This is a genomic window from Actinomadura craniellae, assembly GCF_003289645.1.
Taxonomy (GTDB): domain Bacteria; phylum Actinomycetota; class Actinomycetes; order Streptosporangiales; family Streptosporangiaceae; genus Actinomadura_D; species Actinomadura_D craniellae.
On record NZ_QLYX01000021.1, the window covers coordinates 1 to 115343 of the forward strand.

At 72.7% G+C, this 115343-nt stretch carries 104 protein-coding genes, 1 pseudogene and 2 riboswitches (1 of these 107 running past the window's edge); of the genes and pseudogenes, 44 read left to right on the forward strand and 61 right to left on the reverse strand.

Features of this window, described 5'->3' with window-relative positions:
- Positions 1-444 precede the first annotated feature (444 nt).
- Complete coding sequence (locus DPM19_RS35560; protein WP_111871774.1) at positions 445-1053, forward strand: hypothetical protein; 609 nt, start codon at positions 445-447, stop codon at positions 1051-1053.
- Here the strand turns inward: DPM19_RS35560 and DPM19_RS31700 are convergent.
- Positions 1042-1518: an ATP-binding protein gene (locus tag DPM19_RS31700; protein ID WP_158566961.1), complete on the reverse strand. Its 477-nt coding sequence runs from the start codon at positions 1516-1518 to the stop codon at positions 1042-1044. The genes DPM19_RS35560 and DPM19_RS31700 overlap by 12 nt on opposite strands.
- Positions 1519-1967: 449 nt before the next feature.
- On the opposite strand from DPM19_RS31700, the gene DPM19_RS35565 reads away from it, so the two are divergent.
- Entirely contained in the window at positions 1968-2129 is a 162-nt protein-coding gene (locus DPM19_RS35565; RefSeq protein WP_158566962.1) for a hypothetical protein, read from the forward strand.
- A 387-nt stretch (positions 2130-2516) separates the two neighbouring features.
- Here the strand turns inward: DPM19_RS35565 and DPM19_RS31705 are convergent, their stop codons facing one another.
- The gene (locus tag DPM19_RS31705) at positions 2517-3530 is read right to left on the reverse strand and encodes a GlxA family transcriptional regulator (protein WP_111871776.1); all 1014 of its coding nucleotides are present in this window, start codon (positions 3528-3530) and stop codon (positions 2517-2519) included.
- A gap of 95 nt (positions 3531-3625) precedes the next feature.
- Between DPM19_RS31705 and DPM19_RS31710 the strand changes: the two genes are divergently transcribed.
- Together DPM19_RS31710 and DPM19_RS31715 are read left to right on the forward strand one after the other, a co-directional pair.
- Positions 3626-4273, forward strand: a complete 648-nt coding sequence (locus DPM19_RS31710; protein ID WP_111871777.1) for an HD domain-containing protein — start codon at positions 3626-3628, stop codon at positions 4271-4273.
- Positions 4274-4346: 73 nt separating this feature from the next.
- A pseudogene (locus DPM19_RS31715) lies at positions 4347-4487 on the forward strand (tyrosine-type recombinase/integrase); the annotation flags it as partial.
- Between the two features lie 104 nt (positions 4488-4591).
- On the opposite strand, the gene DPM19_RS31720 reads toward DPM19_RS31715, so the two are convergent.
- Entirely contained in the window at positions 4592-4831 is a 240-nt protein-coding gene (locus DPM19_RS31720) for a DUF3040 domain-containing protein (protein ID WP_233510992.1), read from the reverse strand.
- A 34-nt stretch (positions 4832-4865) separates the two neighbouring features.
- Positions 4866-6275 carry a glycoside hydrolase family 10 protein gene (locus tag DPM19_RS31725; protein ID WP_233510994.1) on the reverse strand — a complete coding sequence of 470 codons (1410 nt, stop codon included), beginning with the start codon at positions 6273-6275 and terminating at the stop codon, positions 4866-4868.
- 283 nt (positions 6276-6558) lie between these two features.
- On the opposite strand from DPM19_RS31725, the gene DPM19_RS31730 reads away from it, so the two are divergent.
- The 3 genes from DPM19_RS31730 to DPM19_RS31740 all read left to right on the forward strand — a co-directional run bounded on the left by DPM19_RS31730 (position 6559) and on the right by DPM19_RS31740 (position 9377).
- Positions 6559-7233 (forward strand): spermine/spermidine synthase domain-containing protein, encoded by a 675-nt coding sequence (locus tag DPM19_RS31730; protein ID WP_233510996.1) that lies wholly within the window; start codon positions 6559-6561, stop codon positions 7231-7233.
- 31 nt (positions 7234-7264) lie between these two features.
- Entirely contained in the window at positions 7265-8506 is a 1242-nt protein-coding gene (locus tag DPM19_RS31735; protein WP_111871780.1) for an isochorismate synthase, read from the forward strand.
- 67 nt (positions 8507-8573) lie between these two features.
- Complete coding sequence (locus DPM19_RS31740; protein WP_111871781.1) at positions 8574-9377, forward strand: tyrosine-protein phosphatase; 804 nt, start codon at positions 8574-8576, stop codon at positions 9375-9377.
- Positions 9378-9493: 116 nt separating this feature from the next.
- Here the strand turns inward: DPM19_RS31740 and menD are convergent, their stop codons facing one another.
- The 3 genes from menD to DPM19_RS31755 all read right to left on the reverse strand — a co-directional run bounded on the left by menD (position 9494) and on the right by DPM19_RS31755 (position 13057).
- On the reverse strand, positions 9494-11164 hold the full coding sequence (gene menD / locus DPM19_RS31745) for a 2-succinyl-5-enolpyruvyl-6-hydroxy-3-cyclohexene-1-carboxylic-acid synthase (RefSeq protein ID WP_111871782.1): 1671 nt from the start codon (positions 11162-11164) through the stop codon (positions 9494-9496).
- Complete coding sequence (locus tag DPM19_RS31750) at positions 11161-12096, reverse strand: o-succinylbenzoate synthase (protein ID WP_233510998.1); 936 nt, start codon at positions 12094-12096, stop codon at positions 11161-11163. Before DPM19_RS31750 ends, menD begins: the two co-directional genes overlap by 4 nt.
- 61 nt (positions 12097-12157) lie before the next feature.
- Complete coding sequence (locus DPM19_RS31755) at positions 12158-13057, reverse strand: 1,4-dihydroxy-2-naphthoyl-CoA synthase (RefSeq protein ID WP_111871784.1); 900 nt, start codon at positions 13055-13057, stop codon at positions 12158-12160.
- Between the two features lie 87 nt (positions 13058-13144).
- On the opposite strand from DPM19_RS31755, the gene DPM19_RS31760 reads away from it, so the two are divergent.
- Together DPM19_RS31760 and DPM19_RS31765 are read left to right on the forward strand one after the other, a co-directional pair.
- Positions 13145-14308, forward strand: coding sequence for an AMP-binding protein (locus DPM19_RS31760; RefSeq protein ID WP_111871785.1), 1164 nt, complete (start codon positions 13145-13147; stop codon positions 14306-14308).
- A 279-nt stretch (positions 14309-14587) separates the two neighbouring features.
- Positions 14588-15880 (forward strand): RNA polymerase sigma factor, encoded by a 1293-nt coding sequence (locus DPM19_RS31765; protein WP_111871786.1) that lies wholly within the window; start codon positions 14588-14590, stop codon positions 15878-15880.
- Positions 15881-16137: 257 nt separating this feature from the next.
- Here the strand turns inward: DPM19_RS31765 and DPM19_RS31770 are convergent, their stop codons facing one another.
- The gene (locus tag DPM19_RS31770) at positions 16138-16800 is read right to left on the reverse strand and encodes a hydrolase (RefSeq protein WP_111871787.1); all 663 of its coding nucleotides are present in this window, start codon (positions 16798-16800) and stop codon (positions 16138-16140) included.
- A 111-nt stretch (positions 16801-16911) separates the two neighbouring features.
- Between DPM19_RS31770 and DPM19_RS31775 the strand changes: the two genes are divergently transcribed.
- Entirely contained in the window at positions 16912-17283 is a 372-nt protein-coding gene (locus DPM19_RS31775) for a winged helix-turn-helix transcriptional regulator (protein WP_199485392.1), read from the forward strand.
- A 61-nt stretch (positions 17284-17344) separates the two neighbouring features.
- On the opposite strand, the gene DPM19_RS31780 is transcribed toward DPM19_RS31775, so the two are convergent.
- The 8 genes from DPM19_RS31780 to DPM19_RS31815 all read right to left on the reverse strand — a co-directional run bounded on the left by DPM19_RS31780 (position 17345) and on the right by DPM19_RS31815 (position 27957).
- The gene (locus tag DPM19_RS31780) at positions 17345-18193 is read right to left on the reverse strand and encodes an ABC transporter permease (RefSeq protein ID WP_111871789.1); all 849 of its coding nucleotides are present in this window, start codon (positions 18191-18193) and stop codon (positions 17345-17347) included.
- The gene (locus DPM19_RS31785; protein ID WP_111871790.1) at positions 18190-19206 is read right to left on the reverse strand and encodes an ATP-binding cassette domain-containing protein; all 1017 of its coding nucleotides are present in this window, start codon (positions 19204-19206) and stop codon (positions 18190-18192) included. The genes DPM19_RS31780 and DPM19_RS31785 overlap by 4 nt, the downstream gene beginning before the upstream one ends.
- A gap of 63 nt (positions 19207-19269) precedes the next feature.
- Positions 19270-19974, reverse strand: a complete 705-nt coding sequence (locus DPM19_RS31790; protein ID WP_233511000.1) for a sirohydrochlorin chelatase — start codon at positions 19972-19974, stop codon at positions 19270-19272.
- Positions 19971-21152, reverse strand: a complete 1182-nt coding sequence (locus DPM19_RS31795) for a uroporphyrinogen-III synthase (protein WP_111871791.1) — start codon at positions 21150-21152, stop codon at positions 19971-19973. Before DPM19_RS31795 ends, DPM19_RS31790 begins: the two co-directional genes overlap by 4 nt.
- Before the next feature lie 75 nt (positions 21153-21227).
- A complete protein-coding gene (nirD, locus tag DPM19_RS31800; RefSeq protein ID WP_111871792.1) occupies positions 21228-21587 on the reverse strand; it encodes a nitrite reductase small subunit NirD in 360 nt (119 codons plus the stop codon).
- The gene (gene nirB / locus DPM19_RS31805) at positions 21584-24097 is read right to left on the reverse strand and encodes a nitrite reductase large subunit NirB (protein WP_111871793.1); all 2514 of its coding nucleotides are present in this window, start codon (positions 24095-24097) and stop codon (positions 21584-21586) included. Before nirB ends, nirD begins: the two co-directional genes overlap by 4 nt.
- 195 nt (positions 24098-24292) lie before the next feature.
- Entirely contained in the window at positions 24293-25798 is a 1506-nt protein-coding gene (locus tag DPM19_RS31810; RefSeq protein WP_111871794.1) for an FAD-dependent oxidoreductase, read from the reverse strand.
- Positions 25795-27957, reverse strand: a complete 2163-nt coding sequence (locus DPM19_RS31815) for a molybdopterin oxidoreductase family protein (protein ID WP_111871795.1) — start codon at positions 27955-27957, stop codon at positions 25795-25797. Before DPM19_RS31815 ends, DPM19_RS31810 begins: the two co-directional genes overlap by 4 nt.
- Before the next feature lie 328 nt (positions 27958-28285).
- Here DPM19_RS31815 and DPM19_RS31820 point away from each other — a divergent pair, with 328 nt between their 5' ends.
- Positions 28286-28765 (forward strand): NUDIX domain-containing protein, encoded by a 480-nt coding sequence (locus DPM19_RS31820; protein ID WP_111871796.1) that lies wholly within the window; start codon positions 28286-28288, stop codon positions 28763-28765.
- A gap of 47 nt (positions 28766-28812) precedes the next feature.
- On the opposite strand, the gene DPM19_RS31825 is transcribed toward DPM19_RS31820, so the two are convergent.
- The 3 genes from DPM19_RS31825 to DPM19_RS31835 form a co-directional block, all read right to left on the reverse strand.
- Entirely contained in the window at positions 28813-30198 is a 1386-nt protein-coding gene (locus DPM19_RS31825; RefSeq protein WP_111871797.1) for an MFS transporter, read from the reverse strand.
- 147 nt (positions 30199-30345) lie between these two features.
- Positions 30346-31059, reverse strand: coding sequence for a maleylpyruvate isomerase N-terminal domain-containing protein (locus tag DPM19_RS31830; RefSeq protein WP_325050311.1), 714 nt, complete (start codon positions 31057-31059; stop codon positions 30346-30348).
- An 89-nt stretch (positions 31060-31148) separates the two neighbouring features.
- A complete protein-coding gene (locus DPM19_RS31835) occupies positions 31149-31568 on the reverse strand; it encodes a plectin (RefSeq protein WP_111871799.1) in 420 nt (139 codons plus the stop codon).
- 111 nt (positions 31569-31679) lie between these two features.
- Between DPM19_RS31835 and DPM19_RS31840 the strand changes: the two genes are divergently transcribed.
- Both DPM19_RS31840 and DPM19_RS31845 read left to right on the forward strand, forming a co-directional pair.
- Positions 31680-32276, forward strand: a complete 597-nt coding sequence (locus DPM19_RS31840; protein WP_111871800.1) for a TetR/AcrR family transcriptional regulator — start codon at positions 31680-31682, stop codon at positions 32274-32276.
- A 227-nt stretch (positions 32277-32503) separates the two neighbouring features.
- Complete coding sequence (locus tag DPM19_RS31845; protein ID WP_111871801.1) at positions 32504-32707, forward strand: DUF5999 family protein; 204 nt, start codon at positions 32504-32506, stop codon at positions 32705-32707.
- Positions 32708-32784: 77 nt separating this feature from the next.
- Here the strand turns inward: DPM19_RS31845 and DPM19_RS31850 are convergent, their stop codons facing one another.
- A complete protein-coding gene (locus tag DPM19_RS31850) occupies positions 32785-33390 on the reverse strand; it encodes an alpha/beta hydrolase family protein (protein ID WP_111871876.1) in 606 nt (201 codons plus the stop codon).
- Positions 33391-33451: 61 nt separating this feature from the next.
- On the opposite strand from DPM19_RS31850, the gene DPM19_RS31855 reads away from it, so the two are divergent.
- On the forward strand, positions 33452-33868 hold the full coding sequence (locus DPM19_RS31855) for a PPOX class F420-dependent oxidoreductase (RefSeq protein WP_407642578.1): 417 nt from the start codon (positions 33452-33454) through the stop codon (positions 33866-33868).
- A 17-nt stretch (positions 33869-33885) separates the two neighbouring features.
- Here DPM19_RS31855 and DPM19_RS31860 read toward each other — a convergent pair whose 3' ends face one another.
- A complete protein-coding gene (locus tag DPM19_RS31860) occupies positions 33886-35010 on the reverse strand; it encodes a tetratricopeptide repeat protein (protein ID WP_111871803.1) in 1125 nt (374 codons plus the stop codon).
- 133 nt (positions 35011-35143) lie between these two features.
- Positions 35144-38020 carry an aminomethyl-transferring glycine dehydrogenase gene (gene gcvP, locus DPM19_RS31865; protein ID WP_111871804.1) on the reverse strand — a complete coding sequence of 959 codons (2877 nt, stop codon included), beginning with the start codon at positions 38018-38020 and terminating at the stop codon, positions 35144-35146.
- A gap of 167 nt (positions 38021-38187) precedes the next feature.
- A riboswitch (glycine riboswitch) is annotated at positions 38188-38282 on the reverse strand.
- A 269-nt stretch (positions 38283-38551) separates the two neighbouring features.
- Between gcvP and DPM19_RS31870 the strand changes: the two genes are divergently transcribed.
- A complete protein-coding gene (locus DPM19_RS31870) occupies positions 38552-41005 on the forward strand; it encodes a lysylphosphatidylglycerol synthase transmembrane domain-containing protein (protein ID WP_233511004.1) in 2454 nt (817 codons plus the stop codon).
- Positions 41006-41023: 18 nt separating this feature from the next.
- On the opposite strand, the gene DPM19_RS31875 is transcribed toward DPM19_RS31870, so the two are convergent.
- From DPM19_RS31875 to DPM19_RS31930, 12 genes are all read right to left on the reverse strand, one after another.
- Entirely contained in the window at positions 41024-41632 is a 609-nt protein-coding gene (locus DPM19_RS31875; RefSeq protein ID WP_111871806.1) for a MerR family transcriptional regulator, read from the reverse strand.
- A 275-nt stretch (positions 41633-41907) separates the two neighbouring features.
- Positions 41908-42378: a bifunctional nuclease family protein gene (locus DPM19_RS31880; protein ID WP_111871807.1), complete on the reverse strand. Its 471-nt coding sequence runs from the start codon at positions 42376-42378 to the stop codon at positions 41908-41910.
- A 120-nt stretch (positions 42379-42498) separates the two neighbouring features.
- Positions 42499-43188 (reverse strand): transcriptional regulator FtsR, encoded by a 690-nt coding sequence (gene ftsR / locus DPM19_RS31885; protein WP_111871877.1) that lies wholly within the window; start codon positions 43186-43188, stop codon positions 42499-42501.
- A gap of 58 nt (positions 43189-43246) precedes the next feature.
- Positions 43247-43789, reverse strand: coding sequence for an oxoglutarate dehydrogenase inhibitor Odhl (odhI, locus tag DPM19_RS31890; protein ID WP_111871808.1), 543 nt, complete (start codon positions 43787-43789; stop codon positions 43247-43249).
- A 242-nt stretch (positions 43790-44031) separates the two neighbouring features.
- Positions 44032-44736 carry a DUF881 domain-containing protein gene (locus tag DPM19_RS31895; RefSeq protein WP_111871809.1) on the reverse strand — a complete coding sequence of 235 codons (705 nt, stop codon included), beginning with the start codon at positions 44734-44736 and terminating at the stop codon, positions 44032-44034.
- Entirely contained in the window at positions 44733-45065 is a 333-nt protein-coding gene (locus DPM19_RS31900; RefSeq protein WP_111871810.1) for a small basic family protein, read from the reverse strand. The genes DPM19_RS31895 and DPM19_RS31900 overlap by 4 nt, the downstream gene beginning before the upstream one ends.
- Entirely contained in the window at positions 45062-45946 is an 885-nt protein-coding gene (locus DPM19_RS31905; RefSeq protein ID WP_111871811.1) for a DUF881 domain-containing protein, read from the reverse strand. The genes DPM19_RS31900 and DPM19_RS31905 overlap by 4 nt, the downstream gene beginning before the upstream one ends.
- Before the next feature lie 41 nt (positions 45947-45987).
- Positions 45988-48486 (reverse strand): mannose-1-phosphate guanyltransferase, encoded by a 2499-nt coding sequence (locus DPM19_RS31910; RefSeq protein WP_111871812.1) that lies wholly within the window; start codon positions 48484-48486, stop codon positions 45988-45990.
- Positions 48483-49094: a CDP-alcohol phosphatidyltransferase family protein gene (locus tag DPM19_RS31915; RefSeq protein ID WP_111871813.1), complete on the reverse strand. Its 612-nt coding sequence runs from the start codon at positions 49092-49094 to the stop codon at positions 48483-48485. Before DPM19_RS31915 ends, DPM19_RS31910 begins: the two co-directional genes overlap by 4 nt.
- Positions 49095-49217: 123 nt before the next feature.
- Positions 49218-51488 carry a HelD family protein gene (locus DPM19_RS31920; RefSeq protein WP_325050314.1) on the reverse strand — a complete coding sequence of 757 codons (2271 nt, stop codon included), beginning with the start codon at positions 51486-51488 and terminating at the stop codon, positions 49218-49220.
- A gap of 130 nt (positions 51489-51618) precedes the next feature.
- Complete coding sequence (locus tag DPM19_RS31925) at positions 51619-52239, reverse strand: MBL fold metallo-hydrolase (RefSeq protein WP_111871815.1); 621 nt, start codon at positions 52237-52239, stop codon at positions 51619-51621.
- Entirely contained in the window at positions 52236-53321 is a 1086-nt protein-coding gene (locus tag DPM19_RS31930; RefSeq protein WP_111871816.1) for an S-(hydroxymethyl)mycothiol dehydrogenase, read from the reverse strand. The genes DPM19_RS31925 and DPM19_RS31930 overlap by 4 nt, the downstream gene beginning before the upstream one ends.
- Positions 53322-53544: 223 nt before the next feature.
- Here DPM19_RS31930 and DPM19_RS31935 point away from each other — a divergent pair, with 223 nt between their 5' ends.
- Both DPM19_RS31935 and DPM19_RS31940 read left to right on the forward strand, forming a co-directional pair.
- Positions 53545-54165 carry a TetR family transcriptional regulator gene (locus tag DPM19_RS31935; protein ID WP_111871817.1) on the forward strand — a complete coding sequence of 207 codons (621 nt, stop codon included), beginning with the start codon at positions 53545-53547 and terminating at the stop codon, positions 54163-54165.
- A 116-nt stretch (positions 54166-54281) separates the two neighbouring features.
- Entirely contained in the window at positions 54282-55826 is a 1545-nt protein-coding gene (locus DPM19_RS31940; protein ID WP_111871818.1) for an RtcB family protein, read from the forward strand.
- 59 nt (positions 55827-55885) lie between these two features.
- Here the strand turns inward: DPM19_RS31940 and DPM19_RS31945 are convergent, their stop codons facing one another.
- From DPM19_RS31945 to DPM19_RS31955, 3 genes are all read right to left on the reverse strand, one after another.
- Positions 55886-56842: an alpha/beta hydrolase gene (locus DPM19_RS31945; RefSeq protein ID WP_111871819.1), complete on the reverse strand. Its 957-nt coding sequence runs from the start codon at positions 56840-56842 to the stop codon at positions 55886-55888.
- A gap of 60 nt (positions 56843-56902) precedes the next feature.
- A complete protein-coding gene (locus tag DPM19_RS31950; RefSeq protein WP_111871878.1) occupies positions 56903-57739 on the reverse strand; it encodes an MmyB family transcriptional regulator in 837 nt (278 codons plus the stop codon).
- A gap of 80 nt (positions 57740-57819) precedes the next feature.
- Positions 57820-60423 (reverse strand): AAA family ATPase, encoded by a 2604-nt coding sequence (locus DPM19_RS31955; protein WP_111871820.1) that lies wholly within the window; start codon positions 60421-60423, stop codon positions 57820-57822.
- 102 nt (positions 60424-60525) lie between these two features.
- Between DPM19_RS31955 and DPM19_RS31960 the strand changes: the two genes are divergently transcribed.
- Positions 60526-61599: an alkene reductase gene (locus tag DPM19_RS31960; RefSeq protein WP_111871821.1), complete on the forward strand. Its 1074-nt coding sequence runs from the start codon at positions 60526-60528 to the stop codon at positions 61597-61599.
- A 34-nt stretch (positions 61600-61633) separates the two neighbouring features.
- Here the strand turns inward: DPM19_RS31960 and thyX are convergent, their stop codons facing one another.
- The 7 genes from thyX to DPM19_RS31995 form a co-directional block, all read right to left on the reverse strand.
- Positions 61634-62431, reverse strand: coding sequence for an FAD-dependent thymidylate synthase (gene thyX / locus DPM19_RS31965; protein WP_111871822.1), 798 nt, complete (start codon positions 62429-62431; stop codon positions 61634-61636).
- 138 nt (positions 62432-62569) lie between these two features.
- On the reverse strand, positions 62570-62749 hold the full coding sequence (locus DPM19_RS31970; protein ID WP_111871823.1) for a GPGG-motif small membrane protein: 180 nt from the start codon (positions 62747-62749) through the stop codon (positions 62570-62572).
- A 30-nt stretch (positions 62750-62779) separates the two neighbouring features.
- The gene (locus DPM19_RS31975) at positions 62780-64963 is read right to left on the reverse strand and encodes an anthranilate synthase component I (protein WP_111871824.1); all 2184 of its coding nucleotides are present in this window, start codon (positions 64961-64963) and stop codon (positions 62780-62782) included.
- Positions 64964-65188: 225 nt separating this feature from the next.
- Positions 65189-65854, reverse strand: coding sequence for a TetR family transcriptional regulator (locus tag DPM19_RS31980; protein WP_111871825.1), 666 nt, complete (start codon positions 65852-65854; stop codon positions 65189-65191).
- Positions 65855-65933: 79 nt separating this feature from the next.
- Entirely contained in the window at positions 65934-67163 is a 1230-nt protein-coding gene (locus tag DPM19_RS31985) for an acyl-CoA dehydrogenase family protein (RefSeq protein WP_111871826.1), read from the reverse strand.
- 167 nt (positions 67164-67330) lie between these two features.
- On the reverse strand, positions 67331-68317 hold the full coding sequence (locus DPM19_RS31990; RefSeq protein ID WP_199485393.1) for a glucosyl-3-phosphoglycerate synthase: 987 nt from the start codon (positions 68315-68317) through the stop codon (positions 67331-67333).
- A gap of 163 nt (positions 68318-68480) precedes the next feature.
- Positions 68481-69941, reverse strand: coding sequence for an XRE family transcriptional regulator (locus DPM19_RS31995; RefSeq protein WP_111871827.1), 1461 nt, complete (start codon positions 69939-69941; stop codon positions 68481-68483).
- A gap of 174 nt (positions 69942-70115) precedes the next feature.
- On the opposite strand from DPM19_RS31995, the gene aceA reads away from it, so the two are divergent.
- The 4 genes from aceA (at position 70116) to DPM19_RS32015 (ending at position 74145) form a co-directional block, all read left to right on the forward strand.
- Positions 70116-71411, forward strand: coding sequence for an isocitrate lyase (gene aceA, locus DPM19_RS32000; protein WP_111871880.1), 1296 nt, complete (start codon positions 70116-70118; stop codon positions 71409-71411).
- 160 nt (positions 71412-71571) lie between these two features.
- Positions 71572-72363, forward strand: coding sequence for an ABC transporter permease (locus DPM19_RS32005; RefSeq protein ID WP_111871882.1), 792 nt, complete (start codon positions 71572-71574; stop codon positions 72361-72363).
- Complete coding sequence (locus tag DPM19_RS32010) at positions 72356-73159, forward strand: ABC transporter permease (protein ID WP_233511005.1); 804 nt, start codon at positions 72356-72358, stop codon at positions 73157-73159. Before DPM19_RS32005 ends, DPM19_RS32010 begins: the two co-directional genes overlap by 8 nt.
- A 23-nt stretch (positions 73160-73182) precedes the next feature.
- On the forward strand, positions 73183-74145 hold the full coding sequence (locus tag DPM19_RS32015) for an ABC transporter ATP-binding protein (RefSeq protein ID WP_199485400.1): 963 nt from the start codon (positions 73183-73185) through the stop codon (positions 74143-74145).
- Here the strand turns inward: DPM19_RS32015 and DPM19_RS32020 are convergent.
- Positions 74139-74591 carry a hypothetical protein gene (locus DPM19_RS32020; RefSeq protein ID WP_233511007.1) on the reverse strand — a complete coding sequence of 151 codons (453 nt, stop codon included), beginning with the start codon at positions 74589-74591 and terminating at the stop codon, positions 74139-74141. The genes DPM19_RS32015 and DPM19_RS32020 overlap by 7 nt on opposite strands.
- A 245-nt stretch (positions 74592-74836) precedes the next feature.
- Between DPM19_RS32020 and DPM19_RS32025 the strand changes: the two genes are divergently transcribed.
- From DPM19_RS32025 to DPM19_RS32045, 5 genes are all read left to right on the forward strand, one after another.
- Positions 74837-76855, forward strand: a complete 2019-nt coding sequence (locus DPM19_RS32025) for a DUF6077 domain-containing protein (RefSeq protein WP_111871829.1) — start codon at positions 74837-74839, stop codon at positions 76853-76855.
- Positions 76856-76961: 106 nt separating this feature from the next.
- Positions 76962-77696, forward strand: a complete 735-nt coding sequence (locus DPM19_RS32030) for a hypothetical protein (protein ID WP_199485394.1) — start codon at positions 76962-76964, stop codon at positions 77694-77696.
- A 5-nt stretch (positions 77697-77701) separates the two neighbouring features.
- A complete protein-coding gene (locus DPM19_RS32035; protein WP_111871830.1) occupies positions 77702-78415 on the forward strand; it encodes a hypothetical protein in 714 nt (237 codons plus the stop codon).
- 153 nt (positions 78416-78568) lie between these two features.
- Positions 78569-79975: an aldehyde dehydrogenase family protein gene (locus DPM19_RS32040; protein WP_111871831.1), complete on the forward strand. Its 1407-nt coding sequence runs from the start codon at positions 78569-78571 to the stop codon at positions 79973-79975.
- An 87-nt stretch (positions 79976-80062) separates the two neighbouring features.
- Positions 80063-80800: a hypothetical protein gene (locus DPM19_RS32045; protein ID WP_111871832.1), complete on the forward strand. Its 738-nt coding sequence runs from the start codon at positions 80063-80065 to the stop codon at positions 80798-80800.
- Positions 80801-80803: 3 nt separating this feature from the next.
- On the opposite strand, the gene DPM19_RS32050 is transcribed toward DPM19_RS32045, so the two are convergent.
- A complete protein-coding gene (locus tag DPM19_RS32050; RefSeq protein WP_111871833.1) occupies positions 80804-81301 on the reverse strand; it encodes a PaaI family thioesterase in 498 nt (165 codons plus the stop codon).
- A 98-nt stretch (positions 81302-81399) separates the two neighbouring features.
- Here DPM19_RS32050 and DPM19_RS32055 point away from each other — a divergent pair, with 98 nt between their 5' ends.
- The 3 genes from DPM19_RS32055 to DPM19_RS32065 all read left to right on the forward strand — a co-directional run bounded on the left by DPM19_RS32055 (position 81400) and on the right by DPM19_RS32065 (position 83103).
- Complete coding sequence (locus DPM19_RS32055; RefSeq protein WP_111871834.1) at positions 81400-81894, forward strand: winged helix-turn-helix transcriptional regulator; 495 nt, start codon at positions 81400-81402, stop codon at positions 81892-81894.
- A 25-nt stretch (positions 81895-81919) separates the two neighbouring features.
- The gene (locus DPM19_RS32060; protein ID WP_111871835.1) at positions 81920-82564 is read left to right on the forward strand and encodes a LysE family translocator; all 645 of its coding nucleotides are present in this window, start codon (positions 81920-81922) and stop codon (positions 82562-82564) included.
- Between the two features lie 125 nt (positions 82565-82689).
- A complete protein-coding gene (locus DPM19_RS32065; protein ID WP_111871836.1) occupies positions 82690-83103 on the forward strand; it encodes a YkvA family protein in 414 nt (137 codons plus the stop codon).
- Here the strand turns inward: DPM19_RS32065 and DPM19_RS32070 are convergent.
- Positions 83063-83917 carry an LLM class flavin-dependent oxidoreductase gene (locus tag DPM19_RS32070; RefSeq protein ID WP_233511009.1) on the reverse strand — a complete coding sequence of 285 codons (855 nt, stop codon included), beginning with the start codon at positions 83915-83917 and terminating at the stop codon, positions 83063-83065. The two genes, DPM19_RS32065 and DPM19_RS32070, sit on opposite strands and share 41 nt — an antisense overlap.
- A 61-nt stretch (positions 83918-83978) precedes the next feature.
- Positions 83979-85097 carry a PucR family transcriptional regulator gene (locus DPM19_RS32075; RefSeq protein WP_111871837.1) on the reverse strand — a complete coding sequence of 373 codons (1119 nt, stop codon included), beginning with the start codon at positions 85095-85097 and terminating at the stop codon, positions 83979-83981.
- 115 nt (positions 85098-85212) lie between these two features.
- Here DPM19_RS32075 and DPM19_RS32080 point away from each other — a divergent pair, with 115 nt between their 5' ends.
- A complete protein-coding gene (locus DPM19_RS32080) occupies positions 85213-85974 on the forward strand; it encodes a class II aldolase/adducin family protein (RefSeq protein ID WP_233511010.1) in 762 nt (253 codons plus the stop codon).
- Positions 85975-86300: 326 nt separating this feature from the next.
- Here DPM19_RS32080 and DPM19_RS32085 read toward each other — a convergent pair whose 3' ends face one another.
- From DPM19_RS32085 to DPM19_RS32105, 5 genes are all read right to left on the reverse strand, one after another.
- Positions 86301-87263, reverse strand: coding sequence for a hypothetical protein (locus tag DPM19_RS32085; RefSeq protein WP_111871839.1), 963 nt, complete (start codon positions 87261-87263; stop codon positions 86301-86303).
- A 151-nt stretch (positions 87264-87414) separates the two neighbouring features.
- Entirely contained in the window at positions 87415-87855 is a 441-nt protein-coding gene (locus tag DPM19_RS32090) for an HNH endonuclease (RefSeq protein WP_111871840.1), read from the reverse strand.
- A 145-nt stretch (positions 87856-88000) separates the two neighbouring features.
- Complete coding sequence (locus DPM19_RS32095) at positions 88001-88999, reverse strand: adenylate/guanylate cyclase domain-containing protein (protein WP_111871841.1); 999 nt, start codon at positions 88997-88999, stop codon at positions 88001-88003.
- A gap of 59 nt (positions 89000-89058) precedes the next feature.
- Positions 89059-89448 (reverse strand): VOC family protein, encoded by a 390-nt coding sequence (locus DPM19_RS32100; RefSeq protein WP_111871842.1) that lies wholly within the window; start codon positions 89446-89448, stop codon positions 89059-89061.
- Positions 89449-89505: 57 nt separating this feature from the next.
- Complete coding sequence (locus DPM19_RS32105; RefSeq protein ID WP_111871843.1) at positions 89506-90972, reverse strand: dihydrolipoyl dehydrogenase family protein; 1467 nt, start codon at positions 90970-90972, stop codon at positions 89506-89508.
- 317 nt (positions 90973-91289) lie between these two features.
- On the opposite strand from DPM19_RS32105, the gene DPM19_RS36870 reads away from it, so the two are divergent.
- The 3 genes from DPM19_RS36870 to DPM19_RS32120 all read left to right on the forward strand — a co-directional run bounded on the left by DPM19_RS36870 (position 91290) and on the right by DPM19_RS32120 (position 95082).
- Complete coding sequence (locus DPM19_RS36870) at positions 91290-92705, forward strand: sensor histidine kinase (protein ID WP_158566963.1); 1416 nt, start codon at positions 91290-91292, stop codon at positions 92703-92705.
- 221 nt (positions 92706-92926) lie between these two features.
- On the forward strand, positions 92927-93853 hold the full coding sequence (locus DPM19_RS32115) for an SRPBCC family protein (RefSeq protein WP_111871845.1): 927 nt from the start codon (positions 92927-92929) through the stop codon (positions 93851-93853).
- A gap of 56 nt (positions 93854-93909) precedes the next feature.
- Complete coding sequence (locus tag DPM19_RS32120) at positions 93910-95082, forward strand: zinc-dependent alcohol dehydrogenase (protein WP_111871846.1); 1173 nt, start codon at positions 93910-93912, stop codon at positions 95080-95082.
- A 51-nt stretch (positions 95083-95133) separates the two neighbouring features.
- Here the strand turns inward: DPM19_RS32120 and DPM19_RS32125 are convergent, their stop codons facing one another.
- The 4 genes from DPM19_RS32125 to DPM19_RS32140 form a co-directional block, all read right to left on the reverse strand.
- Positions 95134-96108 carry a GNAT family N-acetyltransferase gene (locus DPM19_RS32125; protein ID WP_111871847.1) on the reverse strand — a complete coding sequence of 325 codons (975 nt, stop codon included), beginning with the start codon at positions 96106-96108 and terminating at the stop codon, positions 95134-95136.
- A gap of 78 nt (positions 96109-96186) precedes the next feature.
- Positions 96187-97164, reverse strand: coding sequence for a methylmalonyl Co-A mutase-associated GTPase MeaB (gene meaB / locus DPM19_RS32130; RefSeq protein ID WP_111871848.1), 978 nt, complete (start codon positions 97162-97164; stop codon positions 96187-96189).
- Positions 97164-99362, reverse strand: coding sequence for a methylmalonyl-CoA mutase (gene scpA, locus DPM19_RS32135; protein ID WP_111871849.1), 2199 nt, complete (start codon positions 99360-99362; stop codon positions 97164-97166). Before scpA ends, meaB begins: the two co-directional genes overlap by 1 nt.
- A complete protein-coding gene (locus tag DPM19_RS32140; protein WP_111871850.1) occupies positions 99359-101227 on the reverse strand; it encodes a methylmalonyl-CoA mutase subunit beta in 1869 nt (622 codons plus the stop codon). Before DPM19_RS32140 ends, scpA begins: the two co-directional genes overlap by 4 nt.
- Before the next feature lie 205 nt (positions 101228-101432).
- Positions 101433-101560, forward strand: a riboswitch (cyclic di-AMP (ydaO/yuaA leader).
- Positions 101561-101566: 6 nt separating this feature from the next.
- Between DPM19_RS32140 and DPM19_RS32145 the strand changes: the two genes are divergently transcribed.
- The gene (locus DPM19_RS32145; protein ID WP_111871851.1) at positions 101567-102538 is read left to right on the forward strand and encodes a CHAP domain-containing protein; all 972 of its coding nucleotides are present in this window, start codon (positions 101567-101569) and stop codon (positions 102536-102538) included.
- Positions 102539-102600: 62 nt separating this feature from the next.
- Here the strand turns inward: DPM19_RS32145 and DPM19_RS32150 are convergent, their stop codons facing one another.
- Positions 102601-103857 (reverse strand): L,D-transpeptidase, encoded by a 1257-nt coding sequence (locus tag DPM19_RS32150; RefSeq protein WP_233511011.1) that lies wholly within the window; start codon positions 103855-103857, stop codon positions 102601-102603.
- Positions 103858-103973: 116 nt separating this feature from the next.
- On the reverse strand, positions 103974-104660 hold the full coding sequence (locus tag DPM19_RS32155) for a VC0807 family protein (RefSeq protein WP_111871853.1): 687 nt from the start codon (positions 104658-104660) through the stop codon (positions 103974-103976).
- Positions 104661-104819: 159 nt separating this feature from the next.
- Here DPM19_RS32155 and DPM19_RS35955 point away from each other — a divergent pair, with 159 nt between their 5' ends.
- The gene (locus tag DPM19_RS35955; protein ID WP_199485395.1) at positions 104820-105596 is read left to right on the forward strand and encodes a DUF2786 domain-containing protein; all 777 of its coding nucleotides are present in this window, start codon (positions 104820-104822) and stop codon (positions 105594-105596) included.
- A 6-nt stretch (positions 105597-105602) separates the two neighbouring features.
- Here the strand turns inward: DPM19_RS35955 and DPM19_RS32165 are convergent, their stop codons facing one another.
- A complete protein-coding gene (locus DPM19_RS32165) occupies positions 105603-106523 on the reverse strand; it encodes a LysR family transcriptional regulator (RefSeq protein ID WP_111871854.1) in 921 nt (306 codons plus the stop codon).
- Between the two features lie 131 nt (positions 106524-106654).
- Between DPM19_RS32165 and DPM19_RS32170 the strand changes: the two genes are divergently transcribed.
- The 4 genes from DPM19_RS32170 to DPM19_RS32185 all read left to right on the forward strand — a co-directional run bounded on the left by DPM19_RS32170 (position 106655) and on the right by DPM19_RS32185 (position 111017).
- Positions 106655-107977 (forward strand): pyridoxal phosphate-dependent aminotransferase, encoded by a 1323-nt coding sequence (locus DPM19_RS32170; protein WP_111871855.1) that lies wholly within the window; start codon positions 106655-106657, stop codon positions 107975-107977.
- Between the two features lie 27 nt (positions 107978-108004).
- Positions 108005-109654, forward strand: a complete 1650-nt coding sequence (locus tag DPM19_RS32175; RefSeq protein ID WP_199485396.1) for a CocE/NonD family hydrolase — start codon at positions 108005-108007, stop codon at positions 109652-109654.
- A 170-nt stretch (positions 109655-109824) separates the two neighbouring features.
- On the forward strand, positions 109825-110397 hold the full coding sequence (locus DPM19_RS32180; protein WP_111871856.1) for a hypothetical protein: 573 nt from the start codon (positions 109825-109827) through the stop codon (positions 110395-110397).
- A gap of 59 nt (positions 110398-110456) precedes the next feature.
- Positions 110457-111017: a CGNR zinc finger domain-containing protein gene (locus DPM19_RS32185; RefSeq protein WP_111871857.1), complete on the forward strand. Its 561-nt coding sequence runs from the start codon at positions 110457-110459 to the stop codon at positions 111015-111017.
- On the opposite strand, the gene folP is transcribed toward DPM19_RS32185, so the two are convergent.
- Positions 110981-111787: a dihydropteroate synthase gene (gene folP, locus DPM19_RS32190; protein ID WP_233511017.1), complete on the reverse strand. Its 807-nt coding sequence runs from the start codon at positions 111785-111787 to the stop codon at positions 110981-110983. The genes DPM19_RS32185 and folP overlap by 37 nt on opposite strands.
- A 291-nt stretch (positions 111788-112078) precedes the next feature.
- Between folP and DPM19_RS32195 the strand changes: the two genes are divergently transcribed.
- The 4 genes from DPM19_RS32195 to DPM19_RS32210 form a co-directional block, all read left to right on the forward strand.
- Positions 112079-113113 (forward strand): GDP-mannose 4,6-dehydratase, encoded by a 1035-nt coding sequence (locus tag DPM19_RS32195; RefSeq protein ID WP_111871859.1) that lies wholly within the window; start codon positions 112079-112081, stop codon positions 113111-113113.
- 26 nt (positions 113114-113139) lie between these two features.
- The gene (locus DPM19_RS32200; RefSeq protein ID WP_111871860.1) at positions 113140-113403 is read left to right on the forward strand and encodes a UBP-type zinc finger domain-containing protein; all 264 of its coding nucleotides are present in this window, start codon (positions 113140-113142) and stop codon (positions 113401-113403) included.
- 133 nt (positions 113404-113536) lie between these two features.
- Positions 113537-114412, forward strand: coding sequence for a LysR family transcriptional regulator (locus tag DPM19_RS32205; protein ID WP_111871861.1), 876 nt, complete (start codon positions 113537-113539; stop codon positions 114410-114412).
- A gap of 48 nt (positions 114413-114460) precedes the next feature.
- Positions 114461-115343, forward strand: partial view of a Na+/H+ antiporter gene (locus DPM19_RS32210; RefSeq protein ID WP_111871862.1) — the 5' portion only. 722 nt of this gene lie beyond the right edge of the window; 883 of the gene's 1605 nt are visible here — the first part of the coding sequence; the start codon lies at positions 114461-114463; its stop codon lies off the right edge, out of view.

A 115343-nucleotide genomic window follows, 5' to 3' on the forward strand; every position in this document is an offset into this window, starting at 1 on the left:
AACACCCCCCCCCCCCCCCCCCCCCCCGCCCCCCCCCCGCGCGCCCCCCCACCCCCCCCCCACCCCCCCCCCGGCCCGCGCCCCCCCCCCCCCCCACCACCCCCCGGCCCCACCCCGCACCACACCGGCCCCGACACCCCCGGCCCCTCATGGCCGCCACTGGCCGAAACCACCCCGCAACCCCAACTGGCCGGCGGGCACGTCCTGCCACCCCCACCCCCGCCCCCACCGCCCGCACCCGTACCCGAGGTCGGAGCCCACCTCGTCGAGGCCTACGGCATCCGCTTCCTCTGCGGGCCCGACGACGTCGAACGCCTCATCACCGAAGTACGACGACGCGGCAAATGGGCGCAAAGCCTACGCGGCCAAGAGGTCTCCAGCGCCTCCGTCCCCGCGCTCCTCCTCGTCGGCGCTCCCTCCACCGGGCAACGCCGCCTCACCCGCATGGTCGCCCGCGCCCTCGCCGACGTCGACGTCAGCAGCGGACGCGTCCACAGCCTGCACGCCGACGAACTCCGCACCACCGGCCCCGACGGCCTCCGCGCCACCCTGGACCGCTACGCCGGCGACGCCCTCCTCCTCGAAGGACTGGACTCCCTCATCCTGGACGGCCCCCACGGCCCCGCCTACGCCACCGCCCTCTACCGGGCCCGCGTCGAAGGAGTCAGCGACACCGCCCTCCTCGCCACCTGCGACGGCGACCGGATCAGCGAACTGTCAGCCGCCGCCCCCGAACTCGTCACCGACTTCCGCGCCGTCCGCCTCCCCGACCTGACCGACCCCCGGCTGCGCACCGCCCTCCTCGGCCTGCTGGCCGAAGAACGCCAACTGCGCCTCAGCGCCGACGCCTGGGACGTCACCGCCCGCGACCTGCCCACCCTGCACGGCCGAGGCCGGCTCACCAACGCCCGCCTCATCGAGACCTACCTCGACCGCGCCTGCACCCGCAACCTCGGCCGCGCAGCCGAAACCCAGGCCATCGGCAGCACCGGAGGCCTCCTGCTCACCGGCGCCGACTTCGACGGACTCGCCGCCGAACTCTCACCCCGCTGACCACCCGGCGGGCCCGCCACCCGCCAACGCCCGAGAGAACCACACCGTCTTCCCCGCCCCCTCGACCCGCACCCCGTACTCGGCCACCAGCGCCTCCACCAGCAACAGCCCCCGCCCGGCCTCGGCCCAATCCAGACCACCCGGATCGGTACCGCTGCGCCGCGGCCCCACCGGGCTGCCGTCACCGACCTCACCCACCAACACACCCCCGTCGACCATCAGCCGCAACCGCACCGGCCCGCACCCGTGCGTCACCGCGTTGGTCACCAACTCATCCACAACGAGCACCACATCATCGACGTCCTCGGCACCCGCCACCCGCCACTCGCGCAGAATCCGCCGGGTCAACGCCCGCGCCCGCGCCGCCGCCCGAACCTCCGCCGCCAGCTCCCACACCGCGACCCGCGCCCCGAGCCGCACCCCGGCCCACGGCTGCCCACCTGTCTCCGCCCGACGCACACCCACGACCGACCCCCTGTCCGCGCGCCCGCACACTCCCTCAACCAATGGACGCCTCCCCACCCGAACGGGTGCACCGGGTGAGAGTGATCTGGCCGACACGACACCCCACGGAATAGCCACCACCCCGAAGCGGTTAAGGTAGGTGGTGCCGGTGTGGCATGTGTCCCCCGGGCTCTACCTATCGCCTTCGCGGAATACCGCTGGGCCTCGGGCCCAGGCAGGAGCCGTGTTGTGCCTTTCGCCGTGAGGCGACCACCACACCGGCCCAAGCAACGGCCCCGGCACGAACCCTCGTGCCGGGGCCGACTCACATCCCGCAGGCATCGGTGGCACGGCAGCAACCTCGCACCCACCGGCCAAGAACCGGCTACCAGAACACGGGGTGTCGGTAAGACTCGTGCAACCAGGTACACCCGTTTGAGTTCTCCCAGGTCAGCGGTATCAACACCCTGATGATCCAGGACACCCTCGCGCTACCGGAGTGGGAGGACGTCCTCACCGACGCCGACCGGCGCGGCCTCACCCCGCTGTTCCACACCAACATGACGCCCTACGGCGAAATCCAGCTGCGCACCGACCGGCGCCTGGACCTCACCGACCTGCCGACGGTATAGCAGGCCCGCGGGCCACTGGCAGCCTGGTGGATGTCCGGTGCCTCGGTAGTTCCAGACCGATCAACGCGACGCGTCCCCTTGGCAAGCCCTGTCCCGTTACCGGCGGGTAGCGCCACCTACGGTTCCACTGGTCCCCAACCCCGCACAACGAGCCGCAAGTAGTGGTGAGCATTCTTGATGGCCCGGTACTCGGGTCCGTGTCACCAGGGGCAAAGCAGCCCTGAATGATCACGATTACTGTGTGTGCTCGCAGAAATGACCAGTTTTGCGAGGTCAGCGGGGTGTCTTGCACGGGAACGTTCGCCCGGGTCGCGATTCGCAGAAGTCCTGCCAGAAGTCCGACGTTCTGCGAGACGGTTCTGCGCGGCCCTGACCAGCAACGACACCCTAGTTTGCCCCTGGTGACACGGACCCGAGTACCGGGGCCAGTTCGAGGCGATTGCCGGCGAAGGTGTCGCGGTACCGGCCGGGTGAAAGACCCACGTGGGTTCTGAAGAGGGTGCGGAAGTTGGCGGGGGTGCCGAGGCCGCACGAGCGGGCCACGGCCTCGACGGTCAGGTCGGTGGATTCGAGGAGTTCGCGGGCGCGGGCGAGCCTGGCGTCGATGAGCCATCGCATGGGGGGCATGCCGGTGTCGGCGTGGAAGCGGCGGATGAGAGTTCTGCGGGAGAAGCCGGCCTGGTCGGCCAGCTGGTCGACGGTGAGCGGCCGGTGCAGGTTGCGCAGGGCCCACTCGTAGAGCGATGCCGGCAGTTCGGAGGGGTCCGGCCGCACAGGACGATCGACGTACGGGGCTTGCCCGCCGGTGCGGTGCGGTGCGGCCACGAGCATGCGGGATAGCTCGTTGGCCAGGCGGGCTCCGTGGTCGCGGCGGACCAGATACAGGCAGAGGTCGAGACCGGCGGTGACGCCGCCCGAGGTCAGCACCGGCCCGTCGTCGATGAACAATTCCTCCGGCCGCACCTTCACCTCGGGATACTGCCGGGCCAGCGCCGGTGCGTAGAGCCAGTGCGTGGTGGCGTGGCGGTGGTCGAGCAGTCCGGCGGCGGCGAGTGCGAACGCGCCGGTGCAGATCGAGACCATGCGGCTCCCGCGCGCCGCTGCCCGCACGAGCGCGTTGGTGACCGCGCTGGACGGCGGGTCCGGTTCCAGGTATCCGGGGACGATGACGGTGTCAGCGGAGGCGAGAGCGTCGAGGCCTTCGGTGACGTGCAGCGCCGGACCGCCGTCCACCGGAACATGGCCTGGGCGTTCGGCGCACACGGTGAGCGTGTACGGGCCTTCTTTCCAGCTCCCGAACACCCCGCAAGGGATCCCGATGTCCAGTGCGAGGACGTTTTCCAGAGCGAGCACCACGATGCGATGCCCCGTGCCCGAGACGCCGGGAGCGCCAGCCGTCATATCTCTCCATGCCTGAATGTCGCTGGCACGATCCTATCGAGAATTGGCACCAGTGCCACTGATGCTGGGATACCGCCCGTGCCTACGGTTGGTCCATGAACGATCACACCCTGGTTCCGGACCTGCCGGACACGCCCGCGGGCCGCAGCGCCGTCGAACTCGTCCGTTCGTCCGTGAGCGAGCCCGTCGCCAACCACAGCTTCCGCAGCTACGTGTTCGCGGTCCTGCTGGCCAACCACGAAGGGATGAAGGCACATTCCGAATTCGACGCCGACCTTCTCTTCCACGCGTGCGCCCTGCATGACCTCGGCACCTCCGCGTCAGCGCCCGGCAAGCAGCGCTTCGAGGTCGAGGGCGCCGACATGGCGGCCGAGTTCCTGGCCCTGCAGGGCTACGGCCCCGAGCAGGTCGACGCGGTCTGGGAGGCGATCGCCCTGCACACCTCCGGCGGTATCGCCGACCGGCGTGGCGCCCTTGTGTACCTCACCCACCACGGCATCGGCGCGGACTTCGGCCTGGGCGCCGACTACGTGACGGACGCCCAGGGACAAGCACTGCACGCCCGATACGCAAGGCTGAACATGGCGACAGCGCTGGTCGACGACATCATCCGCCAGGCCTCCCGCTCACCCGAAGCCAGCGCCCCCTACAGCCTCCCCGGCACATTCCTGCGCGAACGCTCCGAGCCCGGCGGCATGACCCTTCTCGAACACGTGTCCCACAACTCCCGCTGGGGCGCATGACCCCCAAAGGACGGCGCGGGCTGGCCGTCGCACATCAGCTCCCGGGTCCGGACCTTCCTCCGCCCTCGCCACCAACCTGCTGCGCGCAGGCGTCGACATCGTCGTCGTCGCCGAACTACTCGGCCACGCCCGCCTCGATACCACCCGGCGTTACACCTTGCCCACCCACGCCGACCTCGAAGACGCCGTCGGACGCCTCCCCACCGACCAATAGAGCAGCGCTGACCTGGCCGAACTCAAACGGGTGTACCTGGTTGCACGAGTCTTACCGACACCCCAACACGGGCCGGTGCTCCGCCCTCCAGGACGGAGAGGACGTCAAGACACCAACGCCACCACGCCCGCCACCACCATGGCCACCGCCACAACGGCCCCGACCACCACCCACCGGCCGCGCCGCTGCGCCACCGGCGCCGACAACCGCCGCGCCAACTGCGGGTCCTCCTGGGTCAGATGCGTCTCGATCTGCAGGAGAATCCGCTGCTCCTCCATCGACAGCGCCATGAACCTACCTCCGGGGGTCGGGCGGCCGCCCTGGGCGCGGCCGCGGAGTGCCATGGGGTGCCATGGTCATCCCCCGGACAAGGCCGGTCTACCCGCCGCCCACCGAAATCGTCGCCCCCAACGCCGGACCGCTCTCGTAATGCAACCGGTCCAGCGCCGTCACGTAGTACGTGTACGTCTGCCCCACCCGCGCCGTCGGATCAGTGACCGCCGTCGCCCCCCGCACCGTCACCAACAACCGCCGAGGATCCACCGGCCCGCACCTGGCACCCCGCCCCGGCACCCGATACACCGCATACACCGCGGCCCGAGCAGAACCACGCCACTGCACCCGCACCGACGACCCCTGCTCCCGCACCCGCACCGCCCCGGGCAACGCCGGAGCCCGCCCACCCCGGCCGGCCACCACCGGAGGAATCGCCGGCCGCGCATAATGCTCCGAACGCAACCGGCTCGCGAACCCCAACCGGTTACCCACCAGGTTCTTGGCGCTGAAATAGACATCCCCCCGCACCGCCGGATGCCCCGCGTTCAACGACAGATGCCGCGACAACTCCGCCGGGTTCCGCCACGGCCCCTTCTCCCCCACCTGATACGCCGCCTGCCCGATCGTCAACTGCACCCGGGTGCCCGCCACCTGATCGGCCCACCACTTCACCAGCACCCGATAGTCGGCGACAGCGAACCCGATCGGCCAATACAACTGCGGCGTCACATAATCGACCCACCCCCGCCGAATCCACTTGCGGGTGTCCGCGTACACATCGTCGTAGCTGGCCAACGCCCGGGTCGCCGAACCCGCCGGATCATCGCTCTTGTTCCGCCACACCCCGAACGGGCTGATCCCGAACCGCACCCACGGCTTCGCCGCATGAATCTTCCCCGACAACGACTCCACCAGCAGATCCACATTGCGGCGCCGCCAGTCGGCACGACGCAACCCCCGACCATGCGCCTTGAACGTCGCCGTATCCGGGAACTCCTTGCCCGCCACCGGATAGGGATAGAAATAGTCATCGAAATGCACCGCGTCGATGTCGTACTTGCGCACCACATCCATCACCGCGTTCGTCACCAACTCGCGAACCTGCGGCAACCCCGGGTCGTACCACAACCCCCCGCCATAAGTACGCACCCAATCGGGATGCCGACGCGCCGGACTCTTGGGATGCAACTTGCGCCGATCCGGGTCACGACTGATCCGATACGGGTTGAACCAAGCATGGAACTCCAGGTTCCGCGCATGCGCCTCCCGCACGAAGAAGTCCAACACGTCATAACCCGGATCACGCCCCTGCTTCCCGGTGATCCACTGCGACCACGGCTCGTACGGCGAGTTGTAAAACGCATCGCTGTTCGGCCGCACCTGCACATACACCGCGTTCAGGTTCAACGCCCGAGCAGTGTCCAGCAACCTCCGGTAATCGGCCTTCTGCCGCTCCACCGACACACCCTTGCGCGACGGCCAGTCGATATTGCCCACCGTCGCGATCCACATCGCCCGCGTCTGCCGAGCCGGCGAATCACCCGGCGGCCGCACCCCCGTGCACTCGGCCGGACCACCCCCCGCCACCGGCGCATCGGCCCTCCCCCGCCGATCGGCCTCCCCGGCCGCGGGCATGCACCCCACCGCCAGCCCCGTGGCCGCCGCCAACGCAACCGCCCGCGCTCCTGCGATCTTCCCCGTGGTAAGTGGCATAGTGGCCCATTGTTACTCAGCTCACCCGGTGCCCGGGACGGAACACACCGGCCGCCCACCACACCCGGCTAGGGTGGTCGAGGTGGACAGCCCACCCCCACAGATCCTCGAACACACCACCGGCGCCAACGGCGAACTCATCCTGCGCCGCACCGGCCCCCACCACGAAATCATCAGCAACGGCGTCTTCCTCATGGACACCCGCAACGGCGAGTCCGAACGCCTCCTGGTCACCGCGGCCCTCGACCTCCTCAACCGCCCCGCCCACCTGGCGATCGGCGGCCTCGGCGTCGGGTTCTCCCTCGCCGCCGCCCTCCGCTCACCCCACACCACCGCGGTCACCGTCATCGAGAAAGAACCCGCCGTCATCGGCTGGCACCGCACCCACCTGCGCCACCACTCCGAAAACGCCCTCGACGACCCCCGCGTCCACATCCACCAGGCCGACCTGCTCGACTGGCTGCACACCACCACCAGCACCTACGACGCCCTCTGCCTCGACATCGACAACGGCCCCCACTGGACCGTCACCACCGCCAACGCCGCCCTCTACGACGACACCGGGCTGCGCGCCCTCCGCGACCGCCTCACCCCCGGCGGAATACTCGCCATCTGGAGCGCCGGCGCCGCCCCCGCCTTCACCGACCGGCTGCGCACCCACTTCACCCAGGTCACCACCCGCTCCATCCCCGTCCCCCGAGGCGAACCCGACCTCGTCTATCTCGCCACCACAGCCCCGCCACCACCCCCGGTTTGAACAGGTTCAACTCTCCCGTAGAGTTGGCCCCGTGAACCTCGCCGAGGATGCCCCCCACCACCTGGTGGTCCGCACCGTCCCCATCACCGACCCCGGCAACCTCCTCTCCCGACTCCCCCAACCCACCGCCCTGGCCTGGGTCCGGCACGGAGAAGGCATCGTCGGCTGGGGCGAGGCCGCCCGCATCACCATCCCCGGCGGAGACGACCGCTTCACAGCCGCCAACCACCGGCTCGCCGAACTCCTCGACACCGCCCACATCGACGACCCCCTCCACATCCCCGGCTCCGGCCCCGTCGCCTTCGGCGCCTTCGGCTTCGACCCCAAAGCCGAATCCACCCTCATCGTCCCCGCCGCCATCCTCGGCCGCCGCAACGGACAAGCCTGGTACACCAGCATCACCCCCCGCGGCGCCACCCCCGAAACCCTCAACCTCCTCCACCCACCCCTCCCACCCACCATCACCGGCTGGAGCGACGGCACCCTCACCGCCCCCGCCTGGGCCCGCGCCGTCGCCCAAGCCGTCACCCACATCCGCGCCGGCCGACTCGGCAAAGTCGTCCTCGCCCGCGACCTCTACGCCCACGCCACCGAACCCATCGACGCCCGCACCCCCCTCGGCCGACTCGCCACCCGCTTCCCCGGCTGCTACACCTTCGCCGTCGACGGACTCATCGGCGCCACCCCCGAACTCCTCATCCGCCGCACCGGCCACACCATCGACTCCCTCGTCCTCGCCGGCACCACCGCCCGCGGCACCGACCCCACCGACGACCGAAACCGCGCCACCCAACTACTCAACTCCGCCAAAGACCGCGAAGAACACGCCTACGCCGCCGACATGGTCCGCGACGCCCTCACCCCCCTCTGCACCGACCTCGACATCCCCACAGACCCCCGCCTACTCACCCTCTCCAACGTCATGCACCTGGCCTCCCCCGTCCACGGCCACCTCGCCGAACAACGCTCCGCACTCGACGTCCTCGCCGCCCTCCACCCCACCCCCGCCGTCTGCGGCACCCCCACCAACACCGCCCTCGACCTCATCCGCGAACTCGAAGTCATGGACCGAGGCCGCTACGCCGGCCCCGTCGGCTGGACCGACGCCCGCGGCGACGGCGAATGGGGCATCGCCCTACGCTGCGCCGAACTCACCGGCAACCGAGCCCGCCTCTTCGCCGGCTGCGGCATCGTCGCCGACTCCGACCCCACCGCCGAGCTCGCCGAAGCCCAGACCAAATTCCGCCCCATGCAATACGCCCTCGAAGGCTGACCCCCACCGCCGATCATGAACCCCCACGTCACGATCCGGACACCACGGACGTATATCGTCAAGAACGATGAACGAGCAGACACGGTGGATCGCACTCGACGGCGCCGTCAACGTCCGTGACCTCGGCGGCCTGACCACAACGGACGGACGAACCACCCGGCACGGCCGGGTCCTACGCTCCGACAACCTCCAAGACCTCACCCACACCGACATCAGACTGCTGCGCGACGACTTCCAGCTCAAAAACGTCATCGACCTCCGCAGCCACGCCGAAGTCGACCTGGAAGGCCCCGGCCCGCTCACCCAGATCCCCGACGTGACCGTCCACCACCTCTCCCTCTTCGCCGAAGGCGGCCTCTACACCGACGTCACCGCCGACACCCCCGACGTCGACATCGACAGGGTCCTCCCCTGGCAGGCCCGCGACGAGAAGGGCGACGGCCACGACTACTCGATCAACCACTACCTGGGCTACCTGCGCGACCGGGCCGACTCCATCCTCGGCGCCCTACGCGTGATGGCCCGCACCGACGGAGCCGCCCTGGTGCACTGCGCCGCCGGCAAGGACCGCACCGGCGTGGTCTGCGCCCTGGCCCTCGACGTGGCCGGCGTACGGCGGGAGGAAATCGTCGCCGACTACGTACAGACCGGTGACCGGCTCGAAGCCGTCCTCGCCCGGCTGCGCTCCAGCGACACCTACCGCACCGACCTCGACTCCCGCCCACCCGACAGCCACCGCCCGCACGCGCACACCATGGAGAAGTTCCTCAGCACGGTCGAAGAACGCCATGGCGGCACCCTGACCTGGCTCGACCAGCACGGCTGGACCGACAACGACACGGCGGCCCTCCGCTCCCGGCTGCTGGACTGAGATCCTTCCCTTGTTGAGGTTCTGGGTTTGCGGGGAGGTTTTCTTGGCGTAACGCCCGGCACCTTTACATTGTAAATTGAAGGTTGAACGGCCGCTGGGGCGAGGAGGTTCTCGCCTCAGCGGTCCAGCGTCTCCAGCACCGCGGCCTGCGCCGCCTCGCGCATCCGGGCGTGCACGGCGGCGTTCTCCGCCCGGTCGGTCCGCGCCTCCACCAGGCGCAGACCCTCCCCCACGATCGCCTTCGGCAGGTCGGCCGCCTGCTCCAGCGACGTGTACGGCACCCCGTGCGCCGCCGCCACATGCGCCAGGTCCACCGCATGCGGGGTACCGAAGACCCGCTCGAACGGGCCGGCCTCTGCCGCCTGCGGGAGCAGCGAGAAGATACCGCCACCCGCGTTGTTGACCACCACGATCGCCAGGTCCGGACGAGCGTCCCCCGGGCCCAGGATCAGCCCGTTCTGGTCATGCAGGAACGCCAGATCCCCCAGCAACGCATACGACCGGCCGCCGTGCGCCAGCGCGGCGCCGATCGCCGTGGACACCAGCCCGTCGATCCCGCTCGCCCCCCGGCTGGCCATCACCCGGATCCCGCGCCGCGGCCGCATCGTCTGGTCCAGATCCCGGATCGGCATGCTCGCCGCGGCCAGCAACAACGAACCGCCCGGCAGCATCGCCGCCAGATCCCGCGCCAACCGCGGCTCGGTGACCTCCGCAGCCGCGTCGAGCACCGCGTCGACCGCCTCCCCCGCCGCCAGATCCGCAGCCTGCCACGACTTCAACCAGGCGTCGTCGCCGGAGACCACCGGGATCTCCACCTCCTGCGCCACCTGGGTGGCCGACCGCATCGGATCGGGCCAGCGCGCCAGCGCCGGCGCCACCACGATGTGCTCCTGCGCGCCCCCCAGCAACGCCAGCAACGACCGCGACAGCCCCGGCTTCCCGAGCGTCACCACCACCTCCGGCCGGTGCGCCCCGGCGAACTCCGGCACCCCCAGCAGGAAGTGATACGACGACAGCGCGTGGTCGCCGTACCGGGCGTTCCCGTTGGGCTCCGACAGCACCGGCCAGCCCGCCATCGACGCCGCCGCGACGTACCGCTGCACGTTGACCGCGCCGTCACCGACGACCAGCACCCCGCGCCGGGTCGGCGGCACGTGCAGCACCGACCCCGGAGTGGCCGACCGCACCCGCGTCCACGCCTTGGCGGCGGTGCCCTCCAGCGGCTCGCACCACGTCTCGTCCCCGTCCGGGACCAGCGGCTCGCGGAACGCCAGGTTCAGGTGCACCGGGCCCGGATCGGGCGCCAGCGCCAGCGACCACGCCCGGCTGCCCAGCGACCGCCAGTACGCGACCATCCCCGGCCGCTCCTCCGGAGCACCCACCTCACAACTCCACCGGACGGCCGACCCGTACAGCTTGATCTGGTCGATCGTCTGGTTGGCCCCGGTGCCGCGCAGCTCCGGCGGGCGGTCGGCCGTCAGCACCAGCAGCGGGACACCCGACTCGTGCGCCTCGATCACCGCCGGATGGAAATTGGCCGCGGCCGTCCCGGACGTGCACACCAGCGCGACCGGCCGGCCCGACCGCTTGGCCAGCCCCAGCGCCAGGAAGGACGCCGACCGCTCGTCGATGCGCACATGCAACCGGACCCGCCCGGCCGTGGCGGCGTCGTACAGCGCCAGCGCCAGCGGCGCCGACCGGGAACCGGGCGCCAGCACCACCTCGGCCATGCCGCACCGCAACAACTCGTCGACCAGAACCGCGGCCAGCGCGGTGGCCGGGTTCACGAGACCACCCGCCCCGGCACCCCGTCCAGCTCGACCCGCGCGGCGGCCAGCCGGTCGCGCCAGCCCGCGCCGCCGGCGCCATCGACCTCGTACCGCCGCAGCGCCGCCTCGTCCACCTCGGGCCGGCGCACCGGGATCTCCCCGGCCACCGGCCGCAGCGGATCCGTCACCACATCGCCCTCCAGCAGGGACAGCGTGGCCAGCCCGCAGGCGTACGGCAGCGCCGGCAGCGCCGCCGCCAGGGCCAGCCCGGCAGCCAACCCCACCGAGGTCTCCACCGCGCTGGACACCACCACCGGCAGCCCGCAGGCCTCGGCCACCCGCAGCGCCGCCCGCACCCCGCCCAGCGGCTGCACCTTCAGCACCGCCACGTCCGCTGCCTCCGCCGCGCGCACCCGCAACGGATCCTCGGCCCGCCTGATCGACTCGTCGGCGGCGACCGGCACATCCACCCGCCGGCGCACCAGCGCCAGCTCCTCCAGCGTGGCGCACGGCTGCTCCACGTACTCCAGGTCGAACCGGTCGAGCAGGCGGATCATGCGCACCGCGCGGTCAGGGTCCCAGCCGCCGTTGACGTCGACGCGGATGCGGCCCGCCGGGCCCAGCGCGTCCCGTACCGCCTCCACCCGGGCCAGGTCGTCGGCCTCGCCCTGACCGGGCTCGGCGACCTTCACCTTCGCCGTCCGGCAACCGGACTCCTCGACCAGCTCACGTGCCCGGACCGGGCCGACCGCGGGAACCGTGACGTTGACCGGGATCCGGTCGCGCACCGGAGCGGGCCAGCCCTCCTCGGCCGCCTCCCGGGCGGCCGCCAGCCAGCGGGCCGACTCGGCGGGCCCGTACTCGGCGAACGGCGAGAACTCGCCCCAGCCGGCCGGACCGTGCAGGAGCATGCCCTCCCGGGTCGTGATGCCGCGGAAACGCGTGCGCATCGGGATGGAATAGACCCGCACTCGGTATGCCCCTCCGTCGTCGAACACCCCTGTCCAGGGCTTAGTAATACCAGGGAAAAGGCGACCAGTCGGGCGCGCGCTTCTCCAGGAACGAATCCCGCCCCTCGGCGGCCTCGTCCGTCATGTAGGCCAGCCGGGTGGTCTCCCCCGCGAACACCTGCTGACCGACCAGACCGTCGTCGATGAGGTTGAAGGCGAACTTCAGCATCCGCTGCGCCGTCGGGCTCTTACCGTTGATCTTCCGGCCCCACTCCAGCGCGACCCGCTCCAGCTCGGCGTGCGGCACCACCGCGTTGACCATGCCCATCCGGTGCGCGGCCTCGGCGTCGTACTCCTCGCCCAGGAAGAAGATCTCGCGCGCGAACTTCTGCCCGACCTGGCGGGCCAGGTACGCCGAGCCGAAACCGCCGTCGAAGCTCCCCACGTCCGCGTCGGTCTGCTTGAACCTCGCGTGCTCCCGGCTCGCCAGGGTGAGATCCGACACCACGTGCAGGCTGTGCCCGCCGCCGGCCGCCCAGCCCGGCACCACACAGATCACCACCTTCGGCATGAACCGGATCAGCCGCTGCACCTCCAGGATGTGCAGCCGCCCCGAGCGCGCCGGGTCGATGGTCTCCGCGGTCTCCCCCTCGGCGTACCGGTAGCCGTCCCGCCCCCGGATCCGCTGGTCGCCGCCGGAGCAGAACGCCCACCCGCCGTCCCGCGGGGACGGCCCGTTGCCGGTCAGCAGCACGCAGCCCACGTCGCTGCTCATCCGGGCGTGATCCAGCGCCCGGTACAGCTCATCGACCGTGTGCGGCCGGAACGCGTTGCGCACCTCCGGCCGGTTGAACGCGACCCGCACCGTCCCCTGGTCCACCGCCCGGTGGTAGGTGATGTCGGTGAAGTCGAAACCCTCGACTTCCTTCCACGCGTCCGCGTCGAACAGTTCCGAAACCATGTGGCCCCTCTCCTTCCGGCCCCGCCATTCAACCGCCTGCCGGAGCCGCCCGGGACCCCGGGGCGGAGCCCTATGCTTGATCGCGCCATGAGCCGCCCCGTCCACGCCCTGCTGCTGCCCCCCGGACCACGCCTGTACGAGGCGCTGCGCACCGCGCTGGACGGCACCGGCCCCGCCATCTGCCCGCTGGCCCCGGACCTGCCCGGCGCGACGCTGGCCCCGCTGCTGGCCGCGCTCGCCCCGGACGCGGTCGAGACCGCGGCGGGGGTGCGGGCCCGGCCCGGCGGGATCCCGGCGGCCGACGGCACCGCCGTGCTGATCGCCACTTCCGGCTCCACCGGCACCCCCAAGATCGTCGAACTGGGCGCCGCCGCGCTGCGGCACTCCGCCCGGGCCACCCTGACGCGGATCGGCGCCGGGCCCGGGGACCGCTGGCTGTGCTGCCTGCCGACCTCCCACATCGCCGGGATCCAGGTGCTCGTCCGGTCCCTGACGGCCGGGACCGACCCGGTGATCCACGCGCGCTTCGACGCCGCCGCGGTGGCCGCCGCCGAGGCCCGCCACCTCTCGGTGGTACCGACCCAGTTGCGCCGGCTGATGGACGCCGGTACCGACCTGGCGCGGTACGGGAGCATCCTGCTCGGCGGGGCCGCGGCGCCCGCCGGCCTGCTGGCCGCGGCCCGCGAGCGCGGCGGCCGGGTGTTCACCACCTACGGGATGAGCGAGACCTGCGGCGGGTGCGTCTACGACGGCGTCCCGCTGGACGGGGTCCGGGCCGAGGTCGGTGCGGACGGGCGGATCCGGCTGGCCGGCCCCGTGCTGTACGCCGGCTACCGGCTGGACCCGGCGGCGACCGCCGCGGCGCGGGACGGCGAGTGGTTCGTCACCCAGGACCTCGGCGAACTGTCCGGCGGCCAGTTGCGGGTGCGCGGCCGGATCGACGACGTGATCAACACCGGCGGGGAGAAGGTCGTGGCGGGCGAGGTCGCCGCGGTGCTGTCGCGGCACCCCTCGGTCAAGGACGTCGTGGTGGTCGGCCGGCCCGACGCCGAGTGGGGCGAGCGGGTCACCGCGGTCGTGGTGCCCGCGCATGACGCGCCGTCCCTGGCCGGGCTGCGGGCCTGGGTCCGCGAGTCCATGCCGCCGCACGCGGCCCCGCGGGAGCTGGATCTGGTCGCCGAGATCCCGTTGCTGGCTTCGGGGAAACCGGATCGAGAGCGGTTGCGGTCTGTGGAACCGAAACACCCGTGACCTTTACATAGTAAGTGAAATCCGTTCGCCGGGAGGCCCGGTGTGCGAGGGGCTGGATCTTGGGTACCTGAGTCGGGATCTTGTCTCACACCGATGGCCTGTACACAGTAAAGCGAGCGCCGTGTACCCCATGACCGGCAGGAGGTCACCCGCTGGCCTGGAGTTTTACCCACTCTGGGAACAAGGCACCCAATGCGTGACGTTTCGCTTAATACACGTACGCAGGCAGACAGACCATCCGCGACGTTCTCAAAACACCGAAGGGAGGGGGGCGTCTTCATGCCGCGAACCGCAGTAGGGACCCCGTCCATGGAGTCGAACGCGCCCCTCGGCCGGCCCCTCGACCAGCTCCTGGCCCGGGCCCACGCCCAGGGCCACCTCACCCTCGACGAGGTCCGCTCGGCGTTCGAGACCGCGGGGATCAGCCCCGCCCACGGCCGCACCCTGCTCCGTCAGCTCGCCGAGGCCGGCGTCGACGTCTCCTCCGACGACGAGGCCCCCCGGCGCACCGCCCGGACCAGGAACGGCCGGCGCAACACCGCCATCAAGAGCGTGCAGCCCGCCACTCCCCCGGAGCACGCGGACGGCCCCGAAGACGGAGAGATCCTCGACGCCGACGACGTCGAAATCGAAGCGCAGACCGACCTCGACGACCAGTCGACCGTCATGGGCGACTCGGTGCACACCTACCTCAAGGCGATCGGGCGGCGGCAGCTGCTCACCGCCGAGCAGGAAGTGGAACTGGCCAAGCGCATCGAGGCCGGCCTGTACGCCACCCACAAGCTGGAGACCGAAGCCGGCATGGACCCCGCCGACCGCACCGCGCTCGAGTGGGTCGCCCACGACGGCGAGGTGGCCAAGGCGCACATGCTCGAAGCCAACCTCCGCCTCGTCGTCTCCGTCGCCAAGAAGTACTCCGACCGCGGGCTGTCCCTCCTCGACGTCGTCCAAGAGGGCAACCTCGGCCTGATCCGCGCGGTGGAGAAGTTCGACTACACCAAGGGCTACAAGTTCTCCACCTACGCGATGTGGTGGATCCGGCAGGCCATCCAGCGCGGCTTCGCCGACTCGGCCCGCACCATCCGGCTACCGGTCCACGTGCTGGAGATGCTCAGCAAGCTGAGCCGGGTCGAGCGCGACATCCACCAGCGGCTGGGCCGCGAGCCCACCCCCGAAGAGCTGGCCGTGGAGCTCGACAAGAGCCCCGAGCAGGTCCGTGAGCTGCTGCGCACCAGCCGCCAGCCGATCAGCCTCGACTCCACCATCGGAGAGGACGGGGAGACCCGCATCGGCGACCTGATCGAGGACATCGACAGCCCGGAGGCCGGCGAACTGGTCGACCGGCAACTGATGGCCGACCAGCTGCGCCGCACACTCAGCGTGCTCTCCCCCCGCGAGGAGAAGATCATGGCGATGCGGTTCGGGCTCTACGACGGCACCCCACGCACCCTGGACGAGATCGGCAAGCACCTGGGGCTGACCAGGGAACGGATCCGCCAGCTGGAGAAGGAGTCGCTGTCGAAACTCCGCCACCCCAGCAACGCGATGTCCCTCCTGGACTTCGCTGTATAGGCTGTGTTTGCTTGGCGCTCGTTCCTCGCGCTTGTCGCGGCGCCTTCGGCGCGCCGTCTTCCCTCGTCGCGGTGAAGATCGCTCGTACCTCACGATCTTCACCACTCCTCAGTCCAGACGGCGCGGGCGCCGCTCCCGAACCGCCTCGCTGCGCATCGGCGACGATCTCGTTCGTCCCGTTTCGCTTGGGGGCGGGCAGCGTTGTTCGTCTCGGCGCGTGGAACGCCCGTCGAGCAGACCGATGACGGGAGAGGGGGTCACTTCTTGGTGAATCCCGCGCGGACGTAGTTGACGCCCTGGCCCCAGGCGCCCATGTGGTCGCTGACGATGTCGTTGACGGCGTCGTAGGTGTCCGTGCGGGCCCAGTCGCGCTGCAGTTCGGACAGCACGCTCGCCGTGCTGACGGGGATGACGCCCTGTTGGGACATCCGTACGATCGCGGCGTCGTGGGCGGCGGTGCTGGAGCCGGCGGAGGCGTCGATGACGGCGAAGACCTCGTAACCCGCCTCGGTCGCGGACAGGGCCGGGAAGGTCAGGCAGACCTCGGTCCACAGGCCGGCCATGAGCAGGCGGCGCCGGCCGGTGGCCTCGACCGCGGCCCGGAAGGCTCCGTCCTGCCATGCGTTGATGTAGGAGCGGTCGATGACCTCGACGCCCGGGAGGGCACGTGTGATCTCCGGGATCACCGGGCCGGAGAAGGTCTCGGCGGCGATGGAGGTGAGCACGGTGGGGAGGTCGAACACCTTGGCCAGTTTGGCGAGGGCGGTCACGTTGTTCACCAGGGTCTGCGGGTCGGCGCTGCGAGCCCCGAAGATCATCTGAGGCTGGTGGTCGATGAGCAGGAGTGCGATGTCCTCGCGGCTGAACAGGCTGGTGATGGCGCTGTCGGGCAGGTCCTGCAGAGCGCTGCTGGTGGTCATGACTACCCCCTGGAGACGTTAGGTTAGCGACTTTCTTTTAGAAAGTTCACTGCTAGAACTAGCACACCTTCTCTCCATGGGCAAGTCGCTATCTATTGGTAAGCTGTCGACGTGTCCGCGTACGAGCCTGACTTCTGCCCCCGCTACCACCGGACCGTTGAGATGATCGGCCGTCGATGGTCCGGAGTGATCCTGCGTGAGCTGCTCCGGGGAGCCACGCGCTTCCGGCAGATCAGCAACGCCATCCCCGACATCACCGACAAGCTGCTCTCGGAGCGGCTCAAGGGCTTCGAGCGTGAAGGCGTCGTCGAACGCGTCGTCCTCCCGACCACCCCCGTGACCATCGAGTACCGCCTCACGGACAAGGGGCGCGCCCTGGAAGCGGTCGTTCGGGAGATCTCCTCCTGGGCCGAGGCATGGCTGCCCGCCGAGAGCGAACCGGACACGGTCCAGGCCGGCACCCAGGCCGTCCGCACCGACTGACCGCGCCGATCTCCGCCTTCCGGGCGCCGTGGCCCGGGAGTTCGGAACGCGGTGGGCGGTGTCACTCGCCGCGGCGGAACTCCAGGATCGCGACTCCGATCATCACTGCGGCCAGTGCGACGACTATGCCCAGTTGCAGCGGGACCGGGACGTGCCAGTCGCCCCAGTGCACCCCCGGGTTGAAGGCGCGTTCCACCGCCGGGTCGGCGCTGACGTGGGAGAACACCGCCTGGCGCATCGGGTCGACAATGTAGGTCAGCGGGTTGAGCAGGGTGATCGTGCTCAACCAGCTCGGCAGCCCGGACAGCGGATACAGCGCCCCGGACAGGAACATCATCGGGGTGAGCGACATCTGCATCAGGCCGAAGAAGGCCTGCATCGTCTTGATCCGCGCGGCCAGCATCACGCCGAACCCGGTGAGCGCCAGCGCGCCGAGGAACATCATGCCGAGCAGGCCCAGCATCAGGACGGGGTCGTAGGGGACGCCCACCAACCCGGCCAGCGCCAGCATCGCCACCCCTTGCAGGGTCGCCACCAGCGCCCCGGACAGGCACTTGCCGACCACGATGGCGCCGCGACTCACCGGCGCCACCAACATCTCCCGCAGGAAACCGAACTCGCGGTCCCAGACGATCGACCCGGCCGAGAACATCGCGGTGAACATCACCGACATGGCGCAGACCCCGGGGAAGATGAAGGTCTTCAGGTCGGCCGCGCCCGTACCGGGCATCAGCGAGGACAGGCCCGTGCCGAGCACCAGCAGGAACAGCAGCGGCTGGATCAGCCCGGTCACCATCCGCATCCGGTCGCGACGGAACCGCAGCAGTTCCCGGTGCAGAACGATCTTCACGGCCCGCAGGTCGTGCCGCGCGCTCCGCTGCGGCACCCGGATCCCGACGGTCGCAGTCATCGACGCCCCCTTGCGGCCAACTTCATCCAGTCGTTCGCCGAGCCCTCCGCGTCACGGATCGTCGTGCCGGTGTAGGCCATGAACACGTCGTCCAGCGAGGGCCGTGACACGCTCACCGAGCTGATCGCCACCCCCAGCTCCGCGAACAGCCGGGGGACGAACTCCTCACCGGCCGGCACCGAGAACGTCACCACACCCTCGTGCAACGCGGCCTCGATGCCGAACCGGTCACGCAGCGCCGCGAGCGCCGCCTTGTCGTCCCCGGTCTGGATCCGGACCCGGTCCTCGCCCACCTCGGCCTTCAGCGCCGCCGGGGTGTCGAGCGCCACGATCCGGCCCGAGTCCATGATCGCAATGCGGTCGCAGTACTCGGCTTCCTCCATGTAGTGCGTGGTCATGAAGATCGTGATCTGCTCGGCGCGTTTGAGCCGGTCGATGTACTCCCAGATCGACGCGCGGGTCTGCGGATCAAGGCCCACCGTGGGCTCGTCCAGGAACAGCACCCGGGGCGAGTGCAGCAGCCCCCGGGCGATCTCCAGCCGGCGCCGCATACCGCCCGAGTAGGTCTCGACCCGGTCGCCGCGCCGGTCCCACAGCGCGACCATCTCCAGCACCTGCCGGATCCGGTCGGCGGTCACCGAGCGCGGCACCCCGTACAGTTCGGCGTGGAAGCGCAGGTTCTGTTCGCCGGTGAGGTACCCGTCCAGGGTCGGGTCCTGGAACACCAGGCCGATGTTGCGCCGCACGTCGTCGCGTTCGGCGACCACGTCATGGCCGGCCACCCGGGCGGTACCTCCGGACGGCCGCAGCAACGTGCAGAGCATGTTGATCGTGGTGGACTTGCCGGCCCCGTTGGGCCCCAGGAAACCGAAGGTCTCCCCCGGCGCCACGGTGAACCCGATGCCGCTGACGGCCTCGACCGTACCGAACCGCTTCTCCAGACCGTCGACCACGATCGCCGGTTCTCCGCCGCCCTCGGCGATGACGCCGACATCGGCCTCCGCAGTGGCCATCCGCACCTCCCAGGCGATGACATCCCACCGCAGAACCTACCCGCCCGGGCGACTTGCCCCCCTCTAACCGGTCTGGGCGAACGCGTCCGCGCGCGACCTGGCCTGGTCGTAGCGACGCAGCAGCAGGCCGGCCACCGCGTCATGCGCGCCCAGCGGCGGGCTCACGTGATCGGCTCCGGCCGCGCGCATCCGGTCATGGAAGAAACCGGGCGCCAGCAGGTACGCCCCGACCGCCACCCGCCGGGCGCCCCGGCGCCGCGCGGCCGCCACGACCCGGTCCAGGGACGGCTCACCGGCCGCGACGAAACCGTAGGGCACTGGCCGACGCAACCGGCGGGACAGCAACGCCGCCGCGACCCGGACGTCGTCGATGCCCGCCGGGTCCGAGGATCCGGCGGCGCCCAGCACCACCGCGTCCGCAGGCGGCACCTCGGCCAACCGGCCGGCCAGCGCGGCGGCCAGCAGCACGTGCGGGCCCAGCGGGCGGGCCACCGTCGCGTCCGGGCGGTGCTCGGCCACCCGGCCGGGAATGTCGATCAGAGCGTGGTAGCCGCGGGCCAGCAGCAGCGGCACCGCGATCACCGGCCCGTCGATCGTGGGGAGGGCGTCCTCCAGCGAGGGCGCGGACAGTTCGGCGTAGGCCTCGGCGACCGGCAGGTCCGGGCGCATCGCCCGGACCCGGTCCAGCAGGGCCCGGATCACCGGCGGGCCCGCCTGGGTGCGCGTGCCGTGCGCGACGGCCAGCAGGGTCGGTGGAGTACCGCTCACAGGGCTCCCTCGACCCGCAGTGGCTCACAGGCCAGCCGGTAACCGCGCTTGACCACGGTCTCGACGATGCCCGTCCGGCCCAGCCCGCGGCGAAGCCGGGCGACGGCCATCTCGACGGCGTGCTCGTCGGCCTGTGGCCGGCCGTCCCGGGCCCAAGCGGCCCCGGTGCCGTTGCCGACCACCCGGCTGGGCAGCACCCCGCACAGCTCGGCCCGGGAGACCACATGGCCCGGCCGGCGGGCCAGCGCGCGCAGGATCGCCATCGGGGCGGGCGCGATCGGCCGGAGCTGACCGTCGAGCACCACCGCATGGCCGCGCAGTTCCAGCGCGTGCCCGCGAACCTCGATGCGGCGCGCCCGGCGCTCCGGCAGGTCGGACACGATGGCCCGGACCAGCGCCCCGATCCGGGCCCGCTCCGGCTGGACGGTCGGCACCCCCCGCTCGGTGAGCGACTGGGCGGTGACCGGCCCCACGCACGCGGCGACCACATTGCCGCGCAGCGCCTCGACCAGCGCGTGCTCCAGCCCGTCCTCGGCCGCGACGGCGAGCGTCGCGGCCACGGCGGGCGCGCTGGTGAAGGCGATGGCGTCGACCGTGCCCGCCACCGCCTGGCCGACCAGTCGGCGCAGCGGCGTGGAGTCGTCGGTGCGCGACCACCGGTAGACCGGGACCTCGATGACCTCGGCCCCGGCCCGGCGCAGCGCGTCGGTGAACTCCGGCAGCGGCTCGCCGTAGAGCTGCACGGCGATCCGGGTGCCGCGCAGGTCCTGGGTCAGCAGATGGTTGAGGACCTCGGTGCAGCTTTCGGACTCCGGCGACCACTCCTCCTGGAGCCCAGCCGACCTGATCGCGCCGCGGGCCTTGGGCCCCCTGGCCAGGATGCGCACACCGGCGAGCCGGTCGATGAGGGCGTCACGCAGCCCCCAGCCGTCGGCCGTCTCCAGCCAGGCCCGGAACCCGATCCCGGTGGTGACGACCGCGTAGTCCAGGGGCTGGGCGATGCAGTCGTTGGTCGAGTGCAGCAGCTCCGCGTCGTCCGACAGCGGGACCAGGCGGATCGCCGGGGCGTACACCACCCGGGCGCCGCGTCGTTCGAGCAGGGCGGCCAACTCCTCGTGCCTGCGCGCGGCCGTGACCCCGACAGCGAAGCCGGCCAGCGGCCCGCTCTCAGTGCTCATGACCGCGCTCGAGATCGTGTTCGTGCCAGGGTTCATGACGGTGGGGCTCGCTGACGGGTCGGGGCCGGCGCGGCGTCACGGCAGTGACACCTCTACCCGGCCGGCGGAATTGTGGCGGACGGGGTAGGTCGGGACCACCACCTGCTCGTCGTCCAGGCACTGGCCTGTACGCAGGTCGAAGACCTGCTTGTACATCGGCGAAGCCACGGTCGGGGCACCGTTCCTGGTGCCGAGGATGCCCCGCGCCAGCACGTAGGCGCCGCTGAACGGGTCGAAGTTGGACAGCGCGTACAGCTCGCCGTCGAAGGTCCGGAAGATCGCCACCTGGACTCCGTCGACCAGGGCGCAGGCCCCCCGCTCGGGCATCAGATCGACGAAGCCGCACACGTCGGTCCAGCGGTCGGAACGGGTCGGAACGGTGAGCTCGGCCGTCATCGGGTTACCACCTCCAGTTCGGGTCCCGCCAGCAGGACCGGCTTGATCTGGTCGCGCTCCGGCTCGAACCGGATGCTCGGGTCCGGGGTGTCGGGGGCGTTCACGAACGACACGAACCGGCGCAGCTTGTCGGGGTCCTCCAGGGTGTCGCGCCACTCGTCGGAGTAGGCGGCGACATGGCGGTCCATGGCCGCGTCGAGCTCGGCGCACAGGCCCAGCCGGTCGTCGACGATCACTTCACGCAGGTAGTCGATCCCGCCGTCCAGGCTCTCCAGCCAGCTCGCGGTGCGCTGTAGCCGGTCGGCCGTCCGGATGTAGAACATCAGGAAGCGGTCGATGTAGCGGATCAGGGTCTGGTCGTCGAGGTCGGTGGCGAACAGGTCGGCGTGCCGCGGGCGCATCCCGCCGTTGCCCGACAGGTAGAGGTTCCAGCCCCGTTCGGTGGCGATGATGCCGAAGTCCTTGCTCTGCGCCTCGGCGCACTCCCGGGCGCAGCCCGAGACCGCGGACTTGAGCTTGTGCGGTGCCCGCAGCCCGCGGTAGCGCAGCTCCAGGCGGATCGCCATCGCGACCGAGTCCTGCACCCCGTACCGGCACCAGGTCGATCCGACGCACGACTTCACGGTGCGCAGCGCCTTGCCGTAGGCGTGTCCGGACTCGAAGCCGGCGTCCACCAGGCGCTTCCAGATCGCCGGCAGCTGGTCGACCCGGGCCCCGAACAGGTCGATGCGCTGGCCTCCGGTGATCTTGGTGTAGAGCCCGAAGTCCCGAGCCACCTCACCGATCACGATGAGCCGGTCGGGCGTGATCTCGCCGCCGGGGATCCGCGGCACCACCGAGTAGGTGCCGTTCTTCTGCATGTTGGCCAGGAAATGGTCGTTGGTGTCCTGGAGCGCCGCCTGCTCGCCGTCCAGGATGTGCCCGTTGCCCAGGCTGGCCAGGATCGAGGCGACGGCGGGCTTGCAGATGTCGCAGCCGCGCCCCTGCCCGTGCTCGGTGATGAGCTGGGTGAAGGTGGTGATGCCGCGCACCCGCACGATGTCGAACAGCTCCGACCTGCTGTGCGGGAAGTGCTCGCACAGGGCCTTGCTGACCTCGATGCCGGCCGCGGTCAGCTCGGCGTCCAGGATCTTCTTGACCAGCGGGACGCAGCTGCCGCAGGTGGTGCCCGCCCGGGTGCAGCCCTTGACCTCGGCCAGTTCGGTCAGGGAGTCGTCGCGGATGGCGCACCGGATCGTGTCGGCCGAGACGTTGTTGCAACTGCAGATCACCGTGCTGCCGGGCAGGTCGCCGCCGGCCGCCTCGGTGCCGCCGAACAGCGCCTGCTCGGGGGTGCCGGGGAGCTGTCCCCCGATGTAGGCGCGCAGCGTGGGGTAGGAGTCGGCGTCGCCGACCAGGACGCCGCCGAGCAGGGTGCGCGCGTCGTCGCTGACCACGAGCCGCTTGTAGACCCCGGCCACCGGGTCGGTGTAGGTGACGTCGAGGGCGGCGGCGAACGGGTCGCCGAAGCTGGCGACGTCGACGCCCATCAGCTTCAGCTTGGTGGAGGTGTCGGCGCCGGCGAACGTCGCGCCGCCGTCCAGCAGCCGGTCGGCCACCACCTCGGCCATCGAGAAACATGGTCCGACCAGGCCGTACACCTGGCCGCCCACCAGGGCGCACTCGCCGACCGCGTAGATCGCCGGGTCGGCGGTGCGGCAGCCCTCGTCGACGACGATCCCGCCGCGCTCGCCCACCGGCAGCCCGCAGCCGCGGGCCAGTTCGTCGCGGGGGCGGATGCCCGCGGAGAAGACGACCACCCGGGAGTCGATCGCCGAGCCGTCACCGAACTCGACGCGGGCCACCCGGCCGTCGTCGCCCGCGGCGAGACCGGCCATCGGCGTACCCGCATGGACCTGCATGTCCAGCGCCTCGATGTGGCGGCGCAGCATGGCGCCGCCGCCCTCGTCGAGCTGGCGCGGCATGAGCCAGGGCGCCACCTCGACCACGTGGGTGTCCAGGCCCAGCCCCTGGAGCGCGCGGGCGGCCTCCAGGCCGAGCAGCCCGCCACCGACGACCGTGCCGCTCACCGGCTCCGCCAGCGCCGCGCTGTAAGCGCGCAGCGCCTCGAGGTCGTCGATGGTGCGGTAGACGAACACCCCGGGCAGGTCCCGGCCCGGCACCGGCGGGACGAAGGGCGACGAGCCCGTTGCCAGCACCAGGGCGTCGTAGCCGACGCGCCGGCCGCTCCCGGTGGTGACGACGCGCTCGGCCCGGTCGATCCCGGTGACCGGGTCGCCGGTCAGCAGCGTCACCTCCGGATCATGAGCCGGATAGGCCAGGTCGGCGCCCTCGGTGAGGTGAGAGGTGAGCGCCACTCGGTCGTAGGCAGAACGGGTCTCCTCGCCGATCACCGTGACCTGCCAGCGGCGGCCGGTGTCGCGCTCACGTAGCGCCTCGACCAGGCGGTGACCGGTCGGGCCATGGCCGATGACGACCAGCCGATGAAAGCCATCCCCTGCGACGTTCATGGGGCGATCCTCAGCAGGAGGCGTTTCGCGGCTGCGTCCCCTTTGTCACCCCCGTGTTAAAAGAAGCTCACGTTGAGATCTCCTCGTGGTCGTCCTGTGACCTACGCCACGCAACGTTACCGCCCCGTAGCGAAACCGCCGGAGTCCCGGCCCGAACCGGTCGGTTCGGGCCGGGACTCCGGCGGGCGGCGGCGGTCAGGCCCGGGCCGACTCCTGCTCATCCAGCCAGCCCAGGATGCCCTCGACGGCGTCCCGGCAGCTACCGCAACCGGTGCCGGCCCGGGTCCCCTGAGCCACGTCGTCCGCCGACCGGGCGCCCTGCTCCCAGCAGTCGCGGATCCGGCCCTTGCTCACGTTGTTGCAATGACAGACGGTGGCCGCGTCCGGCATCAGGACCGGCGAGTCGCTCACGCTCGGCCCGCCGACCCCGGGGAACAGCAGGCTGAGCCGGTCGGCGGGCAGCGGCGCCGCCCGGTCGTACAGCTGGGTGAGCGTGCCCGCGGTGCTGGTCTCGCCGAGCAGGATCGCCCCGATCAGCCGGTCGTCGCGAATGACGACTTTCTTGTAGGTGCCCCGGGTGGCGTCGGCGAACTGCACCACCTCCACGCCGGGATCGTCGTCGCCATGGTGGGTCTCGCCCATCGCGGCGAGCTCGACACTGGCGGCCTTGAGCCGGGTGATCTGCCGCGAGCCGGTGTAACGGGCGGCCTCGTCGGCCCCGGTGAGCAGGTCGGCCAGCACCCGGGCCTGCTCCCAGGCGGGCGCGACCAGGCCGTAGACCGTGTCGCCGTACTGGGAGCACTCACCGATCGCCCGGATCGCGGGGTCGGTCACCGACCGGAGCGTCTCGTCCACCACGATCCCCCGGTCGACGGCGAGGCCGGCCGCCCGGGCGAGCCCCACCTCGGGCCGCACCCCGCAGGCGAGGATCACCAGATCGGCCGCGAGCGCCTCGCCGTCGGCCAGCTCGACCCCGGTGACCCGCGTCGCACCCGCGCCCTCCGCCGCGGGCGACGGCACGGGCACGCCGCCGACCTCGTCGTCGGCCGTCCGCAACGCGGTGACATGGGCCTCCAGACGGGCCCGGATTCCCAGGCGGCTCAGGGTCCGGACCAGCACCTTCCCGGCCCCGGGGTCGAGCTGCCGTTCCATGAGGTGTCCGGCCAGATGGACCACCGTCACGGAAAGCCCGCGGCCCGCCAGGCCGCGGGCCGCTTCGATGCCGAGCAGTCCGCCGCCGACCACGACGGCGTTCCGGGCCGTCCCGGCCGCCGCGACGATGTCCCGGCAATCGTCCAGGGTGCGGAACACCAGCACGCCCCGGGGCAGGCCGTCCCCGGTACCGGGGATCGGCGGCACGAACGCCGTGCTGCCGGTGGCCAGCACCAGCGTCCCGTACGGCGTCGCGGCCCCGTCGGCGGCGTACACGACCTGCTCGGCACGGTCGATGCGATCGACCTGCACACCGAGCCGGGCGTCCACGTCGTGCGCGGCGTACCAGGCGGGGTCGACCAGGCCGATCTGGTCCGGCCGGGCCGCCCCCGCCAGCACGTTCGACAGCAGCACCCGGTTGTAGGGCTGCCGCGCCTCCGCACCGAAGACCGTCACCGGCACCTGCCGGTCGCGGTCACGCAACTCGGTGACCAGGCGGGAACCGGCCATGCCGTTGCCCACCACGACGATTCCTGCTGATCGGTTCATCGCTCGCTCACTCCGTCCAGGGCCGGTTCGAGCCGTACCGCGCACACCTTGAACTCCGGCATCCGCGACACCGGGTCGAGCGCCGGGTTGGTGAGCGAGTTGGCACGGCCGGAGCCCGCCCAGTGAAAGGGCATGAACACGGTGTCGTGCCGGATGGTGTCGGTCAGCCGGGCCCGCACCACCGCGGCGCCCCGCCGGCTCGTCACCAGCACGTCCATGCCCTCGGTGATGCCCAGCCGGTCGGCCAGATCGGGATGCAGTTCGACGAAGGGGTCGGGCGAGGCGGCCACCAGCGGGTCGATCCGGCGGGTCTGCGCCCCGCTCTGGTAGTGGGCCAGCACCCGGCCGGTGGTCAGGTAGACGGGATAGTCGGCGTCGACCTCCTCGGCCGCGCCCCGGTGCTCCACGGGGGTGAAGCGGGCCCGCCCGTCCGGGGTGGCGAACCGGTCGAGAAAGGGCCGGGGGGTGCCCGGATGATCCTCGGCCGGGCACGGCCAGAACACCCCGCCCTCGGCCTCGATCCGTTCGTAGGTGATGCCGGAGTAGTCGGCCACCCCCCCGGCCGACGCCGCGCGCAGTTCCTCGAAGACCTCGGCGGGATCGGTGCTCCACCGGCCCGGCGCCGACAGCCGGCCGGCCAGCTCGGACAGGATCTCCAGGTCGGTGCGGACCCCGTCGGGCGGCGGCACCGCCTGGCGGCGGCGCAGCACCCGGCCCTCCAGGTTGGTCATGGTGCCCGACTCCTCCGCCCACTGGGCGGAGGGCAGCACCACGTCGGCGCGGGTCGCCGTCTCCGACAGGACGAAGTCGGCGACCACGAGGAAGTCCAGCGCGTTGATCCGCTCCTCCACCGACCGTGCCCGCGGCGCCGACACCACCGGGTTGGAGCCGAACAGCAGCAGCGCCCGGGGACCCGTGTCGGTGCCCAGCGCGGCCAGCAGTTCGTACGCCGACCGGCCCGGCCCGGGCAGGATCTGCGGGTCGACCCCCCACACCGCCGCCACGTGCGCACGCGCCGCCGGGTCGTCGATCTTGCGGTAGCCGGGCAGCTGGTCGGCCTTCTGGCCGTGCTCCCGGCCGCCCTGCCCGTTGCCCTGGCCGGTCAGGCAGCCGTAGCCGGAACCCTCCCTGCCGGGCAGCCCCAGGGCCAGCGCGAGATTGATGAACGCGGTGACGGTGTCGGTGCCGGCGGCGTGCTGCTCCGCGCCGCGGGCGGTAAGGATCAGCACTCGGTCACGGGTGAGCATGCGCACCGCCTCGCGCATGTGCGGCACCGGCACCCCGGTGATCCGTTCCACCCGATCCGGCCAGTACGCGTTGATCACCGTGTGGACGGTGTCGAAGCCGGAGGTCCGCTCGGCCACGTAGCCCTCGTCGACGTAGCCCTCGACGAGAGCCAGGTGCAGCAACCCGTTGGCGAGCGCCAGGTCGGTGCCGGGCGTCGGCTGCAGGTGCAGGTCGGCCTGGCGGGCGGTGGACGTGCGCCGCGGGTCGACGACGATCAGCGAGCCGCCGGCCGCCTTCTGGTCGATGAGGTGCCGCATGAAGGGCGGCATGGTCTCGGCGACGTTGCCGCCCACCAGCAGGATCGTGTCGGCCTGGGCCAGGTCGGTGATCGGCACCGGCAGCCCGCGGTCCATGCCGAAGGCCCGGTTGAGCGCCGCCGCGGCCGACGACATGCAGAACCGGCCGTTGTAGTCGATCTGCGAGGTGCGCAGCGCGATCCGGGCGAACTTGCCGAGCTGGTAGGCCTTCTCGTTGGTGAGCCCGCCGCCGCCGAACACGCCCACGGCGTCGGGGCCGTACATCTCCTGGAGCCGGCCGACCTCGGCGGCGATCCGGTCCAGCGCCTCGTCCCATGAGCACGGTTCCAGCGGGGCGCCCAGATGCGCCCGCATCAGCGGGGTGGTCAGCCGGTCCGGGACCGTCAGCATCTCGGCCGCCGTCCAGCCCTTCTGGCACAGGCCGCCGGCGTTGGCGGGCACGTCGCTTCGGGGGGTGACGGTCACCGGCCGGCCGCCGACGTTCATGCCGCACTGCAGGGCGCAGTAGGGGCAGTGCGTCGGCGTCGCGGACGGGGGGTCCGGCCCGGGGTCGAGCGTGCCGGTCACCGTGCCCGTAAGGTCGCCTGGCGCGTCGCCGATATCACTCGCGGTCATGCCCTCGATCGTGTTCAGGGGGCGTTTCGCGGCTGGGTCCCGCCTGTGACCGAAGTGTTAAAAGCCTCTCACTAACCAGCATTTGCAAAGGTCATAGCCTTGGTTGGCACGATCCAGGCGCGGTGATCGAGAACACCGGGAGTGATCTTCCGGCTGCTTGCCGCGCAGTTCACGTCCTGCCTTTTCCCTGATGCAACGACCGTCTTTCGGCGCTCGGGGATCATGCCTTGGACGTATCCACGGCCGTCCGCCGAAGACGCGGACCAATCCGGCCTCACCCCCGAAAGCGAGTGATCCGCAACAAGCCGGCACGCCCTAGCCTCAGGGCATGTCCGATGCCGCCTTCTACGCGTCCCTCCCCCGCACGCGCGGCGCCGCCGCAGCCCTCCTCCTCGACGACGCCGGCCGGATCCTCCTGGTCAAACCCACCTACAAGGACGGCTGGTTCCTGCCCGGCGGGGTGATCGAAGCCGGCGAGTCGCCGCTGGCCGCCTGCGTCCGGGAGTGCGAGGAGGAGCTGGGCTTCGTCCCCCGCCTCGACGGCCTGGTCTGCGTCGACTGGGGCCCGCCGCGCGACGGCGTCGACGCGGTCAACATCTTCGTGTTCGCCGGATCGATCACCGCCGAGCAGGTCAAAGGCATCCGTCTGCCGCCCGAGGAACTGTCCGACCACGTCCTGGTCACCCCCGACCGGGTACCCGACCTGGCCCCGCCGCACATCGCCCGGCGAATGGGGCCCGCGCTGCGCGGGATCACCGACGGCCGCGCCCTCTACCTGGAGGACGGGTACGAACCGGCCCTCGGCTGAACACGCCGAACCCCCGGCCGAGGTGCGGCCGGGGGTCCTCCCGCGTGTCAGACCCCGGCTTCGGCCAGGCTCGTCTGGCTGACGGCGTCACCGCTCTTCACCCGGCGCAGGTAGCAGTACCAGGTGAGCGCCATGCACACACCGTAGAAGACGGCGAGGCCGGCCAGCGCCGGCCCGATCCCGGCCGTCTCCTCGATCGAGATCCGGAACGCCTGCTGGATGAGCACGCCGCCGGCCGCGCCCACCGCCGAGGAGATCCCGATCACGGCGGCGGCGTTGCGCCGGGCCAGCGCCATCGCCCGGCGCACCGCCGAGGAGTCCGCCTCGTCCACGCCGTTCAGCGCCTGCGCCCGGAAGATCGCCGGGATCATCTTGTAAGTCGAACCGTTGCCGATGCCCGTGGTGACGAACACGAACAGGAAGGCGGCCAGGAACAGCGGCCAGTTGCCGGCGCCCACGGCCACGGCGACCGCCACGATGCCCAACCCCATCAGCAGGAAGTCGATCATCGTGACCCGCGCGCCGCCGAACCGGTCGGCCAGCCAGCCGCCCAGCGGTCGCGCCACCGAGCCGGCGAAGGCCCCCAGCCAGATGAAGTTCGCCCCCTTCACGTCCGGGAACTGCGCCTTGATCAGCACACCGAAGGAGAAGGAGTAGCCGATGAACGACCCGAAGGTGCCGATGTAGAGCACCGACATGATGACCGTCTGCGACCTGCGGGAGATGGCGACCATCTCCCGGAACGTGTAAGACGAGGTCGCCTTGGTCAGGTTGTTCATGAAGAAGTAGGAGCAGGTCGCGGCGAGCAGGATGAACGGCATCCACACCCACCCGACCGCTACCAGGCCGAACGCCACGATCAGCGGCGGCATCGCCAGCTGCGTGACGCTCACCCCGATGTTGCCGCCGGCCGCGTTCAGGCCCAGCGGCAGCCCCTGCCGGTTCGCCGGGTAGAAATGCGTGATGTTGGACATCGAGGAGGCGAAGTTACCGCCGCCCAGGCCGGTGGTCGCCGCGATGAGCAGCAGCGCCCAGAACGGGATGTCGGGGTTCTCGATCGCATACACGAACAGGCCGCACGGGATCAGCAGCAGCAGCGCGCTGACGATCGTCCAGTTGCGGCCGCCGAACCGGGCCGGCGCGAAGGTGTAGGGGATCCGCAGCACCGCGCCCACCACGTTCGGCAGGGTGGTCAGCCACAGCTTCTGCCCCACCGACAGGGACGGCATGTTGAGCACCGCGATGCTCCACAGCAGCCACACGCAGAAGCCCAGATGCTCGGTGAGAATGGAGAAGACGAGGTTACGGACCGCGATACGGCGCCCCGTCCGCTCCCAGAACCGTTCGTCGTCGGGCTCCCAGTCGTCGATCCAGCGACCGCCCCGGGGCGGGGCCTGGCCCTGGCGGGTCACCTCGTCCGTCACCGCGGTCATGCTCGTCCTCCTGAGGGGCCTAAGGGGTCTGACGGGGACACCCTCGGAAGTTAGGGACGCCGCGTTACGGCCGGCTGCGGATCGTGTGCCCTGAGTGCTACATCCTCCGCACAGCCGAAACATCTCACCGTGAAGCGTTGCGGCCGGTCAGACCCCCGCGGGCCACCGCCGGGCGCGGACCGGGCGGCTCACCTCGGGCCAGTCGGGGGAGCGGCCGGAGGAGCGGAGCACCGCGGACCAGGGCTCCCCGACGGCCAGCGGCAGGTGCGGCACCCCCCAGTGCCAGGCGGCGACCAGCACCTCGGGGTCGGCCGGACGGTGCTCAATGCCGATGGCCCGGGCCAGGTCCCAGGCGTGCAGGTGCCACTCCACGGCGGCCGCCCCGGCGTGATCGCCCACGGTGTACTTGGTGCCCCGGTGCACCAGGTGCGTCCGGTCCCAGGCGTCGGGGATCAGGTCGACGTACGCGCCCGCCGAGACACCGAAGGACCTGATGCGGTCCGGGCCGGGTTCGGCGGGGAGCACCGCGAGCTCGGCGGCGTTCTGCCTGGCCTGCCGGCGGATCAGCACCGCCGAGGGGGCCTCGTGGGCGAACAGCTTGGCGAGCCGGCTGTCGGGCGCGTCCTGGAGGTATTCCAGGTAGTTCTCCGCGACACAGCGCAGATGCCCGGCGAGGTCGACCGCCAGCCAGTCGGCGCACGGCGTCTGGACCTGCCAGTCGGTCACTTGGTCCGCCAGCGCGCGGATGGCCTGTACCCCGTCCCTGTAGGACTCGAGTACGCGATGCCGGTCCGGCGGCGTGCGCTCCAAAGATCCCCCCGCGGTCAGAGCACTCCCTACGCATACAGGTGACCGTCGCACCGCCTGCTCAATCACCCCGGTGCTTCCCGAGTCGGTACAGTCTCAAAGTTCCGCGGCGGACGCCACTCGGCTCCCCGGCGGAACGGACGTCAGGCCACGGCCCCGCGCGCGGCCCGGAAACTGAGCAGGTGCGTCTCGCGGGCGGTGCGTAGCCGGTCGACCTCGTCGGTCCACGGGCGCACCTCCGAGCGCGCCTTGGCCTTGCGCCGGGCGATCTCGGCTCGGCGTCGGGCGGTGTCCGCGCGCGGGTCGGCGGGCTCGTAGCCGGCGGGCCCGATCGCCACCCGCTCGGCCGCCTCCGCCGCCAGCAGCGCGGCGCGCAGCGCCCGGTCGAACCCCAGCGACAGCTCGGTCAGCTCGGCGGCGGGACGGCTCTCGCGCTGGGCGCTCCGCAGGGCATCCTCCGCCGCGGTCGCGGCGGCCAGCCGGTCGCGGTACGCGGCGGCCAGTTCACGGTCCGCGGCGATGCGCTCCTCGACGTCCTTGCTCGTCCGGCGGCCCAGCGGCATGGTGGTCCCTCCTGCGGTGGCGGGTGTGCTCCCCGCGTCGGAAGCACAGCGTACGCGCGCCGCGGGCCTGATGCGCGACCGGACACCCCCTTTACGTAGTAAGGTAGGGGCATGCCGCCTGAACCGACCGAAGCGATCGAGCAGACCGATCCCACGCCCCGGCCGCGCGAACCGCTCACCCGCGAGCGCATCATCGAGACCGCCCTGCACATCGTCGACAGCCAGGGGCTGAGCCGCCTGACCATGCGACGGCTCGGCGACGCCCTGGAGGTGGAGGCGATGGCGATCTACCACCACCTGCCGCGCGGCAAGGAGGAACTGCTGGACGGCCTCGTGGCCCACGTCGGGATCCGTCCCGCCCGGCCCGCCGGACCGGACGGCTGGCGCCCCGCGCTGGCCGACTGGGCCGCGCTCTACCGGGCCCGGCTGACCGAGCACGCCGGGGTACTGCCCCTACTCGTCACCCGCCGCAACCCGGCCGCCCTGTCCGGCACGGCGGCCTCCGTCCAGGAGGTGCTGCGGGCGGCCGGCTTCGCCGAGGAGGCCGCCGGCACCGGGGCCCACGCGCTGCTCGGCTACGTGCTCGGGCACGCCGCGCTGGAGGCGCGCGGCGGCGCCCGCGCCGCCGACCCGGAGGGCGCCGTGGACTGGGACGCGCGCTTCACCGCCGGGCTCGGGATCGTCCTCGCCGGGATCGCCGGACTCTAACCTTCACCGGTCCGTTCGGGGAACGGACGGCGAGTCGTGACACCGTCGTAACGAGCGAGGAGTACCACAGGGGTGAGGCGACCTGACATGCGGGGTCACACTTCGGTGCCAGATCGACAATCGTCCCAACGGGCTATGTCGGATCGAGGGTGAACCACTGCACACTGGGACGCGTCGAACGTGACAGACAGCACACACCCACGTAGTTGAAGACCGGAGGCACGCCGATGTGCCCGCATCAGCCGCCCTGTCCCCCCTCCGACGGACCCGACCGCGACGCCGCGCGGACGATGGCCAACCACCCCGAACAGGGGTGGAGCCTGCTCTGCAACGGCGTCGTCCTCTTCGAGGACACCGGTGAGCTGCTGCCCGACGGGGGAATCGTCGCGCCGCACCGCCCCACGGACCTGCCCACGCCCTCTCCAGCCTGATCCCGCCCCCCGGCGGCGGGCCGTGATCCCCCAGAGGACTAGTCCAATCGGGTGATCATGAAGTTCCCGACCATGCCTCAGGCATCCGAGGACGCCCAGCGGCGGAGCCACGGCTCCGCCGCGGCGCCGACCGCAGCCGGGTTCCGCCCGAGATCGTGGCGCTCCCCCGGCAGGACGTGAACACATGTCGCGTCCGCCGGATCGGGCACCCCGAACGGGTCACGGTCGCCGTTGACGACCAGAACCTCCGTCCCCGCCGCCCGCAGCTCACCGGCTCGCGACCGCTCCGGCCGGCCCGGCGGATGCAGCGGGAAGGCCAGCGCCAGCACCCCCCGAGCCCCCGCCTTCGCCGCCGTGCGGCAGGCCACCCGGGCCCCGTTGCTCCGCCCGCCCTGCACCAGCGGTACGTCCGGCCACCGCCGCCCCAGCGCTGCCACGACCTCCAGCCACGCCTCGTCCTGCCTGGCCGCCGATCCCGGTGACCGCCGGCCCGCCCGCCGGAACGGCTGGAGCACCCGGGCCACCGCGCCGCCCAGCCCCAGCGCCGTCTCCCGCACCGCCAGCAGGTCCGGAGCGTCCACTCCCCCGTTCGACCCATGCGTCAACACCAGCAGGAACGCCACCGGGCCGGCCGCCTCATCCAGCGTCACCTCGGCCCGGCCGTGCACTGTCTCAAGGTCCATCACAGGGTTCGTCACGCCGTCCATGCCGCCACCGTAGGGCACACTGATCACCATGGAGCTGATGACCGAGAGTGAGTGGCGGGACTTCGTCTCGGCCGGGACACGCACCGGCAAGGCCGCCCTCACCCGCAAGGACGGCGCGCCGCACGTGACCCCGATCTGGTTCGTGCTCGACGGCGGCGACCTCGTCTTCACCACCCACGAGGAGAGCCTCAAAGGCCGCATCCTGCGCCGGGACCCGAGGATCTCGATCTGCGTGGACGACCAGGAGCCGCCCTACTCCTTCGTGATCATCCAGGGCACGGCGGAGCTGTCGGAGGACCTCACCGAGCTCACCCGGTGGGCGACCGCCATCGGCGCCCGCTACATGGGCGCCGACCGGGCTGTGGAGTTCGGCGCCCGCAACGGCGTTCCCGGCGAGTACCTCGTCCGCGTCCCCCTCACCAGGGTCATCGCCCAGCGCGCCGTCTCGGACTGAACCCCGGCCGGGCGCGGTCAGGAGCCGGGCCAGTCGGCCGGCAGGTCCGGGGCCTGCGGGCCCATGGCCTGCCGCAGCCGGGCGGCGAAGCTCTCGTGCAGGTCACGGCCCCACGGGTACTCGCCCGGCACCCGGATCGCCCGGCCGAGCACCTCGGCCGTCTCCGCGTCCGTTCCCTCCACATAGCGCAACGCCAGCAGCGCGTACATGTGGTCGAGCACGCCGAACACCTCGCCGGTGAGCCCAGGAAGGGTGCCGGCGCCGACCGCGGACTCCACCGCGGGCTCCCACCACAGATCATCGGCCTCGTCGGCGCCGAAACCGCGGCGCAGCCGGTCGCGCACCTGGCCGGACACGACCGGGTCGGCGAGCCCGCGCTCCCAGACCTCGCGCGCCTCCGTACCGCGGCCGCGCAACGGCAGGGTGCGGGCCAGCAGTTCGACGGCCAGCGGGCCGACCTCCGGGTCGGCGCCCGCGCCGCCGTCGGCCAGGACCGCACCGAACGCGCCGATCGCCTGGTCGAGGTAGGCCAGCCCGATCGCCACCGCCAGCCGGTTGTAGGCGTACGGCTCGGCCTCCCGGTCGACCGTCCGCAGCGCGCCGGCCAGCACCCGCTGCGCCCGGGCGGGTTCGCCGCGCTCCAGCAGCCGCTGGGCGAGGTCGTGCGCGGCGACCGGCGCGTACCGCCCGTCGCCCGTGGCCACGGCCCGCTCCCACCAGTCGGCGGCGGCCTCGGCGTCGCCGGCGTCGTCGGCGAGCCGGGCCAGCGCCAGCAGCGCCGGCGGCAGGTAGGCCGGGTTGCCGAAGTCGACCACCAGCCGCCACGAGCGGGCCGCCGCCTCGAACTCGCCGGCCCGTTCCTGGATCAGGGCCAGGTGGTAGGCGGCGCGCGGGCCGTACTCGGGGTCTCCGGTGTCGATGGCGGCCTGGTCGGCCGCCCGGGCGGCCGCGGTGTCGCCCGCGTCGTCGCGGACCACGGCCAGCCCGAGGGCCGCCCGCGCCCGCTGGGACGTGTCGCCGAGTTCCATCACCCGCTCGAACAGCCGGGCGGCCTGGTCGAGCTCGCCGTTCTCGGCGAACCGCCGGGCCTCCTCGCACAGCAGGGACGGGTCGGCGGTCGCCTCGTCCGGCGTCGTACTCATCTGGTGGCCGCCTCTGGGAATCCACGGATTTCCCCCGAGCCTAGCGACCGCTCGGGCCCCCGTCCCGCGACGGCGCCGAACCGGCGGGTCGGGGGTCCGGGACGTCCCGGACCCCCGGCCGGATCGGTTCCCGTCAGTCCTCGAAGGACTCCGGCGGCGGGCAGGAGCAGACGAGGTTGCGGTCGCCGTGCGCCTGGTCGATGCGGCGGACCGGAGGCCAGTACTTGGCCTCGCGCAGCGACGGGAGCGGGTAGGCGGCCTCCGCCCGCCCGTAGGCGTGCTTCCAGTCGTCGGTCAGCAGGTGGTCGGCGGTGTGCGGGGCGTTCTTGAGCGGGTTGTCGTCGCGGTCGTACTCCCCGCTCGCCACCTGCTCGATCTCCCGCCGGATCGCGATCATGGCGTCGCAGAAGCGGTCGAGCTCGGTCAGGTCCTCGCTCTCGGTGGGCTCGATCATGAGCGTGCCGGCGACCGGGAACGACAGCGTGGGCGCGTGGAACCCGTAGTCGATCAGCCGCTTGGCGACGTCCTCGGCGGTGATCCCCGTCTCCTTGGTGAGCTTGCGGAGGTCGGCGATGCACTCGTGCGCGACCAGCCCGGCGCGCCCGGTGTAGAGGATCGGGTAGTGCGGGGCGAGCCGCCGGGCCACGTAGTTGGCGGCCAGGATGGCCCCCTCGGTGGCCTGACGCAGCCCGTCGGGCCCCATCATCGCGATGTAGGCCCACGGGATCGGCAGGATGCCGGCCGAGCCCCAGGGCGCGGCCGAGATCGGGCCGGGGCCGGTCTCCGGGCCGGCCTCCGCGCGCAGCGGGTGGCCGGGCAGGAACGGGGCCAGGTGCTCGCGCACCCCGATCGGGCCGACCCCCGGGCCGCCGCCGCCGTGCGGGATGCAGAAGGTCTTGTGCAGGTTCAGGTGGGAAACGTCGGAGCCGAACTCGCCCGGACGGGCCAGCCCGACCAGCGCGTTGAGGTTGGCGCCGTCGACGTAGACCTGCCCACCCGCCGCGTGCACCGTCGCGCAGACCTCGGTGATGGTCTCCTCGTACACCCCGTGCGTCGAGGGGTAGGTGACCATGATCGCCGACAGCGTGTCGCGGTGCTTGTCGACCTTGGCGTGCAGGTCGTCGACGTCGATGTTCCCGGCCTCGTCACAAGCCACCACCACCACGCGCATCCCGGCCATCACCGCGCTGGCGGCGTTGGTGCCGTGCGCCGACGACGGGATCAGGCAGACATCGCGGTGCTCCTCGCCCCGGGAGACGTGGTAGCCCCGGATGGCCAGCAGCCCGGCCAGTTCGCCTTGCGACCCCGCGTTGGGCTGCACCGACACCCTGGCGTAGCCGGTGATCTCGGCCAGCCAGTCCTCCAGCTCGCCGATCAGTTCCAGGTAGCCGCGCGCCTGGTCGAGCGGGGCGAACGGGTGGATGTCGGCGAACTCCGGCCAGGTGATCGGCTCCATCTCGGTGGTCGCGTTGAGCTTCATCGTGCAGGAGCCCAGCGGGATCATCGACCGGTCGAGCGCGATGTCCCGGTCCTGGAGGCGGCGCAGGTAGCGCAGCATCGCGGTCTCCGAGCGGTGCTCGTGGAAGACCGGGTGAGTCAGGAACGGGCTGTCGCGGTGCAGGTCGGCGGGCAGCCCGTCGAGCGACCCGGAACCGCCGCCGGTCAGCCACCGGCCCGGGTCCGTGCCGGTGATCCCGAACGCCGCCCAGACGGCCGTCAGGTGGTCCGGGACGGTGGTCTCGGAGCAGGAGATCCCCACGTGGTCGGCGTCGGCGAGCCACAGGTTGACGCCCCGCTCGGCGGCCGCCGCGACGACCTCGGCGGCGCGGCCGGGCACCCGGGCCAGCACGGTGTCGAAGAAGTGCTCGTGGACCACCTCGACTCCGCCGTCCCGCAACCCCGCCGCGAGGGCACGGGCGTGGGCGTGCACCCGCCGGGCGATCTCGGTCAGCCCCTCCGGGCCGTGGTAGACCGCGTACATGCCGGCCATCACGGCCAGTAGCACCTGGGCGGTACAGATGTTGCTGGTGGCCTTCTCCCGCCGGATGTGCTGCTCGCGCGTCTGCAGGGCCAACCGGTACGCGGGCCGGCCATCGGCGTCGACGGACACCCCGACCAGCCGCCCGGGCAGCTGGCGCTGGATGCCCTCGCGGACCGCGAGGTAGCCGGCGTGCGGGCCACCGAACCCGTACGGCACACCGAACCGCTGTGCGGAGCCCACCACCACGTCGGCGCCGAACTCGCCGGGCGGGGTGAGCAGGGTGAGCGCCAGCAGGTCGGCCGCCACCACCACCTGCGCGCCGCGCTCGTGCGCCTGGCCGGCGATCGGCGCCAGGTCGCGGACGACCCCGCCCGCCCCGGGGTACTGCAGCAGCACGCCGAAGAAGTCGCCGTCGACCAGGCCACCCGCGAGATCGGCCACGACCACCTCGATGCCGAGCGGCTCGGCGCGGGTCCGCACCACCTCGATGGTCTGCGGCAGCACGTCGGCATCGATCAGGAAGGCGCCGGGGTCCTTGCGCCGGGACACCCGGTGGGCCAGGGCCATCGCCTCGGCCGCGGCGGTGCCCTCGTCGAGCATGGAGGCGCCGGAGACCGGCAGCCCGGTGAGGTCGCTCACCACGGTCTGGAAGTTGAGCAGCGCTTCGAGCCTGCCCTGGGAGATCTCCGGCTGGTAGGGGGTGTACGCGGTGTACCAGCCGGGGTTCTCGAGCACGTTGCGCAGGATCACGCCCGGCGTCAGGGTGCCGTGATAGCCCAGCCCGATCATGGAGGTGAGGACCTGGTTGCGTCCGGCCAGCTCGCGCAGCCGGCGCAGCGCGGCGGCCTCGTCCAGGGCGGGCGGCAGGTCCAGCGGCCGGTCGGTGCGGATGGCGTCCGGCACGGCGTCACCGACCAGCGCCTCCACATCGGAGTAGCCGAGGACGGCCAGCATGCGGGCTTGGTCGTCGGGCGAGGGCCCGATGTGCCGGTCGGCGAACGTCGTCCTGGCGGCGGAGTACTGGGTCATGACTGGGGAGCCTCCTGGCTGCTGCTGTGGCCGGCCATGCCGGCGGCCATGGGCCGTCGGCCGGTCTCCCCCTCTGTCATCGGGACCTGAGAGCTTCACGCGGTCGCCCGCGCTTGCACCTTCGGTGGGGCGCGCCCGTGCCCGGGGCGCCCGCTTTCCAGAGGTACCTCGTCCGTGCGGTCCTTTTGCCTGAGAGGTTCCGGGGAAGTTGCCCCTTCGGCGGCCCGCGCTGGCGGCGTGGGATCTCTCCCGCACAGAGTCATCGGCTGTCCTTTAGCACGATACCCAACGGTTTGGGGGAACGATCTCGGCGGGCCGCAAAACGGCCCGTCCCGATCCGGCTCTCCCGGCCGGACAAGTACGATGTCCGCAGCCCACGGATGGAGATCGGCCGACAGGACCGGCGGGCCGTGGCGTTCGGGTGACCGAGCGGGTACGTACGAGGTGTACGTCACCGGCCCGGCCCCGTCCTCGGGCCCACACCGGGTCGGGGACCCTGCTCGCAACGATGCGACCGGACGGCGGTGTGGCGTGACACGGACGCGGGACAAGGCGGTGCCCCCCGGGGTCGACCGGCCCGCGAGCCTGCCCTCCGTCCCGGTCGACGAGCCGGCCCAGCCCCAGCGCATCCGGCGGCCGAGCGACCCCATCCGCTTCGCCATTTCCGTCGCCGGCCTGGTCATCGTGCTGGTCCTGATCAGCATCGCCCAGCAGACCACGCACGGGTTGCAGACCGACATCCAAGAGGGCACCGCCCGGGCGCCGCACCGGTTGCTCCAGGTGGTGGCCCTGATCTCCCGGTTCGGGGTGCTCACCGTCCCGGTGGCGTTCGCGATCGACCGGCTGCTGCGCCGTGACGGGCTGCGGATCGCCGTCGGGCTGCTCGCCGCGGTGATCTCGGTCGGGGTGACGGTGGCCCTGGACGCGTGGGTGATCCCCGCCGCCCCCGACGACCTGGCCGGCTCGCTGCTGTGGGGCAACGGCGGGGGCGCGCCGGTGCACGCCGACATCACCCCCGTGATCGCGTTCGTCACCGCCGTCCGGCTGACCGGCCGGCCGCGCTGGCAGCTGATCACCTGGTCGGTCATCGCATTGGCCGCGCTGACCGGGCTGACCGCCGGGTACGCCTCGGCGGCCGCGCTGGCCGCCACCTACTTCCTCGGCCGGGCGATCGGTTACGGCACCCTCTACGCGGTCGGCACGCCCAATCCCCGGCCGCCGGGTGGCGCGGTGATGGCCGCGCTGCGCCGGGTCGGCCTGGTCCCCGCGCGGTCGCTGCGGCTGGCCGACGCGGCCGACGGCACCCGCCGGTACGGCGTCGCCGTGGAGACGGCCACGCCCCAGGAGGGCCGGTTGCCCGGCGGCGACTGGCAGCTCCAGGTCACCGTCCTCGACCGCGACCTGCAGAGCGCCGGACTGCTGTACCGGATGTGGTGGCTGGCGCGGCTGCGCGGCGGCGCCCCGCGCCGGGCGTTCCGCTCGCTGCGCCGCTCGCTGGAGCAGGAGTCGCTCATGGCGTACGCCGTGGGGGCGGCCGGGGCGCGCAGCCCGCGGCTGGTGGTCACCTCCGAGGTCGGCAGCGAGGCCGCCCTGCTGGCCTACGAGTACGTGCCCGGTCGCACCCTCGACGAGGTCTCCGACGAGGAGCTGACCGACGAGCTGCTCATCGACGTCTGGCGGCAGCTGGAACGGCTGCAGACCGCCCGGCTGGCGCACCGGCGGCTAGAAGGGGGGTCGGTGCTGATCTCCCCGGACGGTCGCGCTCATCTCGTCGACCTGCGCGCCGGGGAGATCGCGGCCGGGGATCTGCAGCTACGCCTGGACGTCGCCCAGCTGCTGGCCACCCTGGCGCTGCGGGTGGGCCCGGAACGGGCCGTGCGCACCGCCGTCGAGGTGCTGGGCGAGGACGCGCTGGGCCGCGTCGTACCGCTGCTCCAGCGGGTGGCGCTGAGCCGGCAGACCCGCGGGCAGGTGCGCCGAGAGAAAGACCTGCTGACCCGGATCCGGGAGCAGATCCTGCGGCTGCATCCGGAGATGGAGGTCGAGCCGGTCCGGCTGGAGCGCTTCAGGCCGCGGACCATCGTCAGCATCGTGGCCCTGAGCATCGCGGCCTACATCGTGATCCCCCAGGTGAGCAGCGTCAACGTGGTGCGGCTCGTCACCGACGCCAACTGGTGGTGGGTGATCGTGGGGCTGGCCGCCTCGGCAACGACCTTCGTCGCCGCGGCCTTCATGCTCATGGGCTTCGTGCCGGAGCGGCTGCCGCTGTGGCGGACCATCCTGGTGCAACTGGCCGCGTCGTTCGTCAAGCTGGTGGCCCCGGCCGCGGTCACCGGGGTGGCGATCAACACCCGGTATCTCCAGCGGGCGGGGGTGCGGCCGGGCCCGGCGGTGGCCAGCGTGGGCGCCTCCCAGCTCACCGGCCTGATCATGCACATCCTGCTGCTGGCGGTGTTCGGCTTCATCACCGGGTCCTCCCGGGACGCCCCGGATCTGGCGCCGTCCCGGACGGTCATCACCGTGCTGCTGGCGGTCGGGGTGCTCGCCGGGGTGGCGGCCGCGATCCCGCCCGTCCGCCGGCTGGTGGTCAACCGGCTGAAGTCGATGTTCTCCGGGGTGCTCCCCCGGTTGCTGGACGTGTTCCAGTCACCAAAAAAGATCATCACCGGTTTTGGCGGCACCCTGTTGCTGACCGCGGCCTTCGTGGTCTGCCTGGACGCCTCGATCCGGGCGTTCGGCGGCTCCCTGGAGTGGACCGCGATCGCGGTGGTCTTCCTCACCGGCAACGCACTGGGCTCGGCGGCCCCCACTCCGGGCGGGCTGGGCGCCGTGGAGACGGCACTGTCGCTGGGACTGACCTTCTCCGGGCTGCCGGCTGAGACCGCGACCTCCGCGGTGTTGCTGTTCCGGTTGCTGACCTTCTGGCTGCCGGTGCTGCCGGGGTGGGCGTCGTTCGCCTACCTCCAGCGCAAGCAGGCCCTCTGAGGGACCCCGAAAACGGGATCAGCCGGTCTTGCGCACCTTGCGGCGCCGTGCCAGCTCGTCGTTCGGGTGCGGCCCGTCGGCCGTCTCGTCGTCGCGGACCGCGCGCTCGGCCGGCAGTTCGGCCAGCCGGCCCTCCACCTCCTGCCAGACCCGGCCGAGTGCGATGCCGAACACACCCTGGCCGCCCTGCAGCAGATCGACCACCTCGTCCGGCGAGGTGCACTCGTACACGCTGACGCCGTCGCTCATCAGGGTGATCTGCGCGAGATCGGCCACCCCGCGGTCACGCAGGTGCGACACGGCCGTGCGGATCTGCTGCAACGAAACCCCGGTGTCCAGCAATCGCTTGACGACCTTGAGAACCAGGATGTCGCGGAAACTGTAGAGCCGCTGGCTGCCCGACCCGTGCGCGGCCCGGACGCTCGGCTCGACCAGCGCCGTACGCGCCCAGTAGTCGAGCTGCCGGTAGGTGATCCCGGCCGCCGAGCAGGCCGTGGGACCCCGGTATCCGACGTTCTCGGGCGGCGCCGACACCTGTGTGTCGAACAGCAGTCCCTGCTCTCCGGCATGCTGGGACGCCATCTGCCTCTCGCGGGTCGCCTTGCCCTCGCCGCTGCTCACCGCCACGCGGACCTCCGGCTTCTATCAGCCCCTGGCCATTCGTCAAGGGGGTTTGACGAATTACGCCACGGGTGTTCCACCAGCACGGTAGGTGCCGGTCAGGGTGTGGTCAACGTTCGCCGTCGGCGCGTCGCATGCCCGGATGAACCGGCTTCACGTGGGCAAACTGCTCACCTGCACACCCATCGACCTCCTACCCCGATCGTCACCCTCCGGAACGGCCAGAAGCGGACCGATGCGCTCAAGGCATGGGACGGCCCCCGGAAAGAGCCGCGGGCCGGTCAGCCGGCGCGGCCGAAATCCTCCGGGGAGATCGTGTCGAGGAACTCGCGGAACTTCTCGACCTCGTCCTCCTGCTCGTCGGGGATCTCCACCCCGGCCTCCTCCAGCACATCATCGCTGGCGAAGATGGTCGCACCGGTGCGCAGCGCCAGCGCGATCGAGTCGGACGGCCGGGCACTGACCTCGACCCCGTTGGAAAAGACCAGGTCGGCGTAGAAGATGCCCTCACGCAGGGCGGTGATGTTGACGGCACGCAACTGGACGTGCAGCGCGTCGAGCACGTCACGGAACAGGTCGTGGGTGAGCGGACGGGCCGGCAGCACACCCTGTTGCGCGAACGCGATCGCGGTCGCCTCCACCGCCCCGATCCAGATGGGCAGGTAGCGATCACCGCCCGCCTCCCGCAGGAGGACGATCGGCTGGTTGGAGGGCATCTCGACCCGTACGCCGACGACCTCCATCTGCTTCACGGTGGCTCCCTCGCCTCCCCGATCGACTACTGACCGCTCCTTGTAGCCAAAGTACACCCCGGTCCGAGCACTCCGGCGGGTCGATCACCCGGGTCGGGACGCCACGACCCGGTGCCCGGCTCAGTGATCAAGGCTTTCCCGCAGTCCTGCCGCGACCAGGGCGGCATGCAACTCCAGGGACAGCTCGGCCAGCCGGCGGGCGGTGTCGGCGGCCCGCTCGTGCGCGCCGGGGTTACGCCGCCGCAGCAGTGGGGCCACGACCTGCTCGATCAGGCCGACCTCGCGGTCGGCGGCGGCCTTGACCGCACGCAGGTGCCGGGCCTCGAAGCCGAAGGCGCCCAGCGCCGCCGCGGCCCGGGCCACGGTCAGCGCCTCACCCTCGTAGTACACACCGGACCGGCGCACCAGCCCGAACTCCTCGAGCTGGGCCAGCAGCACCTCCTCGATGCCCGCGCCGTCGAGCAGCTGCCGGCGGGTGAGCCGGACGGGTGGACCGGGGGCGTCCGTGTCGGCCGCCACGAGGGTGCGGGGCGCCCGTACCGGATCGGCTCCGCGGTCGGCCTCCTGCAGCCGCTCCTTGATCACCCGAAGCGGGAGATATTGATCACGTTGTGCGGAGAGAATGAATCGCAGCCGGTCGACGTCGGCGGGACCGAACTTGCGGTAGCCCGACGGGCTGCGCTGTGGTTCGATCAGCCCCTCGGTCTCCAGGAAACGGATCTTGGAGATGGTGACGTCGGGGAAGTCCGCCCGGAGCAGGGCGAGCACGTCCCCGATCGTCATGGCGGCCCGGGAGGCGCGTGCGTTCATCGCGCCTCCGCCGATCGCCGCGTCCGCCATGGCCTCACCCCCAGCGCGGGCTCGTCCGTCAGCCGTAGTGCGGGTTCGTCGGGTTGGTGAGGAAGACCAGCCGGAACTTGCCGATCTGGACCTCGTCACCGCCTGACAGCCCGGCCTGGTCGATCCGTTCCCGGTTGACGTAGGTGCCGTTCAGGCTGCCCACGTCGCGGACGGAGAACGTGCCGCCATGGCGGTAGAACTCCGCGTGCCTGCGGGAGACCGTCACGTCGTCGAGGAAGATGTCGCTCTCGGGATGGCGGCCCGCCGAGGTGCGCTCCTTGTCCAGGAGGAACCTGCTGCCGGCGTTCGGCCCCCGCTTGACCACCAGCAGGGCCGTTCCGGGCGGCAGCGCCTCGACCGCCACCTGCTCGCCCGAGGGAGGCTGTTCCTCCACCTGATCCTGCTCGAGCGCGGCCTCCAGGCCGGTCAGCGAGATCGTGGACGTGGATTCGCCCGGGGACTCCCGGGGAGGGGGCGGCACGCTCCGGGTCAGGGGCGTACCGCAGTTGGAGCAGAAACGGGCATCATCCGGGTTGGCGTGACCGCACTGCGTGCAGTAGACGCTCGGCATCGGTCGGCTCGGCCTCCTACCTTCGGCGTACCGCCGGCACACCCGCTTGTCGCAGGCGTCACCCGCGCTGCTCTGTCTCCAACTCCCCCGTCGTCAAGACGACGGTTGCCGCAACCTACGCGGGGCGGGCCCCGAGGGTCAACCTGGACCGGTTTCCGGCCGCCCCCAAGCTACCTTCGCCAATGATCGCAGGTCTACGCCGCCGCGCGGGCCACCTGCGGCGAGTGACCCGGAACACCCTCTCAAGGAGACCGTACCGCGCTGATGGCGATCTTTTGTCGTTGCACGATCGATCCGCCGGCCCCAAGACCCTCGACGGTCTTCATCACCCCGCCGGGGATGTTGAGGGCGGTGGTCAAGGTATGCGGGTCCCCGATCGCCAGGAACCGGTACGGGGGCTGGAGACGGCGGCCGTCGACCTCGACGACCCCGCCGCCGGGCGGATCGGTGAAGTAGGTGTTCACGCCCACCCGGACGTCGCCCACCTGGATCACCTCGGCACCCGCGTCGCGCAGTTCCTGGAGGGTGTCGAGCAGCGTGTCCGCCCGGATCCGTCCCGCCGGGTCGTCGATGGTCACTTCGATCCCCGGGCCGGTGGCGGGCAGCGTGCCGGCGAGGATCCCGTACGTCGCGGCGCGCCGGCGCGCCTCCGCCAGCGCCGCCTCGCCCTCCCCGTCGCGGGCCAGGCTGTCGCGGGTGCCCTCCAGATCCCTGATGTCGCCGCGCAGCCGCTCCGAACGCTGGGACAGGTCGGAGAGGATCCCGACGAGCTCGTCCTGCCGGGCGGTGGCGAACGTGGTGTCGGCCTGGGTGGAACGCACCTGGGCCACCACCGCAAAGCCCAGCAGCAGGCACAGCAGACCGCCCGCCAACTGCCCCCGGGTGGCCCGGGGGCGCAGCAGTTCCAGCAGGCCGCGGGCCGCCCGCCCCGGCTCCTCGCCGCTCATGCGCGGAACAACTTCCGGCGGATGGCGGCGGCGTTGGAGAAGATGCGGATGCCGAGGACCACGACCACCCCCGTGGACAGTTGCGAACCGACCCCGAGCTGGTCTCCGAGGAAGACGATCAGAGCCGCGATGACGGTGTTGCTGAGGAACGAGACGACGAACACCTTCTCGTCGAAGACGCCCTCGAGCCGGGCCCGGACGCCGCCGAGCATGGCGTCCAGGGCGGCCACGATCGCGATCGGCAGGTACGGCTGCAACCACAGCGGCACGTCGGGTTGCAGCATCAGGCCCAGGGCCACTCCGAGCACGAGGCCCAGCAGCGCGATCACTCCGGCACCTCCTTCCCGTGGGGTTCCCCCGCGTGACGCAGCCGCAGCGACCCCGCGCCGGGCAGCCGCACCTCGTCCGCCCGGCGCACCTCGAACCGGATCGCGAACCGCTTCTCGATGACGTGCAGCCGCCGGGCGGCGGCCGATCCGGTGAAGGCCGCGTGCAAGCGGTCGCGGTCGCCCAGGGCGGTCACCCGGTACGGGGGCGTCAGCGGCCGGTAATCCACCAGGATCGCCTCCCCCGCCGCACGGATGGCCGTGGTGGACGTCAGCCGCAGCCCGTTGATCCCGACGGCGACGGCGCCCGCCGCCCACAGCCCGTTGACGAGCAGTTGGAGGTCCTGATCGTAGACCAGCCCGGCGGCCCCGGGGCCGAGCTCCTCCTCGCCCGCCGGGGGCCGGGCGTCGTCGAGGGTGACCACCAGCCCCTCCCCGGCGACGGGCACGGCCGCCGCGGCCTCGCCGGCCCGGCGCAGTTCCTCCCGGACACGGCGGCCGGCGTCGCTGCGCGCCAGCGCGGCGGCACGCAGCCGCTCGGTCTCGGCGCGCAACCGGTCCAGCCGCCGTTGCAGTTCGTCGGTCGCGGCCGTGCGGTCGCGGACCTCCTCGATCAGCCGGGACCGCTGCTGCTGGGCCACCGGCTCGCTGCGGCGCACCTGCTCGGCCGCGACCGCGATCAGCACGCCCGTCAGGACCAGGACCAGGAGCATCCCGCCGCGGCGCGGCGGGGGGCGGTTCCCACGGCGGGCGGCCGCCGCGGCGTAGCCGGGGTCGAGCGCCTGCTCGCCCAGCAGGTCTGCCAGCAGCGACATCGACGCGTCCGGCCGGTGCCATCCGGGGCTCCACCCGGACGGCTCCTCGGCGGGGTTCGGCTCGGTCACCGCCCCATCATGGCAACCCCCGCCAAATCGGCGGTCGCCGGTCAGGAGCCGGCGCGCTCGACGACCTCGGCCCAGCGTTCCAGCAGGATCTGGGCGGCGTCACCGCCGGACCCCTCGGCCCACAGGTGGGTGACCGCCTCGGACGGGTCGGGCAGCACCAGCACCCAGCTGCCGTCGCCCTCGACGACCCGTACACCGTCGGTGGTGTCGACCGTCCGCTCCCCCGCGGCCTCGACGACATGACGCATCACGCTGCCCTTAGCCGCCCAGGGGGTGGGCACCGACCGGCGCAGCAGATGGGCGTCGGGGATGCGCTGCTCGATCTGCGACAGCGTCAGCCGGGTCCGGGCCACCAGCCCGAGCAGCCGGACGAACGCGGCGATCCCGTCGATCGTGGAGCTGAACTCCGGCAGCACGAAGCCGCCGCGCCCGTCGGCGGCGAAGATGATGTCGGGAGCGGCCGCCGCCTTGGTCAGCACGTCCTGGGAGGTGGAGGTCCACTCCACCCGGACGCCGTGGAACCGGCACACCTGCTCGGCCACCCGGGTGGTGGTCACCGGCAGCGCCACCCGGCCGCCGCAGCGTTCGGCCGCGATCAGGTCGAGCACCACGAGCAGCGCCCGGTCGTCGTCGATCGGCGTGCCGTTCTCGTCGACCAGGGAGATCCGCTCCCCCACGGGGTCGAAGCGCACCCCGAACGCGGCCCGGGACGAGGCCACCAGTTCGCCCAGCCGCCGCAGGTCGCGCGCCCGCTCGGCCGGGGTCTCGGTGGGGCTGGTCTCGTCGAGCCGGCCGTTCATGGTGAGCACGTCGACGCCGATCCGGCCGAGCAGCGTGGGCAGCAGCAGCGAGGCCACCCCGCCGGCACAGTCGAGCACGATCTTCAGTTCGGCCTCGGGGACGCCCTTCATGTCCACCCGGCTCAGCAGGTCGCGGCTGTAGGTCTCGGCGATGCGCGCCGGGTAGCTCAGCTCGGCGATCTCTCCGGGGAAGGCCCGGCGGTACTCCTGCCGGCCGAACACCCGCTCCAGCTTGCGCTGCGCGGCCTGCGACAGGTCGGCGCCGTCGGCGTCCAGGAAGAGGATGTCGACGCCCTGCGGGTCGCCGGGGGTGGTGCGGATCACCACCCCGCCGGTGCAGTCCTCCCGGGCGGTCTCGAACCGGGCCACCGGCAGCGGGGCCGCTTCCAGGTCGGCCACGTTGATCGCGCTGGCGGTGAGCGCGCTGATCACCGCCCGCTTGAGCGTGCGGGCCGCCCGCGAGGCGTCCCGCGCGGTGATCACGGTGGCGCCCTTCTTGAGGGTGGTGGCGTAGGCGCTGGCCAGCCGGACGGCCAGTTCCGGGGTGATCTCCACGTTGATCAGCCCGGAGACGCCGCGGGGGCCGAACAGGGTGCGCTGGCCGCGCGACTCCCAGATGACACTGGTGTTGACGACCGCGCCGGCCTCGATCGTCTTGAAGGGGTAGATCTTGACCTCGCTGGACAGGTACGCCTCGGCCTCGATGACGCACTCGTCGCCGACGACGGCGCCCTCCTCCACCCGGGCGCCGGCCATCACGTCGGTGTTCTTGCCGACGACACAGCCGCGCAGGTTGGTGGAGGGGCCGACGAACACGTTGTCGTGCACCACCGCGCGGTGCAGGAACGCGCCCTCCTTGACCACCACGTTGCTGCCGAGCACGGTGAACTCGCGCAGTTCCACACCGGCCTCGACCTTGGCGTAGTCGCCGATGTAGAGCGGGCCCTTCAGCACGGCCCCGGGATCGACCTCGGCGCCCTCGGCCTGCCAGACGCCGGGCGAGACCTCGAAGCCGTCCATCTCGACGTCGACCTTGCCCGAGAGCATGTCGGCCTGGGCCTTGAGGTAGCTCTCGTGGGTGCCGACGTCCTCCCAGTAGCAGTCGGCCACGTAACCGTAGAGGGGGGCGCCCTCGGCGAGGAGTTCGGGGAAGACGTCGCTGGACCAGTCGACCGACTCGCCCGCGGTGACCCGGTCCAGGACCTCGGGCTCCATCACGTAGATGCCGGTGTTGACGGTGTCGGAGAAGACCTGGCCCCAGGTGGGCTTCTCCAGGAAGCGCTGGATGCGGCCCGCCTCGTCGACGATGATGATGCCGAACTCCAGCGGGTTGGGCATCCGCTTGAGGCCGATGGTGACCAGCGCGCCGCTCTCCTTGTGGAAGCGCACCATGTCGGTCAGGTCGATGTCGGTGAGGGCGTCCCCCGAGATCACCAGGAAGCGGTCGTCGCGCAGCGCCTCCTGGGCGTTCCTGACGCTGCCGGCCGTGCCGAGCGGCACCTCCTCGGTGGCGTAGTACAGCGACATCCCCAGTTCTTCGCCGTCGCCGAAGTAGTTGCGGATCAGCGCGGCCAGGAACTGGACGGTCACCACCGTCTCGGTGAACCCGTGCCGTTTGAGCAGCCGCAGCACATGCTCCATGATCGGCCGGTTGACCACGGGGAGCAGCGGCTTCGGCTGGTTGGCGGTCATCGGCCGCAGCCGGGTCCCCTCCCCGCCCGCCATCACGACGGCTTTCATCGGCCTTGCTCCGTTTCCTCGGGGCGAGCGCGGTCAGCCAGAATGAGGTGGCGCACCTGAGCGCCGTAAAGGACGGCCGCCCACCAGTAGAGGGCCGTTCCCCAAATGACGAACGCCCAACCGATGATCTTGCCTGCCTCGGCGGCCGCGCCGGCGTGGTCGCCCAGCAGCAGCAGCGGGAACGCGTACAGCAGGCACATCGTGGCCGCCTTGCCGATGAAGTGCACCGGCAGGGTGCCGCTGTACCCCAGCCGGCGCATGATCGGGTAGATCGGCACCAGGGCGAGTTCGCGGGCCACCAGCAACACCACCAGCCAGACCGGGATGATCTCGCGCGCCGTCAGCCCGATCAGGGTGGCCAGGATGTACAGCCGGTCGGCGGCCGGGTCCAGGACGATGCCGAGCCGGCTGGTCTGGCCGAGGACGCGGGCCAGCTTGCCGTCGAGCCAGTCGGAGAGGCCGGCGAAGACCAGCAGCCCCAGCGCCCACCAGTCGAGCTCGGCCAGCACCAGCCACAGGAACAACGGGACACCGGCCAGCCGGGCGAAGCTGAGCAGATTCGGCACCGTCCAGATCCGCTGCGGAACCTCTTCGGCCTGGGTGCTCATGCGCCCTCACCTCCTCGCCCGGCGCGCTCCGAATCACTCGGATCTCCCCGAATTCCGCGCGGCCGCCTCTCTGCCGACCTTATCGGGCAGGTTTTCGGTCTCCGCCCGAGCGTCCCGACGAGATCACCGCCGCGGGGAGACTGGGCCCGGCGGAACCGGCAGCTCACCGGTGTGAACGATGCCCAGCCGCCGGGTGGCCCGGGTCAGCGCCACGTACAGGTCGCCGCGGCCGCGCAGCGACTCGGCCAGGATCCGGGCGGGCTCCACGACGATCACCGTGTCGAACTCCAGTCCCTTGGCCTGCCGGACGCTCAGCACCACCACGGTGCCCGTCAGGTCGGCCCCCGCGCCGCCGGTGGCGCCGGGGACGGCGGCCACGACCTGGCGGCGCACCTCGTCGAGCAGGGCGGTGGGCACCAGCACGGCCAGCCGTCCGGCGCCCACCGCGGCGGCCTCGCGGGCCACGATCGGTCCGACACCCGCCGGGCCGATCGGTTCCCGCCAGGGCCGGACCCCGCCCGACCGGACCGACCTGGGGGCCTCGTCGTCCCGGCGGAGCCGGCCGGCGACCGCCATGATCTCGGCGGGCGTCCGGTAGTTGACGGTCAGCCGTTCCAGCCGCCACCGGTCCCCGACATAGGGCGTGAAGATCTCCGCCCAGGAGGACGCTCCCGAGAGGTCGCCGGTCTGGGCGAGGTCGCCGACTACCGTCATCGACCGGCTGGGGCAGCGCCGCATCAGCAGCCGCCAGGCCATCGGCGACAACTCCTGCGCCTCGTCCACGATGACGTGCCCGAACGTCCAGGTCCGGTCGGCCGCCGCCCGCTCGGCCACCGTGCCGCGGGGTCCCGCCTCGAGCCGGTCGGCCAGGGCCGCCGCGTCCATCAGGTCGGCCGCCGAGAAGGTCTCCGGATCGGCCTCGTCCTCGGCGTCGATGGAGCGCGAGCCCGTCACGATGTCGAGCACGCCCTGGGCGTAGTCGACCTCCGCCCGGCGACCGCGCTCCCGCCGCGCCCGCTCCGCCCGGTCGTCCGTGCCGAGCAGTTCGGCCGCCTCGTCGAGCAGGGGCACATCCGCCTCCGCCCAGTCAGCGTCCGGGGCGCGCCGCAGCAGGTCCCGCTCGGCCGCCGGCAGCCCGGGGGCGGCGGCCGCGAGCCTGGTGGGGTCGGCGAACAGGTCCGCCAGCAGCCGCTGTGGTGTCAGGGCCGGCCACAGGTCGTTCAGCGCCGCCCGCACCCCGGGGGCGGCGGCCAGGTCCCGGCGCAGGTCCTCGATCTCGTCCGCGCCGAGCAGGTCCGCGCCGGCCTCGATGCCCGCGGACAGCCGGGCGGCGGCCGCGGCGGCCAGCGCGTCGAGCATCTCGGCCAGGAAGACCGGCCGGGCCTGGTTGTGCGGCAGGCGGGTGGCGCGGGCCCGGTCCCGCGCGCGGGCGCACCGGTTCGGGCCGACCCGCAGCCGTTGCCGGTCGACCACGACCTCCAGCCCGTCCGCCGGGGCGCGCTGGCGGTCGCGTACGGCGGCGGCCAGCACCTCCGTCATCGCGGCCCGGCCCTTGATCTCGGCGCTCGCGGGCGATTCCTCCGCGTGCGCCGGCGTCCCGGGGAACAGGTCGCCGAGCGTGGCCAGCACCACTCCGGTCTCGCCGAGCGCGGGCAGCACCTGGCCCACGTAGCCGAGGAAGGCGGGGCTGGGGCCGACGACCAGCACGCCCCGGCGGGCCAGCCGGTCCCGGTGCGTGTAGAGCAGGTACGCCGCCCGGTGCAGCGCGACCGCGGTCTTCCCGGTGCCCGGCCCGCCCTGCACCACGAGCACCCCCGGGTGGGACGAGCGGACGATCCGATCCTGCTCAGCCTGGAGGGTCTCGACGATGTCGGCCATCCGGCCGGTCCGGTCGGCGGTGAGCGCGGCCAGCAGGGCGGCCTCGCCCGCCGGGCCGGCGTCCGTGCCCGGGCCGGCGGTCGAGTCGAGCACCTCGTCGTCAACGCCCGTCACGGTCCGGCGGCGGGTGCGCAGGTGCCGTCGGCGGCGGACGCCCTCGGGCGAGACGGCGGTGGCGACGTAGAAGGGGCGGGCCGCGGACGCCCGCCAGTCCACCAGCAGCGGGTCGCCCTCGGCAGACTCGGCGAAGAGGCCGATCCGCCCAACGTAGCGGCGCTCGCCGCCGTGCAGGTCGAGGCGGCCGAAGCACAGCCCGTGCTCGGCCGCCTCGACCTGGGCCAGTCGGTCGGCGTACCGGTGCGCTGCGGCGTCGCGCTCGGCCAGGCCGCGCGGGGTGCCGTCGCCCTCCGTCAGGGTGCGGGCGAGCCGGCATGCGGTCCGTTCGCGCAGGTCGTCGAGCCGGGTGTAGAGCATCGAGACGTACGCCTGCTCGCGGGCGATCTCCTGACTTGACAAAAATACTCCCTGTGGTAGAATTAGTGGGGGTTTCCTGATTTTATTCGCTATTTCAGGATAGTGCCTGCCCTACCAACGACGGAGCCCGCCACCGATTTCTTCGGTGACGGGCTTTTCTCGGCGGTACCGGTCAGTGACCGCGGGCGATCCACTCGGCGAGGTGGGGCGCCTCGGTGCCGATCTCGGTGCTCTCGCCGTGGCCGGTGCGGACCACGGTCTCCGGCGGCAGCGTCAGCACCTTGGTGCGCAGCGAGTCGATGATGGTGCCGAAATCGGAGTAGGACCGGCCGGTCGCCCCCGGGCCGCCGCCGAAGAGGGTGTCGCCGGAGAAGACGGTCTCCAGCTCCGGCGCGTACAGGCAGACGGCGCCGGGCGCGTGGCCGGGCGTGTGCATCACCCGCAGCACCGTGCCGGCCACCACGATCTCCTGGTCGTCGGCCAGCGGCGCGTCCGGGGACCGGTCGGGATAGGTCATCTCCCACAGCACCTCGTCGGCCGGGTGCAGCCAGATCGGCGCGCCCAGCCGGTCGGCCAGCGCGGCGGCGGCGTTGACATGGTCGTTATGCGCATGCGTGCACACGATCGCCGTCAGCCGCCGGTCGCCGACCGCGGCGGCGATCGCCTCAGCGTCGTGCGCCGCGTCGATCACCACCACCTCGCGGTCGTCGCCCACCAGCCAGACGTTGTTGTCGACGTCCCAGCTCCCGCCATCCAGCGTGAACGTCCCGGACGTGACCAGATGCCCGATCACAGCAGCACCACCGAGCGCAGCACCTCGCCGCGGTGCATCTTGTCGAAGGCGGCCTCCACACCGTCCAGGGCGATCGTCTCGGAGACGAACCCGTCCAGGTCGAGCCGGCCCTGCAGGTACAGGTCGATCAGCATGGGGAAGTCGCGGGACGGCAGGCAGTCGCCGTACCAGGAGGACTTCAGCGCGCCGCCCCGGCCGAACACCTCCAGCAGCGGCAGTTCGATCTTCATCTCCGGGGTCGGCACACCGACCAGCACGACCGTCCCGGCCAGGTCTCGGGCGTAGAACGCCTGCTCGTAGGTCTCCGGCCGGCCGACGGCCTCGATCACCACGTCGGCGCCGTGCCCGCCGGTGAGCTCGCGGATCGTCTCCACCGGGTCGGCCGTCCGGGCGTTCACGGTGTGGGTGGCGCCGAACCCCCGCGCCCACTCCAGCTTGCGGTCGTCGACGTCCACCGCGATGATCTTCGCCGCGCCGGCCAGCCGGGCCCCGGCCACGGCCGCGTCGCCGACCCCGCCGCAGCCGATCACCGCCACCGAGTCGCCGCGGCCGACGCCGCCGGTATTGATCGCGGCCCCGATCCCGGCCATCACACCGCAGCCCAGCAGGCCCGCCGCGGCGGGGGACGCCGCGGGGTCGACCTTGGTGCACTGGCCCGCGGCGACCAGGGTCTTGTCCGCGAACGCCCCGATGCCCAGGGCAGGCGACAGCGCGGTGCCGTCCGCCAGCGTCATCTTCTGGACGGCGTTGTGCGTGGCGAAGCAGTACCACGGACGCCCGCGCAGGCAGGCCCGGCACTGCCCGCACACCGCCCGCCAGTTCAGAATCACGTAGTCGCCCGGCTCGACCTCGGTCACGCCCTCGCCCACCGCCTCCACGACCCCGGCGGCCTCGTGCCCCAGCAGGAACGGGAACTCGTCGTTGATGCCGCCCTCGCGGTAGTGCAGGTCGGTGTGGCACACCCCGCACGACCGGACCTGGACCAGGGCCTCCCCCGGACCGGGATCGGGCACCAGGATCGTCTCGACGGCGACCGGCGCGCCCTTCTGCCGGGCGACCACACCCCGTACCTGGTGGACCATGCGCTCTTCCTCTCCTCGGCGAACGGGAGCCGCGGTGCGGCCCCGGGCCGGATCCTGGCAGGCCGGCCCGTGCCGCCGGAGCGGGCTTCCGCTGTGCGGAAGACCTCCTCGTCTCCCGGCTCCAGCAAATCACGGGAGGCCGCCCTGCGGTCCCGCGAAGCGGGCGCGGGACCGATAATGGTGGGCGCGCGGCACCCGGCGCGCACGGCGACAGGGAGGCGGGATGGGCGGCGGGCGAGGACCCCTGCGCGACGCGCTGCTCGACGCGGCCGCCGAGTTGCTGTCCGAGCACGGCTACCGGGGCGTACGCGTCCAGGACGTCGCCGACGCGGTCGGGGTCAGCCGGCAGACCGTCTACAACGAGTTCGGTGACAAGTGGGGGCTGGCCCAGGCCCTGGTGCTGCGCGACAACGACCGCTACCTGGACGGCATCGACCGGATCCTGGCCGAGCACGACGATCTGTACACGGCGGTGGCGGCGGCGGTGACCTTCACCCTGAAGATGTCGGCCGACGATCCGATCAAGAAGGCCGTGCTCACCGGGTCGGGCTGCGACGAACTACTGCCACTGCTCACCACCCGGGCCGAGCCGGTGCTGTTCACCGCCCGGGCCCGGCTGATCGACCACGCGCTCGCCCACTGGCCGCGGCTGGACGGCGCGACGGTGGCCGAGGTCGCCGACGCGGCGGTCAGGCTGGTCATGAGCCATGTGATGCTACCGGCCGAACCCGTCGAGCGGGTCGCGCGCATGATCGCCGACATGGTCACCCGCTACCTCGGCGAGCCCGTCCGCCCCGAGCCCCAGCCGGAAACCCAGATGACCGGGCAGGCCGGCGCCCACTAGCCTGATCCCACCTCGCGGCTGCTGAACCGGAGGTCCGGCGGGTCCGCCCGCCGCTTCGCCCTGCCTCGCCCCTCCTCGGGCGACGCGTTCCCTGCCAGCAGCCCGAAAGGTTCTCCATGTCCTCCCCCCTGTCCTCCTCCGCGTCCCGCGCGCGCCAGGATCCCCGCCTGCACCGCGTCGACGACCGCTGGCTCCGCCTGCCCCATCGCCGGAACATCCCCGTCGAACTCTGCGCCGGTCCCGACGTCCCGCTGGAGCCGGGCGCCGTCGACGAGGTGCTCGCCCTGCTCGACACCGCGGACACGCTCGACCGGCTGGCCGAGGCCACCCCCGGCCTGACCGGGCCGCCCCCGCGCATCACCCGGATCGCGCTCACCCCCGACTTCCACAAGGGCGCCGGGGTCCCGATCGGCACCGTCGTCCAGACCGAGGGCGCGCTGCTCCCGCAGGCGGTGGGCAACGACGTCAACTGCGGGATGCGGCTGGAGACCACGGGACTCCCGGTCGACCGGGTCAGGCCCCGGCTGGCCGCGCTGGAGCGGCGGCTACGGCACCTGTTCTTCGAGGGAGGACGGCGGATCGCGCTGCGCCCGGCCCAGCGCGAGGCGCTGCTGCGCGAGGGGCTGCCGGGGCTGCTGCACACCGCCGGCGCCGACTGGGCCGGGCTGCGTCCCGAGGACGCCGCCGACACCGGCCGGGCGCACGCCGCGGCGTTCCCCGCGAGCGGCGCGGACGCCTTCGCTGACTGGGTCCGTGGCAGCGGCGGGGCCGGCCATGACGGCATCATCGGCGGGGTCGGCGGCGGCAACCACTTCGCCGAACTGCAGTACGTCTCGGCCGTGCACGACGCGCGGGCCGCGTACGCCTGGGGGCTGACGCCCGGCACGGTGGTGACGATGGTGCACAGCGGCTCGCTGGCGCTCGGCCACCAGGCCGGGGCCACCGCCCTGGACGGGCTGCGGTCCTCCTGGCCAGCCGGCCTGCCCCGGCCGCGCAACAAGATCCTGCCGTTCCTGCCCGGCGCCGACCCGGACGCGCCGGCGTCCCGGGCGCTGCGACGCTACCTGGACGCGTTCGGCAACGCGGCCAACTTCGCGCTCGGCAACCGCTTCTTTTTGTCCCTGATGATGCGGCGCGGGCTGGCGGCCGAGTGCGGCGACCCGGCCGCCCGCGTGGTGTACGACGCGCCGCACAACCTGTTCTGGCAGGACGGCGCCCGGACGGTGCACCGCAAGGGCGCCACCCCGGCCGGGGGGTACGCGGCGACGGCGGGCGGCCCGTACGCGATGTGGGGCGAGCCGGTGATCGTACCGGGCTCGATGGGCGCGGCCAGCTTCGTGCTGCGCGGCCTGGGCAACGCGCGCACCCTGGCCAGCGCCTGTCACGGCGCGGGCCGGCGGGTGCCGCGCGGGGCCACGGCACGGGCGGGGGACGCCGAACTGGACGCGTTCCTGCGGGAGTTCCGGGTGGTCACCCCGCTGGACCCCGGCGACCCGGCGGTGGCCCGGCGGCGCGACGTCATCGCGGCCTGGCGGCGCGACCTCAAGCAGGAGGCGCCCTGGGCCTACAAGGACATCGGGCCGGTGGTGTCGAGCCTGCGGGCGGCGGAGGTCGCCGAGCCGGTCGCCGAGTTGCGGCCGCTGCTGACCGTCAAGGGATGAGCCCGGCCGATGACGGCGGCGTCCGCCCGGTCTCGCCGGTTCGGCGGCCGGGCGGGCCGTCAGGCCGCGCTGCCCCGCTCGGTGGCGGTCGCGAAGGCCGCGCGCAGCCGTCCAATCGCGAACTCGCGGGCGCGCAGCCCGTCGTCGAAGATCTCCGGCAGCAGGAAGAAGGAGTGCACCATCCCGGCGTAGCAGCGATGCGCCACGTCCACCCCGGCCTCGGCCAGCCGCGTCGCGTACGCGTCGCCTTCGTCCCGCAGCACGTCGCACTCCGCCGTGACGACCGTGGCGGGGGCGAGACCGCCCAGGTCGGGGGCGCGCAGCGGGGCCAGCAGCGGGTCGCGGCGATCGGCCCCGGCCGCGTACAGGTCGGTGAACCGGATCATGGTCTCGGCGTCGAGGCCGTGACCCCGGCCGTACGCGGCGTAGCTGGCGGTGTCGAACGCGGCGTCGGTGACCGGGTAGACCAGCAGCTGGTGGGCCAGGGGCAGGCCCTCGTCCCGGGCCCGCAGCGCGGTGACCGCCGCCAGGTTGCCGCCGGCACTGTCGCCCGCGACCGCCACCGTCCGCGGGTCGGCGCCATAGCGCTCCGGCCGGGCCACCACATCGGCGGTGACCGCCCACGCGTCCTCCACCGCGGCCGGGAAGGGGTGCTCGGGGGCCAGCCGGTAGCCGACGTTCAGCACCACGCAGCCGGCACCCGCGGCGAGTTCCCGGCAGGTGGCGTCCACGCTGTCGATGTCACCGATCACCCAGCCGCCGCCGTGGAAGTAGACCAGGGCGGGCAGCGGCCCGGTGCCGGACGGCTCGGGGCGGTACAGCCGCACCGGGATCTCACCGCCCGGGCCGGGCACCGTCAGGTCGGCCACCTGGGGCAGTTCCCGGCACTCTCCCCGGTACGGTTCGCGCCGGGCGTGGCCGCCGCGCATATCCGCCACCGTGGGCAGGTTCTCCGCGCTGCTTCCCCAGGCGGCGAGCAGGTCCAGGAACCGTGCTGTCTGCGGGTGCAGGGCCAACCGACGCCTCCATCGCGTGCGGAACGGATGATCTCGACTTTATATCCGCACCGGGCGCCGTCATTCGTCTGACCTGGTCCGCTCGGCGGCCCGGTCACGCAGGAAGTCCGCGGTGCCGGGGTCGGCCGGGTAGAAGGACTCGATCGCCAGCTCGGCCACGGTGATGTCGATCGGTGTCCCGAACGTCGCGATGGTGGTGAGGAAGGACAGCTCGCGGCCGTCGATCCGCAGCCGCAGCGGGACCACCACGTCACCGCCGGAGGCCGGCACCCCGGCCGTCCCGGCCCGGTCGCCCGGGTAGTCGCGCAGTTCCCGGTAGAGGTCGGTGAGCGCCGCGTCGGCGGTCAGCGCGACATGGCGGCGCACCCGGCCGATCATGTGCGCGCGCCACTCCCCCAGGTTCACGATGTGCCGGGCCAGGCCGTCGGGATGCATGCTCAACCGCAGCACGTTCAGCGGCGGCTCCAGCAGTTCGGGCGGCGCGCCCTCCAGGAAGAAGCCGGCCGCCGCGTTGGCGTCGATCAGGTTCCAGAACCGGTCGACCACCACCGCCGGATACGGCTCGTGCCCGGCCAGCACCTGTCGCAGCGCCACCCGCACCGCGTCCATCCTCGGCTCCTCGATCGGGGTCTCGGCGTAGACCGGTGCGTATCCGGCCGCGACCAGGAGCAGGTTACGGTCGCGCAGCGGCACGTCGAGGTGCTCGGCCAGGCGCAGCACCATCGCCCGGCTGGGTGCCGACCGGCCGGTCTCCACGAAGCTCAGGTGCCGGGTGGACACGTCGGCCTCGGCGGCCAGTTCGAGCTGGCTGAGCCGGCGGCGCTGCCGCCAGGCCCGCAGCCGCTCGCCGACCGGGCGGGTGTCCTGGAGCGCGTTCTGGAGTGAGTCGGTCGTCATCGCGTGCGACGGTATCCGGCCGGTCGGCCGCGCGCCCATGACGTGGGAGGTAACGCCCGCCGCCTTTACGTTGTAGATTCCTAAAGGCTCAGGTTGAGCTCGCGCAGTTCCCGGCGCGACGAGACGCCGAGCTTCGGATAGGCCTTGTAGAGGTGGTACTCCACCGTCCGAGGGCTGAGGAAAAGCTGCGCCGCGATGTCCCGGCTGCTGGTCCCGGCCGCGGCCAGCCGGACGACCTGGAGCTCCTGCGAGGTGAGCCGGTCGAGCGGGCCGGGGGCGGGCCGGCCGGCTGCCGTCTCCCCCGTCGCCCGCAGCTCCGCGCGGGTCCGCTCGGCCCAGGGGACGGCGCCCAACCGCTCGAAGACCTCCAGCGCCGACCGCAGCCGGTACCGGGCATCCGACCGGCGGCGGGCACGGCGCAGCCACTCGCCGTACAGCAGCTCGGTCCGGGCCCGCTCGAACGGCCGCCCGCCCTTCTCGTGCAACCGCACGGCCTCGGCGTACGGCTGCTCCTCATCGCCCAGGATCGCCCGCGAGCGCAGCGCCACCGCCTGCGCCCAGGACCGGCCGCCGCCGGCCCGCGCCCAGGACTCGAACCGGCGCAACGGCTCCTCCGCCCGCTCCGGCAGGCCCGCCCGGACCGCCGCCTCCACCTGGTCCGCGGCCGCCGGCACCGGGATCGCGGTGCGCCCGGTCCCGCCGGACCAGGCCCCCTCCAACTCGCGCAGCGCCACCTCGTACCGGCCCAGGCCGAGGTCGAGCACGCCCAGCACGGCGGCCGCCTCCGGCAGGCCCGCCGCCAGCTCCCGGCACCGTTCCTCGTCGCCTTCGATCGCCGCGATCCGCGCGGCGGCGCCGACGAGCCGGCCGGTCCGGTGCCCGAACCCGATGTCCCGGGCGATCTCGGCGGCCTCGGAGAGGCCCGCGGCGGCGTCCCGGTGCAGCCCGACCGCCACCTGCGCCCGGGCCAGGGCGCACAGCGCGCCGGGCAGTTCCCCGGCCAGGCCCAGCCGCCGGTACCGGGCCACCATGACCGTCGCGTGCTCCAGTGCGGCCTCGTCGTCGCCCAGCAGCAGGGCCGCGTCGACGGCGCGCATCCCCTCGGTCCCGTCCTCGCACTTCGACTCCAGCGGCCGGGCGACGAACTCGGCCAGCAGGGGCAGCCCGCGCCCGTAGTCGCCGCCCACCAGATGGGCCATGCCCTCGACCACGGGATCGGGCCGCCCGGCCGCGCGCAGCCGTGCCGCCGCCGTGCGGACCGCTCCGGGGTCGCCGGCGGACCAACCGTAGGCGGCCCCGGTGCGCAGCATCGACGCGGCCGTCCCGGGGTCCGTCCGCTCCGCGTGATCAATCAGCAGGCGGGCCGCCTCGCGCGGCTCGCCCTCCTCGAACTCGACGGCCGCCTGCACCACGGCCAGCCGGGCCCGCTCCGGCGGCGACTCCAGCAGGCCGGTGGCCCGGCCCGCCAGCTCGCCCGCCTGGCCGATCCGCCCGGCACGCATCGCCATGGCCGCCGCCTCGGCCAGCCGCCGGCCACGCGCGTCCGGTTCCGGCGACAGATCGGCCGCCTGGAGGTAGCACATGGCGGCCACCTCGTACGCGGTCCGGTCGCGGGCCCGCTCGGCCCGTGCCGCCACCTCGGCCGCCACGCCCTCGTCGGGCACCGGCTGGGACGCCGCCAGATGCACCGCGCGGCAGTCGGGCTCGCTGGCCGTGTCGGCCAGCGCCCGGTGCACGGTGAGCCGCCCGGCGAGCGGAGCCGCCTGGTAGGCGGCGGAGCGGATCAGCGGGTGCCGGAACTCCAGCATGCCGCCGGTCACCCGCAGCAGGCCCGCCCGCTCGGCGTCCCCCAGGTGCTCGACTCCGACGCCGAGCACCTGGCCGGCGTCCACCATAGCGGGCAGGTACCCCCGACCCTCCGCCGCGGCGATCAGCGCCATCAGCCGGGTCTTCTCGGGCAGCCGGTCGATCCGGGCCTGGAATCCCGCCAGCACCCGCTCGGTGACCGGCAGCGGCGCGGCGTCCCCCGGCCCCGTGCCGAACTCCAGCAGGGCCAGGGGGAAGCCCCTGGCCTCCCCGATGATCCGGTCGCGCGCCTCCGGCGACACACCGCGGTCGGTGAGCAGCCGGACCGCGTCCGCCCGGCCCAGCGGCGACGGCCTCAGCTCCGGCAGGCCGGGGGCGGGGAAGCCGTCGTCCCTGGCGGCGAAGATCATGACGATGCCCTCGGCGGCGATCCGCCGGGCCGCGAACAGCAGGGCGTCCGCGCTCGCCTGGTCGAGCCACTGCGCGTCGTCAATCACGCAGAGCAGCGGGTTCTCCTCGGCGAGTGCGGCGAACAGGGTGAGCAGGGCCAGCCCGGTGAGGAAGCCGTCCCGCCCGGGCGAGCCGTTCAGGCCGAGCGCGGCGCGCAGCGCGGTCGCCTGCGGGGTGGGCAGCGCGTCGAGCCCGTCCCGCACCGGCCACAGCAGCTGGTGCAGCCCGGCGAACGCCATGTCGGCCTCGCGCTCCACCGCGACCGCCCGGAGCACCCGGGTACCGGGCGCGGCCGCCGCGTGGTCGAGCAGCGCGGACTTGCCGATCCCCGCCTCGCCGCGCAGCACCAGGGCCCCGCTCCGGCGCTCCTGCGCCCCGGCGACCAGCCGGTCGATCTCCGTCAGCTCCGCGTCACGCCCGTACAGCACCCCTCAAAACTACGGGCACGACTCCCGAAACTGTACGGATTCAGGGTGCGCCGTCCGGTTCCTAGCGTCAGAACCAGCGATTTCAGCCAAGGAGGAAAGAACGTGGAGAACCTTTTCGCACCCGTCGGCATCGGGAAGCTGGAGCTGCCCAGCCGGCTGGTGATGGCGCCGATGACCCGCAGCCGGGCCGCCGGCGGGCTGGTCGGCGCGCTGACGGCCGAGTACTACGCGCAACGGGCGGGCGCCGGGCTGATCGTCACCGAGGGCACCCAGCCCAGCGTGATCGGGCAGGGCTACATCGACACCCCCGGGCTGCACTCCGCCGAGCAGATCCGGGCGTGGCGGCAGGTGACCGGCGCCGTACACGCCGCCGGCGGGCGGATCTTCGCCCAGCTGATGCACGCCGGGCGGATCGGCCACCCCGCCCTCTACCCGGACGGCGCGCTGCCCGTGGCACCCTCGCCGATCGCCTCGGGCGAGCAGTTGTTCACGGGTGCGGAGATGCTCGACCACCCCGTCCCCCGGGAGATGACCGCGGAGGACATCGACCAGACCGTCCAGGACTTCGCCGCCGCCGCCCGCAACGCGATCGAGGCCGGCTTCGACGGGGTGGAACTGCACGGCGGCAACGGCTACCTGATCCAGCAGTTCCTCGCCGACAACACCAACCGGCGGACCGATGGGTACGGCGGTCCGGTGCGGAACCGGATCAGGTTCGCCGTCGAGGCCGTCCGGGCGGTGAGCGAGGCGATCGGCGCGCAGCGGACCGCGCTGCGGGTGTCGCCGGGCGTCCCGGCCAACGGCATCGCCGAGAGCGACCCCGCCGAGGTGTACCCCGCACTGGCCGGCGCCCTGGCGGCCCACGACCTGGCGTACCTGCACGTGGTGGAGACGATGAACCGCGACGTCACGCGGCGGATCAGGGACGCCTGGCCGGGCACCCTGATCCTCAACCCGCACCCGACCCCGGGCTCCTACCCGGCGGACGTGGAGACGGCCGCCGCGGCCCTCACCGAGGGGGTGGCCGACGCGGTCAGCCTCGGCGAGCTCTGGCTGGCCAACCCGGACCTGCCGGCCCGGATCAGGGCCGGCGGCCCGTACAACGAGGCCGACCGCGCCACCTTCTACGGTGGCGACCACCGGGGTTACACCGACTACCCGGCGCTGGAGGGGTGAGTGCCGGCCGGGCGGCCCTGGCCGGGCCGCCCGGTCAGACCTTGCGCCACTGTGGGATCCAGGCGCCGTCCTCGATCGTGTAGTCGCCGAACAGGGCGGGGGCCTCGGCGCGGAGCAGTTCGCCGATCCGGCCGAACAGCAGCCGGATCTCCTCCTCGGCCCCGGCGGCGGTGCGCGCCTCGAGGGTGTGCCGCAGGGTGCGGACGTTGGCCGTCCACACCAGGCCGGTCGCCACGCCCTCGGGGGCGAAGCGCCGCATGAAGGAGGTCTTGTGCTTCTTCTCCGCGAACGGCACACCCTCCTCGTCGAGACCGAAGTGGCCGGCCATCCAGCCCTGGAACTCCTCCATCTGCTCCAGCAGCGCGGTGGCCCGCTTCATCAGCTCGGCGTCCTCCCGGGCCCACTCGGGGAACCAGAAGGGGATGTCCTGGAGCCGGACGAACCGCAGCGACTCCTGCGAGATGGCCACCCCGGGGCGGTGCCGGGCGAGCTCGTGGGTGAGCACCCGGCTGACGTTGTGCAGCACGAAGCTGAAGCTGACGTGCTCCAGCACCGAGCCGTGCATGCTGCGCAGGATGTTCTGCAGGTACTGCGTCTGGTCGGTGCGGACCCGGCTGACGTTGGGGTTGAGCCCCGGCTCCCAGGAGCGGTAGCACAGCCGGCCGGCGAACTCGGCCAGGTTCTGCGGGTCGTTCAGCTCGGCGTCCAGGTCTCCCCGGTCGAACCGCTCCAGCCAGCTCTCCCCGCCCACGTCCCGCAGGTAGCGCGCCAGCTCCTCGTAGTCCAACTCGGGCCGCGCGACCAGGAACACCTCGGGCTCGACGCTCTTCACCTGCAACTCCCCCACCGATCGATGTACTGCCCCGCCACTGTAGTGGCCGGATACACCGACGCCCGCCCGGAGGTTCTCCGGGCGGGCGGCGGCGGTATCGGACTGGGCGGCGTCGAGGTGCCGGACAGGGTCCGGGCGTCAAGGATTGAAGATGCTGACGCCGCCGGGGCCGACCAGGAAGCCGATCACGATCAGGACGATCCCGAAGATCAGTTCCTTGCGGGCAATGATCACGTAGATACCGGCGATGATCAGCGCCACCGCGATGAGCCAGAGCAGAGTAATCATGGCGACGGGTTGCCCGTGACCGACCACCACAAACCGCACCCCGCTCGCGGATGTCCCAAATTATGCCTTCGACATGTCCGAAACTCCGGCGGCAACGCCCTCCCGCTCCCGGCACAGCCGCAGGACGTTGGCGACGATCCGGTGCCCCGACCGGCCGGCCGCGGTCAGGATGGACTCCGGATGGAACTGCACCGCCCAGCGCCGCCGCGCCGGATCCTCGATCGCCATCACCACGTCCCCGGTGAGCGCGGTGACCTGGAAGCCGCGCACCCGGTCCGGGGTCGCGTGCAGCGAGTGGTACCGGGCGGCGGTGAACTCGTCGGGCAGCCCGGCCAGCAGCGCGCCGCCGGTCACCTTCACCTGGCCGGGCTTGCCGTGCCACGGCTCGGGCAGCAGCCCCAGTTCCCCGCCCGCGTGCTCGACCATCGCCTGCAGGCCCAGGCAGACGCCGAACACCGGCAGCGCCCGGGCGTCGAGCGCGTCCAGCAGGGTGGCGGTGTCGAAGTCCGCGGGACGGCCGGGGCCGGGCGAAAGGACCACCAGATCGGGCCGCACCTCGTCGAGCATCCGGACGGGAAAGCCGTGCCGCAGCGTGGTGACCTGGGCGTCCTGCTGACGGAAGTAGTCGGCCAGGGTGTTGACGAAGGAGTCCTCGTGGTCGACCAGCAGCACGGTCAGGCCCGCGCCGGCGCGCTCTTCCGGGTCCGCCGGCTCGGCGGGGGCGGCGGTCGCGTTCGCCGCGGACAGCGCCCGCAGCAGCGCGCTGGCCTTGAGGTGGGTCTCCCGCTCCTCCTCCTCGGGGTCGGAGTCGTACAGCAGGGTCGCCCCGGCGCGCACCGTCGCCACCCCGTCGCGGATCTGGGCGGTGCGCAGGGTCAGGCCGGTGTTCATCGAGCCGTCGAAGCCGACATGGCCGACCGCGCCGCCGTACCAGCGGCGCGGGGAGTCCTCCTGGTCCTCGATGAACTGCATCGCCCAGGTCTTGGGTGCCCCGGTCACGGTGACCGCCCACATGTGGGTGAGGAAGGCGTCCAGCGCGTCCAGCCCAGGACGCAGCCGGCCCTCGATGTGGTCCACGGTGTGGATCAGCCGGGAGTACATCTCGATCTGCCGCCGGCCGAGAACCCGCACGCTGCCGGGCACGCACACCCGCGACTTGTCGTTGCGGTCGACGTCGGTGCACATGGTCAGCTCCGACTCGTCCTTGGCCGACGACAGGATGGTGCGGATCTGCTCGGCGTCCTCCAGCGCGTCGCCGCCGCGCGCGATGGTGCCGGCGATCGGGCAGGTCTCGACCCGGTCACCGGTCACCCGGACGAACATCTCCGGCGACGCGCCGACGAGGTACTCCCCCTCCCCCAGGTTGAACAGGAACTCGTAGGGGGCGGGGTTGGTCTCGCGGAGCCGTTCGAAGAACGCCACCGGCGAATCGCACCGCCCGTACATGGCGTGCCCCGGGGTCACCTCGAACAGGTCGCCCCGGATGAACTTCTCCTTGGCGTCCCGCACCATCTGCGCGTAGACGCCGGGCACCGGCTGGCCGGGAAGCTCGCCCGCCGCCGGGACCGGGGTGGGCTCGGTGGCCCGGGGCACGCCCGCGGTGGAGGCCGCACCGACGGCGAAGTCGTAGGACACCCGATGCGAGGTCTCCCGCTTGCGGTCGACCACGATGATCTCGTCGGCCAGGTGGAGGACGAGGTCGCGCTGGTCGGCGGGGCGCTCGTGGTTCACCCGCAGCGGCTCGAACTGCAGCGACAGGTCGTAGCCGAAGGCCCCGTACAGGCCCAGGTGCGGGTCGTCGCAGCGGAACAGGTCGATCACGGCGCGCAGCGCGGTGAAGACGGTGGGCTGCCGGCTGCGCTCCTCCTCGGGGAAGAACTCCTCGGTGGGCGGGACGAACACCTCGAACCGCCCGGCCTCGTCGGCGGTGACCTGGCCGGTGCCGCGCAGCACGGCGGCCAGCGCGGGGAGCAGCACCCGGCCCCGCTCGTTGAGCGCGTGCGCGCCAATGGTCCGGCCCCGGGCGACGATCTCCAGGCAGGGGTCGACGTAGGCCAGGTGCCAGCGGCTGTAACGGCCCGGGTACTCCATGCCGGAGCTGAGCACCCCGCCGCGCCGCTCCCCCACCGCGGCGACGAGGGTGTTGAGCAGCTCGGACTTGCGTTCGGAGGCGACCGGGACGGCGGTACGGGTCACCCGCACACCGCCCGCAGTCAGATATTCAGACGTTTCGGGCTTGTTCATTTCCACCGCGGTGGCCCCTCGTTAGGGCCCTCTCCCGGCCGGAAAGCAGAAACGACCGCCGGGTGAGGGCGATCGCCTGGTTGGTCGGGAAGGCTCGGACCGGCGTCGCCTCAGCGACGCCACCACTGGCGCATCCCGGTTCGCATGGTGGCCAGATTATCTGCTGGGGCGGGCGGTCGCCAGCGCCCGGCGTGGCGGCCCCTGGCCGGAACCGGCTCCGCCCGGTTACAGCGGCGACATCGCCGACGGGAGCCCGTGCGGCGGGTCCCCCGCGGAGAAGGGGCGGAGCCCGGCGGCGGCCGGCAGTCCCTCCAGGACCAGGTCGGTCAGGCCGCCGACGACCGTCTCCAGCGGCACGTCGGGGTGGTCGAGCCACCAGTCGCCGGCGGTCTGCACCATGCCGACCACGGCGTGCCCCCACACGTAGCCCCGGTTCCGGTCGGGCAGGGCCCCCTCGGAGATCATCAGTTCGCCCAGTTCCCGGGCGAGGCTGCGGATCACGGTGCCCATCGCGCTGTGGGTGGCGGCGTCCTCGGCGCTGGCGCGGTGCATCAGGAACCGGTACAGCTGGGGATTGGCGGAGATCATCGACAGGTAGATCTCGATCGTCGACCTGGTCCGCTCCCGCATGTCGCCCGGCCCGGAGAACCCCGAACTGACCATTTCGATCAGCTTGCGGGTGTGCCGTTCGGCCAGTGCCTGGTACAGCCCGCTCTTGTCCCCGAAGTGCCGGTAGAGGATCGGCTTGCTGATGCCCGCCTCCGCGGCGATGGCGGCCATCGACGCCTCCGGGCCCTCCCGCTGGATGACCCGGTCGGCGGCTTCGAGCAGGGTGCGGCGGCGGTCGGGGTCACGCCCCGACCGCGCCGCGGCCCTGTCCCTACGTTCCATGAGATCACCACCGTACCCGGGGCGGATTCCGGGCTCGCGGCCTCTATCTCCGTCGTGACGACTTGTCACCTAACCGGAATCACCGAACGGGCAGGCCGGTGACCGTTCTCCCGATCACCAGGCGCTGGATCTCCGAGGTGCCCTCGAAGATCGTGAAGATCTTCGCGTCCCGGTGCATCCGCTCCACGGGGTAGTCGCGGGTGTAGCCGTTGCCGCCGAGGATCTGGATGGCCTCGTCGGTGACCCGGACGGCCGTCTCGCTGGCGAACAGCTTGGCCATCGAGCCCTCGGCGCTGTTGAACTCCTTGCCGGAGCGGGCCATCCAGGCGGCCCGCCACACCAGCAGCCGGGAGGCGTCGACGGCGGTCTTCATGTCCGCCAGCTTGAACGCCAGCCCCTGGAAGTCGCCGATCTTGCGGCCGAACTGCTCCCGCTCCCGGGAGTACTCCAGGGCGTACTCGTAGGCGGCGCGGGCCACCCCGACCGCCATCGCGCCCACGCTGGGCCGGGTGGTCTCGAAGGTCTTCAGCGCGGCCTGGCCGCCCGCCTTGCGGCCCTCGCGGACCCGGGCGATCCGCTCCTCGAACTTCTCCATGCCGCCCACGATCAGCCCGGCCGGGATGCGCACGTCGTCGAGGACCACCTCGGCGGTGTGCGAGGCGCGAATGCCGTGCTTCTTGAACTTCTGCCCCTGGGACAGCCCGGGGGTGTGCGGCGGGATGATGAAGCTGGCCTGGCCCCGGCTGCCCAGGTCGGGGTGGACCGAGGCGACCACCACGTGGACGTCGGCGATGCCGCCGTTGGTGGCCCAGGTCTTGGTGCCGTTGAGCACCCACTCCTTGGCGGCCTCGTCGTACACCGCGCGGGTGCGGATGGCGCCGACGTCGCTGCCCGCGTCGGGCTCGGAGGCGCAGAAGGCGCCCAGGTGCACGTCGTCGACGGTGCCGAACATCTGCGGGATCCACTCGAGGATCTGCTCGGTGGTGCCGACCGCCGCCACCGAGGCCGCCGCCAGGCCGGTGCCGACGATGGAGAGCGCGATGCCGGCGTCGCCCCAGAACAGCTCCTCGAACGCCACCGGGATGCCCAGGCCGCTCTCCTCCAGCCACTGGTTGGCGAAGAAGTCCATCGAATAGAGGCCGATCTTGGCCGCCTGCTGGATGATCGGCCAGGGAGTCTCCTCCCGCTCGTCCCACTCCTCGGCGGCCGGCCGGACCACGTCCCGGGCGAACTCGTGCACCCACTGCTGGACGTCGAGGACGTCCTCACTCGGTTCGAGCGAGAAACCCGTTGCCTCGCTGCTCGACATATTTATTGACCCCTTCTCCAATACATGTGTTACCAACGGTAGCAGGGCGGCCGTTACCAGAGAGTAATGATGTGACGAGCATCACAGTAACCCGAATCATGCTCCGAGAACGCGACGCGCGGCCATGCCCTGCTCAGGGCATGGCCGCGCGCGTAATGAGCGGGTTTTCAGGAAAGGATCGAGCGCCGGGAGTCCGTGTAGGCGGGGATGCCGATCATCGGCGGGCGCTCGTCGACCTGGACGTCGCTGACCTGGACGTCGTGGCCGCCGACCCCGCCGGCGTCCCGGCGGAACTGCGTCAGCTCGGTCGCCGGCGCCTCCAGGGGCATCATCCGGCCGTGCCGCTGCAACCGGGACCAGGAGGTCAGCAGGATCTGGCTGGACATCGCGCCGAGCGCCTGGGTGGACTGGTGGGAATGCACCCGCCGGCCGAGGTCGACCTGGGCCAGCGCGTCGAGACCGGCGGTCTGGAAGACGTCGAGCAGCAGCCCGAGCTCCACGCCGTACCCGGTGACGAAGGGCAGCCGTTCCAGCAGCGAGCGGCGGCCCGCGTACTCACCGCCCAGCGGTTGGATCACCCCGGCGAGCAGCGGCCAGTGCAAGTTGATCAGCGGGCGGGCCACGAGTTCGGTGACCCGGCCGCCGCCGCCCTCCACCCGGTCCGACCCGGTGATCAGCGGCCGCTCGTAACAGCCCTTGACGTAGCCCACCTCCGGGTCGTTGAGCAGCGGGCCCAGCAGGCCCGTCACATAGGAGGAGGTGAAGCTGCGCAGGTCGGCGTCGACGAAAACGATGATGTCGCCCCGGGTGACGGCGAGCGACTTCCACAGCGCCTCCCCCTTGCCGGACATCCGGGGCAGGTGGGGAAGGATGGCGTCCTGCGCGGCGACCTCCGCGCCGGCCGCCGCGGCGACGGCGGCGGTGCCGTCGGTCGAGCACGAGTCGATCACCATGATCTGGTCGACCAGCGGGACCCGCTCGACCAGTTCGCGGCGGATCTCCGCCACGATCGAGCCGACGGTCTCCTCCTCGTTGCGGGCGGGGAGCACCACGCTGATCAGGTTCGCCCCCTTGGCCGCGAGCAGTTTCTCGACCGGCCAATCAGACGCCGCACTCGTGCGGCGATGCATCCACATCGCGACCTCGGGCAGCACACGTCCTCCTTCGGTTACGAACCGCTTCCATCTATAGGAAACGCCACGTCACCGCCGATAATTCACTGGACCGTTTGAACCCGAGCAATCGACCCAAGAAGTTAACACTCGGACAACACACCCGATATCCGGGCAACCGGAACCTATCTCCGGCAGGGCGGGCTCAGCGACCGGACAGGGCCGCGTGCCGGTCCAGGAACTCGTAGACGTCCGCCTCGTCCACGCCGGGGAAGGCGCCGGGCGGCAGCACCGACAGCACGTGCGAGTGCGCCCGGGCCGACGGCCAGGCCATGCCCTGCCACCGCTGGGCCAGTTCGGCGGGCGGGCGCTGGCAGCAGTCGCCGTCGGGGCAGGCCGACTTCACCCGGTTGGTGGTCTCGCGGCCGCGGAACCAGCGCGAGTCCTCGAACCGCACGCCCAGCGTGATCGCGAAGTCGCGCTCGTGGCTGGGGTCGATGTGCGACAGGCACCAGTAGGTACCCGTCGGTGTGTCGGTGTACTGGTAGTAGACCGAGAACCGGTCGTCGGCGGCGAAGACGTGCCGCCCGGCCCACTCCCGGCACATCCGCTGCCCCTCGATCGCGCCGTCCTCGTCCGCCGGGAGCACCAGGCCGTCGTTGGCGTAGGCCTTGTAGATCGTGCCGCTCTCGTCGTTCTTGGTGAAGTGCACCTGCAGGCCCAGGTGGTGGGTGGCCATGTTGGTGAACCGGTGCGCGGCCATCTCGTAGGAGACCGAGAACACGTCGGCCAGGTCCTCCACCGACAGCTCCCGGTTGGCCTTGGCCTCCCCCAGGTAGGACACCACGGTGGACTCGGGCAGCAGCATCGCCGCGGCGAAGTAGTTGGCCTCCACCCGCTGCCGCAGGAAGTCGGCGAAGTCGCGGGGCACGTCGTGGTCGAGCGCGATGTGCCCGAGCGTCTGCAGCAGGATGGTGCGGGGCGTGTGCATGCCCAGTTGCTCGCGCTCCAGGTAGATGCGCCGGTTGCGCAGGTCGGTGATCGACCGCACCGAGCGCGGCAGGTCCTGGACGTAGCGCAGGGTGAAGCCGAAGTGCGAGACCAAGGCCATCAGCGTGCCCTGCGAGACGGCGCCGCCCCGGTAGCCGGCCGCGTCGAGGGTCTGCGCAGCCACCCGCTCGATCTCGCCGTAGTAGTTGCCCCGCTCCCGCATCTCGGTGCGCAGCGCCGCGTTGGCCTTGCGCGCCTCCTCGGGGCTGGCGGTGGGCTTGGTCCGGCTGCGCCGCAGTTCCGTGAAGAGCGCGAGGATGTGCTCGATCACGTCGTTGGGCATCCGCTTGCTGACCTTGAGGTAGGGCACGCCCAGCGTCCGGTAGAGCGGGTCGCGCTGCGCCTCCTCCAGCGCGATCTCCAGTTGGGCGCGGCGGCTGGGCGGCTGCTTGCGGAGCAGTTCCTCGACCGGGACCTCCAGCGCCGCCGCCAGCGCCTGCAGCAGCGAGAGCTTGGGCTCGCGCCGCCCGTTCTCCAGCAGGGACAGCTGGGACGGGGCCCGGCCGACGCGCTCGCCCAGGTCCGCCAGGGTCAGGCCGCGGCTGCGCCGCAGATGCCGCAGCCGCTGCCCGAAGGTGACGAGGTCCACGTCTCCGACGTCGCCTATGCCGTCCATTCCGCCTACTCCACCCGTCAACTTGAGGGGTTCTTCCGAACGCAAGCTCGACACAGGTTGATAGTAGCGGAAATTATTCAGATCTTCTGTTACTCACCAGTTCGGTTAGACCCGGGCATACGGGCAGACTCCATGGCAAGCACCCAGGGGACGACAGAGCAGGGAGTGACCGACATGAGCGACAGTCGCCTCAAGGGCGCCGCGCAGGAGCTGCAGCGCCAGTGGGAGACCGACCCGCGGTGGCAGGGCATCGAGCGGACCTACTCGGCCGAAGAGGTCATCAAGCTCCGCGGCTCGGTGCAGGAGGAGTTCACCCTCGCCCGGCTCGGAGCCGAACGGCTCTGGAAGCTGCTGCACGAAGAGGACTACATCAACGCCCTCGGCGCGCTCACCGGAAACCAGGCCGTCCAGCAGGTGAAGGCCGGCCTCAAGGCCATCTACCTGTCGGGCTGGCAGGTCGCGGGCGACGCCAACCTGGCCGGGCAGACCTACCCGGACCAGAGCATCTACCCGGCCAACTCCGTGCCCGCCGTCGTGCGCCGCATCAACAACGCGCTGCTGCGCGCCGACCAGATCCAGTGGTCGGAGGGCAAGGGCGACACGCACTGGATGGTGCCGATCGTCGCCGACGCCGAGGCCGGCTTCGGCGGGGTGCTGAACGCCTTCGAGCTGATGAAGGGCATGATCGCCGCCGGTGCCGCGGGCGTGCACTGGGAGGACCAACTGGCCTCCGAGAAGAAGTGCGGCCACCTCGGCGGGAAGGTCCTGATCCCGACCGGCCAGCACGTCAAGACCCTCAACGCGGCCCGGCTGGCGGCCGACATCTCCGGTGTCTCCAGCCTGATCGTCGCGCGGACCGACGCCGAGGCCGCGACCCTGATCACCACGGACGTGGACGAGCGGGACCGCGAGTTCATCACCGGCGAGCGCACCCCCGAGGGCTTCTACCACGTCCGCAACGGCATCGAGCCGTGCATCGCCCGGGCCAAGGCCTACGCGCCCTACTCCGACCTGATCTGGATGGAGACCGGCACGCCGGACCTGGAGGTGGCGCGCCAGTTCGCCGAGGCCGTCAAGGCCGAGTACCCGGACCAGATGCTGGCCTACAACTGCTCGCCCTCCTTCAACTGGAAGAAGCACCTGGACGACGCGACCATCGCGAAGTTCCAGCGCGAGCTCGGCCACATGGGCTTCAAGTTCCAGTTCATCACGCTGGCGGGCTTCCACGCCCTGAACTACTCGATGTTCGACCTGGCGCACGGCTACGCCCGCGAGGGCATGACCGCCTACGTCGACCTGCAGGAGCGCGAGTTCGGCTCGGAGTCGCGCGGCTACACCGCCACCCGCCACCAGCGGGAGGTCGGCACGGGCTACTTCGACCTGGTCAGCACGGCCATCGCGCCGGACTCGTCCACCACGGCCCTGAAGGGCTCCACCGAGGACGAGCAGTTCTTCGATGAGGCTCACTGAGGAGAACGACAACCAGGTCCCCTGAGAGCCGATCACCGCGACCCCGCCCCCCGGCGGTGACCGGCTCGACCGAGGGCCCCTCCGGACCACGCCGCCGGAGGGGCCCTCTTCGTGTCGTCTTACCTGGACGGGCCCACGGGGACGGTTAGGCTTCGTGCCGGTGGGCGTCTATCTGCGGGTCGCGGGATATGCCTTCCGGCGATACTCCACCTACCGGGTGGCCACCGCCTCCGCGGTGGTGACCAACACGGTCTTCGGCTTCCTGCGGGCCTACATCCTGATCGCCCTCTGGCAGGCCCGGCCGCAGCTCGGCGGCTACGACGTCGCCGACGCGGTGGCCTTCTCCTTCCTGACCCAGGCGCTGATCGGTCCCGTGAACGTGTTCGCCGGCAGCCTGGAGCTCACCGGGCGGATCCGCACCGGCGACGTGGCCGTCGACCTGCATCGCCCGGTGGACCTGCAGGGGTGGTGGCTCGCCGACGACCTGGGGCGGGCGGTGTTCGCCCTGGTGTTCCGGGGCGTCCCGACGCTCGCCGCCGGCATGGTCGCGTTCGGGATCCCGCTGCCCGGGCCGGCGACGCTCGCGGCGTTCCTGGGCTCGGCGGCGCTGGCGGTGCTGGTCGGCTTCGCGCTGCGCTACCTGGTGTCGCTGTGCTGCTTCTGGCTCGGCGACGAACGGGGTCTGCACACGGTCTCGACGGTCAGCACGATGTTCTTCTCCGGCATGATCCTGCCGCTGGTGGTCTTCCCCGGCCCGCTGGGCGAGGTTGCCCGGGCGCTGCCGTGGGCGGCGCTCATCCAGGTGCCGGCGGACGTGTTCCTCGGCAGGCACACCGGCACCGGGCTGCTCGGCGTCTACGCCTTCCAGGCGGCCTGGGCGGTGGCCCTGCTGGGCGCCGGCCGGGCGCTGACCCGGGCCGCCCGGCACCGGCTGATGATCCACGGTGGCTGAGGCGCTGCGCGTCTACGCGCTGCTGGCCTGGACCTGGACCCGGGCCGCCGCGCAGTACCCGGTGTCGATGATCATGCTGACCCTGACGACGGTCGCGTTGACGCTGCTCGACCTGGCCGCGATCGCGCTGATCTTCGTGCACACCGACCGGCTGGCCGGGTTCTCCGGGACCGAGGTGATGTTCCTGTACGCGACGTCCCTGGTGCCCTTCGCGATGGCCGACATCGTGCTGGGCACCGCCGAGCGGCTCGGCCAGCACGTCCGGGAGGGCTCCCTGGACACGATGCTGGTCCGCCCGGTCAGCCCGCTGATCCAGCTCGCGACCGAGGACTTCACGCCCCGGCGGCTGGGCAAGCTGCTGCCCGGCGTCGTCGTGCTGGCCGTCGCGCTGGAGCGGGCCGACGTCGACTGGACCCCCGGCCGGATCGTCATGATCCCGCTGATGCTGGTCTCGGGGACGCTCATCTTCGGAGCACTGTGGGTGATCACCGCCGCGTTCCAGTTCGTCGTGGTCGACGGCCGGGAGGCGACGAGTTCGGTGACCTACGGGGGCGCGTTCCTGACCCAGTACCCGATGCACATCTTCGGCCGGGACTTCGTGCGCACGCTGACCTTCGTCCTCCCGCTGGCCTTCGTCAACTGGCAGCCCGCCCTGTACGTGCTGGACCGGCCCGACCCGCACGGCCTGCCCGCCGCCGCCCGGTTCGCCTCGCCCGCGGTCGCCGCGGTGCTGTGCGTGCTCGCCGCGCTGGCCTGGCGGGCCGGGCTGCGCCGCTACCGCTCCACCGGGAACTGAGAGGAGACCCCGAATTGATCGAGATGCGCGACGTCTCCCGCACCTTCGTGATCCGGTCCCGGGACGGGCGGCGGCTGCGCCGCTCGCGCACCGTCGTCCGGGCGGTGGACGGTATCTCCTTCACCATCGGGGCCGGTGAGTTCGTCGGCTACCTCGGCCCCAACGGAGCCGGCAAGTCCACCACGATCAAGATGCTGACCGGCATCCTCGCCGCGTCGGCCGGTTCGGTCCGGGTGGCGGGGCTCGACCCGGCCCGGCAGCGCACCGCGCTGGCCCGGCGGATCGGTGTGGTCTTCGGCCAGCGCACCACGCTCTGGTGGGACCTCCCGCTGCGCGACAGCCTGACCCTGATCCGGCACCTGTACCGGGTCGACGCCGCGGCGCACCGGGCCCGGCTGGCCGAGCTCACCGAGGTGCTCGATCTCGGCCCGTTCCTGGGCACCCCGGTCCGCCAGCTCAGCCTGGGCCAGCGGATGCGCGGCGACCTGGCGGCGGCGCTGCTGCACGACCCGCCGCTGCTGGTGCTCGACGAGCCCACCATCGGCCTCGACGTGATCAGCAAGGCGACGGTGCGGGGCTTCCTGGAGCGCCGCAACGCCGAGCAGGGGACCACGGTCGTGCTGACCACCCACGATCTCGGCGACATCGAGCGGCTGTGCCGCAGGGTCATGGTGATCGACCATGGCCGGCTGGCCTACGACGGCGGGCTCGACCGGCTGCGCGCCACGGCCGGTGCGCAGCGGGTGCTGGTCGTCGACCTGGCCCGGCCGGGCGAGCCCGTCGACCTGCCCGGCGTCTCCGTGATGCGCGTCGAGGGGCCGCGGCAGTGGCTGGCGATCCCGCAGGGGTCGAGCGCGGCGGCCGTGATCGCGGAACTGACCGGCCGGTACGAGGTCCGGGACATCGCGCTGCGCGAGCCGGACATCGAGGACGTGATCACTCGCCTGTACCGGGCCGGGCGCGGCTCCCGGGAGGCGGTTCAGTAGTCGTACCCGGAGTCCTCGCGCTCGCCCCGCCGCCAGCGGCCCGGAGCCCAGGCGGGCATCAGCAGCGCGACCCCCATCAGGGCGAAGACCCCCGAGCCGAGCAGCAGCCGCAACCCGGTGTCGACCTCGCCGTCCGGCGGCACCCGGGTGGACAGGTCGAGGGCCTGGCCGGGATCGGCGAAGAAGTACACCGACCAGGCGATCAGGACGAGCGCCGGGATGAGGGAGGCCAGCGGGGACGCCCACCGGGCCACGATGATCACGCCCAGTACCAGCCCCACCGCGGCCATCACCGCGAACGCCCCGTACAGCCGGGTGGAATCGGAGATCGTCTGATCGAGCGGGTCGAAGGAGTCGGTGGCCCGGGTGTGCCCCCAGGCGGCGCCGTAGGCCAGGGCCGGGGTCAACAGCACCCCGAGGATGAAGCCGAAAACGTGCCGCACCACGCACCACCGTCCGTTTGAACCACTTTTGCAGGTACCGGCAGGCGTGCTGGGTGACCGTGCTGGGTGACCCGGCCGCATGCGCACGTCCTGACGTGGCATGCATCTCACCAGAGGGTCCCGCCCTCGGTAAACCGTAGGGCCTCCTGAAGCGTCTCGCCAGACAAGATCGACATATCAGAAATCACCGTGACGGCCGGGATCGGGTGGACCGGACGCCACGGCCGGCGACGTTTCCAGGGACCTCTGTGACCACACCGCAACCGCACGACACCGCCCGCTTCGGCCGGACCGCCGCCCTCCTCACCCGCGGCATGGACGCGGCGACGGACCTCGCGCTCCTCTCCTTCGCGGTGTGGACGCTGCTCTACCACCTCGGGCTGTGGCTCCGGCCGCCCACCGCGGTGCTGGTGGGCGGGTGGGCCGCGGCGACGGCGGCGATCGCCGCGGGGATGGTGCTGCGGGGCCGCCGCCCCGCCGAAGACACCGGGCCCGCGCAGGACGCCGGGCCGGGGGCGCCCCGGTGGGCGGCCTGGGCCGGGCCCTGCCTGGGGGTGGCCGCCGGGCTGGCGGCGGGATTCCACTCCGCCGGAGTGCCCTGGTGGGTCACCTGCGGGCTCGCCGTCGCCGCCGTCGCCGTCACCGGGTACGCCCTGCGGGGGGCCGGGGCCGGCCCGTTCACGTCCCCCGGGCCCGCGGGCCGGGGCTCGTTCCTGGTCCTGGGTACGGCCCTGGGGTTCGCCGTCGGGTCGCTGTTCATCGTCAACACCGACGCCGACGACGCCTACTTCGTCTCCCGGTCGGTGTGGACCGCCGAGAACGGCCGGATCCCGCTCCGGGACGTGATCTTCAGCCAGGGAACGTACGCTCCCATCTCTGGCGAGCCGCCGGTGGCGTCCTTCGAAGTGTTCGTCGGCGCGCTGGCCCGCCCGCTGGGGATACCCGCGAGTTCGTTCCTCTGGTACGTCGTTCTGCCCGCCGTGGTCTTCCTCGCCGTCTGGGCGCTGTGGCGGCTGGTCCGGGAGTGGGCGCCGCGCCGCGCCGCGCTGTGCTTCGCGCTCGGTGCGGTGTACCTGCTGTGGTCCGGGGCGCACAACGCCTCCCTCGGCTCCTTCCACCTGGTGCGCCTGTGGCAGGGCAAGGCCGTGCTGGTGTCGCTGGTGATCCCGCTGCTGTACGTCTACCTGACCCGGTGGGCCGAGCGCCGGTCGGGTACGGCGCTGGCCCTGGCCGCGGCGGCCGGTGTCGCGGCCACCGGGCTGACCTCCTCGGCCGCGTTCGTGGTGCCGCTGATAACGGCCGCCGTCGCCGGGCCCCTGCTGCTCACCGGCCGGGTCCGGGACGCCGTCGCGGCATGCGCGGCCTCGGCCTACCCCATCGCGGCCGGGTTGGTGGTGATGCTCGGGTACTCCGCCATCGAGGTCGCCGGCAGCTTCCATCCGGCCCCGCGGACCTACTCCTGGATCATGATGACCGGGATCCTGGGCGCGCTCGGCGGCGCCGCGCTGTGGGGCGCGCCCCGGCTGGCCCGCGCCGGCACTCCTGCGATGATCACGGCGGGGGTGGCCGGGGTGACCACCGTACTGATCATTCCCGGTGTGCTCGAACTCGTCCGGGACGCCAGCGGCGCCGGGCCGGTGCTGTGGCGGACGCTGTGGCTCGTCCCCGCCCCGGCGCTGGTCGGTCTGCTGGCCGCGATCCGGCTGCCCGCCGTACCGCGGCTCTCCTGGACGCCGCCCGCCCTGGTCCCCGCCCTGGCCCCCGGGCTGGCGGCCGGTGCGTTGATCCCGCTGGTCGGCACCCCGGTGTGGGCGGAGGAGAACGGCTCCACGGTCGCCGCCCGGCCCGCCTGGAAGGCCGACCCCGGGCGGCTGCGCGCCGCGCGGACGGTGGTGGCCGCGAGCGGCGAGCGGGGCGTGGTGCTCATGCCGCTGGTCTACATGCGGTACGTCCCGGTGATCACCACCCGGGTGAACGCGGTCAGCCCCAACAACCACTACCTGCGGCTCATGCCGGCCCCGCCGGAGTTCACCGAGGATCGGCTGCTGCTCACCCAGATGGTCCGGTCCAAGTACGCTCCCATGCCCACCCCGCAGCGGGCCGCGGACGCGCTGCGGCGCATCGGGGTGACCGTCGCCTGCGCGCGTGCCGACAACCTGCCCGCGCTGGAGCTGCTCCGGTCTGCCGGGTACGGGAACATGATGCACGTCTCCCGGCTGCGGTGCCTGTTCCCCGGGCGCGCGCCCGGATCGCCGGCCGGCTCCTGACGACGGTCGCGGGCAAGCCCTGCTGGCGAGGCCGGGCAAGGGTTTTGATGTGTTTTGTCGGGGCATCGGCGGGAGACCTGCATTCGACTCACGCCAGGAGGCAGACATGTCGACCGCCATCTGGGTCGTCATCGCCGTCGTGGCCGTCCTCGCCGTTGCGGCCATCGTCCTGGTGACGCAGCAGCGGTCCCGCACCGCCCGGCTGCGTGACCGGTTCGGCCCGGAGTACGACCGCGCTCTGGAACAGCACGGAAAGCGCGGCGAGGCCGAGCGCGAGCTCCTCTCCCGGGAGACACGCCACCAGGAACTCGGCGTCCGCCCGCTCGACCCCGCCCAGCAGAAGACGTACCGCGAGCAGTGGACCCAGGTCCAGGAGCGGTTCGTGGACGCCCCCGAGGCCACTCTCGAAGAGGCCGACAAGCTCGTCCTGGTCGTGATGGGCGAGCGCGGCTACCCGGTGGAGGACTACGAGGACCGGGTCGCGCACCTGTCGGTGGAACACGGCCGCGCCCTCGACCACTACCGGCGCGCGCACGACATCAGCACCCGGGCCCGCCGCAAGGAGGCCTCCACCGAGGACCTCCGCCAGGGGATGGTGCACTACCGCACCCTGTTCGAGGACCTGCTCGCCGTGCCCGACAGGCACACCGACACCGCCCCCGCGGAGGTGCAGCCCGACCCCGGCCCGGAGAAGGCGGACACCGCCCGGGCCGACCGGGCCGACGAGGCCCCCGGCGCCGCTCCGGCACCCGAGGGGGACCCGGCTGACCGGGTGCCGGCCGGTCCGGCCGGTCCGGCCGGTGCGGAGCGACCGGCCCCGAGCGCCGAGCGAAGGAGCTGACCCGCGTGAAGGACGGAAAGCGGCACGACCGCGAGCCCGCCGAGACCGTACCGCCCCCGCCCCGACCGGTGGACGGAAACGTCCTCGTGCCCGCCCCCGACGAGCGGGCCCTCGCCGCCGGAACAGGCGAGGCCACCACCCCCGATGTACGTGTCGCCGGTCGCCCGGGCGCCCCTGCCGGCACGACGCTTCCTCCTGCCGACACGACGGATTCCCCCACGGGCAAGACCGGTGCCCCCACCGACACGGCGAGTGCGCCCCCCGGCAGGACCGACGCCCCCGCCGACACGACGGACGCCCCCTCCGGCAAGCCCGACGTCCCCGCCGGCGAGACCGGCTCGCCCGGCGCCGGGACGGACGTCCCGGCCGCCCGGAAGGAACCCTCCGCCGAGCCCCCCGCGGGCGAGCGGGCGGAGCTCGCCCCCGGCAAGGACGCACCGGCCGACCGGCCCGCCGCGCACCGCGAGGAACCGGACCTGCGGCTGCTGGACCCCGGCATCGCCACCGGCTTCCAGGAGCGGTGGCGGGACGTCCAGGCGAGCTTCGTCGACGACCCCGGGGACGCCGTGCGGCGGGCCGAGGAGCTCACCATGGAGGCGGCCCGCGCGCTCACCGACGCCCTGTCCGCCTGGGAGGGCGAGACCGAGGACGACACCGAGCGGTTGCGGCAGACGCTGCGCCGGCACCGGGACGTGCTGGACCGCCTGCTCGCCCTCTGATCACCGGACCCGCAACCGCCCGCCCTCCCCTCCGCCACGCCCCGGGGCGGGCGGTTGCGCCTGTCCGGGTGCCGGGGTGCGCGGGGTGGTGGACCGCCCTGCCCGCCGCCATACTGAATCCCATTCGGCCTTTCGGTGCGAGGAGGAGCAGCGGTGTCCGATTTCACGATGACCATCGGCGGCCAGGGTGTGGCGGCGCAGGAGACCTTCGACGTGGTCAACCCGGCGACGGGCGAGGTGCACGCGCAGGCTCCCGACTGCACCGAGAAACAACTCGACCAGGCCATGGAGTCCGCCGCGGCGGCGTACCGGGACTGGCGGCGGGACGAGGCCGCCCGGCGCGCCGCACTGCGCGCGGCGGCGGACGTCCTCTTCGCCAAGGCCGCCGACATCGCCCCGGTCCTCACCGCCGAGCAGGGCAAGCCGCTGCAGGACGCGACCATGGAGGTGTACGGCGCCGGGGTCTGGCTGAAGTACTACGCCGACCTCGAGGTGCCCGCCGAGGTCATCCAGGACGACGACAACGCCCTGGTCGAGGTCGTCCGCAAGCCGATGGGCGTGGTGGCCGCCATCACCCCGTGGAACTTCCCGCTCGTGCTGGGCTCGTGGAAGATCGCCCCGGCCCTGCTGGCCGGCAACACCATGGTGCTCAAGCCCTCGCCCTACACCCCGCGGTCCACCCTCGCGCTGGCCGAGGCGCTGCGCGACACGCTGCCCCCCGGTGTGCTGAACGTCGTCTCCGGCGGTGACCGGCTGGGGGCCTGGATGACCTCCCACCCCGTCCCGCGCAAGATCAGCTTCACCGGCTCGGTGGCCACCGGCAAGAAGGTCGCCGCCGCCGCGGCGCCCGACCTCAAGCGGGTCACCCTGGAACTCGGCGGCAACGACCCGGCGATCCTGCTGGACGACGCCGACCCGGCCCAGGTGGCGGACGGGCTGTTCGCCGCGGCGTTCCAGAACAACGGCCAGGTCTGCTCGGCGATCAAGCGGGTGTACGCGCCGCAACACCGCTACGACGAGGTGGTCGAGGCGCTGGCCGCCCGCGCCCGGGCCGCGAAGGTCGGCGACGGCATGACCGAGGGCGTCCAGTACGGGCCGATCAACAACCGCCCGCAGTTCGAGCGCGTCTCCGAACTGGTCGCCGACGCGATCGCGGGCGGCGCCCGGGCCGCGGCCGGCGGCAAGCCGATCGACGGCCCCGGCTTCTTCTTCGAGCCGACGATCCTCGCCGACGTCTCCGACGGCAGCCGGATCGTGGACGAGGAGCAGTTCGGCCCGGCCCTGCCGGTGGTGCCCTACACCGATCTCGACGAGGCCCTGGCGCGGGCCAACGGCACCCACTTCGGGCTGTCGGGCTCGGTGTGGGGCGCCGACGCCGACCGCGCCGCCGAGGTCGCCGCCCAGCTCGACTGCGGCACCGCCTGGGTCAACACCCACCTGGCGATCGCCCCGCACCAGCCGTTCGGCGGGTCCAAGTGGAGCGGGATCGGGGTGGAGAACGGGCCGTGGGGTTACTACGGCTTCACAGAACTGCAGGTGATTCACCGCTCCAAGCGCTAGTAACGCGCCGGCCTGGCAGGGATCATGGCCTCCCGAGGCGCCGGCCGCGCCTCGGGAGGCCCGTTTTCGCTCGCGGAGGACCCAGCCATGCGGACGTGGGACGTCATGCGCCAGGACGACAACGGCAACGAGTTCCGGATGGCCGGGCACGACTCCCGGATCTCCGCGCTCGCCCAGGTGCTGGCGATGGAGAGCGGAGTCCCGCACGACCAGCTGTACTGGGTGGCCGGCCCGGCCGGCCCCGTCTGCCGGACCAACCGCGACCTGTACCTGCACGTCCTGCGGCTGGGCCGGGACCTGCAGGCCGCCTCCTGGTCGCTGTCGGCCTACCTGCGGTCGCTGTGGCGGGCGAGCCTCCCGCTGCGCGACCGGTCGCGGCTGGAGCCCGACCAGGTGGCCGCGCTGTACTCGGCCGCCGAGGCCGTCCCGCCCGCGCCCTACGACCCGGCGTGGAACACCGCCGACCTGTCCCTGCCCGGCCCGGCACCCGAGGACCACGCCGACTGGGAGCGGGTGATCTTCTCTCAGCTCGCCGATCTGGAGGACTTCGCCGGCCGGCCGCCGGGCCCGGCGGCCCGGTTCGGGGCCACCGCGCCCCGCCCGGCCGGAGCGGGGCCGCGCGCCGTCCCGGCCCGCTGGCTGAACTTCGACCCGGCCGGCTACCTGGAATGCGCGATCGCGGGTGGTCTGGGCGGCTGGGACGCCGCCGACGGGGCGCGCGTCCCCGAGCCGGGGGCGCCCACCGGCTCGCCCGTCCGGCCGCTCACCCTGCTGAGCTGGGGTGACCTGGCTCGGCTCGCGGTCTGCGGCCAGCAATACCGGTAGCGCTCAGCGCGCCGTGGGCACCTCGAACAGCAGGCAACTGCTGGTGGCGTGGGCGAGCAGCCGGTCCGCGGAGTCGAACAGTTCGACTTCGGCCAGCGCGGTGCGGCGGCCCCGGTTGCGCACCGTGCCCACGGCGGTGAACCGGCCGGTCTCGACCGTCACCTTGCGCAGGAACTTGATCGACAGGTCGAGCGAGGTGTAGGCCATGCCGGGCGGCAGCGTGCTCTGCACGGCGCAGCCTGCGGCGGAGTCGGCGAGGGTGGCGTACACCCCGCCGTGGACGCTGCCGATGGGGTTGTAGTGCTCCTCCCCCGGCTCGCAGGCGAACACCGCCCGGCCCTCCTCGACCTCCAGGAGGGAGAAGCCCAGGGTCGCCGCGATGGGGGGCTGGGGCAGTTCGCCCGCGGCGAGCGCCCGGAGGAAGTCCAGGCCCGACATGGTCAGGGCGGTGGCGGCCAGCGAGGCGGGGTCCGTCCACTCGTAGGTGCGTGTCCGTCCCATGCCGTACCCCCATCTGACTACATCTTCCAAAGCCAGATGGACGGTAGCCAACCGGCAATCTGACTGTCAATTTCACAGCCAGCAGTAGATTGGTGCCCATGGACTGGCTACAGACGAGCGCGGAGAACTGCACGGTCCGGCGCACCCTCGACATCGTCGGCGAGAAGTGGACGCTGCTGATCCTGCGCGACACGGTCAACGGGGTCCGCCGGTTCGACGACCTGCGCCGGCACATCGGGGTGTCGGAGACGATCCTCGCCGACCGGCTGCGCAAGCTCGTCGGCGCCGGGATCCTGGAGCGGCGCCCCTACCGGGAACCCGGCCGGCGCACCCGCTGGGAGTACCGGGTGACCCCCCGGGGCTGGGAGCTGTGGCCCGTCCTCATCGCGCTGATGCAGTGGGGCGACCGGTACACCGCCGACCCCGAGGGGCCCCCGCTGAACGCGACGCACCACGGCTGCGGCGCCCCGCTCCGGGCCGTGGTGGAGTGCGCGCAGGGACATGGCCCGCTCGGCCCGCGCGAGGCCGAGGTCCAGCCCGGCCCGTCCGCCCGCCCCTTCCAGGAGGCCGCCGCCGACCTGCCGGTGCACTGAACGGACAAACCCCTAAGATCGGCCCGTGCCCGACCTTCTGCTGCCCTTCCTCGGTGTGGTCGCCGTGCTGACGGTGACGCCCGGACCCGACATGCTGCTGGTGCTGCGCAACGGGCTGCGCGCCGGCCCGCCGGTGGCCTGGGTGACCGGGCTGGGCTGCTGCCTGGGCATCTCCCTGCACGCGGGTGCGGCGGTGCTCGGCCTGTCGGCGGTGCTCGCCGCCTCGGCCACCGCCTACACCGCGGTGAAGCTGGCCGGCGCGGCGTACCTGGGCTACCTCGGGGTGCGCCTGCTGCTCGCGGCGCTGCGGCCGCCCGCCGAGCCCGCACCGCGGCGGCCCGTGACCGGCTCCCTGGAGACGCCCGCCACCGGCCGGGGCGAGGCGTTCCGCCAGGGGCTGCTCACCAACCTGCTGAACCCGAAGATCGCCCTGCTGTTCCTCACCCTGCTCCCCCAGTTCGTCGGGCCGCAGGAGCCCCGGCTGCGCACCACGGCGACGCTGGCCGCGGTGTTCCTCGCCCTCGCCGTGCTCTGGTGGCGGCTGTTCACCCTGGCCCTGGCCCCGATCTCCCGGGCGCTGCGCGGGCCGCGGACCCGCCGGGCCCTGGACGGGGCGGCCGGAGCCGCCCTCCTGGCCGTCGGCCTCCGGGTGGCGCTCCGGCAGCACTGAGCCGGCCCGGGCCGGCTGGGAGCGCCACCCGCGGCGGGCATGCGCAGGGACGCGCATGAAAAGGGCCTGGGCGGAGATACCGCAAGCAGCACCTCCTGACCCTCGACCCCCCCGGAGGCGATCCCATGGTGTGGTGCGGCATCGCCGTCCTGATCGCGGGCGCGATCCTGGCGTTCACGGCCGACGGCGAACTCGCGGGCGCCGACCTGTCGGTGCTCGGCCTCGTCACGATGGCGCTGGGCGCGGCCCTGACCGTCGCGGGGCTGGTCCTGCGCCGGCTCGCCCGGCGGCGCCGGGCGGCGCGGGCCGACGGCGGCTACCGGACCGGCACCGGAAAGATCGCCGCGATGGTCGCCGCGGCCGTCTACATCCTGTCGCCACTGGACATCGTGCCGGACGTGTTCCTGCCCGTGGGCGTGGTCGACGACGCCACCGCGCTGGCCTGGCTGGTCTTCGCGTTCGGCCAGGAGGCCGCCCGGCGCCACCGCGCCGCCCGGCCTACCCCGTACGCCGCCGAGCGATCTCCGCAAGGGCGGTGAGGTCCGGCCCGTCGCCGGTGCCCGGGCGGGGCCAGTGCACGGCGATGTCGGTGATACCGAGTTCGGCGTACCGTCCGGCCAGGTCCTCGAACGCCGCCGGGGACTCCAGCCCGGGCCCGGCGGGCTCGGTCAGCAGCATCCGCCGCAGCTCCGCCGGATCGCGCCCCTCGGCCGCGCAGGCCTCCTCCAGCCCGGCGATCTCGGTGCGGACGGTCTCGTACATCGCCGCGGGCTCCTGCCAGCGGCCGGTGGTGACCCAGAGCGCGCCCTGCCGGGCGGCCAGCCGCATCCCGCGCGGGCCGGTGGCGGCGATGGCGAACGGCGGGCGGGGCCGCTGCACGCAGCCGGGAGCGGTGACCACCTCGCGGGCCGAGTAGTGCACGCCTTCGAAGGTGGTCTCCGGGCCGCGCAGCAGCCGGTCGAGCAGGTCCGTCCACTCGGCGAACCGCTCCGCGCGCTCGCGCGGCGACCACTCCGGCCCGCCGAGGATGCCGGCGTCGGACGTCCGGGCGATACCGCCCGCTCCGATGCCCAGCGTGAGCCGGCCGCCGCTGATGTCGTCGACGGTCCGCGCGGCGTGCGCGGTCGGCACCGGATGCCGGAAGTTGGCGGAGGTGACCAGGGTGCCGAGCCTGATCCGTTCCGTCACCACGGCGGCCGCGGCCAGGGTGGCGTACGCGTCGAACCAGGGGGTGGAGCCCCGCCAGGCGACGTGGTCATAGACCCAGGCGGTCTCGAACCCCATCTCCTCGGCCCGCCGCCACCGCTCGCCCGCCGCCGGCCACGACTCCGTCGGCCACATCACCACGCTCACCCGCACAACGCCTCCCTGCTCCGGTGGACGCCCATCCTGCTACGGCGGCGGGGCGCGGTGATCACCGGGCGGGTGCCAGCCAGCAGCGCAGCGCCCACCACCAGTGGGCGGTGTGGGCGACGGCGGTGCCGGGCGCCGGCGCGAGCGACCGGCCGGTGAGCTCCTGCAGCCGGCGGAGCCGGTACTTGACGGTGTTGGGATGGACGTGCAGCGCCGCGGCGGCCGGGTCGATCCGCCCGCCGTGGTCCAGGTAGGCCAGCGCGGTCTCGGCCAGTTCCCGGTGGAAGGGGTCGCCGGGGGCCAGCCCGGCGAGCAGCCGATCCGCCAGCAGGCCGCCGAGCTCGGGCTCGGCCGCGGCGGCCGTCAGCAGCGACAGGCCGGTGAGGGGGTGCAGCCCGCTCAGCCCGGCGGTCCCGGCGGCGCGCAACGCCCGCCGGGCGAGCTGGTAGCGGGACGCGAGGGCGGTCACCGGCGCGGGCGGTGCGACCACCAGCAGCGGGCCGTCGGCGGGCACCTCGTCGGGCGGCCGGACCACCAGGGCCGCGAACCGCCCGTCGACCAGGCCGCACAGGCCCGGCCGCAGCGCGCGCTCCAGCCGGCCGGCCGCCTCGGGGTCGCCGACCTCGCCGACCACGCAGTGGTAGGCCGCCGTCGGGTCGAAGGGGGCCGGCATCGAGGCGGGCTCCCCGTGCAGCAGCCGGCGGAGCACCTGGACCCGGCCCTCCCGGGCGGTGCGGGTGAACTCCAGCTCGGCGACCCGGTGGGCGTGGACCATCCGGTGCGACAGCGCGGTGGAGATCGCGTCGAGCCGGGTGACCCCGTCCAGGAGGAGGTCGGCGGGCACCCCCCGGGCCCGGCCCTCGGCCACCAGCGCCTGGACGATGTGCGAGCGGCCGGCCTGGAACCCGTCCAGCAGGGCGGTCACCGGGACGCCCTGCCGGGCCCGGTCGGCGCCCAGCCGCTCGGCCGCCCGCAGGGCCTCCTCGCCCGGCCCGGTCCCGGCGACCAGCGCGTCGATGGCGCCGTCGATCAGTGCCCGGGTGTGCCGGCGGGTCTCCTCCTCGGGCAGTTCGGCCACCAGCGGCGACCGGCTTCGGGCGGCGCGGACCGTGGCCTCCAGCAGCCGTGGATCACGGCCGCCGGCGGCCAGCAGTTCCAACAGGTCGGCCGGCCATTCCATGCGAGCTCCCACGTTGTCCCGATCCGACAACCCTGATCGCCGTGCTTGGATCCGGACAGTCTAGGAGAGCCGGGCGGGCATCGGCTTTGGTGGTAGTAGACAACGAGGAGGCGTGGTGTCCGAACTGATCTACCGGCTGCCGCCCACGTTCGACGACGTGGCGGACGAGCGACGGCATCGCAAGGAGCGGCTGACCTCGGCACTGCGCCTGTTCGGCAAGTTCGGCTTCGAGGAGGGCGTGGCGGGCCACATCACCGCCCGCGACCCGGAGCTGACCGACCACTTCTGGGTCAACCCCTTCGGCATGTCCTTCAAGCACATCCGGGTCAGCGACCTGATCCTGGTCGACCACGAGGGCCAGGTCGTGGAGGGCCGCTACCCGGTCAACCAGGCGGCCTTCGCGATCCACTCCCAGGTCCACCAGGCCCGTCCCGACGTGGTGGCCGCGGCGCACAGCCACTCGGTGCACGGCCGGGCGCTGTCGGCCCTCGGCGAGCTGCTGGAGCCCATCACCCAGGACGTGTGCGCCTTCTACGAGGACCACGCGCTGTTCGACGACTACACCGGCGTCGTCAACGACACCGAGGAGGGCAAGCGGATCGCCGCCGCGCTGGGCGGCCACAAGGCCGTGATCCTGCGCAACCACGGGCTGCTGACCGTCGGCGACTCGGTGGACGCCGCCGCCTGGTGGTTCATCACCATGGAACGCTCGTGCCAGGTCCAGCTGCTGGCCAAGGCCGCCGGCCGGGTGGTGCACATCGAGCACGACAACGCGGCGCTCACCCGCGAGCAGATCGGCAACGACCTGGTGGCCTGGATCAACTACCAGCCGCTGTACGACCAGATCACCCGGGAACAGCCCGACCTGTTCGACTGATCTCCCGCTCGTCGGCCCCACGGCAGTGGCGCGGCCGGCTCCGGGCCCGGGCCTCGGCGGTCTCCACCGCGCCCCGCCGAGGCCGGGCCCGCCCCTGCGGGCGGGCCTTCGGCGGGCCGTGGCCGGACCGTGCCCCCGGACACCTCGCCGGACCGGGCGGGGCCCGACCGCCCGACGGCAAGGAGGTGCCGCCGGGCGGGCCTCGTGCGCCCTTCGCCGCGAACGTACCGGCCGGTGCGCCGGCCCGCTTGTCCGGGCCGTTCAGAAACCGGACCGGGCCTTGCGCACCGGTTGACAACACCGGTACGCCGCCGGATCCGGGCCGGTCACAGCACCGAGATGTGGACGTGGTCGAAGTGGTTGGCGGTGATGCCGCCCCGGTTCTCCATGGCCCGCCAGCCGCCGCCGCTGCGGGTGTCCCAGATGCGCTGCTTCCAGATGATGTACTTCACGCCGTACTGGGAGGCGTTGTTGATCGCGAACTGGGCGACCTGGTCGCCGTGCGCCTGGGCGCTCGCGCTGGGCATCCGCCCGCCGGTGCTCTCCATGAAGTCGCAGGCGGTGCCGGTGCCGTGGTCCTGCGCGCCGGCGCCGCCGCGGAAGCACCCGATCGTGGGGAACGGGCCGAACCGGCCGTCGATGGCGAGCATCAGGGTCCGCATCCGCGCGGTCATGGACGAGCCGGTCACGGGCGACTTGGAGCCGCTCGCCCCGTCAGGCCGGGTCACGGTGGGCCGCTCGGGCCGGTATTTGGCCAGCAGCTTCCGCACCCGGGTGCGCTGCTTCTCCAGGTCCTCGATCTGCTTGCGCACCTCGGTCACCTTGGCCGCCGAACTCTTGCGGGCCTGGGCGGCCTTGACCTGCAACGCCTGGGCGCTCTGCAGGCGCAACTCATTGTTGCGGGCCAGGTGCTGGACGACGGCCGCGTCCCTGATCGCGGCGCTGGGGTCCGCGCTGGTGACCACGGGGATGGGGTCGATGCCGCCGGTCATGTAGGAGGTCGCGGCGATCCGCCCGACGTCGGTGCGGGCGGCGGTGAGGTCGCGCTCCAGCCGGTCCGCCTCGGTGGCGGCCCGCTGGGCGGCCCGCCGCGCCTCGTTGAGCGCGATCAGTTCGCCGCGGTACTCCTTGTTCAGCGCGGCGGCTTTCTTCTCGAGCCGGGCGAGTTCCTTCTGCGGGTCCGGGGCGGCGAGTGCGCCGGCGGTCAAGCCGGGGAGCGCGGGCGGCAGCATGATCACCGTCGCCATGGTGATCGCGATCGCGGCGCGCCGGGGGGAGGCGCCTGTCACTGGTAGTCCTGCCGATCACTCGGAGAATTGGCCGAAACGTTACCATAAGCCACAGTTGCCTAGCTTTGTCTCATCAACAGCGAACAAAAGGGCCGAGCCGCCCGAAGCGGCCCGGCCCTCCTCACATGAGACTCCGGTCAGGGATGCGCGGTCAGAGGTCGAACAGCTCCTCCCAGCGCGGTACCCGCGGCTCGATCCGCAGCCGCAGCCCGGCCTCGGCCGGAGTGCGGTCGCCCTTGCGGTTGTTGCACCGGCCGCAGGCGAGCACAGTGTTCAGCCAGCTGTCGGCGCCGCCGCGCGACTGCGGCTGCACGTGGTCGATGGTGTGCCCGGGCTTGCCGCAGTAGCCGCACAGCCCCCCGTCGCGCAGGTGCACCCCGCGCCGGCTCCACGGAGGGCGCCGGCCGTGCCGCCACCGCATCGCCACGTAGCGCACCAGCCGCAGCACCCGGGGCACCGGGAAGTGACCGATGGTGCGACCCTCCACCGCCTCCTCCACGACGGCCACCCCGCGCACCAGCATCTTGATCGCGTGCCGCACGTCCACCCGCTGTAAGGGCTCGTACGAGGCATTCAAAACGAGCACGTTCACCTTCGGTCACCTCCTTCTCAGCTCGGCTCGGACGGCACCGCCGGATTCGGCCGGATCCCGGCGGGACGGCGCGGTATCGATGGTGCCACCTGCACAGACCCTCGATCATCTGATTTTCGCCGCGTCGCGCCGTGTTCGTACCGGCTCATCGCCCGGCCGCCCGGATGACGGTGAAAGCGGGCACCTCGTCGAAGCCGCGGACCGCCAGCGGGCCCATCGCCCGCAGCACGAACTCCCGGCGACCGGTCAGGCCGGCGCCCATCCCGGCGTCGACCAGCACGCCGCCGGGGTCCACCAGCGCGGTGAGTCGGCTCGCGAGGTTCACCGTGTTGCCGAAGACGTCCCCCAGCCGGGCCAGCACCGGGCCGAACGCCGCCCCCACCCGCAGCGGTGGCATCGCCGGATCCCGGTCGTGCGCCTCCACCAGCCCCAGGGCGATCTCGGCGGCCTCGTGGGCGGAGTCGGCGACGAACATCACCGAGTCCCCCAACGTCTTGATCACCCGGCCCCGGCCGGCCGTCACCACGTCCGCCGACCGGCCCTCGAACCGCTCCACCAGCAGCCCCAGCTCGCGCTCCCCCAGCCGCCGGCTCAGCCGGGTGAACCCCACCAGGTCCGCGAACCCCACCGCCCACCGCGCAGCCGTCGTGCCCGGCTCGACCTGCTCCAGCCGTCCCGTCGAGACCGCGAGCTGCCGCCGCCACGTGTAGACCAGCAGCCCCTCCAGTTCGGGCAGCAGTTCCGGCAGCCGGGCGGCCAGGTGGTGCGCCCGGCCGCCGGGCGGCACCCCGACCCGCTCCATCAGCTCCATGACGAGCTCGGCCTGCGCCTCGGCCAGCCGCGCCGCCGACCGGCCCAGCGACCGGGCGAGCTGCAGCGCCTGCCCCTCCTCGAACCCCTCGTCGACCAGCCGGAGCAGTGCCGACAGCGCGCCCACGTCGGCGTCGGTGAACTCCACCGCGTCGTCGTCCACGTTGGCGAACCCCAGCGCCCGCCAGAAGCGCCGCGCACGGTACACCGGCACCCCGGCCAGCCGCGCCACCTCGCGGCTGGTATATCGGCGGTCATGGCGCAGCAGGGCAGTCTCCAGCTCGCCCTCCGGGTCTCGCGCCGCCATCAGCCCCGCCTCATCCCGAACCCGCATCGACCGACCATCGCGGACACCGAAGCCTAACCGGGCACCGGAAATGCGACGGCGGCCGGTCAGCCCCCGGAGTGCTGCATCAGGGCCAGAACGGCCCCGGCGGGATCCCGGATGACGCAGTACGCGCCGGGCCCCTCGCCCTTGGGCCCCGCGACGACGGCACCGCCGAGCGCGACGCACTTCTCGACGCGGGCGGCCAGGTCGTCCACCGCGATGTACACCAGCCACTGCCCCGGCAGGTCGGCGTTCTCGCCCTCCCTGCGGCAGACCCCGGCGACGGGAGTGCCGTCCGGGCCGGTCATGAAGTAGTCGTCGTGGTCGTCGTAGTCGGCGCCGCCGTGCAGGCCCTGGACGCCCCAGCCGACCACGTCGGCGTAGAAGTCGCGTAGCCGCGCGGCCTCGGGGACGGTCAGGTCGAGTCCGATGATCGTGCCCGGGCGGGGGGTCATGGCATCTCCCGTCGTGAGGTGAGTTCGGGCGTCCCGGGCGCGCCGTCCGGGCTCCGGCTAGAGGCCGTACTCCTCCAGCAGGTGCAGCCAGATCTCGCTGACGGCCGGGAACACCGGGACAGCATGCCAGAGCCGTTCCATCGGCACCTCGCCGACGACCGCGATCGTGGCCGAGTGCAGGAGATCGGCCACGCCGGGCCCGACGAAGGTCACGCCGAGCAGGACGCGGCGCCGCTCGTCGACAACGGCCTTGGCGCGGCCACGGTACCCGTCGGCCTGCAGGTAGGCGCCGGTGACCTGCGCCAGGTCGTACTCGACGACGCGCACGTCGAAGCCCTCGGCCCGGGCGGCCTCCTCGGTGCGCCCCACACAGCAGACCTGCGGGTCGGTGAAGACCACCTGGGGGGCACCGAGGCCGTCCGCGATCTCGCGGAGCCCGGGCAGGTCGTCCGGCCGGCCGGCGGCCCGGGCGGCGATCACGTCGCCGCACAGCCGGGCCTGGTACTTGCCCATGTGGGTGAGGAGGTCGAGCCCGTTGACGTCGCCGACGGCGTACAGCCAGTCCCCGGCCACGCCCTCGACCCGCATGTCGGGGCCCACCCGCAGCGGACCCGTGGGCTCCAGCCCCACGGTGTCGAGGCCGAGCCCGTCGACGGCGGAGCGGCGGCCGGTGGCGACCAGCAGTTCGTCGACCTCCAGGGTGCCGCCGTCGTCCAGGTGCAGGGTCACCGGGCCGTCCGCGTCCGCCCGGTCGACGCGTACGGGCTGCCGGCCGAACCGCACGTCGATCCCCTTGCGCCGCATCTCCTCCAGCAGCAGTTCGCCGGCGAACGGCTCGGTACGGGCCAGCAGCCGGTGACCGCGCACGAGGATCGTCGTCTCCTCGGCACCGAGGAAGTGCAGGGCCTGGGCCATCTCGCAGGCGACCGGGCCGGCGCCGATCACGGCCAGCCGCCGGGGCGCCTTGGTGAACGTGGTGGCCTCGCGGTTCGTCCAGGGGTTCGCCTCGGCCAACCCGGGGATCGAGGGCAGCGCCGGCTCGGTCCCGGTGGCCAGGATCACCGCGTGCCGGGCGCGCAGTTCGGTGCCGGTGCCGTCCGGCCGCACCGCCTCGACCAGGCGGGGGCCCCGCAGCCGCCCGAACCCGCGCACCATGACGGCCGGCAGGCTCTCCACCCAGGCGACCTGCTTGCTGTCGTCCAGGTGGTAGATGGTCTCGTCGCGCCGGGCGAGGACTGCGGGCACGTCGACGGAACCGGTCAGCGCCGCCGCCACCCCCCGCACGCGGCGGGCCTCGTCGACCGACTCCATGGGGCGCAGCAGCGCCTTGCTCGGCACGCAGGCGTAGTAGGCGCACTCACCGCCGGCGAGGCGGCTCTCCACCAGGGCGGCCGTCAGCCCGCCCCGCACCGCCCGGGCGACCGCGATCTCTCCCGCGGGGCCGCCGCCGATCACGACGACGTCGACGTCGACGTCGGCTTCCGCGCCGCCGCCAGGGTGCGGGGAAGTGTGCTGCTGGGACATGCTTCCGGCCTTCCTCGAGGTGCGGGCTGGGAACGGCCCGGTGAGCGCCGTCCCGGCTTGTCCAAACTTGTGCCCGCCCCAGGCGCGCTCGCCCGGATCTGCGCAGTAATGACCCGTTCATTGCCAATCTGCTACATATCAGACACGTAGAGTGGGCGCGTGAGTTCCCCTGAACGCACGCAGGTGTCGGCGCGCGCGGGACCCCCGCCACGCGCCGGCCCCGGTGGTCCTCCCTTTAGACCACGTGACCTGCGACTACCCCGCGGATGGGCAAGGCCCGTCCCGGCCGCGCGCGGCACCTCACGAGGGGACGGTCGGTGAACTGGAAACGCTCATCGCTTCGCACGGGCTCCACCCTGATCGCCGCCGTCATCGCGGCCCTGGTGTCGATCAGCATCAGCCTGCTCTTCCTCCTCCAGGTCGCCGCGGAACGGGAGGACCGGGACGCGGCGCGGGCCGACGCGGCCATCGACCGGGTGTTCTTCATGATCAGGAAGGACCGGCTTCCGCCGGAACTGTCCAACCGCCAGGACGAGACGATGGTCCAGGTCGTGGACTCCCGCGGCCGGGTCGTCTCCGCCTCCGAGTCCCTGGCGGGCCGGCCGCCGATGGCGACCTTCGTCCCGCCCCCCGGGCAGCGGGTCCGGATCGAGCGGACCCTGTGCCCCCCGAACGGGCTGACCGGATGCATGGACGTCAAGGCGACGGCGGTCACCGACCGCATGAGCCCGGCCCCGCAGAACCACATGATCATCTATACCGCAACGCCCCATCACCCCTGGTACGGGTCCCTCGGGATGCTGCTCCTGGCAGGCGCCGCCTCGACGATGGCGACCGCGCTGGCATCGGCCGGGATCTACTGGATGGTCACCAAGACCCTGGCCCCCATGAACGCCATCCGCACCGAACTGGCCGAGATCACCGCCACCAACCTCGACCGCCGGGTACCGGTGCCCAAGCACCAGGAACTCCGGCTGATGGCCGAGACGGTGAACGCCACCCTGGACCGCCTCCAGAACGCCGTCGACCAGTTGCGGCGCTTCACCTCGGAGGCCTCGCACGACCTGCGCAGCCCGATCACCGCGATGCGCACCCACCTGGAGGAGGCGCTGCTCTACCCCGAGGACACCGACTGGCCGCGACTGACCACGGAGGTGCTGTCCGGGGTGGAGCGGCAGCAGGCGATCGTGACCGACCTGCTGACCCTGTCCCGGCTGGACTCCGGCCTGCCCCTGTACCGCGAGCCGACCGACCTCGCCCGCCTGGTCGAGGCCGAACTGGGCCGGCGTCCCCCCGCCCGGGTCGGCATCGTCCGGAAGCTGGGCGAAGGGGTGATCGTCGACTGTGACCGGCTGCGCATCACCCGGCTGCTGACCAACCTGCTCGACAACGCCGAACGCCACGCCACTGGTCAGATCACCGTCACCGTCCGCTTCCAGGACTCCAGCGCGGTGCTGGAGGTCGCCGACGACGGCGAGGGCGTCCCACCCGAGCACCGCGAGAAGATCTTCGAGCGCTTCACCCGGCTGGAGGCCTCCCGCTCCCGCGACCCGGCCGGCACGGGGCTCGGCCTGCCGATCTGCCGGGATATCGCCAAGGCCCACCACGGCACCCTGGCCCTGGAGGACAGCGACCACGGGGCTCGCTTCGTCCTCTACCTCCCCCGGGCCGGGCACTTCCCCCAGGAACCCGAGTGCGCTCCGGAGCCGCACGACCCCGCCACGCTCCGATGATCACCGCCGCGCGCTCGGCGGCCGACCCGCGTCCCAGCACGCTCCGCCGCCCCGGGCGGTGACCTGGAGGCCCGCCGGCCATGGCCCGAGCGGTCGGCTCCGTGTCACGGCGATGCGCCCGGGTAGTGGGGGCGCGAGGCGGGCCGACGGCCTCCGGGGGCGCACCGTCGCGCCCCGGGCGACCCGTCTCTCGGCGAACACCGAGTTCATGAGAGGTCGAGATGAGCGCACCGTACGACGAGCACGAGGCCAGAGGACTCGCCCGCGCGCTGGGCTGGATGAGCCTCGGGCTGGGGACCGCCCAACTCACCGCGCCGCGCGCCGTCGGCCGGACGGCCGGCGTCGACGACTCGCCGGTGATCCGGGCCCTGCTGCCCCTGGTGGGGCTACGCGAGCTGACGCACGCCGCGGGCCTGCTGAGAGGGCACCGGCCGACGCGCTGGGCGTGGACGCGCGTGGCCGGCGACGCCATGGACCTGGCCATTCTGGGCACGGCCCTGCGGGACCGGCGGGGCCCGCGCCGGCAGCGCGTCGCGGCGGCCACCGCGGCCGTGGCCGGCATCACCGCCATCGACCTGTACACCGCGCTGCGGGCACGGGCCGCCGCCGGCGGCACGGGCGACCTGCACCTGCGCGCCTCCGTCACGGTCAACCGGCCCCGCGCCGAGGCGTACCGGCACTGGCGCGAGTTCGGCAACCTGCCCCGGTTCATGACCCACCTGCGGTCGGTGGACGACATCGGTGAGGGGCGCACCCGCTGGACCGCCGAGGCGCCGGTCAAGAGCACCGTCTCCTGGGAGGCCGAGCTCGTCGAAGACCTGCCCGACGAGCTGATCGCCTGGCGCTCGCTGCGGGACACCGGGCAGGGCCCCGGCGTCTCCAGCTCCGGGTCGGTGCGCTTCTCCGACGCCCCCGGCGGGCGCGGCACCGAGGTGCGGGTGGAGATGACCTACGCGCCGCCCGGCGGCAGGGTCGGCGCGGCCTTCGCCCGCCTCTTCGGCGAGCACCCCGAGCAGCAGGTCCGCGACGACCTGCGCCGGTTCAAGCAGATCCTGGAGACCGGTGAGGTGGCGCGCTCGGACGCCCGCCCCGAGGGGTTCCGCGCCCGGGGATTCGCCCGGGAGCGGCCGGCGCAGCCCGTGGCGTGACGTCCGAACCCTTCGAGCTGCGGCCGGCACGGCCGCGGAGAGGAACGAGGAACACCGTGAAGGCCAACTGCTGGACGGGCAGGAACACCGTCGAGATCGAAAGGGTGCCGGACCCGCAGATCCTCAATCCGCGGGACGCGATCGTCCGGATCACCTCGACCGCCATCTGCGGCTCCGACCTGCACCTGTACGACGGTTACGTCCCCACCATGAAGAAGGGCGACGTCCTCGGCCACGAATTCATGGGCGAGGTCGTGGAGGTCGGGCCCGGCGTGTCGAACCTGCGGCCGGGGGACCGGGTGGTGGTCCCCTTCCCCATCGCCTGCGGCAACTGCTGGTCCTGCGAGCACGAGCTGTACTCGCTGTGCGAGAACTCCAACCCCAACGCGGGGATCGCCGAGAAGCTCCTGGGGCACTCCCCCGCGGGCGTCTTCGGCTACTCCCACATGCTGGGCGGCTACCCCGGCGGGCAGGCGGAGTACGCGCGCGTGCCCTTCGCCGACGTCGGGCCAATCAAGATCGAGGACGATCTGCCCGACGAGAAGGTGCTCTTCCTGTCCGACATCCTGCCCACCGGCTACATGGGGGCGGAGATGTGCGGCATCTCCCCCGGCGACACCATCGCCGTCTGGGGAGCCGGGCCCGTCGGGCAGTTCGCCGCGGCCAGCGCCCGCCTGCTGGGCGCCGAGCGGGTCATCGTCATCGACCGCTTCCCGCACCGGCTGCGGATGGCCCGGGAGCACACCGGGGCGGAGACGATCGACTACGCGGAGACCGACGTCCTGGAGGAGCTGCGGGAGATGACCGCCGGCCGCGGGCCGGACGCGTGCATCGACGCCGTGGGCATGGAGGCGCACCATCCCAACCCGGCCATGTACGGCTACGACCGTGCCAAGCAGGCCGCCCGGCTGGAGACCGAGCGGCCGTACGCCCTGCGCGAGGCGATCATGGCCTGCCGCAACGGCGGCGTCGTCTCGGTCATCGGTGTCTACACCGGGCTCGCCGACAAGTTCCCGATGGGCGCGCTGATGAACCGGTCCCTCACCCTCCGGACGGGCCAGTGCCACACGCAGAAGTACCTGCGACCGCTGCTGGACCGCATCCGCAACGGGGAGATCGACCCCAGCTTCGTCATCTCCCACCGGATGCGGCTCGACCAGGCCCCGCGGGCCTACGAGATGTTCAAGAACAAGGTGGACGACTGCACCAAGATCGTCCTGACCCCGTGAACGGGCCCCCGGCGGGCCCCGCCGCGGGCCCGCCGGGGCTCCCGCTCCGGCCTAGGGAAGGTCGGCGGTGTCGGCCTGGTACTCGCGGTACTCGCGCTGCCCGCGGAACCCCAGCTCCCGGTTGACCGCCAGCATGGAGGCGTTGTCGTCGGCGTTGTCGGTCTCGATCTCCGCCACCTCGGGGCGCTCGGCCCGCAGCCAGTCGAGCATCGCCGCCTTCAACCAGATGCCCAGCCGCCGCCCCCGGTGTTCCGGCACCACCGCCGTGTCGTACTGGGCCGCCCGCTCCGGTGCCGCTCCCGGCACCACGACTTCGGTGAACCCGGCCAGTTCCGGCGCCGCCGAGGGGCCGTGCAGCGCCGCCACCGTGTAGAGGTCGTCGCCGCGCGCGGCGACGACCCCCGCCATCTCGCGGACCCGCGCGGCGTCCCACCGGAACTGCTCGCCCTCGGCCATCGCGATCTTGGCCGTGGCGAGCTGGCCGGCCAGCTCGTTCGGGACCGTTCCCGTCCAGCGCCGCAGCCGGTAGCCCGGCCGGCCCTCGGCCACCCGCCGCGCCACCTCCAGCGGATCCACCTCCGCCATCCGCAGCAGCATGCTCTGCAGGGTCAGCACGCAGTGGAAGCCCCGGCCCTCCAGGAACGGCACCGCCGGAGTGCCCGCCACCACCTGGGCGAAGACGGTCCGGCAGCCGCCGGCCCGCAGCGCTCCGCCCGCGGCCGCCAGCAGGCGGGTGCCGATGCCGCCGCGCCGGTGCTCCGGGCGCACATGGATGTCGATCTCGCCGGCCCGGTCGGGGTCGTCCGGCAGCCGCAGGTACGCCACCCCCGCGAGGTCGCCGTCCGGGCCCGGCTCGGCCCACAACAGGGTCCGGGAGGCCATCTTCGGGACGAGGAGCCGGGCCCGGGTCTGCTCGAAGTCCAGAGGCGGCTCGTCGGGCTGGTCGTGGGCGCACGCGGCGACCACGACGCGGTGCCACTGGCGGAGCTGCGCGTCGGTGGGAGTGTCGATCGCGATGACGGCCATGGAAGCCGTTCTATCGGATTCGGCCGTGGCGTGACCGCCACGTGGCACAACTCGTCCCACCGGGACGGTCAGGACGGGTCAGGAAAGGCCGGAGAACGCGTCCAGAATCCGCTCCGCGGCGATCGAAGGCGGCAGGCTCCCCTCGGCCACCGCCCGCTCCAGGCCGGGCACCAGCGCCCGCACCGCCGGGTCGGCCCGCAGCCCCGACAGCAGGCGGTCCTCCACCATCGCCCAGATCCACTGGACCTGCTGGCGGCGCCGGCGCTCGGCCAGTTCCCCGGTGGCCGCCAGCTCGTCCTGGTGCCGCTCGACGTGCTTCCAGACGGTGTCGAGCCCGCTGCCCGCCAGGGCGCTGCAGGTGAGGACGGGGGTGTCCCGGGCGCCCTCGGAGCGCAGCAGGCGCAACGCCCCGGCCAGCTCGCGGGCGGCCTTGCGGGCCTCCAGCTCGTGCGGGCCGTCGGCCTTGTTGACCGCGATCACGTCGGCGAGCTCCAGCACGCCCTTCTTGATGCCCTGCAGCTGGTCGCCGGTGCGGGCCAGCGTCAGGAACAGGAACGTGTCGACCATCTGGGCGACCGCGGTCTCCGACTGGCCCACCCCGACGGTCTCCACGAGCACCACGTCGTACCCGGCCGCCTCCATCACGACCATGGCCTCCCGGGTGGCCCGGGCGACCCCGCCGAGGGTGCCGGCGGTGGGCGACGGCCGGATGAACGCGGCGGGATCCACCGCCAGCCGGGCCATCCGCGTCTTGTCGCCCAGGATGCTGCCGCCGTGCCGGGTGGAGGAAGGGTCCACCGCGAGCACCGCCACCCGGTGCCCGGCCGCGGTCAGGTCCGTGCCGAGCGCGTCGATGAAGGTGGACTTGCCGACACCGGGAACGCCGGTGATGCCCACCCGGCGTGCCCGGCCCGCGTCCGGGGTCAGTTCGGCCAGCAGCCGGCCGGCCAGCTCCCGGTGGTCGGGCCGGGTGGACTCCACCAGGGTGATGGCGCGCGCGATCCATGCCCGCGCGCCCTCCCGTACCCCCTTCGCGTAGTCCGGGACGTCCGGCATCACGCGTGCCCGAGCCGCGCCGACAGCTCGCCCAGCAGGTCGATGGCGGCGTCGGCGATGACCGTGCCCGGCGGGAAGATCGCGCTGGCGCCCGCCGCGCGCAGCTCGTCGAAGTCGCCCGGCGGGATCACCCCGCCCACGACGATCATGATGTCCGCGCGGCCCAGTTCGGCCAGCTCCGCGCGCAGCGCCGGCACCAGGGTGAGGTGACCGGCGGCCAGGGAGGACACCCCGACGATGTGCACGTCGGCCTCGACCGCCTGCCGGGCGACCTCGGCGGGGGTCTGGAACAGCGGGCCCACGTCGACGTCGAAGCCGAGGTCGGCGAAGGCCGTGGAGATCACCTTCTGGCCGCGGTCGTGGCCGTCCTGGCCCATCTTGGCGACCAGGATCCGGGGGCGGCGGCCCTCGGCCTCCTCGAACCGGGCGGTCGCCGCCCGGCTCTGCTCGATGTTGGAGGCAGGGCCGGCCTCGTTGCGGTACACACCCGTGATCGTACGGATTTGCCCGGCATGACGCCCGTAGACCTGCTCCAGCGCGTCCGAGATCTCGCCCACGGTCGCCTTGGCGCGGGCCGCGTCGATCGCCAGAGCCAGCAGGTTGCCCTCCAGGTCGGGGCCGCTCGGCGCGCCCGCCGCCCCGGTCAGCGCGGCCAGCGCCGCCGCGACGTCGGCCTCCGACCGCTCGGCGCGCAGCCGCTGCAGCTTGTCGAGCTGCTGGGCGCGGACCGAGACGTTGTCGACCTTGAGCACCTCGATCGGTTCGTCGGCGTCCGGCCGGTACTTGTTGACGCCGATCACCGGCTGGCGGCCGGAGTCGATCCGGGCCTGGGTGCGCGCCGCCGCCTCCTCGATCCGCAGCTTGGGCAGGCCCTCGTCGATCGCCTTGGCCATGCCGCCGGCGGCCTCCACCTCCTGGATGTGCCCCCAGGCGCGGCGGGCCAGGTCGTAGGTCAGCCGCTCGACGTACGCGCTGCCGCCCCACGGGTCGATCACGTGCGTGGTACCCGACTCCTGCTGGAGCAGCAGCTGGGTGTTGCGGGCGATCCGGGCGGAGAAGTCGGTGGGCAGCGCCAGCGCCTCGTCCAGCGCGTTGGTGTGCAGCGACTGGGTGTGCCCCTGCGTGGCGGCCATCGCCTCGACACAGGTGCGCGCCACGTTGTTGAAGACGTCCTGGGCGGTCAGCGACCAGCCCGAGGTCTGGCTGTGCGTGCGCAGCGACAGCGACTTGGCGTTCTTGGGCCCGAACTCGCGGACCAGCCGGGCCCACAGCAGCCGGGCCGCCCGCATCTTGGCGACCTCCATGAAGAAGTTCATGCCGATCGCCCAGAAGAACGACAGCCGGGGGGCGAACGCGTCGATGTCGAGCCCCGCGGCGCGGCCCGCCCGCAGGTACTCCACGCCGTCGGCCAGGGTGTAGGCCAGCTCCAGGTCCGCCGTGGCCCCGGCCTCCTGAATGTGGTAGCCGGAGATCGAGATGGAGTTGAACTTCGGCATCCGCCGCGAGGTGAACGCGAAGATGTCGGAGATGATCCGCATCGACGGCGCCGGCGGATAGATGTAGGTGTTGCGGACCATGAACTCCTTGAGGATGTCGTTCTGGATGGTCCCGGCCAACTGCTCCGGCGCCACCCCCTGCTCCTCGGCGGCCACGATGTAGAGCGCCAGCACGGGCAGCACCGCGCCGTTCATGGTCATCGACACGCTCATCCGGTCCAGCGGGATGCCGGCGAAGAGCTGCCGCATGTCGTAGATGGAGTCGATCGCCACCCCGGCCATGCCGACGTCGCCGGCCACCCGCGGGTGGTCGCTGTCGTAGCCGCGGTGGGTGGCCAGGTCGAAGGCGACCGACAGGCCCTTCTGCCCGGCGGCCAGGTTGCGCCGGTAGAAGGCGTTGGACTCCTCCGCGGTGGAGAACCCGGCGTACTGGCGGATCGTCCACGGCTGGGTGGTGTACATGGGCGCGTACGGGCCGCGCAGGTAGGGGGCGACACCCGGGTAGCCCGCCAGGAAGTCCAGGCCGGCCAGGTCGGCCGCGCCGTAGACCGGCTTGACGTCGATGCCCTCGGGGGTCTCCCAGGTGAACTCGTCGGCGTCCTTGCCGGTCGCCTCCGCGACCGCGGCGCGCCACTGCCGGACGGTCTCCTCGGCCGGGACGGGGGCGCCGAGTTCGACATCGGAGAAGTCGGGGATCGTCATGGGGCCACTCCCAGGTCGTCCAGGGTCGTGCGGAGGACGCCGACGGCGTCGCAGCCGGCGAAGAGGCGGCCGGCCACGCCGTCGTACTCGCCCTTCCCGGCCAGCCAGACCTGCACCGCGCCCGCCGCGGTGAGCTCGCGGGCGGCGTCCACGGCCTGCTCCGCGTAGATCTTGTCGCTGGAGCACAGGCAGGCCACCGCGCCGGGCCCGCCGGTGAACTCCGCCGGGGGGCCGGAGACGGTCTCGACGCCGCCGGCCTGGAAGAGGTTGGCGGCGAAGGTCTCCCGGGCCGTGTGCGCGGCCACCGGCCCCAGCACGGCCAGGAACACCCGGGGCCGGGTACCGGTGGCGGCGGCGTGCCGGTCGGCCCGGTCGCGCAGCGCCTCGAAGTCCTGCGCGTAGTGGATCCGGGGCAGCCCGCCGCCGGCCGGTGCGGGCGCGGGGGCCCGCTCGGGCAGCCGCTCGGCCGGGTTCGGGAACTCGCTGACCCCGGTGAGGGGGGCACGGCGGTGGGCCAGGTCGGCGCGGCGGCGCTCCCAGGCGCCGGCCAGCCGCCCGGCGATCAGGCCGGACTCCAGGGCGGTGGCGAACCCGCCCGCCCGCTCGATCTCGGTGAACCAGTCCCAGGCGGCCCGGGCCAGGTCCTCGGTCAGCCGCTCGACGTACCAGGAGCCGCCGGCCGGGTCGGCGACCCGGGCCAGGCTCGACTCCTCCAGCAGCAGGGTCTGGGTGTTGCGGGCGATCCGGCGGGCGAAGTCGTCGGGCAGGCCGAGCCGGGCATCGAACGGTGCGACGGTGACCGCGTCGGCGCCGCCGACCCCGGCGGCGAAGCACGCCACGGTGGTGCGGAGCATGTTCACCCACGGGTCGCGGCGGGTCATCATCGGCTCGGAGGTCACCGCGTGCAGCCGCAGGGCGCCCTCGGCGGCGCCGCTCACCTCGGCCACCCGGGCCCACAGCCGCCGGGCCGCCCGCAGTTTGGCGATGGTGCGGAACTGGTCGGCGGTGGCCGCGTACCGGAACTCCAGTTGGGCGAACGCCTCGTCGACGGACAGCCCGGCGTCGGTCATCGCGCGCAGGTAGGCGACGCCCGCGGCCAGCGCTCCGCCGAGCTCATGGGCGTCGCCGCCGCCCGCGTCGTGGTGGACGGTAGCGTCAACGGTGATCGCGCGCAGCCGGGGGAACTCCCGGGCGCAGCGCACCGCCAGCGCGGCGGCGGATCCGGTCTCCGGTGCGCTCCCGGTACGGGCCGCCAGGCCCAGCGGATCGGCGCCCAGGCCGCCCATCACCTGGGCGGCGGCATCCCGCTCGGCGATCACGGTGAAGAACGCCTCGGCGGCCTCCTCGGTGCGGGTTCCCGCGTCCAGTACCACCGGTGCCAGGTCCAGCAGGACGTCCGCCAGTACCTCGGGCAGCCCGGCCACCGGGACTCCGCCGTCGCCCAGCCGCAGCCATACGGAGGTGCCGCCGTTCTGCAGGTCGGCCAGCACCGCGGCGCGAACGACCGCCGGATCGGGGTGCACGTGCCGTTGCCGGACGTCCCAGCCCGCCAGGCCCTCCTCGTCCGGGCGGATCTCGCGCAGGTGCGCGGGCAGCCCCGGGCGGGCGGGCACCGCGTCCTCGGCCGTGTAGAGCGGGGCCGCGGCGACACCGTCGTAGCCGCGGTGGGTCAGCGGTTCCTCGATCTCGGCGAGGGGGGTGTCGGCGGTCGCCGCGCCGGATCGGCTCAGCACCGTCCTGACCAGTTCCCGCCAGTGATCGCGGTCGACCTGGGGGAAGCCCGCGGCCAGGTCGAGGTCCTCTCCGGAGGACGCCGGAGGGGCGAGCCCTCCGTCCGTTCCGGGTTCTTCACGCGGCACCGTCATGGCAGGGATGGTAAGCGGGCGCATACTCTGGCCCGACCACCGGGTCCCTACCCTCTGGTAGGGGAAGACCGAAACCTATCTATATAGATCTTCCATGGTGTCTTCTTGGCGTTCCGTTGGCGCCCCCGAGTAACTTCAAGTACATTCCTCCGTGATCGGCCTGTGATCTACCTCCATCGGGGAGGGGCGGGCCGGCCGCCACATCCCGGTGGTACCGCCACTACCGCCGGGGAGCCGGGGACCCACGACATCCGGGGTAAGTCCGTCGTGCGCGGAGGGGCAACTCCTGGCCCCACCCGTCAGCTCACCCGGTCGGCGGTTGGGGAGAGCCATGGAGCCATGGACGAGATAGGCAAGAAGCTGCTCGAAGTCGCCAAGGGCGAGCTCGGTTACACCGAGAAGGCAGACGGTTACACCAAATTCGGCGACTGGTTCGCCAAGAACGTCGACGCCGACCACGACGCGTATTTCAAGACCGCCCCCTGGTGTGACATGTTCCTCGCCTGGGCCGCCAACGAGGCGGGCATCGAGGACTCGGTGGGCGAGTTCGCCGGCACCGTCCAGCACGCCAAGTGGTTCGAGGGGCACGGCGCCTGGGGCACCGAGCCCGAGGTCGGCGCCATCGTCTTCTTCGACTGGTCCGGCTCCAACTCCATCGACCGGATCGACCACGTCGGCATCGTCGAGAAGATCGACGGCAAGAAGATCCACACGATCGAGGCCAACGTCGACGGCATCCACCTCAAGCGCAAGGTCCGCGACGACGGCATCATCGTCGGCTACGGCTACCCCGCCAAGGTGAAGGTCACCCGGGACGAGGGCACCGGCTACGTGCCCAAGCACGCCGCGCCCCCGCCGTCCACCGGGCAGGTCACCGGCGACCTGCCCGCCAGGGTGACCACCGCCGCCGACTCCTCCCCCGAGGGGTGGACGCCGCCGCTCGCCGGGCAGGAGACCGCGGTGGTCACCGGCGCGCTGGCCCTCATCCTGGTCGGCAGCGTGGCGCTGGCGGTCGGCAAGTCCCGCACCGCGAAGTTCGCCGCCTCCCCGCCGGTGCGCGTCCGCAAGCGCGGCAAGCACCACCGCACCCCGGTGGAGCTGCCCGTCGACATGACCCCGGCCGACCTGGACGCCGCCGAGGCCGGTACCGAGATGATGCCGATCATCAGCGCGGTGACCGCGGCCGAGGCCGAGGACCGCGAGTTCTGGGGCAAGATCTCCACCCTGCAGGAGGACGAGGAGCTGGCCTTCTGGGGCTCGCTGCACGCCGAACTGGCCGAGTCCCCGCACGAGAGCCTCACCCTGGACTGAAAAGCCCTGCGGGGCGGGCCCGGAACTCCGGGTGGCCCGCCCCGCACCGCTCGCCCGGCGGTTCAGCCGGTGCTGACCTCCTGCTTCAGGGCGCTTCCCCGGACCCACTGCGTCCACGGCATCTGGTAGTAGGACCAGCCGTTGTTCCAGGCCAGCTGCCGCTTGGAGCCGGTCACGACGACCACGTCACCGCGGTAGGAGAGGTTGTAGAACCACTGCGCGAAGACCGGCGGGGAGTTCACGCAGCCGTGGCTGGCGTTCACCTGGCCCATCGCCCACATCCGGCTGCCCATGGCGTGCACGTACTCGCCGCTGCTGGAGATGCGGACGGCGAACGGGATCACTTCCTTGTAGCCGCCGTTCTCCTTGTCCTCGGGGTCGACGCCCATCCACTCGGACGTCATGATCTCCACGCGGTGCTTGCTCATGGTGAGGTGCACGCCGTTGGTGGTGAGGTAGGTGTCCACCCCGTTGACGACCCGGCCACCCTTGCCGGCGCTGATCCCGGTGGTCTTGCGGACCCTGCCGTTGACCTTGACGACCATCTTCTTGGTCTTGGTGCTGATGGTGCTGATGTGGGAGTCACCGATCTTGAACTTGCGGTTGACGTCCCGGGTGCCGTAAACGTCCTTGCCCGCCTTGACCCCGGCCAGCTTGGCCGACAGGGCCACCTGCTGGTTCGGCTGCCAGTACTGCCCGTTCTTGGTCCGGAAGATCACCTGCTGGCCGCTGACCCAGTACCAGGCGCCCACCGCGGGCTTGGTCGACTTGATCGTCAAGGCCCGCTCGACGGCCTTGCGGTCGGTGACCGTGCGGTTGAAGGTGACCGTGATCGGCATGCCGACCCCGACGGTCTCCCCGGCCATCGGCGTGACGTCGATGACGCTCAGCGGGTTGGCCGCCCGCAGGGTGCGGAACTTGCTCGTCGCGGTGGTGCTCTTCTGCGCGTTCTTGGCGGTCACCGACACCACGTACGCCACGCCCGGCACCAGGGTGCGCGACTTCCAGGTGGTGCGGTCGGCGGACATCTCGCCGGTGACGGCCCGCTGCCCGGCCAGCACGGAGACCTGGTCGAGCGTCCCGTTGGCGGCCTTGATGACCACACCCTGGTCGGGCCGGGCCTTGGTGTTCCCGTCGCCAGGGGTGATGGTGACGTGGGGCGCCGCCGCGTCCTCGGTGCCGCCCACGGTGACGCCGCTGTCGCCCTTCGTGCCGCCGCCGCCTCCCGAGCACGCCGTCGCGAGCAGGAGTGCCGCTCCCGTCAGCCCGGCCGTAGCCCGAACCCCGCGCAACGTACCCGCGGCAAACCTGCGCTGCACCGTGAACCTCCAAAACCCCGGTCTATACCCCAGAGACATTAGCGACAAAAGTCGCCGATGAGACCGGAACGCACCGGCTTTCCCGGCAGCCGAGACCGAAGCGTTGCGGAAGATCCTCAGGCCGGAACGGGCTCGCCGTTGACGTGGTGCAGGCAGCGCCGGAACCCGTACAGCGACACCGCGACCGCCAGCGCGCCGAGCAGGGTCACCACGCCCGTACGCACCCACAGAAAGGTCGCGATCGACTCGTTGAAGAGCATCCAGAGGCTGAACAGGGCATTGGTGAGAAAGACCATGGACCACAGCAGCGAGATCCGCAGGAAGAACCGCCGCACCCGGGCATGTTCGAGGAACGCCTCCGGCATCGGCACCATGTCGGTGGCCAGTTTCTGGGCCAGCGGCCGGCCCAACGGCACCGAGGCCAGGAACGCCATGCTCACCAGCAGGGTGCCCAGGGTGGGCTGGAGGAAGTAGATCACCGGGCTGTGCGTGGCCGCGGCCAGCCCGGCCCGCACCGTCACACCCAGGCCGGCGAGCATCAGCATCCCCGGCACCGACCCGGTGCGCAGGTAGCGCCAGGCGATGCCGCCGTAGACCCAGGTCACGGCCGCGACCAGCGCCCCGTTGAGACCGAGCAGCACCAGGGCCGCGTAGAAGACCGCCACCGGCGCGATCACACCCTCGACGAACCTCGGCAGCGCGTGCCGGAGCATCGCGGTCAGCCGGGGCAGTTCGAAGCAGTGCCCCCCGGCCGGGACGTGCTGGACGGACGGCAGCGGCGCAGGGCGGTCAAGGAGGGTCATGTGGTGAGAGGTCCCCGAAACGAATGGGCCGATGGGACTGCTCCACGGTACGTGATGATCGGACAGGGAAAGCAGGGATTCACCACAGATCCCCCACCACCGGGCAGTGCTCGGGCCCGAGCGGCCCACCACGGCGGATTCCCTGGCATGCTCCCGGGCATGGACGCGGACAGGATCGAGGGACGGGTGCGGGCACTGCTGGCGACCGCCGAGCATCCGGCGACCCCGCGCCCGGAGGCCGAGGCCGCGCACGCCAAGGCCGCGGAACTGATGATGCGGTACGCGCTCGACGAGGCGTCGCTGCGGGCCGAGCGCGGCGAGCGGCCCGAACCGGTCGTCTACTGGGAGCGCGTGGCCTCCGGCGCCGGAGGCCACGCGCGGGCCCGGTCGGCGGCGTGCGGCGCGGTGATCCGGGCCCACGGCGGGCGGTACGCCGTCCGCGGGGACGGCGCCTACCGGCGGGACATCACCCTGCTCGTCGTCACCACCCGGGCCGCCCGCGACGCGCTGGCCCTGCTGCTGCCCTCCCTCGACCTACAGGCCGAGGGGGCGGCCCACCGGGTGACCGACGCGTACATGCGCACGATCCCCGAGGAGGCGTTCGCCCGCGCGTCCGACCGCAGCCGGTGGGCCAACGGCTACTTCCGGGCCTTCCTCGTCGGCCACGCCGACGCGGTGGCCCGGCGGATCGAGGCGGCCCGGGTCCGGCTGCGCGAGGAGGCCGCCACGGCGGCCTGCGCCGGCGCGACGCGGGCTCTCGTGCTGGTCGGCGACGAGGAGCGGGTCTCCGCCGAGTTCCGGGCCCGGTTCCCGGCGCTGGGCCGGGGACGCGGCCAGCGGGTGCGCGCCGACGGCTACTCCGCGGGCCAGGCCGCCGGGCGGCGCGCCGACCTGGGCACCGGCGGGCTCGGCGGCCCGCGGGCGGCGCTCTCCTGACGGCCGCTACGCCGGGGCCGGCGCCACCCGCTGCGCCGCGGCGTGCAGGGCGCGGAGCGTCACCGCCACCGAGGGCCGCCGGACACCCGCGGTCCGGGTGACGGCGTAGACCTCGCGGGCCTGGTCGCACCCTGGGATCCGGCGGACCGCCACGCCCGGCTCGCCCGCGGCCAGCGCCAGTTCCGGAACGGCCGCGATCCCCACCCCGCGGGCCACCAGGCTGAGGATGGTGTGCAGCCCCTCGAACTCCCAGGGCACCGGGGGCGCGCCCCCCACGTCGTCGAGCAGCCGGTCCACCGCCTGCCGGGACGGTTCGCCGAACGGTGCCGCCATCCACGCCTCCGACAGCAGTTCCCGCAGATCGACGGGTTGCTCGGGGTCGGACAGCGGATGCCACGGCGGCACCACGAGCACCAGCGGGTCCCGGCGCAGCCGGAAGAACCGCAGCGTGGCGGGCAGTTGGGCGGCCAGGCGGCCCGTCCAGTCGTCGACCAGGGCGATGTCGGCCTCGCCCGACCGGACCTGCCGGATGCCGTCGGCCGTCCGGGTCTGCCGGAGCACGAAGGTGAGGTCGGGGTGGTCGGCCAGGCTGTGCGCCAGGGCCGGGGCGTAGGCGACCGCCGCGGTGGGGAACGCGGTGACCACCACCCGGCCGGACGGCCTGCCGGCGCCCTCGGACAGTTCGGCCTCCGCGGCCTCGACCATGGCCAGGATGCCTTCGGCCCGGGCGGCCAGCAGCCGGCCCGCGTCGGTCAGCTCGGCGCTGCGGGCGGTGCGGTCGAGCAGCGCCGTCCCCGCCTCCCGTTCCAGGGTGGCGAGCTGCTGGGACACCGCCGAGGGGGTGTAGCCGAGGGCGGCCGCGGTGGCGGCGATGCTGCCCCGCCGGGAGAACTCCGCGAGCAGCCGCAGCCGGCGCAGATCTAGCATCGGAATTCCTCATGGTCAGCGTCGCTAAGCCTCGCTTGTATCGATGCTAACCGGGGATGAGCATTGACGAAACACCTTGAACCCGACGTGCGGCCGATCTCGGCATGCACCCCCTTCCCGGGAGAGCACCCATGCCTGACCAGGACCTTCCCCACGAACCCTGTCCCGTGCCGGTGCCGGCCGTGTCGGCCACCCTCGCCGCCAACGAGACGCTGGCCCGCAAGCGCCGCGAGGGCGTCCGGGTGCTCCCGCTGGCCTTCGGCGAGGCGGGCCTGCCCGTGCACCCCGCGCTACGGCGGGAGCTGGCCGGGGCGGCGGGACTGGGCGGGTACGGGCCGGTGGCGGGCTCGGCGGCCCTGCGGTCGGCCGCGGCCGGGTACTGGACGCGGCGCGGGCTGCCGACCGATCCCGACCAGATGGTCTGCGGGCCCGGCAGCAAGGCGCTGCTGTACGTGCTGCTGCTCGCCCTGGGCGGCGATGTGGTGGTACCCCGGCCCAGCTGGGTGAGCTACGCGGCACAGGCCGCCCTCTGCGGAACCCGGCCGGTCTTCGTGCCCACCCTGCCCGGGGAGGGCGGGGTGCCCGACCCGGACCTGCTCGCCGACGCCGTGGTCCGGGGCCGCGCGGCGGGCCGCGACATCCGGACGGTGGTGGTGACCCTCCCCGACAATCCCACCGGCACGCTGGCCACCGAGCGGACCGTGCGGCGGCTGTGCCGGGTGGCCCGGGAGCACGGCCTGACCATCATCTCCGACGAGATCTACCGGGACCTGGTCCACGAGCCCGGCCGCGGCGTCGCCGGCCCGGCCCGGTTCGCGCCCGAACGCACCGTGACGACCACCGCGATCAGCAAGAACCTGGCGCTGGGCGGCTGGCGGCTGGGCGTGGCCCGGCTGCCTGAGGGCCCGGCCGGCGACGCCCTGCGGGCCAGTCTGCTGGGCACGGCCAGCGAGATCTGGTCCACCGCGCCCGCGCCGGTCCAGCAGGCCGCCGCGTACGCCTTCGCGGAACCGCCCGAGCTGGTCGAGCACATCGAGCGCTCCCGGCGGCTGCACGCCGCCGTGGCCGCGGCGGTGGCCGGGCGGTTCGCGGCGGCCGGCGCCCGGGTGCCGGCCCCCCAGGCGGGGTTCTACGTCTACCCGGACCTGGAGCCGCTGCGCGACCGGCTCGGCGCCGCCACCGGGGTCGAGTTGGCCGAGTCGCTGCTGGAGCGGTACGGGGTCGGCACCCTGCCTGGCAGCGCCTTCGGCGAGCCCGCCGCGGCGCTGCGGCTGCGGGTGGCGACCAGCCTGCTCTACGGCGAGACCGACGAGCTCCGGCTGGCGGCCCTGGACGCGCCTGACCCGCTGGTCCTGCCCTGGATCTCCGGCGCGCTCGACCGGCTCTCCGAGGTGCTCGCGGAGGCGACCGCCCTGCCCCGCTCCGGGCACCCGGTCGCCACCGCCGCCGGCTGACCCGGCCGGCGGTCCTAGGGTGGACGGGTGGCCCTCTCCAGCCGGATCGCCGACCGGGTACTCAGCCTGCCGCCCGCGCTCACCCGCGATGTCGAGGTGACGCGCGGACTGCGGGTGCCGATGCGCGACGGGATCGACCTGATCGCCGACCTCTACACCCCGCGCCGGGTGCCGGACCCGCCCACCGTGCTGGTGCGGACCCCCTACGGCCGGAGCGGGGTCCTGGCCGCCGTGCTGAGCCGCCCGCTCGCCGAGCGCGGCCACCGGGTACTGCTCCAGGCCTGCCGGGGCACGGGGGGCTCGGGCGGGGAGTTCGACCCCTATGGCCGGGAGCGCGACGACGGCCTCGACACGCTCGACTGGATCGAGCGGCACTCCTGGTCCACCGGCCCGGTGCTGGTCTTCGGGCCGAGCTACCTGGGGTACGCGCAGTGGGCGATGGCCGCGGACGCCGGCGACCGGCTGGCGGCGCTGGCCCCCTCGTTCACCGCCTCGCAGTTCCGCGACCAGACCTACCTCGGCGGTTCCTACACGCTGCGCGGCTGCCTGTCGTGGACCGCGATGCTGCTCCGGCAGCGCGACCGGACGCTGCGCGGCCGGCTGCGCGCGCTGACCGCCGGCCGCCGGCTGGCCGCGGCCTTCGACCGGCTGCCGCTGGCGGAGGCGGACGTGACGGCCACCGGGCGGCGGGTGGAGTGGTTCCAGCGTTGGCTGGCCGCGGGAGAGCAGGGGGACCCGTACTGGCTGCCCGATCGCGACCACCGGGCCCGGGTCGGCGAGGTGTCCGCCCCGGTCACCCTGGTCGGCGGCTGGCACGACCTGTTCCTGGCCTCCCAGCTCGACGACTATATGGCGCTGCGCGCGGCCGGGCTGCGCCCGCACCTGACGATCGGCCCCTGGACGCACTCCTCCCCGGCCGGTTTCGGCGCCGCGCTCACCGAGGCGCTGGCCTGGTTCCGCGCCGCGGTCACCGGCGACCGTGGCGGGCTGCGCGAGCTTCCCGTCCGGCTGTACGTCCAGGGGGACGGGGGCGGGTGGCGCGACCTCCCCGAGTGGCCGCCGCCCGGGGTCGCGCCGCGGCCCTGGCACCTGCACGCGGGCGGCCGGCTCGCGCCGGAGCCGCCGGACGCGTCGTCACCGGACCGGTACCGCTACGACCCGGCCGACCCCACTCCCGGGGTCGGCGGCCCGCTGCTGGGCCCGGGCGCCGGCCCCAAGGACAACCGCGCGCTGGAGGCCCGGCCGGATGTGCTCGTCTACACCGGGGAGCCGCTGGCCGCGCCGGTCGAGGTGATCGGGCCGGTCGAGGCCGACATCCGGCTGCGCTCCAGCCGGGCGCACACCGACGTGTTCGTCCGGGTGTGCGACGTGGCGCCGGGGGGCCGGTCGCTGAACGTCTGCGACGGGCTCCAGCGGGTCGATCCGGAGCGCTTCCCCGCCGGCCCGGACGGGGTCCGGACGGTACGGGTGCGGCTGTGGCCGACCGCGCACCGGTTCGGGACCGGTCATCGGATCCGGGTCCAGGTGTCGAGCGGCTGCCATCCCCGGTTCGCCCGCAATCCGGGCACCGGTGAGCCACTGGCCACCGCCGTGCGGCTGGCCGCGGCGGAGCAGGAGGTCTTCCACGACCCCGACCACCCCTCGGCGGTCATGTTGCCGCTGGTCATACCGGGATAGGCCGCGGCCACCAAGATCACTTTACCTTGGTGTAAGGTCCTACGTCGCACTGCAGATACACCACATAGCACCCCAACGCGGTAACGGATTCAACCCCTAGGGCGCTTTTCACCGTGGTAGAGCGAAGCAGCGCCGGAATTCGACGGTGGCACGAGGCGAGGGGGCCCGCCATGAGACATGCACGGGATGGGGCGACCGCGGCGATGAACGCCGCATCGCGGGTTCTCGTCGCACGGGGAAAGCACGAGCCGCAGGAGGCGGAGGATCCCGACGTGCACTGGGGCCAGCGGGCCCGCGAGGGCGCCTGGGCTCCGACCAAGGACGGCCAGCGCATCCACATCGGCATCGACTGCTCGGCGGGCGACCAGGCGCCGACCCTGGTCCGGCCCAGCCTGCGGGTCTTCGTGGGCGCCGAGGTCGACACCGACATCGTGGCGCAGACCACCGCGGGGGGCGTCCGGCTGCTGACGGTGCTGCACGGGCCGGACGCGCCCACGGAGTTCCGCTTCCCCGTCCAGCTTCCCGACGGGCTGGTGCTGGAGGGCATGCCGTCGGGCGGGTTCGACGTGGTGCACCTGCGTTACGGCGCGACCGTGGGCCGCTTCTACTCGCCCTGGGCGGCCGACGTGATGGCCCGCCCGGTCAAGGCCGACTACCAGCTCGAGGGTTCCACCATCATCATGCGGGTGCAGCACGAGAACTCCTACTATCCAGTGGTCGCCGATCCGCTCTACACCCGCTGATCGGCGGCATAGGGTGAGGAGGCCGCGATCCGCCCCGGTCCCCCCACCCTGGAGCCACCGTGATCTTCACTCATGACACCGAGCATGCCCTCGGCACCGTCGTGGATCTGATCAACTCTGCCCCGGCCGCCGGCGGTGAGGAGGGCCTCACCGACGTCGAGGCACTCTGGCTCTTCGTCACGCGCAACCGGTTCAGCGACGTCTCCGCACTGGACGAGCACGACCTCGCGCAGGTGCACGCGATGCGCGATCGCTTCCACGCCGTGTTCAGCGCCGACGGCGTTCCGGCGGCGGTCGGCCTGATCAACGAGATCGTGGGCGGGGTGCGCACCACCCCGCACCTCACCGATCACGACGGCTACGACTGGCACGTGCACTTCTTCGCACCGGGGGCGTCGATGGCCGAGCACCTGGCGGCCGACTGCGGCATGGCGCTGGCGTACGTGGTGGCCGCCGGCGAGCTCGAACGGCTGCGGACCTGTGCGGCGCCCGACTGCGCGCGGGTGCTGGTCGACCTGTCGCGCAACCGGTGCCGGCGCTACTGCGACAGCCGTACCTGCGGCAACCGCATGCACGTCGCGGCCTACCGGGCCCGGCAGCGCGAGGTCGCCGGCGGCTGACCCAGCGCGGCGACCGCGGCGAGGGCCCGCCGGGCGGCGTCCGCGTCGTGCACCCGGAACACCCGGGCGCCCAGCCAGGCCGACACTCCCAGCACCGCCAGCGTGCCCACCCCGCGCTTCTCGACCGGCTGGCCGAGCGTCTCGCCGATGAAGTCCTTGTTCGACACCGCCACCAGGACCGGCCACCCGGTGTCGGTCAGCTCGGCGAGCCGCCGGGTGATCTCCAGCGAATGGCGGGTGTTCTTGCCGAAGTCGTGCGCCGGGTCGATGAGGATCGCGTTCCGGGGGACGCCCAGGGCCGCCGCCCGCTCGGCCTCGGCGACGACGTGCCGCAGCACGTCGGCGACCACGTCGGCGTAGGCGATCCGGTGCGGCCGGGTGCGGGGTCGCTGCCCGCCGGCGTGCGCGCAGACCAGGCCGATGCCGTGTTCGGCCGCCACCGCCGCCAGTTCCGGATCGACTCCGCCCCAGGTGTCGTTGAGCAGGTCGGCTCCGGCCGCGGCGACGGCCGCCCCCACCTCGGCCCGCCAGGTGTCGACACTGATCACGACGCCGGGGTGGCGGGACCGGACGGCGGCCACCAGGTCCACCACCCGGCGCAGTTCCTCGGCGACGCCGACCTCGTCGCCGGGGCCCGCCTTGACCCCGCCGATGTCGACGATGTCGGCGCCCCCGGCGACCGCGCGGTCCACCGCGGCCAGCGCCGCGTCGAAGGCGTAGGTCGCCCCCCGGTCGTAGAAGGAGTCCGGGGTGCGGTTGACCACGGCCATGATCGCGGAGCGGGGCAGGTCCCGTCCGCCCAGCCGCAGTGGTTCTGATGGCAAGCGGTCGTCCTCTCCCCCGGGCCGGCACCGTACGCCGGCACGCCTCAGCATGATCAAAGAATCACACAGACCGGCCCGGAACGTAATATCGGATGCGCCGAAATAGAAGCTGATTCGGTCGAATGACCGTCCCGCGCTCGTCATCCACCCAAGCCGTCGCTAACCTCGTATTTCACACTCGTTCACGAACCCGCGGACGAGACCCGATGTCTGCCCTTTTCGGCCAGGGAGGTTCCGCTGACCAGGCGAGCGCTCATCACCGGCATCACCGGGCAGGACGGCTCCTACCTCGCCGAGCATCTGCTGGAGCAGGGATACGAGGTCTGGGGCCTGGTCCGTGGACAGGCCAACCCGCACGTGTCACGGCTGCGCAAGCACATCGGTGACGTCCACATCACCACGGGCGACCTGCTCGATCAGGGCAGCCTGATTTCAGCCGTCGAGCGTGTCCGCCCCGATGAGGTCTACAACCTCGGCGCCATCTCCTACGTCCCGATGTCATGGCAGCAGGCCGAACTGACCGCCGAGGTCACCGGCATGGGCGTGCTCCGGATGCTGGAGGCGATCAGGGTGGTTTCGGGCATCAGCCCGTCACGGACCCCGACCGGCGAGCAGATCCGGTTCTACCAGGCGTCGTCGTCGGAGATGTTCGGCATGGTCCGCGAGACCCCGCAGAACGAGAAGACGCCGTTCCACCCACGCAGCCCGTACGGGGTGGCCAAGACCTACGGCCACTACATCACCCAGAACTACCGCGAGTCGTACGGCATGTTCGCGGTCAGCGGGATCCTGTTCAACCACGAGTCCCCGCGCCGGGGCGCCGAGTTCGTCACCCGCAAGGTCACCCTCGGTGCCGCCCGGATCAAGCTGGGCCTGGCCGCCGAGCTGCGGATGGGCAACCTGGAGGCCCGCCGCGACTGGGGCTACGCCGGTGACTACACCCGGGCGATGCGGCTGATGCTGGCCCAGGACTCCCCCGAGGACTTCGTCATCGGCACCGGCCGGACCCGTTCGGTGCGCGACCTGGTCCGGTTCGCCTTCGAGGCCGTCGGCCTAAACTGGGAGGACCACGTGGTCCTCGACGCCAAGTACACCCGGCCGGCCGAGGTCGACCTGCTGTGCGCCGACCCGAAGAAGGCCCGCGAGCAGCTCCGCTGGGAGCCCCGGGTGGGCTTCGAGGAACTGGTCGCCATGATGGTCGAGTCGGATCTGCGGCTGCTGTCGAAGTCCAGCCGCCCGGAGGACGAGCCCTTCAGTCCGGATCACTGGTAGCCGCCCTGACGTGCGACGATGGACATATGAGCCTATGTGAGCATGTGACGGAACTGCCGTCCCAGGACCCGGCGGCTCTCACCCCGCAGGGCTGCGCGGAGTGTCTCGCCTCCGGCGGCCACTGGGTGCACCTGCGGCTGTGCCTGAGCTGCGGGCACGTCGGCTGCTGCGACTCCTCGCCCGGGCGGCACGCGAGCAAGCACTACGCCACGAGCCAGCACCCGGTCATCCGCTCGTTCGAGCCGGACGAGGACTGGCGCTGGTGCTTCATCGACCAGTGCATCGCCTGAGCCGACGAGCGATCCGCGCAGCGAGCGAGAAGGTTCAGGCGACAACAAGCCGGCCTGAGCCGCGAGTGTGGCCGAACGGCCCCATTCCGGCCATGTCCGAGACTGCTCCGGCCGGTTGCCCTACCGTCAGAGAATGAACCTGCGTCAGTTGCGCTACGTGGTGGCCACCGCTGACCACGGCACGATGACGTCGGCGGCCCAGGCCCTGTTCGTCGCCCAGCCCGCCCTGTCCCGGGCGGTGCGGGAACTCGAGCGCGAGCTGGGTGTGGAGCTCTTCGCCCGGTCGGGGCGCGGGGTGGTGCTGACCCCCGTCGGCGAACAGGTGGTCCGGCAGGCCCGGGTGGCGTTGAAGGCCGTCGAGGCGATCGAGGGCCTGTCCGCCGCCCACGCGGGCGGGCGCGGGTCCGAGCTGCGCATCGCCACCACCCCCACGCTCGAACCGGAGCTGACCGGGCGGCTGCTCCCGCGGTTCGCCCGGGAGCAGCCGGCGGTGCGGGTCCGGGTCGTCCGCTGCGCGGGACGCGAGGAGGTGGCGGGGGCGGTGCGCACCGGCCGGGCCGATCTCGCGATGACGGACCTTCCGGTGCCGGGCGACCTCGCCGCCCACCCGTTCGAGCAGCGCGAGGTGGTGTTGATCTCGCCGCCCCACCTGAAGCTGCGTGATCCGCTGCCGCCGGACGCGCTGAACGGCCTGCGGCTGGTGCTGCCTGCCCGTGGCGGGTCCCGCCGGGCCGAGCTCGACGCCGTCCTGGCCCGGCTCGGGGTCACCCCGGTGCCGGCGCTGGAGTCCGACGACCGGGCGGCCTGGACCGGCTGGGTGCGCGCGGGCGCGGGGTCGGTGCTGTGGTACCGCAACCAGCTCGATGACGTCGACGGGCTGGTCGTCCGTTCCTTCATGCCGCCGATCATCCGCCGGCTCGGGCTGGTGCACGCGCACCGACCGCTGGGGCAGGCCGCCCGGGACTTTCTCGCTTTCGCCAAGGAGACCCGCGTCCGGGAACACGGCTGAGCCGTAGCAGGTTGACGCTGCCATGTCGAGAACGGGCATGGAGAGCACGTGAACCTGGCCCACGCCCTCGAACTGCTCGCCCTGCCGGCGGGCGCGGTCGCGGTGGCGGCGCTGGCCCGGCGGCTGGGCCTGTCGGCGCCGCTGGTCCTGGTGGTGGCGGGGCTGGCCGCGTCCTTCGTGCCGGGGATGCCGCGAGCCGAGCTGGATCCCGAGTTCGTGCTGTTCGTGTTCCTGCCGCCGTTGCTGTTCTCGGCGGCCTGGCGCAGCTCCTACTACAACCTGCGGGAGAACCTGCGGTCGATCTCCTTCCTGTCGGTGGGGCTGGTGCTGTTCACCATGCTGGTGATCGGTTATACGGCCCACCTGGTGGTGCCGGGTCTGCCGCTGCCGGCGGCGTTCGTCCTCGGCGCCCTGCTGGCCCCGCCGGACGCGGTGGCCGCGGTCAGCGTGGCCCAGCGGCTGGGGTTGCCTCGCCGGGTCGTCACGATCCTGGTCGGCGAGAGCCTCTTCAACGACGCGACCGCCCTGACGGCGTTCCGGGTGGCGCTCGCGGCGGCGGTGGGGGGCGGGTTCTCGCTGCTCGCCGGCGGCGGGCGGTTCCTGTACGCGGCCCTGGCCGGCGCGGCGATCGGGCTGGCCCTCGGCCCGCTGCTGCAACTGCTGCGCAGCCGGCTGAACGATCCGCTGGTGGAGACCGCGGTGCCCATCCTGGCTCCGTTCGCCGCCTACCTGGCGGCCGAGGCAGTGCACGCCTCCGGGGTGATCGCGGTGGTGGTCAGCGGGCTTTACCTGGGGCACCGCGACACCGGGTCGTCGGCCCTCACCCGCCTGCTGAGCAGGTCGTTCTGGGACGTCCTGCTCTTCATCCTGGAATCGGTGGTGTTCCTGCTCATCGGGCTCCAGCTGCCGCCGATCCTGGACGGGTTGTCGA

Bases quoted from the DNA above. Each gene is read 5' to 3' on its own strand.
- DPM19_RS31815 (WP_111871795.1), bottom strand. From the start codon at position 27,957: ATGACCGCGAGTGATATCGGCGACGCGCCAGGCGACCTTACGGGCACG.
- DPM19_RS31740 (WP_111871781.1), top strand. From the start codon at position 8,574: ATGAACGAGCAGACACGGTGGATCGCACTCGACGGCGCCGTCAACGTC.
- ftsR (WP_111871877.1), bottom strand. From the start codon at position 43,188: ATGAACGCACGCGCCTCCCGGGCCGCCATGACGATCGGGGACGTGCTC.
- DPM19_RS31895 (WP_111871809.1), bottom strand. From the start codon at position 44,736: ATGAGCGGCGAGGAGCCGGGGCGGGCGGCCCGCGGCCTGCTGGAACTG.
- DPM19_RS32065 (WP_111871836.1), top strand. From the start codon at position 82,690: ATGGTGTGGTGCGGCATCGCCGTCCTGATCGCGGGCGCGATCCTGGCG.
- DPM19_RS32045 (WP_111871832.1), top strand. From the start codon at position 80,063: ATGCGGACGTGGGACGTCATGCGCCAGGACGACAACGGCAACGAGTTC.
- DPM19_RS32180 (WP_111871856.1), top strand. From the start codon at position 109,825: ATGAGACATGCACGGGATGGGGCGACCGCGGCGATGAACGCCGCATCG.
- DPM19_RS31860 (WP_111871803.1), bottom strand. From the start codon at position 35,010: ATGAGTACGACGCCGGACGAGGCGACCGCCGACCCGTCCCTGCTGTGC.
- DPM19_RS32125 (WP_111871847.1), bottom strand. From the start codon at position 96,108: ATGGCCGTCATCGCGATCGACACTCCCACCGACGCGCAGCTCCGCCAG.
- DPM19_RS32030 (WP_199485394.1), top strand. From the start codon at position 76,962: ATGTCGACCGCCATCTGGGTCGTCATCGCCGTCGTGGCCGTCCTCGCC.
- DPM19_RS31705 (WP_111871776.1), bottom strand. From the start codon at position 3,530: ATGACGGCTGGCGCTCCCGGCGTCTCGGGCACGGGGCATCGCATCGTG.
- aceA (WP_111871880.1), top strand. From the start codon at position 70,116: ATGAGCGACAGTCGCCTCAAGGGCGCCGCGCAGGAGCTGCAGCGCCAG.
- DPM19_RS32075 (WP_111871837.1), bottom strand. From the start codon at position 85,097: ATGGAATGGCCGGCCGACCTGTTGGAACTGCTGGCCGCCGGCGGCCGT.
- DPM19_RS32170 (WP_111871855.1), top strand. From the start codon at position 106,655: ATGCCTGACCAGGACCTTCCCCACGAACCCTGTCCCGTGCCGGTGCCG.
- DPM19_RS31770 (WP_111871787.1), bottom strand. From the start codon at position 16,800: ATGACCACCAGCAGCGCTCTGCAGGACCTGCCCGACAGCGCCATCACC.
- DPM19_RS31935 (WP_111871817.1), top strand. From the start codon at position 53,545: ATGGGCGGCGGGCGAGGACCCCTGCGCGACGCGCTGCTCGACGCGGCC.
- DPM19_RS32205 (WP_111871861.1), top strand. From the start codon at position 113,537: ATGAACCTGCGTCAGTTGCGCTACGTGGTGGCCACCGCTGACCACGGC.
- DPM19_RS31710 (WP_111871777.1), top strand. From the start codon at position 3,626: ATGAACGATCACACCCTGGTTCCGGACCTGCCGGACACGCCCGCGGGC.
- DPM19_RS31760 (WP_111871785.1), top strand. From the start codon at position 13,145: ATGAGCCGCCCCGTCCACGCCCTGCTGCTGCCCCCCGGACCACGCCTG.
- DPM19_RS31995 (WP_111871827.1), bottom strand. From the start codon at position 69,941: ATGGACGGCATAGGCGACGTCGGAGACGTGGACCTCGTCACCTTCGGG.
- DPM19_RS32105 (WP_111871843.1), bottom strand. From the start codon at position 90,972: ATGTCCCAGCAGCACACTTCCCCGCACCCTGGCGGCGGCGCGGAAGCC.
- DPM19_RS31750 (WP_233510998.1), bottom strand. From the start codon at position 12,096: ATGCGCACGCGTTTCCGCGGCATCACGACCCGGGAGGGCATGCTCCTG.
- DPM19_RS31825 (WP_111871797.1), bottom strand. From the start codon at position 30,198: ATGACCGCGGTGACGGACGAGGTGACCCGCCAGGGCCAGGCCCCGCCC.
- folP (WP_233511017.1), bottom strand. From the start codon at position 111,787: ATGGCCGTGGTCAACCGCACCCCGGACTCCTTCTACGACCGGGGGGCG.
- DPM19_RS32155 (WP_111871853.1), bottom strand. From the start codon at position 104,660: ATGACCCTCCTTGACCGCCCTGCGCCGCTGCCGTCCGTCCAGCACGTC.
- DPM19_RS31725 (WP_233510994.1), bottom strand. From the start codon at position 6,275: ATGTGGATCGCGACGGTGGGCAATATCGACTGGCCGTCGCGCAAGGGT.
- DPM19_RS31910 (WP_111871812.1), bottom strand. From the start codon at position 48,486: ATGAAAGCCGTCGTGATGGCGGGCGGGGAGGGGACCCGGCTGCGGCCG.
- DPM19_RS32200 (WP_111871860.1), top strand. From the start codon at position 113,140: ATGAGCCTATGTGAGCATGTGACGGAACTGCCGTCCCAGGACCCGGCG.
- odhI (WP_111871808.1), bottom strand. From the start codon at position 43,789: ATGCCGAGCGTCTACTGCACGCAGTGCGGTCACGCCAACCCGGATGAT.
- DPM19_RS32055 (WP_111871834.1), top strand. From the start codon at position 81,400: ATGGACTGGCTACAGACGAGCGCGGAGAACTGCACGGTCCGGCGCACC.
- DPM19_RS32095 (WP_111871841.1), bottom strand. From the start codon at position 88,999: ATGCGGGTTCGGGATGAGGCGGGGCTGATGGCGGCGCGAGACCCGGAG.
- DPM19_RS31765 (WP_111871786.1), top strand. From the start codon at position 14,588: ATGCCGCGAACCGCAGTAGGGACCCCGTCCATGGAGTCGAACGCGCCC.
- nirB (WP_111871793.1), bottom strand. From the start codon at position 24,097: ATGAACGTCGCAGGGGATGGCTTTCATCGGCTGGTCGTCATCGGCCAT.
- DPM19_RS32165 (WP_111871854.1), bottom strand. From the start codon at position 106,523: ATGCTAGATCTGCGCCGGCTGCGGCTGCTCGCGGAGTTCTCCCGGCGG.
- DPM19_RS31985 (WP_111871826.1), bottom strand. From the start codon at position 67,163: ATGTCGAGCAGCGAGGCAACGGGTTTCTCGCTCGAACCGAGTGAGGAC.
- DPM19_RS31915 (WP_111871813.1), bottom strand. From the start codon at position 49,094: ATGAGCACCCAGGCCGAAGAGGTTCCGCAGCGGATCTGGACGGTGCCG.
- DPM19_RS31980 (WP_111871825.1), bottom strand. From the start codon at position 65,854: ATGGAACGTAGGGACAGGGCCGCGGCGCGGTCGGGGCGTGACCCCGAC.
- DPM19_RS31855 (WP_407642578.1), top strand. From the start codon at position 33,452: ATGACCGAGAGTGAGTGGCGGGACTTCGTCTCGGCCGGGACACGCACC.
- scpA (WP_111871849.1), bottom strand. From the start codon at position 99,362: ATGACGATCCCCGACTTCTCCGATGTCGAACTCGGCGCCCCCGTCCCG.
- DPM19_RS35955 (WP_199485395.1), top strand. From the start codon at position 104,820: ATGGACGCGGACAGGATCGAGGGACGGGTGCGGGCACTGCTGGCGACC.
- DPM19_RS31950 (WP_111871878.1), bottom strand. From the start codon at position 57,739: ATGACGACCGACTCACTCCAGAACGCGCTCCAGGACACCCGCCCGGTC.
- DPM19_RS31785 (WP_111871790.1), bottom strand. From the start codon at position 19,206: ATGGCCACTGCGGAGGCCGATGTCGGCGTCATCGCCGAGGGCGGCGGA.
- DPM19_RS31780 (WP_111871789.1), bottom strand. From the start codon at position 18,193: ATGACTGCGACCGTCGGGATCCGGGTGCCGCAGCGGAGCGCGCGGCAC.
- DPM19_RS31835 (WP_111871799.1), bottom strand. From the start codon at position 31,568: ATGCCGCTGGGCCGCCGGACGAGCAAGGACGTCGAGGAGCGCATCGCC.
- nirD (WP_111871792.1), bottom strand. From the start codon at position 21,587: ATGACGGCCGAGCTCACCGTTCCGACCCGTTCCGACCGCTGGACCGAC.
- DPM19_RS32145 (WP_111871851.1), top strand. From the start codon at position 101,567: ATGGACGAGATAGGCAAGAAGCTGCTCGAAGTCGCCAAGGGCGAGCTC.
- DPM19_RS31810 (WP_111871794.1), bottom strand. From the start codon at position 25,798: ATGAACCGATCAGCAGGAATCGTCGTGGTGGGCAACGGCATGGCCGGT.
- DPM19_RS32100 (WP_111871842.1), bottom strand. From the start codon at position 89,448: ATGACCCCCCGCCCGGGCACGATCATCGGACTCGACCTGACCGTCCCC.
- DPM19_RS32115 (WP_111871845.1), top strand. From the start codon at position 92,927: ATGAGCGCACCGTACGACGAGCACGAGGCCAGAGGACTCGCCCGCGCG.
- DPM19_RS31940 (WP_111871818.1), top strand. From the start codon at position 54,282: ATGTCCTCCCCCCTGTCCTCCTCCGCGTCCCGCGCGCGCCAGGATCCC.
- DPM19_RS32050 (WP_111871833.1), bottom strand. From the start codon at position 81,301: ATGGGACGGACACGCACCTACGAGTGGACGGACCCCGCCTCGCTGGCC.
- DPM19_RS31820 (WP_111871796.1), top strand. From the start codon at position 28,286: ATGTCCGATGCCGCCTTCTACGCGTCCCTCCCCCGCACGCGCGGCGCC.
- DPM19_RS31840 (WP_111871800.1), top strand. From the start codon at position 31,680: ATGCCGCCTGAACCGACCGAAGCGATCGAGCAGACCGATCCCACGCCC.
- DPM19_RS32140 (WP_111871850.1), bottom strand. From the start codon at position 101,227: ATGACGGTGCCGCGTGAAGAACCCGGAACGGACGGAGGGCTCGCCCCT.
- DPM19_RS31850 (WP_111871876.1), bottom strand. From the start codon at position 33,390: ATGGACCTTGAGACAGTGCACGGCCGGGCCGAGGTGACGCTGGATGAG.
- DPM19_RS31930 (WP_111871816.1), bottom strand. From the start codon at position 53,321: ATGGTCCACCAGGTACGGGGTGTGGTCGCCCGGCAGAAGGGCGCGCCG.
- DPM19_RS31795 (WP_111871791.1), bottom strand. From the start codon at position 21,152: ATGAGCACTGAGAGCGGGCCGCTGGCCGGCTTCGCTGTCGGGGTCACG.
- DPM19_RS32015 (WP_199485400.1), top strand. From the start codon at position 73,183: ATGCGCGACGTCTCCCGCACCTTCGTGATCCGGTCCCGGGACGGGCGG.
- gcvP (WP_111871804.1), bottom strand. From the start codon at position 38,020: ATGACCCAGTACTCCGCCGCCAGGACGACGTTCGCCGACCGGCACATC.
- DPM19_RS35560 (WP_111871774.1), top strand. From the start codon at position 445: ATGGTCGCCCGCGCCCTCGCCGACGTCGACGTCAGCAGCGGACGCGTC.
- DPM19_RS35565 (WP_158566962.1), top strand. From the start codon at position 1,968: ATGATCCAGGACACCCTCGCGCTACCGGAGTGGGAGGACGTCCTCACC.
- DPM19_RS31975 (WP_111871824.1), bottom strand. From the start codon at position 64,963: ATGAACAAGCCCGAAACGTCTGAATATCTGACTGCGGGCGGTGTGCGG.
- DPM19_RS31845 (WP_111871801.1), top strand. From the start codon at position 32,504: ATGTGCCCGCATCAGCCGCCCTGTCCCCCCTCCGACGGACCCGACCGC.
- DPM19_RS31720 (WP_233510992.1), bottom strand. From the start codon at position 4,831: ATGGCACTCCGCGGCCGCGCCCAGGGCGGCCGCCCGACCCCCGGAGGT.
- meaB (WP_111871848.1), bottom strand. From the start codon at position 97,164: ATGCCGGACGTCCCGGACTACGCGAAGGGGGTACGGGAGGGCGCGCGG.
- DPM19_RS31755 (WP_111871784.1), bottom strand. From the start codon at position 13,057: ATGGTTTCGGAACTGTTCGACGCGGACGCGTGGAAGGAAGTCGAGGGT.